This is a genomic window from Aliivibrio sp. SR45-2, assembly GCF_963890165.1.
Lineage (GTDB): Bacteria > Pseudomonadota > Gammaproteobacteria > Enterobacterales > Vibrionaceae > Aliivibrio > Aliivibrio salmonicida.
On record NZ_CAWPRC010000077.1, the window covers coordinates 1 to 82943 of the forward strand.

Here is an 82943-nt window from a genome sequence, read left to right on the forward strand (position 1 = left end):
AGAATAGATATTTATAAAAAGGTTCCTGTATATAAAAACGCTCTTTTAAACGAACCTATGAGTATAATTATAGTTGATCTAAATGATAAGGAATTTAATGCTAGTGGTAATTGCCCTGAATATACTATTGGTTGGAATGTTTTAGTAAAACTTAGAAATGATTATAATATAATTAATTGTAAACCATATATAGAACTAACTATGAAGTATCGAACTAATACAATTATAGAAAAAAATAAACTTTTCTATGATAAAGTAAATTATAAATATGTTAAATAAAATGCGGGTAAGCAAGATAAGTATAAAAATAATTAAAATATTATGTTTATTTACTGTTTATTTAAAGGCATACATAATGAAAAAGAAATATCAGGGTTAGTCTTAGGACGTTGTGAACAATCGTCTAAGGATACTCTTTTTCAAGTAGAGCCTTATTTTTATGGTGACGAAAAATATATTTTAGAGTATAACGGATTTAACAAAAAAGCCGACTTATCATAGTCGGCTTGTTTTATCGAATTTACTGCGGTGACCTTGCTAGACTTTAAGGAGCACTTCTGCTTCTTTTTTGGCTTTCTTAGTTTTTATCTGAGCCAAAATAACCCCAGAAATCACCATTAATCCACCCATTAAGTGATAACTTTCAATTTTCTCACCTAATAAAACAGCTGCAAGAGAAACGGCTACAACTGGCATTAAATTCATGAACATCGCGCTAGATTCGGCACCAATGACATCAATGGCTTTAACCCACATCCAAGGGGCAGCAATAGAAGCCGCAATAGAGGCGTACATAATCAGTGGGATAGATTCTTTCGGTGGTAATAAATTGTCACTGGTTAGCCATAACGGCATTAGCATGGCGACAGCAAACATGCCTTGCATATAAATCATCTGCCAGTTAGTGATAGGCATTTTCCAACGTTTCAGTAATACGCAATAGGCTGCATAAGTGAATGCTGCTATTACCATTAAACCATCGCCTTGAGTGATCGGTTGATGCAAAAAGAAAGTCACATCACCATGACCAAGCATAAACGTTAAGCCGGCTAACGAAATTACTGCACCAACAATACTTAATGCGGATATGCGTTTTCCCAGCAACGGCACACTAAGAAAAACACTGATGAGTGGCACTAAAGAAATGATTAATGACATATTCGATGCTGTGGTGGTTAATCCTGCGTAGTAGCCTAATGATTGGTTGATGACCATGCCAAGTAAGGCTAAAAAAGCCAGCTTAGAGAGATAAGGGCGTATCACATGGCGAGATTTAATAATCGAAGGCAAGCAAAATGGCGTTAACAGAAGCATTGCAAAAGCCCAACGATAAAAACTCATGGCACTTGGCTCAATAGCTGATGCTGCCATTTTATTAATGATGGAATTTCCGCCCCAAATGATGACGGTAAGTAGCGGTAATAAGTAATACATGTGAGCTGCATCTCATCAGGAGGTAATGAGATGCAGTGTGACAGGTCGAATTGTTTATATATATCTCTAATCGGACACCTTGATTTACTAATAAGACACGATTACATTTTGTGCTTCATTCCTGCCATTACTTTCTTTACTGGTGCTTTAAATACTTCTTTATCGCCATCAGCAAAGTTAAGTGTCACATCAATAAAGTCACTTTCTTTTAGAGGTTGAGCCAAATCAAATAGCATTATATGCAGGCCACCTGGTTTTAGCATGACTTCTTGATCTTTAGGGATTTCAATCGTATCTACTTCTCGCATTTTCATCATGCCGTCGGTTTTAATCACTGTGTGCAATTCTACTTTCTTTGCTGCTGAGGTGGTTGCTGATACTAAGGTTCTCGTCGCATCACCTGTATTTTTAATGGTCATGAAAATGGCGCTGTTTGTTGCGTTTGGTGGTGTTGCTCGTGCGTATGGGTTTTCGATAATTAATTGGCTTTGAGCAAAAGCGCCTGTGCTAAGAAGTAGTGCACTAAGAGCAAAAAGTGATTTTTTCATGATGTTATTCCTTTAAAGTATGATTTTTATTATTTTGTCATTAAGTGTGTTGCTTAGTTTGCTGGCAATGAAAGAGACTGAATCGCTTCCACTATGGGATCTGGCGATATAGTGTGAGGCACTTTACGTATTAATGAACCATCTGGTTTTAGAAAGTAGAAATACGAGGAGTGATCAATCGTATATTTTAATGCTGAGTCTTTTAACTCGGTCTTATGAAAGATGACACTGTAGCGTCTTGCTAATTCATTGATTGCATCGACTGATCCTGAAACGCCTTCAATTGAAGAATGAAAATAATGTGCGTATTCTGCTGAATGTTCAGGACTGTCTCTTTCTGGATCAAGAGTCACAAAGACAGGTCTTAATGTTTGTAATGTTTCTGGATCGATTTGATTTAATGCGCCAGAGAGCATCGCTAATGAAGTTGGGCAGACATCAGGGCAGCGAGTAAAACCAAAATAGACGATACGAACACGGGGATCGTCTAGATCAAAAAGATCAACGGGTTTATTTTCTATACCATACAGTGCGTTATCGTCAGTTGAATACGCTAAATAGGCTTGTTTTGCTCCGAAACCAATGAGTATAATTGCTATTATTAATAAGAGTTTTTTCATTGGACGGCCTTTAATGAAATAGAGACTGAGGTGGTTCCATCACTGATGGTACCTACCCATGTCATGCTGTTTTGGGTGCAAATTGGAAGTAAAATAGTGCCATTAAATTGGTGGTTTTCATTTTTTGATAATTTAAAAATAGGATTGCCCATTTCCATTTCATGCCCCTTCAAAGAAACGATGAGGTTGTCTGTATTTAAGTTCGGCCAATTCACAGTAATAGAGCTCGGTTTTAAAGGCGTAAGTACGTCTTTTTCTAATTCGATGTCGATGCCATTTTTTGTACAAGGCAAGCTTGAGAGCTTACACGTCTCTTCAATTTGAACGGTTTGTGCCGAATAAGAAATAAGAGCGTCTTTTATATCGGTGAAAAAAAATCCAACACCAAATAAAAGTAACACGGCAATGACTTTCATTGCTGAAGAGGCTATGTTCATATACAAATAAATTTATCAAATAAAAGTATGATAATAGTAGCATAGCAACAATACAGGGCAGTGTACTGGTTGTTGGAGTGTGATCATCGTTAAAATTTAGTAAAAAGGATAAGTAGGCTATGGATAAAAAACGTTGCCAGTGGGCTGAAGTTTCTGATTTAGATAGAGAATATCATGATAATGAATGGGGTGTTCCTGTTCACTCTGATCAACAATTGTTTGAATCTTTAATTTTAGAAGGTGCGCAAGCGGGATTAAGTTGGTCTACTATTTTAAAAAAACGGGAAGACTACCGTTTGCTGTTTGATGGTTTTGATGTTCAAAAAATCGTTAAATATGATCAAGATAAAGTCGAAGCGTTAATGCTAGACGCTCGTATTGTTCGTCATCGCTTAAAAATTAATTCGGTGATCACCAATGCTCAGGCCTTTATTAAGATACAGCAAGAGTTTGGCAGTTTTTCTGACTATTTGTGGTCTTACGTTGATGGCAAACCAATGATAAATAAGTGGGAAACAATGGCTGATGTGCCAGCCACCACTGAGTTATCTGATAAATTAAGTAAAGATCTAAAGAAACGTGGTTTTAAATTTATTGGTTCGACCATCTGTTACGCTTTTTTACAGGCGACAGGTGTAATCGATGATCATCTTGTCAGTTGCCCTTGCTACAAAGGTTAATTTTAAGTTACTGTTAAGTTGACTAGTTGTTGGCCGATACCGTATTTAGAATAAGCGTAAAGTAAGTGTACTACGTAGGTAATCAAGGAGAGATTATGACGAATAAGATGATAGAAGACACGGATGCAAATATTATCGAAACCGTGGATATTAATGGCACGTATCAAGAAGAGCGACGAGAAAAGGAAGAAAGAAGAAATTACCCAACAAAATCTGTTCTTTTTGAGCGTCGAATAACAAAAGATAAACGCATTAAGAAGAGTATCGACATTAAAATTTAATCTCTTTCTCATGATTACCATGAATAAACGGTGTATTTGATATTAAAAAGGAGCGTAATTTACGCTCCTTTTTTGTGTCTGCTAATCTTTTATTTTAAATATAATAGGGCAGTGATCGGTGAGTTGGAATTTTTTAACGTCATTTTGGTCATACAGTAATTGCTCTACTTCGACTTGTTTAAGAGAAAGATTACTAATGCCGTGATCAATCAAGCGGGTAAATGTGGTGTATTTAGGCCAATTACGTTTCCATTGTTTAACGGTGCAACTACCTTTGGTGTCTTCTGTTAGTAGGTATGGGTCTTGTGGTGTGCCTTTTTGAATTTCTTTCCACACCCAACTTCTTGGGTGCGCTAAGGTGTGGTTAAAGTCCCCAAGAATTAAGTAATCTTGTTTCTTTTCGTTTCGCTCATTTATCCAATCAATCACTTCTTCTGTTTGTTGTTCAAGAGTAGAACAGGCGTAGTTGTTCTTTTTCTGACCAAAACACCCTGATTTCAAATGAACAGAAAGTAAATGCAAAGGCTTTTCGTTTACGGTTGCAATGATATAAGCCGCATAACGTAATTTGCTGGTTTTCTTGTTGGGTAACAGAGAAAAATCATCAGGGTCAGTCACGCTAATTGAGTTGTGCACGGCAAAACCCGTGTATTGGTTTATGTCATTAAACTTCTTTTTTGGGTTAGATGAACGATCGGATAAGTAGATTTTATACTCGTTCCCCACGACTTTTTGAATCGCCTCAGCGGAATCGACTTCTTGGAAGGCCAATATTTGGCTACTTGATTTAATAAAATAATTATTTAAGGATTGAAAATCGTATTCATTTCTTTCTGATGGTTTAAATTTTTCAGATGGATTGAGTGTTAACCATTCCATATTCCATGTCGATAGTGTGACAGCATAGCTTGAAAATGAGCTAAAAATAAGCATGTAAAAACTGAGTAAGCGAGTAATTCGTTGATTCATAAGTCCTCCAGAAATCGCAAGCAGTTTAATCAAAAACTTACTGCATAGCACACAAAAAAATGTTTCATTTTCATACATTGCAACGAATTTGAGAACAAGATTAAAGCAGTGGTGAAAGTAGAATCACCCTCAGATTTCTCTTGATCTAGATCAAGGTATTTTATTCGTAGATCGAGCTTAATACACCACATCTTGTGTTAGCGAGTCTAATGCACCCACTATTTAGTATTTGGAGCCACTGTGAACATAACTGTAATCAAACGAGATGGAAGTCGTGCAGCCTATGAGAATTCTCGTATTATTGACGCTGTAAAAGGCGCTTCAGAGCAGGTTACGCCTGAAATTGAGAGTTATGCTCAGCTAGTGGCTCATGCCGTTGAAGTGGCTCTACAGGGACAAAAAGAAGTGGGTATTCGTCAGATCCAAGATCTGGTTGAAAACGAATTAATGCAAGGACCACATAAAGTGTTAGCGCGTGCCTATATTGAGTATCGCCATGACCGTGACATTGCTCGTGAAAAAATCAGTGTGCTAAATAAAGAAATTAGCGGCCTGATTGAACAAAGTAATGCTGAATTATTGAATGAAAACGCCAATAAAGACGGCAAAGTTATCCCAACACAGCGTGATTTACTGGCGGGTATTGTGGCTAAGCACTATGCGACACGTCATATTTTACCGCGTGATATTGTTCAAGCGCATGAACGTGGCGAGATCCATTACCACGATCTAGATTACGCCCCGTTCTTCCCAATGTTCAACTGTATGCTGATTGACTTAAAAGGCATGTTAACAGGTGGCTTTAAAATGGGTAATGCGGAAATCGATACACCAAAATCGATTGCCACAGCGACAGCAGTAACCGCACAAATCATTGCTCAAGTTGCAAGTCATATCTACGGTGGAACTACGATTAACCGTATTGATGAAATTCTTGCGCCTTATGTAACGGTTAGTTACGAAAAAGCGAAGAAATTGGCTGAGAAATGGAACATTGCGGATGCTGAAGCGTTTGCTCAAGCACAAACAGAAAAAGAATGTTATGACGCATTCCAATCTCTTGAGTACGAAGTAAACACATTACATACCGCGAATGGGCAAACGCCTTTTGTTACGTTTGGTTTTGGTTTAGGCACAAGCTGGGAATCAAAATTAATTCAACGTTCTATTTTAGCGAACCGTATTGCTGGTTTAGGTAAAAACCGTAAAACAGCGGTATTCCCAAAATTAGTCTTCGCTATTCGTGATGGTTTGAACCATAAAAAATCGGATCCTCATTACGACATTAAAGAACTTGCGTTGGAATGTGCTACAAAACGTATGTACCCAGACATTCTTAACTACGACAAAGTAGTTGAAGTGACAGGGTCATTCAAAACGCCAATGGGGTGTCGCAGCTTCTTAGACGTTTATGAAGAAAACGGTGAACAAATTCATGATGGCCGTAATAACATTGGTGTTATCAGCTTAAACCTTCCTCGGGTTGCGATTGAAGCGAAAGGTGATGTGACGGCATTCTACAAATTGCTTGATGAGCGTCTACTTCTTTGTCGTCGTGCATTAGAAACACGTATTTCTCGTCTTGAAGGTGTGAAGGCTCGTGTTGCTCCTATCCTTTATATGGAAGGGGCGTGTGGTGTTCGTCTGAAACCAGATGATGACATTATTAATATCTTTAAAAATGGCCGTGCATCTGTATCACTGGGTTACATTGGTGTGCATGAAACGATTGAAGCGTTGTTCGGTAATGATGAACATTTATATGACAACGCAGAGCTTCAAGCAAAAGCATTAGAAATTATTCAATACCTAAAAGATGCAGTCGAAGTATGGACAAAAGAAACCGGTTTTGGCTTTAGTCTTTATGGCACACCAAGTGAAAACTTATGTTCTCGTTTCTGTAAATTAGATAACACACAGTTTGGTGTTATCGATAAAGTGACAGACAAAGGGTACTACACCAACAGTTTCCACCTTGATGTTCAAAAAGTAGTAAATCCATACGATAAGATTGATTTTGAAATGCCATACCCTGAGATCTCAAGCGGTGGTTTTATTTGTTACGGTGAATTCCCTAACATGCAACGCAATATTGAAGCGTTAGAAAACGTATGGGATTACAGCTACAGCCGTGTGCCTTATTACGGAACAAACACACCCATTGATGAATGCTACGAATGTGGTTTTACGGGTGAGTTCGAATGTACAAGTAAAGGTTTTACGTGTCCTAAATGTGGCAATCATGACTCAACCAAAGTGTCAGTAACACGTCGAGTATGTGGTTATTTAGGCAGCCCTGATGCACGCCCATTTAACTTCGGTAAGCAAGAAGAAGTTCAACGTCGAGTGAAACACTTATAATGAATTATCACGTATATCATTCAATTGATGTGATTAACGGACCGGGTACGCGTTGTACCCTGTTTGTTTCTGGTTGTGAGCACAACTGCAAAGGGTGCTATAACAAGTCCACATTAAATCCAAACTCAGGTCATGTATTTTGTCAGCAATTGGAAGATAAGATCATTGCCGATTTGAATGATACGCGTATTCATCGTCGAGGGTTGTCGCTGTCAGGTGGCGATCCTCTTCATCCTGCCAATTGTGAGGCTGTGCTTAAGTTAGTGAAACGAGTTAACTCTGAATGTGAGAATAAAGACATTTGGATGTGGACAGGTTATACGTTAAGCGAGCTTAACCCAACGCAGCAAGAGATTGTGAATTTGGTTGATACGTTAATCGATGGCCGATTTGAACAAGAGAAAGCGGATCCATCATTAGATTGGCGTGGAAGCAGTAATCAAATCATTCATTATTTTAATGATTTGTAAAATTAGAGTAAAAAATTAAGCAATAAACCGTGATATTTTCCTATCTGAATGGTAATTTAAATGTATTACAGATCATAAGGATATGAAAATATGCTGCAAAATATAGCGACTCCTGCTAAAGATCCCATTCTTTCTCTCTCTATTGAATACCGTGCTGATGATCGCGACAACAAAGTCGATCTTGGCATTGGTGTTTATCGTAACGATCAAGGCCATACTCCAATCATGAAAGCGGTGAGTGATTCAGCGAAAGCTATCGCTGCTGAGCAAACCACAAAAGCGTACGTTGGCCTCGCTGGTTGTGAAGTTTTTAACCAAAGCATGGTTGATCTGTTATTACGTGATACGTCTGCTTATGAGCGTGTTTCTGCTATTCAAACGCCAGGTGCCAGTGGCGCATTGCGCATGATTGCCGATCTGATTAAATCAACAGAACCAGATGCTACGGTTTGGATAAGTAACCCAAGTTACATTAACCATCAACCGGTAATGGAAGCCGCAGGCTTAAAGGTTAAGCATTATTCTTATTTTAACCCTGCAACGAAACAAGTTGATAGCGAAGCTATGATGGCTGATTTAGCCAATGCTGGACCTAAAGACATCATCTTGCTGCACGGTTGTTGTCATAACCCAACAGGGGCGGATATACGTTTGTCTGATTGGATAGCAATTACTGAGTTGGCGTTGAAAAATGGCTTTATTCCTTTTGTTGATATTGCCTACCAAGGTTTTGGTGATGGCTTAGAATCTGATGCTGCCGGGTTACGTTTTATGGCGGATCATGTGCCTCAAATGTTTATTGCGACGTCATGTTCTAAAAACTTTGGCTTGTACCGTGAACGCACTGGTGCAGCAATGGTGATTGCTGTCAGTATTGAAATTGCGATGAATGCAAAAGCCAAATTACTGCAAATGGCACGAGCAACGTACACGATGCCACCCGATCACGGTGCGGCCATTGTGGGACGAATCTTAAACGATGCGGCATTAACATTATCATGGCGTACCGAGTTAGATGAGATGCAAAAACGTTTACTTGGTTTACGTTCGAATCTTTGTGCAGCGCTGCGTGATGAAACGCAATCGACTCAGTTTGATTTTATTGAACAACATAAAGGCATGTTTTCTGTGATTGGCTTCAATGGCGATCAAATGGCACAGTTAAAATCTGACCATGGAATTTATGCGGTAGGGGACGGTCGTATTAATATTGCAGGAATGCAAGAGCAGCATATTGATTATATTGCAAAATCCGTTGCCTCTGTTGCAAATAAGTAACAGAAATTTTTGAGATAGTTACTATACTAATAGAATGAATCATTACAGATAATACAGTAAAGGAAAACGCATGAAGATAACAAAAAAATGGTCAACGTTACTTTTACCTATTCTACTTGCTGGTTGTATGTCGACAACAGCAACGACAACACCAGAAACAGGTACGACTGATAAGCCGGTTGTTGAGCAACCAGTAACACCAGAGACTAAGCCGGCAGTAAAACCAGAAACAAAGCCCGCGGTAAAGCCTGAGCAAAAACCACAAGTTGATCCTAAACCACCCGTTGCGACAAATCTGAAAACAGCAGATGGCAAACTGATTTTAGGTGAAGAAGAGTGGATGTACATCAAAGCGATTAACCATAACGCGAAAGCTCGAATTGACACAGGCGCTACAACGTCTTCAATTTCAGCGGTTGATATTGAAATGTTTGAGCGTGATGGAAAAGATTGGGTTAAATTTAAACTTGCTCATGGTGCTGGTGAGACAAAAGAGTTTGAATCACCAGTGGCTCGTATCGTAACTATTCGTCAATCAAGTACAGAGAAACGAACGGATCGTCCAGTGATTGAAGCATGGGTACAAATTGGCGATTTAGAAACCAAGACAGAGTTTACTCTTAATGACCGTACGCACATGACGTTCCCTGTATTATTAGGTCGAACTTTCTTCCGTGATGTGGCTGTTGTTGACGTAAGTAAAAAGTTCATTCAGCCAAAAGTAAAATTAGCTAAGTAAATCGCTTATCTATCTTACATCGAAGTAATGAATAAAAACGCCCAAATCTAGTCTTTGGGCGTTTTTTTATGTTTTAAATATAGAGGTTAAATTAGTAATTATAATCGTGGATTAGAACAACTTATAATTAGATGCATTCTGCTGCTCTCTATGGGCTTGTAGCTTATATATTTGTTTGTAGATAACGTAATAACGGCTGATATTGGCAACATAATGAACAGGCTCTTTGCTAACGTATTTCTGAGCCATGATTTCTACATTATTAAACCAAACATTAGGGTTATACCCGTGTTTAACCGCCATTCTTCGCATTTTTCTTACATTCGCCGGTCCTGCATTGTAAGCCGCTAATGAAAAGTACATTTGATTTTCTTCAGTGATCTCCGGTTTCAAAAAATAGCGTTTATGTACAAAACTCATGTATTTCACACCAGCGTGAATATTATGCTCTAGTTGTCTAAATTTTTTGATATTGATATACGGTTCTTTTGCGGTTTGTGGCAGTACTTGCATAATACCAACGGCACCCATATGAGAAACGAGGCGGTTATTGAACTTGGATTCTTGATACGCTTGAGCTGAGATCATTAACCAATCAAATTCATACTTGTCGGCGTATTGTTCAAACAAGACCGCCAAACTTTTAAATTGCGTTACGGTTTCAGGGTTAAGGGCTTTTTTTAGCCACTTGGTATTATCAAGGTATTTCTTGTAAATGACGTTACCTAAGAAGGAGCCTTGACGAATGGTTCTTACGTATTTGTTTACAGCAGATTTTAATTGGGGGCTATTTTGGCGCATTGCCCAGCCAATATTTGCATTTGTTCTGATTGGAAGATCTTCATAGATAGTGATGTTTTTCATCACCTTAGTCCATAATTGTGATTTATGGCTGTCAATCACCGTGATAGGTAATATATCTTGGTTAAGCATCTCCATCAGTTCGTAATCTTGTAGGTTTTCTTCTAGGAATTGAACACTGATAGGTGGAATATCTTGTGCTGAAAGTTGCTTATTGATTCTTTGTAAACTTTCAAAGTAGCTAGAGCTTGGTCTAACCCATACTTCTTTGCCTGAGAGATCTTCAAAAGAGGTAATGGCAGGCGCACTTTTTGAACCGACTAACCATTCTTTACTGTTGCTAATAACAGGATCACTGAAATCAACCGATTTTAAACGTTGAGGTGTGATCGTTAAATTGGCAACGGCAAGATCGCCAAACCCACTTTCTAACGCGTTGAATAAATCGTCTCTAGGAATAGGGATCACTTGGACATTCACGTTGATATTATTTTTTCGTAAATGGAGTTCAAAGTGATGGAGGAATTCAGCAATAATACCTTTAGGTTGTCCCTTTTCTATGTAATAAAATCCAAGATCGGCAGAGACAAGTACCCTAATGGTGCCTTTTTTTTCTAATACTTTTAAATCCCCAACGTAAGGAGTTTGAGTCATGGGGGATAACTCAATAGAAAAAGCCAGTTGGGGTATAAATAATAATACCCATATAAATCTACGTAAACTATCCATGTTACGACGCCATTTTTTAACAACATACTAACAAGTTAAAGTGAAAATGAAGATAATTCAAGATTTTTATACGGGTATAACACTCACATTCTCTGGATATTAACGCTGATAAGGAGATTAAAAGAAAGAAGAGGTCGACACATTACGCTGTTTTTTATGTTCTTCTAATTGTGTTATTTGCTTATAAATGACGTAATAACGGCTGATGTTTGACACATAGTGCACGGGCTCTTTACTGATGTATTTCATTGCCATCAATTCAACGTTATTGAACCAAACGTTTGGATTATATCCATTTATTCTAGCCATGTTTCTAATGCGCCTTATGTTTGCAGGTCCTGCATTATAAGCCGCAAGAGAAAAATAGAGCTGATTATCAGGGGAAATTTCAGGCTTATCAAAATAACGTTTATGCACAAAGCTAAGGTATTTTATCCCTGCGTGAATGTTATTTTCTAATAGATTGATATCATTAATGCGAACATTGCGATCTTGTGCCGTTGTTGGCAACACTTGCATAATACCAACCGCACCTTTATGAGAGATGACATTGTTGTTTAATCTTGATTCTTGGTAGGCAAGCGCCGAAGTTAATAACCAGTCGAGATTGTACATGTCTGAATATTGTTTAAATAATCCTGAAAACTGGTTTAGTCTATCGATATTGTCAGATCGTAAGATTTTTGCTAACCATCGGTCATCATTAAGGTATTTTTTATAAATAAGATTCCCTAAGAATGAGCCTTTTTTGATTTTTGTAATGTATTGATTCACTACTTTTGACAGCTGTGGGCTGTCTTTTCGCATTGCCCATGCAATATTGATATCTTCTTTTAGGGGAAATTCATCATGGTATTTAATGTTAGGAATGATCTTTTTCCATAACAGTGCTCGATAATTTTCAATGACGGTGGCAGGAAGCAATTTATTTTCTACCATTTCGAGTATTTCATTCTCTCCAAGAGACTCTTCTAAAAAATGAACATCCATTGGAGAATAATGCTCTCTGGCTAATTGGTTATTTAGGTTTTGTAGGGTTTCAAAATAACTGGAACTGCCTTTTACCCAGATCTCTCTTCCTGAAAGATCATAAATGGTTTCAATAGGCGCTTCTTCTTTTGAAGTGATAAGCCATTCGGCACTGTCTTTAATGGTGGGAGTACTGAAATCAATATGCTTTAGGCGATTTTTGGTCACCGCTAAGTGCCCAACAGCAATGTCTCCAATACCTGATTCAAGAGAGCGGATCAGATCATCTTGAGCTACTGGGATAATGCGTATGCGCATGTGACGATTTTGTTTTTTTAATGCTTGTTCAAAGTGCGAAAGAAATTCCGAAATAATGCCAATCGGCTTACCATCACTGACTTGGTAAAAACCAACTTCAACAGAGACTAATATCCGAATGACCCCTTTTTTTTCTAATTCGTTGTAATCACCAAGATAAGATGAATGACTAATCGGCGCTAGCTCAATAGATTGAACTACGCTTGGTAATAATAACAAAGCAAAAATAAGGGGACGAAATTGATTCATAGCGGAATTCCAAATAACAATATAGGTACACGCTATGTTTCATTACTGTTAATAACAAGAGGTAAGTTTGTTGTTTTTAGGCGGTATTACATTTGAGACTATTAGTTAATCGGTTATTTAGTAAGAGTGTTTAACTTTTGATTTTAATGAAGTTTTCATGACGAGTTTAGTTATTGCTTTGTTTTTATTTATTGGTGTTGTGAATAAGTAAAAAGCCAGTGGTATAAATACAACTGGCTCTTTAGGGAATAAAATCGTAAGTTAATATCGTGTTATTTAGAACGTAAATCGTGCCGTCATCATTATTTGACTGCCATAGATCCCACCAAATTTAGCTTCAGTACCGACAGAAAGTTGATCCGTTGAATGAAAACGGAAGTGCACGCTACCTACATCTTTTGTTATGTCACTATTAAAAAGTTGACCGTATTGAGCGCCGACTTCAATTTGCTGTACTAACCACATACGAAAACCAATATTTACTTCGGTTAGCATTTCATCACCAAATTTATCACTTGATTTGTCTTTTACATTATGAAGTAATAGTTGACCATAGATGTCTGCGAATTGGTTTATTGGACCGTTGAAACCAATACCACCACTGATGTCCCAATCGCCTTCAAATTCGGTGTCTATTTTTCCGACAAGGTGAGCGTTTTCAGTAAATTGCTGATTTATTTGAGCACCGAAAGTACCTGGACTTGTTCCTATACGAGCTTCAAAAAAGCTGTAAGGAAAATTATTTGCTAGCGCAGTTGAAGAAGAAAGTGCTGCAGTTAAAAGCCATATTTTATTGATTGTTTTTATCGGTGTCATAACTTGGTAGCCTAGTTTCCATAAAATTCACTTATAGAAAAGCCTGCAAAATGCAGGCCAAGTTATCGATTTGTTATTCGATTTATAGGGTTTGTAGGCGATCTACTTCAATCTCAGGGGTACTTCCACCTTCATATTCACCAAAAATGCGGACTTTAGTCGTTTCATTAATCGCCGTTGGTAATGAAATGTCGTCATCAATTTCGATTTGAATTTCAGTCGTACCATCTGAGAATACGTATTTGTCTTTACGAATATGGCGAACGATACGTCCATCAATGGTTGCGTCTTGCTCTGCGAACATGCTCGTGTCTTTTAATAACTCAGCGACCGTCGTTGTTGTTACTGGGCCAGTGTAGTTTAATTGAGCGTGTTTATTGTTATGGTCGCCATTGTCAGCCAGAGCGATGGTTGGAGATAAGATTAGAGCGGCTGTAATTGCAATGATTGTCTTTTTCATAATAAACCCTTAATACGATAATGTGATGACTCTGAAATGCAGAGTCTTATGCGTTGTTGTTTCGATAGGGCTATTAAAGCAAAGGTTGCCTGAATCTATAGTGAGGAAGGCATTCATATTCTATTCATCTATTTTATCTTTATTCATATCAGGTGAAACTTCAGTAGAACCTAGCCTCTGTGTTGTTAAAAATGCTAATATCATCAACCTGATATATACGAAATTAGATGGAATTATGAACACTTTTGCTCCGTTAATGGTTCAAGGAACGACTTCTGATGCTGGTAAAACAGTCTTAGTGGCAGGGTTATGCCGAGTACTTTCTAATAAAGGGATTCAAGTTGCCCCTTTTAAACCTCAGAATATGGCACTTAACAGTGCAGTAACGGAAGATGGTGGTGAAATTGGCCGAGCTCAAGCACTGCAAGCGGATGCTGCTAGAGTAAAACCACATGTTCATATGAATCCTATCTTATTGAAGCCGAACACCGACATTGGCGCTCAAGTCATTGTTCAAGGAAAAGCCATTGAAACGATGGATGCGTGGGGGTTTCAAGATTACAAAAAACTTGCCATGCCTTATGTTCTAGAGTCTTTCGCTTACCTGAATGACCATTATCAATGTGTTGTGGTTGAAGGGGCGGGAAGTCCCGCGGAAATAAACCTGCGTGAAAATGACATTGCAAATATGGGGTTTGCAGAAGCCGCTGATGTTCCTGTGATCATCGTTGCTGACATTGACCGTGGTGGTGTGTTCGCCCATCTTTATGGCACATTGGCGTTATTGTCTGAATCTGAACAAGCACGAGTCAAAGGGTTTGTCATTAATCGCTTTCGTGGTGATATTTCCTTGCTTGTTCCCGGTCTTGAATGGCTAGAAGAAAAAACAGGCAAACCTGTACTCGGTGTTATCCCTTATTTACACGGATTAAACTTAGAGGCGGAAGACGCCATTAAGAGTGAGCAACAAGAGAAAGGCCAATTTGTGGTTAAGGTGCCAGTGGTTACTCGTATCAGCAATCACACCGATTTTGATTCATTGCGTTTGCATCCAGATATCGATCTTCAATTTGTAGGTAAAGGACAATCGCTGTCTGGCGCTGACTTTATTATTCTTCCTGGTAGTAAGTCGGTTCAGGCCGATTTGAATTACCTTAGATCTCAAGGGTGGGATAAAGATATTGAAAGACACCTTCGCTTTGGTGGCAAAGTAATGGGAATTTGTGGTGGTTATCAAATGCTAGGAGAGCAGCTTTCTGATCCGCTAGGAATCGAAGGCGAACCTTCATTAATTGCTGGATTAGGGCATTTGGCAATATCCACCGAGCTTAAAAAACAAAAGCAGCTAACCTTAGTTGAAGGGGAGTTGCATCTTCCAAATCAATCATCAGCAAAAGTGAAAGGGTATGAGATCCATGCCGGCGTCAGTATACATACTGCCGGAGCTCATCTTCCTGTGATCATTAATAGTGAAAGCATTGTAAGGTATGACGGAGCTTTAAATCATGAAGGGTCTATATTTGGGACTTATTTACACGGTATCTTTGATGAACCAGAAGCTTTTGAAGCCATTATGTCTTGGGCTGGCTTGAAAGAAAGTAAAGCCATTGATATGAAAGAAATTCAAGAAGAGGCGATTGAGCGTATTGCAGCTTCTATTGAAGAAAGTTTGGATTTATCACAACTTTGGCCAAGTTTGTTTGAAAAGAAAGCAGCGTATTAAGAAGGAATTATTATGTCTCGAATTTTTGTATTTTTTGCATTATTGATGAGTTCGTTGTCAGTATCTGCCAATGTGACAGTATATGCAGCATCATCGTTAACCAATGTAATGGATGATATCGTGTCTTCTTATCAGAAGGAAACCGGTGAAAAAGTCAGAGTGAGTTACGCAGGGTCGTCTTCGTTAGCGCGACAAATAGCGAACGGCGCACCCGCGGATATTTACTTATCAGCCAATACGAAGTGGATGGACTATTTGATCGAACAGGATCAAATTGAAGCGGAAACAAAGGTTGATCTGTTAAAAAATAGCCTAGTGTTAATTGCATCGAAAAGCACACCAAAAGAAAACGCTTGGCAGTGGTTTATTGATCAAAAAGATCTGCGCCTTTCAATGGCAGATCCAAGGCATGTACCCGCAGGTATTTATGGTAAGCAAAGTTTAGAGAATCAACATCGTTGGGCTGAGGTAAATAAACGCATAGCATCAGGTAATAATGTGCGTTCGGCTCTTTTATTTGTGGAGCGTGATGAAGCGCCGTTAGGCATTGTGTATAAGACAGATGCATTATTATCAAAAGGCGTAACGATTGTCGAAGAGTTCCCTGCTGATTCTCATGATCCTATCGTGTACCCGATGGCGATAGTAAAAGATAAAAAATCAGATCAAGTAATGAATTTTTATCAATACTTACTTTCTGAGAAAGCCAAAATGACCTTTACAGCTTATGGATTTACAACAATTTAATGATATTAACGGATTATGAAGTAGAGGCTTTATTACTGAGTTTAAAGATCGCGGGCATTGCGGTCAGCTTTTCTTTGCCTATTGGAATATTACTGGCTTGGTTGTTAGCTCGATGTGAGTTTAAAGGCAAAGCCATATTAGATGGATTAATCCATTTACCGTTAGTGTTGCCACCAGTGGTGATTGGGTATTTGTTACTGATCTCAATGGGGCGACAAGGCATTATAGGCAAATGGTTATATGAACTGTTTGGATTAAGTTTTAGCTTTAATTGGAAAGGGGCTGCATTGGCCTCTGCTATTGTGGCGTTGCCATTGATGGTACGAGCGATTCGATTAGCGTTAGAGTCGGTTGATCAAAAATTAGAACAGGCAGCCCGTACTTTGGGGGCATCACGCTGCAAAGTATTTACCACCATCACTTTACCCTTAATGTTGCCGGGGATTTTAACTGGTGCCGTGCTAGCCTTTGCGCGCAGTTTAGGTGAATTTGGTGCGACCATCAGTTTTGTTTCAAATATCGAAGGGGAGACAAGAACGCTTCCATTAGCAATGTTCAGCTACATAGAGATCCCCGGGGCAGAAATGGAAGCAGCACGATTGTGCGTGATCTCTATTGTTGTTGCGTTAATTTCATTATTGCTGTCTGAATGGTTAGCACGAGCCAGTAAAAAAAGGTTGATGGGTTAATATGTTAGTCATTGATATTCAAAAGCAATTGGGTGATTTGGATTTAAACGTTCAATTGTCGCTGCCATCTTCTGGAATAAGTGCGATATTTGGTCGTTCGGGTGCCGGAAAATCATCACTTGCGAATTTAATCAGTGGATTAACGTCCCCAGATTCAGGGCGAATTTCTCTTAATAGTTCTTTACTATTTGATTCAGATAAGAAGATTTCGGTACCGCCAGAACGTCGACATATTGGGTATGTGTTTCAAGATGCACGTTTATTCCCACATTACAAAGTTGAGGGGAATTTACTCTATGGATGTAATGGCAAGAGAACGGCTCGTTTTGATGATGTGGTGAGCTTGCTTGATATTGAGCCTTTGTTAGATCGTCACCCCCATTCCTTGTCGGGGGGAGAAAAGCAACGCGTTGCCATTGGTCGAGCCATTTTATCTGAGCCAGATTTATTAGTCATGGATGAACCGTTAGCGTCATTGGATCTCCCTAGAAAACGTGAAGTGATGCCATATTTAGAACGCTTGGCGAAAGAGATCAAGATCCCTATTATTTATGTCACACACAGTCTTGATGAAATACTTCGTTTAGCGGATCACATGGTGCTGTTAAATGATGGAAAGGTCAGTTTATCAGGAGACATTACCTCAGTGTGGAGCTCACAAGAGATGCGCCCTTGGGTTAGTATGTCCGAGCAATCAACATTGTTAGAAGGTATTGTTGCTCATCACCATGAAACGTATTCGATGAGTTTTGTGCAGCTGTCAGATCGACAAGGGATTTGGGTTAAAAAAACAGACGCTTCTGTTGTGCTAGATCAGCATATTCGATTACGGATTCGAGCAAATGACGTTTCTTTAATTAAAACCGAACCCTGCAGCAGTTCTATTCGTAATATTCTACCGGTTACCGTTGTCGCGATTGAAAAAGACCGAGAAAATGACAGTGTTGCCGTCAAACTTGATTTGGTTGGGCATGTTTTATGGGCAAATATTACCGCTTGGGCCTGTGATGATTTAGCGTTAGAAATTGGACAGAAATGGTTTGCACAAATTAAAGGTGTGAGTGTGACTCAGTCAGACTTATGCTCTAAGTAACTGCTTTTAAAGTATAAGCTACATTAAGGATATGAATGTGAAATACCAATGGATATTATTTGATGCCGATGAAACCTTGTTTCATTTTGATGCCTTTGCAGGTTTACAACGCATGTTTTTAGGTTATGGAGTTGAGTTTGGGAAAGAACAATTTATTGAATATCAATTGGTAAATAAACCGCTGTGGGTACAATATCAAGACAACGAAATTACGGCTTTGCAACTCCAAGAAACACGATTTGAAGGGTGGGCTAAAAAAGTAGGTGTTACGCCAAAAGCAATGAATAGCGCGTTTATGATGGCAATGGCCGAGATCTGTACGCCATTAGATGGCGCTAGAGAGTTGCTTGATTCATTGTTAGAGAGCAATGTGAAAATGGGTATTATTACGAATGGATTTACGGAATTACAGAAGATCCGCTTAGAGAAAACGGAATTTAGTCATTATTTTGAGTTGATCATTATTTCAGAGCAAGTCGGAATCGCAAAACCAGATAAACGCATTTTTGAACATACTTTTTCGATGATGGGGGAGGTGGATTTATCCGCGATACTTATGGTTGGAGATAACCCTGATTCAGACGTGCTTGGTGGCATGAATGCAGGTATTGACACATGTTGGTTAAATGAAGCCGGTAAAACGTGTCCTGAAGGCGTAGAGCCAACCTATACTGTGGGTTCACTGGTAGCATTACAAACTATTTTAGAAAGCGCTTAATTTAGTTATTAAAAAAGCCTCATCGTTTATCATAAACGATGAGGCTTTTTTGTATCAGGAGGAAATTACTCTTCTGACGGTGTTACTTGTTCTGTGTTTTCTGTTTCTACCGCTGCTTGTTCTGCTTCAAGAGCCATTTTTTCACGATCTGCTTTACAGATGTATTTTGGCTTATTGTGCGCACGGCTATTTTTTGTTTGAGTTCTACGGTGTTTTTTTAATAGCGTTTCTTTAATCTTATTTTTACGGCTCATTGTATTACCACATTAAATCATCAGGAATAACGAACTCAGCGTATGGGTCGTCTTCATCTTGCGCATCTTCCGCTATTACGTTGTTAAGTACAACAACAGATTTATCGCGCAGAGTAATCTTATCGGCAACGCCAGCGGGAACGACTTCGTAATCTTCATTAAAATGAACAATTGCTAAGCGACCAGCAACAAGCTGAGTTTGCATTGTTTTATCAACGTACATTTTTTTGACGAGTACGCCATCAGTAAAGTTATAACCGATATCACCGTGTGTGCGATCCAGTTTATTTGCTGAGATAAGTTGTTTGATTTGAGCAAGTAATTCTTTCTGGTCTTTCTCTGCTTTGTGTTGTGCGCTCAATTCTTTGTCTTTTTCAGCTTGAGCAGCTTTGTTTAATTCAACCGCCGCTTTTGCTTCACGATTTTGAACACGAGATTTTTTTGAAGCTTTCTTTGCTTTTGCTACTTTGTTTCGGTTCACTAACCCAGCTTTTAGCATTTGCTCTTGTAAGCTTAGCGCCATAATTGTTCCTAATGATTAATTTGTATAATTCTTATTATTATCCCATGAGTCGTATGGGATTAAAAGATACCGTGTTAAATAAGCACCCTCCTAGTTGATGTAAAGAGAGATAAAGTAATGAAAACACCTTGTATAGCAGCCTGTAAAAATGAAGGCGGTATCTGTATTGGCTGCAAACGCACCATCACTGAAATTATTGAATGGAAATCAATGACAGATGAAAAACGAGATAAAGTGATGGATCGATTGTCGGGTAAATCGTCTTCTCATGAGTGCCCTGAATGCCAAAAACCGGCTCAATGTGATATCAAAATGGGAAAGGAAACGTGTTGGTGTTTTGATCTAGAAACACGAGATGTAGGCATCGTTTCTGAGAATTCTGCTTGTTTATGCCAACATTGTTTAGCAAAGAAGCCTATAGCGTGATATTTACGTGCTACTCTATAAATAGTTGAAGTTTATTGATATGGGTCAATTATCGACGTTGATTATTTGACCTACTCCTTAGTGGTATTTAACAAGTTTAACAATTATTACATAAAATTAATTTGTCACAACTATTAACATTGATTCATATAACTTTTCAATTTAATACATCTCTGGATGAGCGCAAAAAAGTTGTGTTTAAAAGGAGTTATCGTAAAAAATTAATTGAAGCACTATTTGTGAGGGATTAAAATCTACAGCAAATAAGTTCGACAACTTGTTAACATTTTCTATATTTATAAAGTAGAAAAATAACTAGGAATAAAAATTATGAGCAATGCAGTAAAGCAAAACGATGGAGCTGAACGTTCTTCTGAATGGAAAGCTTTTCTCTTCATCACAGTTGTTCTTTTCCCAATTCTAAGTGTGGGTGTGGTTGGTGCGTACGGTTTCTCTGTGTGGATAGCACAGGCGCTGTTTTTTGGTATGCCAGGTCACGGCGGTTAATTCTCAATTTTTAAGAATGCAGCCGCTACAACAAATTAGAATTATATAAAAAGAGAAGCAATTATGATGTCATTACTTAAAAAAGCTTGGTCGGTTTTCGCTCGACCAAGTGTACATATCGGCTTGGGTGTTCTTACCCTTGGTGGTTTTGTTGCGGGTGTTATTTTCTGGGGTGGTTTTAACGTTGCGTTAGAAGCAACCAACACAGAAGAATTTTGTGTGAGCTGTCACGCTGATAACATCTTACCTGAATACAAAGGAACTATTCACGATAAGAACCGTTCTGGTGTTCGTGCTACCTGTCCTGATTGTCACGTTCCACACGATTGGACTTCTAAAATTGCTCGTAAGATGAAAGCAAGTAAAGAAGTATTCGCTCATTTAGTTGGTACAATTGATACCCCTGAGAAATTTGAAGAGCGTCGTATCGTTTTAGCCCAGCATGAATGGGACCGTTTTAGCGCAAACAAATCTCTTGAATGTCGTAACTGTCATGATTATGACGGTATGGATTTCTCTAAAATGAAACCAACGGCACGTATCCAAATGCAAGGCGCGAAAGAGCGTGACCAAAGTTGTGTCGATTGTCATAAAGGTATTGCACATAATCTTCCTGCAAATATGGACAGTTCTGGTGGCATGGTAAGTGAACTTAGCCAGCTAGCAAGTAATACTAAATATGAAGATGGTCAAACTTACGTTTCTGTTCGTCACCTTCCAATGTATGAAGATGAAAAACTAACGATTGAAGCGGGTCTATTAAACCCTGCCTCTCAAGTAACTGTACTTGAAGAGAAAGGCGATGCAATGAAAGTTGCGATTGATGGTTGGCGTAAAGTTAAAGGCTTCGGTCGTGTTATCCAAGAAGATTTTGGTATGAACATCGCGGTTGGTGCTTTGCTTAAAGGCGCAGCTCAAAACGACAAAATCGTTGAGAAATTTGAAACTAAAGTTGATGACCTAACGGGTCTACCTTGGCAGCGTGTTACTGTTGATGTATGGATGAAGAAAGAAGATTTCTTATCTGATTACACTACGGTTTGGCAAAAAGCGGAAGAGTCATACAAAACAAACTGTTCTGTATGTCACACTCAACCAGCTGAAGGTCACTTTGATTCAAACACATGGCCTGGTATGTTTGACGGTATGATGGCATTCGTTAACTTCGATACAGACAGTAAGTCACTTGTATTGAAATACCTTCAAAAACACTCTTCAGATTTTTCTGACGAAAAACACTAAGAATTAACGGAGTAGATAGCATTATGTCTATTAGCAGAAGAAGTTTTCTAAAAGGTGTTGCAACAACAAGTGCAGTATCTTTAGTAGGTCCTAGCCTACTAATGTCTTCAAAAGTAAGCGCGGCTGAAACGACTGGCACATGGCGTACATCTGGCTCGCATTGGGGTGCATTCCGTGCACACATCTATGCGGGTAAAGTACAAGAAATTAAAGCACTAGAGATGGATAAACATCCAACAGATATGTTGAATGGCATCAAAGGTATTATCTACAGCCCAAGCCGTGTACGTTACCCAATGGTTCGTGTTGATTGGCTGAAGAAACACAAATACTCGGCTGAAACTCGTGGTAATAACCGTTTCATCCGTGTGACTTGGGATGAAGCGCTAGATTTATTCTACCGTGAGCTTGAGCGTGTTCAAAAAGATTACGGTCCATGGGCGTTGCATGCAGGTCAAACTGGTTGGAACCAAACCGGTTCTTTCCATAACTGTACTGCTCAAATGCAACGTGCTGTTGGTATGCATGGTAACTTCATCAAGAAAGTAGGTGACTACTCGACGGGTGCTGGCCAAACAATCATGCCGTATGTTCTAGGTTCAACAGAAGTATACGCACAGGGTACTTCTTGGTCTGAAATCCTAGAGCACAGTGACAACATTATTCTTTGGGCGACCGATCCAGTTAAAAACCTACAAGTAGGTTGGAACTGTGAAACGCACGAAGCATTTGCTTACCTTGATCAGCTAAAAGAAAAAGTAGCTGATGGTAAGATCAATGTGATCTCTGTTGACCCAGTTAAAAACAAAACTCAGCGTTTCTTAGACAATGAGCACATGTACATTAACCCACAATCAGATGTGGCGTTCATGCTTGCTGTTGCTTATACGCTATACACTGAGAATTTATATGATAAGCAATTCATCGATACTTACTGCTTAGGTTTTGATGAGTTCATGCAATACGTGCTTGGTGAAACGAAAGATAAAGTCGTTAAAACACCTGAATGGGCATCTGAAATCTGTGGTTTGTCTCCAGAGCGTATTCGTGAATTTGCGAAAATGATGGCGACAGGTCGTACACAAATCCTATTTGGATGGTGTATCCAACGTCAACAACACGGTGAGCAACCATACTGGATGGGTACGGTTCTATCTGCAATGACAGGTCAAATCGGTCTTGCAGGCGGCGGCGTGTCTTACAGTCACCACTATTCAAGTGTTGGTGTTCCTTCGACTGGTTTTGCTGGCCCTGGTGGTTTCCCACGTAACGTGGATCAAGGTAACAAACCTAAGTGGGATAACAATGACTTTAATGGTTACAGCAATACGATCCCAGTAGCTCGTTGGATTGACTGTCTATTAGAACCAGGCAAAGAAATCCGTTATAACGGTAATAAAGTGGTATTACCTGATTTTAAAATGATGGTTATTTCTGGTAACAACCCTTGGCATCACCACCAAGATCGTAACCGTATGAAGAAAGCATTCCAAAAACTTCAAACGGTTGTAACGATTGATTTCACATGGACAGCAACGTGTCGTTTCTCTGACATCGTGCTTCCTGCATGTACGCAATGGGAACGTAACGATATTGACCAATACGGTTCATACTCTGCTCGTGGTCTTGTTGCAATGCATAAATTGGTTGATCCATTATTCCAATCACGATCTGATTTTGAGATCATGACTGAGCTAACACGTCGTTTTGGTCGCCATAAAGAATACACTCGTGATATGGATGAGATGGAGTGGGTTCGTTCACTTTACGCTGAGTGCCGTACTGCGAATGAAGGCAAATTTGATATGCCTGAGTTTGATGTATTCTGGGAAAAAGGTGTTCTTGACTTTGGTGAAGGTAAACCATGGGTTCGCCACGCTGATTTCCGTAAAGATCCTGAAGTGAATGCATTAGGCACACCTTCTGGTTTCATTGAAATCACAAGCCGTAAGATTGCTCGTTTTGGCTACGAAGAATGTCAAGGTCACCCAATGTGGTTCGAGAAATCTGAACGCTCACACGGTGGTCCTGGCTCTAAGAAACACCCATTTTGGATGCAGTCTTGTCACCCTGATAAGCGTTTGCACTCACAAATGTGTGATTCTGAAGAATTCCGCGCCACTTACACAGTACAAGGTCGTGAGCCTGTATACCTAAACCCACAAGATGCTAAAGCAAAAGGCATCAAAGATGGTGATTTAGTTCGTGTATTTAATGACCGTGGTCAGCTTCTTGCTGGTGCTGTTCTTACTGATAGCTACCCTAGCGGCGTTATTCGTATTGAAGAAGGCGCATGGTACGGCCCTCTAAATGAAAAAGTTGGCGCTATCTGTACTTACGGCGATCCAAACACATTAACGCAAGATATCGCATCATCTGAGCTTGCTCAGGCGACATCTGCGAACACATGTTTGGTAGATTACGAGAAGTTTACAGGTAAAGTTCCACCAGTAACCTCGTTTGGTGGTCCAATTATTGTTGAATAAGACAATAAAAGTTAATTAATTAAAAAGCACCTAAATATAGGTGCTTTTTTTATATATGCTGTTCATGCAACGCATTGATTTATAGTTTAAAATTATGATTGTCAGCCGAGTTGATAATATAGCGTAATTGAATTTTATTTTTTATAAAACACCGTTAATTTCTCTATGAGAAAGGCAATATATGTATTATGCTCTCGCCGAAAATTCCACACTGGTGGAATGTGTAGGATAGAACCATAATGCTGCAAAAGTTACTAATTAATCTAAAAACAAAATATCAAATTTTAGTTCCAGTATTAGTGACTATCATTGTCATGATGATAGCCATTTTTTTAGTTAACGCTAAATTAGAATCAACAAACCATAACGTACAAGTTTCCGAATATAGAAGTACTCAACTAAGCAATATCTCAGTCGCAGAATCACGTTTACTTTTCTTAAGATTGGGTGTCGCTGCAACTTTTACTGATCTTGAATTATTAAAAACCATTAATTTTGAGAGTATCGCTTCTGAATTGCGCTTAAACTTCACAAGCATGGTAGAGCAACAAAGAATATTGCAAGATCTCGGTGCAACCGTTAAGACACCTGAACAACTTCAGAGAGAAGTCGGTGAAATACTGTCTCAACTTGAAGGTTATAAAAAGTTAGCCAACAGTATTGTTTTTTATAATGACACCAAAGTGAAAGAGTGGGGGAACTCTATTTACTTAACAACGCCAATTCAACAAGCGAATGAATTGATGTTGGCGGCAACATTAAGTGAAGAAGAGCAAGCGTATTGGACCAAAGTACTTCCCGAGCTTTACAATAGTGCGGGCAGTATTGAAATACATATGACGTCACTCTTTAATGAAGACTTATTTACTTCAGTCAGTAAAGCGCCAAGAATTGATATTGTAAATGAGCAATTTTCAACACTATTTAAATTGATTGAGCCTTTAAAAAACACAGAAGCAAAAAATATCATGTCTTCTGTATTTAAATCTCAATCAGATATGAATTTGGTGCTGTGGAATGCGACCAACAACATTGAACAAAGCAAAAAGAGTTTGGTTGATCTTGGTGGCGTAATGTATCGAGAATTAAGTGACGAAAGAGAACGTTTGTCTTTAATGAACCAAAAAATATCGTCAACGAATATGAAATTAATTTCTGAAAGCCAGAATTTATTATTTGTTGCAATGCTAATTACAGTGGTTGTATCGTTAATTATTGGGATGATTGTTGCTCATATCGTTACAAAACCAATCTTGATTCTTCAAGAGCAAATGTCAGACATTTCTAATGGTCGATTAGATTCATTAAATCATCAATCAAATAATAATGAGATTGGTGAATTATGTAAGAATACGGATAGCACGGTTATTCGTCTTCAAGAAATGATTAGTAGCTTACGTAATGTTGGGGAAGAAGTCTCTTCGTCATCGACAGAACTTGCCGCTATCATGGTACAAAGTGAAGCGAATGCCTCAGATCAAAAATCACAAGTCGACTTAATCGCTACAGCTATTACTGAACTTGCGGCGTCGGCAAACCAAGTGGATGAATCTGCGAATCAAGCGGACATGAAAGCAAGAGAAGTACTTATCATGAGCCGTGATGGGGCTAAATCAGCGTCAGAAGGGGTAAAGTTAAGCCAAGACCTTGCGAATCAAATGGACGGCACATCAAGCGAAGTGATGATTCTTAAAGATCAAACTGATCGTATTAGTGAAGTGATTACGGTTATTGATTCAATCTCAGAGCAAACGAATTTACTGGCACTGAATGCCGCTATTGAGGCTGCTCGTGCGGGTGAAAGCGGAAGAGGCTTTGCGGTTGTTGCTGATGAGGTTCGAGTGCTTGCCGCTAAAACTCAACAATCAACACAAAACATCCAAAACATTATTAATGACTTACAACAAAAGTCATTAAACGTGGTTGATTCCGTAAATCAGTCAATAGAGATGATTCACCAAACTGCCCAGATGAGTATTGATACGAATAATCAGTTATTAAATATTTCTGATTCTATTGAGATGATATCGCAAACAAACTCTGAGATGGCAACCGCCGCCAATGAGCAAAATAGAGCGATTGAATCCATCAGTGAAAACGTCAATGTGATTACTGAAAGTATTAATCAAAATGTCGAAGGCATTAAAGAGTCAACTCAAGCTAGCCAACATTTATCTGAATTATCTGAAAACCAAAGAGAGCAGTTAACGTTCTTTAAATTATAATTCTCATAAAATAATATAACGATAAAGGCCAGTATTTAATTATTCTGGCCTTTATTATAAATAGAATATGAAAAGATTTTACCTTGTAATGACCAATGCAAAATTGTTGAGTGTATATTCAATCCTTCCTTCAAAACAGGCTCTAAACTGCCCGTATTTCAAGCGTGATACAGTAGTATAATAATTCGCATTACATTAAGATGTAACGCAGATATAAATGAACTGTTTTAATACTAAATTTAATGAAACGGTCAGAAATTTAAAGGGTTTATGTATGAATTCTATGATCTTCTCAAGTACTCAAGAAGCCATTCCTGTTCAAAATGATATCGTGTATGAATTACACGATGACCAAATTACAATGCGCTTTGCCGGCATTCATAATCTCCCAATAAATGACCATTTCTTGGTTCTTCAATTTGCAACTCAGCTTGAGCATGATGCCAAAATTCTTGGTGATGGTTTTCAAATGCTTGCTCAAACTGGCGGCACTGTCAGTGACCCTCAAGACATTGGACGTTGCCCTGATAACAGTGCGAGTTATCGTTTATATCCTGAAAAAGCAAAGAAGCGTTTTTATAATTATCTGGTTATTGAACAATCGGATGGATTTACCTTGTTTGGTTATACGTCTTGTTTTCGTTTTGCTGGTTATTTTGAAATCCATAATTATCAAGGTGAGATGAGTGTTATGGCCTTCCTTGATGGTGAAGATACTCGCCCACAAGATTGGGCAAGTAATCAAATGGAAGCAGTGACAGTATTAAAAGCGGACAGTTTGGCTGAAGTCTATGAATTGTATGCCGATAAAGTTCAACAGCAACACCCTATTCGTGCGGGGGTAAAAAAAGACGCTCCAGTAGGGTGGTGTTCTTGGTACGCCTATTATGCAGAAGTAACAGAAGAGAATATTCTCGATAATGTTGAAATAATGTGTAATGAGCAAACAGAATTAGAGTGGGTGCTATTAGATGATGGTTATCAATCATTTATGGGAGATTGGTTAACGCCATCAGATAAGTTTCCTAATGGTATCCAATCGTTATTACAATCCATCAAAGAGAAGGGAAAAAAGCCAGCTATTTGGATGGCTCCTTTCATTGCTCAAGCTGAATCTGATGTTTTTAAAAATAATCCTGATTGGTTTGTTCGTCATGCGAATGGTGACTTATTAAAAGCAGAAGACATTACTTACGGTGGTTGGCGTTGCACACCATGGTACATTCTTGATACTTCAAAATTAGCGGTTCAATGCCACCTAACCGAAGTTGTCCGCACAATGAAAGAAGAGTGGGGTGTTGAGTTGTTTAAGCTGGATGCGAACTACTGGGGCAGTCTGCGTGGCGAGCGAGTACAATCGGGTATTACTGGTGTTGAGGCTTACCGACTAGGCATGCAGGCTATTATAAATGGAGCGGGTGATGCCTTAATTTTAGGGTGTAACGCGCCAATGTGGCCATCGTTAGGGTTAGTCGATGCCATGCGAGTTTCTGATGATGTAGAGCGTCATGCAGAGCGATTTGAACAAATCGCAAAAGAGACATTTTATCGCAGTTGGCAACACCGTAAATTATGGCAAATTGATCCTGATTGCATCACGTTAACGTCATTGCCGAATCAAGGTGCAGAGCGTAAATATTATGACTTTCATCGAAATGTGATTCTTGCTTCTGGTGGTTTAAGCTTATCTGGTGACCCATTACCAGAGTTAAATAACTTTGCTAAAAAGACATGGAAGAACTTACTGTCACGCCAGAGATTAACTCAAGAATCGGCTCAGTTTAAATCGCTATCAAATTGTCATGGGACGTTACGATTAAATAATCAACATGAGTTACATTGTTTATTTAATTATGAAGAAGAAGCGATGGAAGTGACTTTAGTTGCTGATCAACCGTCTATTTGGCGTGATTTTTGGACTGGAGAGCAATTAAATGAAGAGCCAAATCAGATGCTATTACTTGCCTTAGAGGGTGGATTAAGTAGCCGAGCTATTCTGGTTTCTAATTAAACGTTCTCATATAATTTGAAATTAAGGGTGTTATTTCCAATGTAAGGAATTAGCATCCTTTTTTTATAAAAAGATCTAAAATATCCAAGAATATCGTGATTTAAAGTTATGAAATATAGAGATTAATTTTTATTATCACGTTTTTTGTCATTTGAAATTAATAATACGGGTTCATATACTTCAACGCCATTTCCAATGAGCAGGTTTACAAAGTAGTTTATGAGCAGTATTAATCGTTTTTTATTAAATATCCCCCTAAGATTTCAGATTCTCTTTCCACCGCTATTTGCCGTTATTGTTATGATTGCATCAATGATGATCATTTCGTCAGCAATGAACCAATCGGTAAATAATTCTGAGGTATTGAATGTACGTTTAAAGGAAATGACTTACTTATCTAGTGGTGAGATGAAGATCCTTGAAATATTTAGTGAAGTAAATCGTTCGCTATCTAACCCAGAAGCATTGAAAAATATTGATCAATCCATTTTTAATAAGATGCAGAGTATTAATCAAGATTTTACTGATATAGCAACAGAGCACGAGAAAATTAAGAATGAAAAGCATACAACACAGCAATTAATCACTGATTTAAGTTATATCACTGATTTATTAAAACGCATTGCTTTTATTATTAAAAACAACCAAAAAATTTCAGATGAAATGCAAATGTCTTGGTCTAAATTACCCTATTTAAGTGATTCTATTGAGCTATTAAGTAAACAAGGTAAAGGTTCAAATATTGTTACACATCAGCATGAATGGTTAGAAATAGAAGAGGCTTTATATTCTTCATCAGAAGTGCTTCAAATGAAGTTAAGCTCCCTCTACAACTTTAACAGTACTGAAGGGGATGATGATATTATTCGTGAAGAATTTAAAAAGTTTAATGTAAATATCTCAAAGCTCAATGAAAGTGAATCTAAAACGATCATTAAGAAAAGAATTGGCCATCTATATTCAATATATACTCTTTTTTCAAATTTAAGAGCAAACTTAGATAACAATACAAACGAACTGTATAACCTTGAAAACGATATTAATTTAGTAATAAAAACACAAGTATCTCGAATTAATAAAATCAGTCGAAATTTATCAAAAGACAGTATTGAGCTTATCTTCTCGAGTAAAAAACTGATAATGATGTCGATGATTTGCTTTACGTTATTGACGATGTTAATCACTTGGATAACGATAAAAACAATTGTAAATCCAATCAGAGTCTTAAAAAACCAGATTGAGTCACTCTCTCAAGGCGAATTAAATAACCTTAATTCTTTAACTGGAAGTAATGAGATTGCAGACCTATGCCAGAATACTGATAAGACAGTGAATCATTTGCATAAAATCGTTGAAGTATTGAGAGGTGTTGCTTCTGAAGTATCATCATCATCATCAAACTTAAATGTATTAATGAGCGTTAATGAAAAAAACATCTTAGAAGAAAAATGCCAGATTGATCTTATTGCGGCGGCAATTACGGAGTTATCAGCAGCAGCAACTCAAGTTGATCATGTTGCAATGAATGCGGATGAAAGAGCAAAAGAAGTTCTTAATTTAAGCCGTTCTGGAGCTGAAACTGCATCTATTAGTAGTCAGTTAAGTCAAGAATTAGTGAATCAAATGGGGCTGACTGCAAAAGAAGTTGAATCATTGAAAGTCCAATCAGAGCAGATAAGTGAAGTAATCACTGTTATTGATTCTATTTCGGATCAAACCAATCTACTGGCACTTAATGCTGCAATAGAAGCGGCTAGGGCAGGAGAGAGTGGTAGAGGTTTTGCGGTTGTTGCGGATGAAGTAAGAATGTTGGCTGCAAAAACACAGCAATCGACATTAACGATTCAAGAAGTCATTGATCGTTTACAAAATACGTCTAATGATGTGGTTGAGTCTGTTTCTAAATCAATTGAGATTATTAATGAAACGCAGGAAATGACAGATAAAACAAACAGTCAATTAGTTGATATATCAAGAGAAATAGAAGAAATTACTCGTTCAAATACCGAAGTAGCAACAGCAGCAAATGAACAAAACCAAGCCATTATGTCTATTAGTGAAAGTATTAATTTAATGACAGAAAGTATCAACGATAATATTAATGAAATGAATAATATCAGTTCTAACGCAGATACTTTATCTGAGCTTTCTGTATCTCAAGAGAATCAATTAAAATTCTTTTCATTATAAACTCAAGCATTAGAGGTATTTATGAGTCGTAAAGAAACAATAGAGAGTAAAGGGAAAGACTCATTATGCACCAAAGGGTTAACTTCTGAAGAGAAAACCTTTATTAATGAGATCGTTAATATGAAGACCATAATAATAACGAATGAACTTAATCAGTCGATAAGAAAGTCTCTTTTATAAAGACGTAAATAATTAATAGTTCTCGTTTACGATAAATGAAAATCCTTCACTTTCATTGTAAGCGAGGCTATAAGTATCATCGATAATATAGAAGTGCATATAATTGTATTTATTTAACCGTTTGAAACGTAAGGGAAATATTTTCAATCTTGCAGCTTCTTGAATGTGCCCATTTTGTATAAGGCTGTCTTGGTCACCTGAATTAACGAATTCGGCGATTAAAGAAGATTTATCAAAATTTACCGTTACATCGCTGTAGTTCGTGTAGTTTCCATTGTAACCAGATTCACTAATATTAATTGACCTATTCACATTGTACTTTTCATGAGAAGTTTCTTTAAAGTAAAAGCTATAAGAAACCTTAGCTTGATAAGACTTTTCTTTTATTGAAGACACACTTATATTGCTTTGTAGATTAAAGAATCCATAAGTATCTGAATTATTTATTAATCTTTTTCTTTTCTTTATTTTTACGCTAATAACGTCATTAATAATATTGGTGTAAATTTTGTTTTCACTATCTAGCATTATGAATGTATTCAATGAGTTATTGCATATATCGTCAACAACTAAGCAAGTTGATATTGAGAGATATTTTTTTTCTTTGTTGAAGAAGTAAAGATAATCAGGATTAAATTCAATGCCGTTCAAATCAATGTGTTCAGAGGTTGAAAGCATATAAACATTCGTTTGAAGAGGGATGAGGTTTTGTTCTATTGGACCACGGCTTTCTTTTTTGTAATAGTTCATAAAAAGGACAGCGACAGAAAAAAGCAAGATAGGAAGTAATAGATAGTAGCGTGATTTTTGAGTTACTGTCTTTAAACGATCACCTGATTTAGAGCCTTTTTGGCTGATGGTATCGATGATGACAATATCGTATTTGAGAAATATCTTTCTCAGTAACGAAATGATTTGAGTAACAACACTGTTTGAAACGGAAGTGTCTTGCCAACATTCTTGATAAACATCATCTTTTGTATAAATCTTATTCGGGTTACTATAAAGAAGAAATAATAGATTAGCTTCGTTAAGAGTAAGCTTAATTTCATTACCATTAGTTTTTATGAGTACAGTTAAGCTCTCATAATCAATGGTCATGTTTGTTGTTTCTATTATTTCTTTTTTATTCATTTGTTCTTCTAGCACTCGATCTTAGGAGTCGCCGCACTGATACGTTGTTTTCTATCGTGCGTTGGTGCATTAAAGTGGCTTTCTAATAGACGCTGAGTAATTGAATGCTGTGGGTTTGAGAATATCTCTTGAGTCACCCCTTTTTCAACCACTTCTCCTTCATGCATAACCATTACTTTGTCTGTAATGTGTTTTACAACACCAATGTGCTGAGAAACATAAATGAATGAAATCGCCATTTCTTGTTGTAGTTCCAAGAAGAGGTTAATGATTTGAGATCGCATTGCCATATCCAAACCATTCAACGCTTCATCAGCAACAATTATGGAAGGCTGAAGTATTAAGGCTCTGGCTAAAGATACTCGCTGTTTTTGACCCGTTGCAAGCATTTGTGGGTAGAAGTAGGCATGTTCAGGTAATAAGCCAACACGTAGTAAGGTGTCTTTAACTCGGCTTTGACGAGCTTCTGGTGACATGCTGGTATTACGTTTTAAAGGACCTTCTAAAATTCGACCTATCTGAATCCGTGGATTCAATGATGAATTAGGGTCTTGGAAGATCATTCGAATCAACTTACAGCGAGTCTGATAATCTTTATAATCTAAGACTTCGCCATTGACTTTAATCACGCCAGACGTTGGTTCTACAACACCTGCCAACATTCTTGCTAGTGTTGATTTACCTGACCCATTTGCACCAATAAAACCAATGGTTTGTCCTGCTTCTAAAGAAAAGCTGACTGGTTTAACTGCTTCTTTTATTTGTTTTCGAAACAAACCAGATCGGAATACGTAATCTTTTTTAAGATCAGTGACTTCAAGAAGTGCAGTCATTTTTCTTCTCCTCGAAATTTAATGGAAAATGGCAACTGAATTTATGATCTTTCACTTTTTGACCTTCAGGAACTTGTACGCATTTGCGTTGAGCGTAAGGACAACGAGGCCCAAGACGACAACCAATAGGTAAATGCTGTAAGGGAGGGATTGTCCCCGGTAATGATTCTAACTTTGCTTTATGAGGGATTCCATCTTTACTAAAGTCAGGCATCGCACGCAGTAATGCATTGGTATAAGGATGTTTTGGAGCCTCAAGAATTTCTTTACGACCCGCAGATTCAACCGATTGACCACAGTACATAACGGTAATTCTATCTACCCATTGAGTCAGAGTGATCAAATCATGGCTGATCAATAGAATCGTCGTATTATTGACCTGATTCATTCGACTTAATAGACGAAATATTTGTGACTGTGTCACCGCATCCAGTTCATCGGTCGGTTCATCAGCAATCAAAATTCGCGGTTTGTTCGCAATTGCCATTGCGATCATTACTTTTTGGCATTCCCCAGCAGTAAGCTCATAAGGGTAACATCGCATTACGCGCTTATGCTCTTTAATACCGACTTTATGCAATAAGGCGATGGCCCCTCTTTTGCGCCAATTCCAACGTTGCCACCATTTACCAGAAAAGTACTTTGACGGGATCGCCTCTTCAAGTTGTTGTCCTACTTGTTCTGAAGGATCGAGACACGTTGATGGCTCTTGAAAGATCATTGCCATCTCTCGGCCAATGACGCGTCGTCTTTGTTTTGGAGACAGTGCCAAGAGATCTATATTGCCTAGGCGCATTCTGTCGGCGGTGATCTTCCAATTATCTTTTGTGATCCCAAGAATCGCTTTAGCGACCAGAGATTTACCGGATCCTGATTCGCCCACAAGCCCGCGAATTTCACCTTCATTAATGGTTAAACTCATGCGGTCGACGGCTTTCACCATCCCTTGCGGGGTCTCTAACTCGATAGTCAAATGACGAATATCTAATAATGGCATTATTCAATCCCCGCATTTAACGCGCGTTGTATTCCGTCACCAACTAAATTGACGATGATAACGGTGAAGGTAATCACAATACCAGGTAGGGTTACTGTCCATGGGGCGGTGTAAATAAGTTCGATAGAATCACCTAACATTGAGCCCCACTCAGGGCTAGGAGCTTGAGCGCCTAAGCCTAAAAATCCTAATGCTGTGATATCTAAAATAGCGACAGAAATGGCTAACGTTGCTTCCGCAATGATGACTGTTAATATGTTTGGCAACACAGAGTTCCACAATAAATAAAAATCATTCGCGCCATCTAAACGAGCAGCCAATATATAGTCTTTTTCGATTTCATTGTGTACTGCGGTGTATACGGCTCGAATAAAACGAGGGATCAAAGCAAGCCAAATCGCGATTAATATATTGAATTCCCCAAAACCTAAGAAGGCCACAAAAATAATGGCCAGCAATAGAGAGGGGATAGATAAGATCGTATCAAGTAAGTGGTTTAACGTACTCGACAATAACCCTTTTGTCATGCCGGCAAAAATACCGATAGCACAACCAACGAAGCCAGAAAATAAAGCAACAACTAATGCATAACCAAAGGTCAGCTGAGAGCCCATTAGCAAACGAGAAAGAATGTCTCTGCCTAAGTCATCGGTGCCTAAGAAAAAGGCAACATCGCCTTCAGCGCTCCATGAGGGTGGCATTAATAAGTTTTCTGACTGCCATTGTGGGTCATATGGACTTAACCAAGGAGAAAATAAGGTAACCAGAAGAATTAATAATAAACACCAAAACCCGAACATCGCTAATGAGTTAGCACGATAGCTTAACCAAAATCGTTCCATTTGGGTTGGGATGTGCTCTTCTTGATAAACACTATTTGAGCGCATAGAACTCTTTCCTTACTAGTGGGTTAACAGCGGCACCCAGTAGATCCGATAAAATATTCGCTAATAAAATAAAGGAAGCGACGGTAATCACACCCGCTTGAATAGCAACGAAATCTTGATTAATAATGGCGTCTAATAGCCAGCGACCCACACCGGGCCAATTAAAAATAGATTCTGTAATGATTGCGGCAGTAAATAAGCCAGATAATTGAATACCTAGCTTGGGAATAATTGGGGGGAGTGCATTTCGAATGATGTGTTTCGCCATGATTTCGAATTTAGACAGCCCTTTGGTATGAGCCACCTTAATGTAGTTTTGAGTTATCACGGTTGCAACGGATGAGCGCATTAAACGGATAACTTCTGTCATAGGAGCAATCGATAAGACTAAGGTTGGCAAAATAAGATGCTCAATGATGTTTTCTAGCATTTCAGTACGATAAGGTGATTGAGAATACAATACATCAATAAAAGCAAAGCCGGTTTTCGTATCGAATTCATACAATAAGCTGTATCGCCCAGAAACAGGGGTAATACCAAGTTGTAAACTAAAGAACATCAGAACTAAGAGTGCAATCCAAAATAAAGGCATTGAATAGCCAATTAAAGCCACAGAAGAAATAATCGTGTCTAAAGGTTTACCTTGACGCATTCCAGCAATGGTACCAATAGGCGTTCCGATAATTAAGGCAATGAAAAAGGCAAAAAAACAGAGCTCAATCGTTGCAGGGAAGACGCGTAATATTTCATCTGACATATTAACGCCATATTGATTAACCCCAAGGTTGCCATCAATCAATTGGCCTAGATACGTTATCCAGCCAGAAAAAAATGAAGTGTCCCCCCAAACTGAGTTAGGTTCAAGGCGTAAAATATTGAAACCAATTAAGGTTAAGATCAGCAACGTAATGATGAACAGATTAAAACGTCGAATCGTATAAATCCACATTAGTTCACCTCCTCAATTCGGCTTACATTATGAAAAGAATAGGTGTTGTAAGGACTTAATACAAAACCTTCTAATGATGATTGATTGGCTTGATACTTGACGCCATGAGCAAGTGGAATGATGGGTAACTCTTCATTCAACAAGTTTTGAAGCTGACGGTAAATGTTCATTCTGTATCGAGGTTGATTGGTTTCTTTTGCGAGATCCAATAAGAAATCGAACTCTTCATTACACCAATTGGCAGAGCTAAAGCCTGCTCGTTTTGCATCACAAGAAAGTAGAGGTCTTAACATGGTGTCGGGATCGGCACTGTTGGCATTCCAACCGGTTAAAATTAAATCCATGTTAGTTTCAGTCAATTCGCTTTTTGCCATAATGTCACTAGTGATAAGAATTAATTTTATCCCTAATTTTGCAAAATCGTTTTGAATAATTTCAGCCGCTTTTTTCGGACTTGGATTGTAGGGATGATTATCTAAAGGCACCCACATCGTTAATTCTAACCCTTCTTTTACTCCGGCTTCACGCAGTAAAGCTTTTGCATAATTGAGATCATAACGAATTAATGATGAGTCACTGCCATACGCCCAAGACGTTGGTGGCAGAATACTTTGAGCCTCAATACCTGAGTTGTAATACACTGAATTGATTAAGCTTGAGCGGTCAATGGCTAAATTTAAGGCTTGGCGAACACGTTGATCTTGTAACAGTGGATTTTTCATATTAACGGCAATGTAAGCCACATTGGTTGCCGTCTGTGAAAACAAGGTAAGTGATTCATTGTCAATAATGATAGGTAATTGGCTTGATATAGGGTTTGCGACGACATCACATTCTTTACGAAGTAATTTGGCTAAAGATCCTGTGCCTCGGCTTGAAATATCAAACACTACTTGAGACATTTTTGCTGGCCCTTGCCAGTAGCCGTCATGTCTTTTTAAACGAACAAGCTCGCTTTTTTGAAATTGTTCGAGTTTAAACGGACCTGTTCCAATTGGTTTTATGTCCATTAATTCTTTTTCATCTGCCGCGGCTAATTGGTGAGCGTATTCTTGGGAATGAATGACCGCGTATGACGTAGAAAGTGCAGATAAAAAGGTGTTGTCAGGAGAGGTCAATTCGAATTGAACTTCGTGTTCATTAATGGCTTTAACTGATTTCACCATATGAGAAAAATTAATGCTGTCGAACCAAGGGTACTGTCCAGAATTGACATTATGATATGGATTTTCTGGGTCAAGAACCCGATTAAAACTGAAAACAACATCATCAGCATTCATGGTTCTGGTTGGCGTAAACCAATCTGTGGTTTGAAATTGCACATCAGACGCTAAATTAAACGTATATACAGTGCCGGTTTCATCTACTTTCCAAGAGGTGGCTAGATTAGGAGACGGCTTCTGAGTCACCGGATCGATAATGAGCAAGCGGTCGTATATTTGAGCACTGATGGCTTCAAGAAGGCTGTTGCCATCAGACGTTTGTGGATTAAAGAAGTCCACATTGCCTGATTCACAATAAATAAACCCTTGCTGGTGGATTGTTTGTTTTAATTCAGTATCGTAACAGCCTGTTAGGCCTAACAATCCAGTTGTAGCAATGAGTATGCGCGCAATGGTTTTCATAATGGCCGCAGCTTTCTTATAATTTTTAATTAATGAACCTGTCATTTTATACTCAAGTGACTGGTTCTGCACTTATTTATCAAGAAATATCGGTTTTAGTGGCTAATAATTGATGTTTTTTCAGGAGTCCACGAAATTGATGGTAGGTGATACCTAGTAATTCAGCCGCTTTACGTTGATGAAATTGGCTTTCTGAAAGTGATTGCTCAAGCAATTCTTTTTCTTGTTGCAACTGAAATTGTTTTAAATTCAAAGGGAAGTGATAACTCTTTTTTAATGATTTATCTTCAATGAGTATAGACGAAGATGGCTCTTGTGCTGGTGTTGTTTCCCACGGGGTTAGAAACGGGTTTATTTGTATTGATTCAATTTGTGCCTCTTCATGATTGTGCTTAAACACAGCACGCTCGATACAATTTCTTAATTCTCTTACGTTACCAGGCCAATCGTGAGCAAGAATTTGTTGTTTGGCATGATAAGAAAAGCCCGCGAAATAACGTAAGCTCATTTCTTGACACATCTTGATGGCAAAATGCTCAGCAAGAAGGAGAACATCTTGCTCGCGGTATCGTAGAGGGGGTAAATGAATTACATCAAAAGAGAGTCTATCTAATAAATCGGCTCTGAATTTCTTTTCTGTCACCATCTCTTGCGGATTTTGGTTGGTTGCACAAATCAAGCGTACGTCTGCCTTGAGGGTTTGAGACCCACCAACACGTTCATATTCACCGTATTCAATAACACGCAACAATTTCTCTTGTACTGTTAATGGGGCAGTAGTGAGTTCATCTAAAAATAGAGAACCGCCATCGGCTCGTTCAAATCGACCTTGATGACGCTGTTTTGCGCCAGTAAAAGACCCCGCATCATGACCAAATAATTCAGAATCTAATGTGCCTGAACTGAGTGCTGCGCAGTTCAAACTAATCAAGGGTTCGTCCCATCGTTTGGATAAAAAGTGAAGACGTTGTGCTATTAACTCTTTACCCGTTCCTCGTTCACCAAGAATTAAAATAGGTCTATCAATGCCTGCAAGTTGGGAGGCATGATCCAATGACGATAAAAACGCGTCAGATTCACCAATTAAACTGTCTTTTCTCATCATTGACCTCATTATCTCTTGGCTAAATTGACCATTAAATGGTTTATTTAATCATTGCTTAATTTTCATAAGAGGTCAATATTTTGCAACTCATTGATTTTTAATAGGTGAAAAGTTGGCATGTATTGTGTAATAGTCATAGTAAGTTTTACAACACTGAATTTAGATAACGAAGTCGCGTTATCATTTATTAAAAAGGAATCAATTATGGGTATTTTTTCACGCTTTGCAGACATCGTTAATGCTAACGTTACTTCATTATTGGATAAGGCTGAAAATCCAGAAAAGATGATCCGTTTGATCATTCAAGAAATGGAAGACACGTTAGTTGAAGTTCGTACCGCATCAGCAAAATCTATCGCGGATAAAAAAGAACTGACACGTAAAATTGGATCAATTGAAGCACAAGTCGCAGATTGGCAAGAAAAGGCGAGCTTAGCGTTAATTAAACAACGTGAAGATTTGGCTCGTTCGGCGTTGATAGAAAAACAGAAAGTTCAAGATGTACTTTCTAGCTTAAAAACAGAATTTATTCTTGTTGAAGAGTGCATTGAGAAGTTAACCACAGAATTAACCGAATTAGAGACTAAACTGACAGAAACACGTGCTCGTCAACAAGCGTTAGTGATCCGTCAACAAACAGCGCAACATCGCAATGAGATTAAAGGGCACACTCATTCTGGTAAAACAGAGCGAGCAATGGCAAAGTTTGAGCAATATGAGCGTCGCATTGATGAGCTAGATGCAAAAGCAGATACGTACTCAATGGGTAAAGCGAACTCACTAGAGCAAGAATTTGCAGAGCTTCAAGCGCAAGATGACATTGAAAAAGAGTTAGAGCGTCTAAAAGAACAAATGAAAAAAGACGCATAAATAGAAACAAGTATTGATCGAAGTTGAATTACTTAAGGAGAAAACAATGAGCGGCTTTTTTGCTTTCCCATTGGTTATATTTTTTATTTTCGTTGCACCGTTATGGCTGTTTTTACATTACCGAAGCAAAGGTAAAACAGCGCAAGGTCTGTCGCATGAAGACACGCAGTTACTTAAAACAATGACAGAGCGTGCGGATAAAATGCAGCGTCGTGTTGAAACATTAGAGAAAATTTTAGATGCAGAATCCCCGAGTTGGAGGGAGCGCTAATGTCAAAAGAACTGTATAGAGATACTCGAAACGGAAAAATTGGTGGCGTCTGTGCTGGCATTGCTCAGTACTTTGGTATTGAACCTTGGATAGTACGTATATTAGTCGTCTCAGCCGCCTTGTTTAGTGCTGGTTTTCTGGTGATGTTAGCCTATTTTGCAGCCATGCTTTTTTTAGATAAAGCACCGGTTGAAATGTACTACCGAACAGAAGAAAAGCGTGAGCACACGGTAAAAAGTAAGCCATGGCAAGCAGGTCAATCGCCATCAGAAGTAATTAAGCGTGTGGATAAAGACATGGCGAGAATGGAAGAGAAAATTCGTCGAATGGAAGGCTATGTTACGTCTTCTGAATACAAGGTTCGCCGTGAATTTCGAAACCTATAATTGGATTAATTAACAAGAGCAGTCAATAACTTATGTAGATTGATATGACACATAGGATTACTATCTTGTTCATGGGGTGTTCAGAATCAGTTCTGTACACTCCATTTGTTGTTTATAGAAAAGAGAGAAATATGAATGAGCAGATTAACCAAAGAAATGAATAAATTAGTTAACCGAAGCATGGATCGCCACGTCAAATTGGCGGTTACAGGGCTATCGCGCGCAGGTAAGACGGCATTTATTACCTCTTTGGTTAATCAATGTTTGCATGCGGGTTCAAGCGATAAGTTGCCTTTATTGTCAGTGACTCGTGAAGGTCGCATGATTGGGGCGAAACGCATACCGCAATCAAACTTATCCATTCCAAGCTTCACTTATGATGATGGTATGGCGTCATTATTATCAGAACCACCAACATGGCCAGAGCCTACTCGTGATGTGAGTGAACTTCGTTTAGCCATCAAATTTAAACCTAAATCAGGCATACTAAAACACCTTAAAGACAATGCAACATTGTATGTGGATATTGTCGATTATCCGGGTGAATGGTTATTGGATTTACCGTTATTAGATATGGATTATATTGAGTGGTCTAAGCAACAGCAGGCGAATTTAACTGGGCATAGAAAAGTGCTTTCTGAAGAATGGTTAAAAGAAGCTCAGCAGCTTGATCCTCTTGCGCCTGTTGATGAAAAACAGCTCGCGCATATTGCGGATGCGTTTACTCAATATCTTCATACCTGTAAGGATTCAAAAGGATTACATTGGGTGCAACCGGGGCGATTCGTTTTACCGGGTGAGTTAGCAGGCGCGCCTGTTTTGCAATTCTTTCCTTTTATGTTTTTGCATAAATACACAGAAGAAGAGTTGGCAAAAGCGAAGAAAGATTCAAATATCGCCGTGCTTAAAAAACGTTATCAGCACTACCAACAACATGTAGTGAAAAAGTTTTATAACGAGCATTTTAGACATTTTGATCGTCAAATTGTATTGGTTGACTGCTTACAGCCGTTAAATGCGGGTGAACAATCATTTAATGATATGCGTCAGGCTGTCGATCAGTTGATGCGTAGTTTCCAGTATGGCAAAAGTTCAATGCTTAAACGTCTGTTTTCACCAAAGATAGATAAAGTGTTGTTTGCTGCCACCAAAGCAGATCACGTTACGCCTGAACAGCACCCAAATATGGTGTCGCTGTTGCAACAAATGATCCACCAAACATGGCAAGAAACCGCTTACGAAGGCATTAAAATGGAGTGCATGAGCATTGCCTCAATTCAAGCAACCACCGCGGGAATGATTGAGGACGACGGTGAATTGTTTTCTGCAATATCAGGGGTCACCGCCGATCAAACACCGATGATGATGTTTCCGGGTGAGGTGCCTAAACGTATTCCAAGTAAAGCGTATTGGGAAACAAAACCTTTTAATTTCATGAGTTTTCAACCGTTAGAAAGTGAGACTGACAAACCGCTACAACATATCCGTATGGATAAGGCGATGCAGTTTTTATTAGGAGACAAATTAGTATGAGTGAATTAAAAAAACAGCGCGTATTTCAATCTGAGCCTCAATTTACAGAAAATGAGCAGACAACAGAATCGCTGAATACTCAAAAACTGTTCGAAGAAACACAAACTTTTATTCCTCAAGCCATTGAAGAAGAAAGTGAATTGGATGATCTTGATATTGAAACGCCATTAGTGAAAAAGAAAACCCATTGGAGTATTAAAATACTGATTGGTGGATTCCTTGGATTAACAGTATGGCAAAGTGTTGATCATGTTATTACCGCGATTCAAACCGCCGATTTCTTATCATTGGGTTGGGCGGGATTAATCAGTTTAGCGGCGTTAATGGGGGTGACGGCCATTGGTCGTGAACTATGGACGCTACGTAAACTTAAAAACCGTGCCGAGATCCAACATCAAGCCACTGAATTGATGGAAGGCAATGGTATTGGGCAAGCAAAACCGTTCTGTGAAACGTTAGCTAAAAAAGGGCTAACCACTCATACTGCCGAGTTTTCTCGTTGGCAGAACAGCATTGAATCACATCATAACAACGCTGAAGTGTTTGAAATGTACGACAGCATGGTTGTGGTCGAGCAAGATAAACGAGCAAAAGCCTTAATCAGCAAGCATGCTGGTGAATCAGCGTTAATGGTGGCATTAAGTCCATTAGCTGTGGTGGATATGTTATTAGTAGCGTGGCGTAATATTCGATTAATCGAACAAGTTTCTCAAGTTTATGGGGTCGAACTTGGCTATTGGGGCCGTTTACGTTTGTTTAAAATGGTTCTGCAAAACATGGCGTTTGCCGGAGCAACAGAAATGGTGACGGACGTTGGTGTTGATATGTTATCAACGGGCCTTGCCGGTAAGTTATCAACCAGAGCAGCACAGGGGTTAGGGATTGGTTTATTAACGGCACGTTTTGGATTAAGAACCATGAATCTAATGCGTCCATTGCCATGGCAAGCCGGAGAAGCGCCTAAGCTTTCTGATATGCGTAAAACCATTGTTGCTCAATTAGTATCCAAACTTAATTCATAGGTTGAGAATTAGTTAACTCTAGTTAGCATTCCCATAAAAAAGCATACTATTTACAAATCGATTAGTGATAGTATGACGGCATTAGTCGGGGAGCCAATAGGCTGAGATCGCAATAGCGAACCCGTTGAACCTGATTCAGTTAGTACTGACGTAGGGAACTAATGGTCTTCTTGAAACGATCTCTCTGATCGATTTCTTTTAATGAGATAGCACCTACTCGGTATCTTTATCTCATGTGACTGTTTTTCCTGACCGTTAGTTAGGGAAAATAAGTATGCCTTCGTTACACACTACCGCACTTTTATCGACATTATCTGTAACAACACCGATTGTATTAACCATTGCTGGGTCTGACAGTGGTGGCGCAGCAGGGATCCAAGCCGACATTAAAGCGATTTCTGCAACCGGCAGTTATGCGTGTTCTGTTATTACCGCATTAACGGCTCAAAATACGCAAGGCGTGACGGGCATTTATCCAATCAGCAGTGAATTTGTTGAGCAGCAACTGGATGCTGTTTTCTCTGATTTGAATGTTATCGCCGTTAAAGTCGGCATGTTAAGTGATTCTGATATCATCCGCTCTGTTGCGAAAAAAATAAAGCAATACACACCGCGTTATTTAGTGGTTGATCCTGTGATGGTTGCAACCAGTGGTGATCTTCTTCTGCAATCCTCTGCTATTGAAAGCCTTAAATCTGAACTGCTTCCCCTTGCCGATGTTATCACGCCAAACCTACCTGAAGCGGCGGCACTCATTAATGCTAAAGTTCCCGAAAGTGAAGTTGAAATGACTGCAATGATTGATGAACTTCGTCAATTAGGTGCTAAATCAGTCTTACTGAAAGGCGGGCATTTAGAAAAGAATGAAAACAGTACCGATTTACTGATTTTATCTGATTCCATAGAACGTTTATCGACACCTCGAATTGAAACTCGCAATACACACGGCACGGGCTGTACATTATCGTCAGCGATTGCTTCGTATTTAGCGCAAGGTCATGAACTACTGGCTGCGGTAGCATTAGGTAAGCAATACATTACTCAAGCCATTATCCATGCCGATGAACTGAATATTGGTCAGGGACATGGGCCTGTGAATCACTTTTTTGCTTTACATACTCCAGAGTAATGGGGATGAATAATCGCATTGGTGCCGTCATTTCTAATGGGGCGTTACAATATAAAGACAGCGAATACCCTATTATTTTCAATCTAAACATGACGATTCCTAAAGGAAAATGGACCGCCATATTAGGAAAGAGTGGCTGTGGAAAAACGTCGATATTGCGTTATCTCGCCGGATTATTGACCGATAAAGTGGTGTGGTCAGGGGATGTTTCGATTGATGGCGTAGACGCATTAGAAGGCAATATTGCGTACATGGCGCAACAAGATTTATTGATGCCGTGGCTAAACGTAATAGATAACGTCTGCTTTGCCGACAAGTTTGTAACGAACTCTCGCTTTAATTCAACGAAACCGAATTCGGATAAACACAGAGCGCATGAACTTTTAGAGTTAGTTGGATTAACAGAGCATGCGTTTGCGATGCCGTCACAATTATCGGGCGGGATGCGTCAGCGTGTGGCGTTAGCTCGAACATTAATGCAAGACAAACCAATGGTATTAATGGATGAACCCTTTTCTGCACTAGATGCCGTCACTCGTTATCGCCTGCAAGATCTTGCTGCTCAAGTGCTAGCAGATAAAACTGTTTTATTGATCACGCATGATCCACAAGAAGCGTTAAGACTGAGTGATGTGGTTTATATCATGCAAGGACAACCTGCTTCAGCGGTCTCTTTACCTGTTCCTAGTACGCAGATACCTCGAAAGATTGATGCGGAGTTAGCTGCACTTCAACAACAAATAATTGATACCTTAGAGGTCGATTATGTCTAAATCATTCCTTATAAATTCGACATCAGCAACGATAGGAAAGGTAACGCCAAAACCAATGCTACAAAGCGTGAAATCCATGATAAGAATCTTAATCAGTGCGGTGGTTATTCTGGGATTATGGCAATTCATCGTAATAGTTTTTGCTTTACCAAGCTTCATTTTACCTAGTCCATTGGCTGTCTTTACTAAATTAATACAACGATACGATGTGCTACTTTCTCATTCATGGATAACGGCTCAAGAGATCTTGCTTGGTCTTGGCTTGGGTCTTTCTATGGGGTTGTTATTTGCCCTTCAAATGCTGTTGTTTGATCCACTTCGACGTTGGTTATTGCCAATTTTAATTGCGAGCCAAGCGATCCCTGTTTTTGCTATCGCGCCTATTCTGATGTTGTGGTTGGGTTATGGCATCGCATCAAAGGTCGTGATGGCGGCATTAATTATCTTTTTCCCTGTGACTACCTGTTGTTATGACGGGCTGCGAAATACCCCAAGTGGTTATCTTGATTTAGCCCACACGATGGGGGCATCAAAATGGCAATTATTAAAATACGTTCGCTTACCTGCGGCTTTACCTGCCTTAGCGTCGGGTATCCGTGTTGCTGTTGTTGTCGCGCCTATTGGTGCAGTCGTTGGTGAATGGGTAGGGTCAAGCGAAGGGCTAGGTTATTTAATGCTGCAAGCGAATGCTCGAATGATGATAGATGAAATGTTTGCTGCGTTATTCATTCTCGCCGCGTTATCCGTCAGCTTGTATTTTCTTGCGGATGTATTGATTCAAAAACTCATACCGTGGCAACACGATAAATAAATTCATAATAAAAAAGGACTCAACGATAATGAATAAAATGGTAATTAAAGGGGCGATGGCTCTTCTTATTTTAAGCTACTCCATGATGGCAAGCGCGGAAGATAAAGCGATGACATTAATGTTGGATTGGTTTGTAAATCCGAACCATGGGCCAGTGGTTATCGCACAACAAAAAGGCTATTTCAAAGAGGAAGGCCTAAATGTGACGATTCAAGAACCCGCCGATCCAAGCATGCCGGCGAAATTAGTGGCGGCAAATAACATTGATTTAGCCATTTCTTACCAAACCAGTTTAACGATTGATGTAGCGGCAGGTTTACCGTTAATTCGTTCGGCAACCCTTATCGCCACGCCATTAAATACCTTAATGGTACTTGATAACGGCAAGATAAATTCTTTAGCTGATTTGAAAGGCAAGAAGATTGGTATTGCGATTGCGGGTAATGAAGACGCTACGATAGGAACGATGCTAAATACAGAAGGTGTTGATTTCTCTGAGGTTAAAATCATCAATGTAGGCTGGGCATTATCGTCGTCTTTAGCTTCAGGAAAAGTGGATGCTATTTGGGGAGGATTACGTAATTTTGAAACCAATCAATTGGCATTAGAAGGCTATAAAGCGAAATCGTTTTTCCCAGAAGAGCATGGTGTGCCCTCGTATGATGAGCTTGTTTTTGTGGCTAATGCCAAAACATACGATGCCGATGCGCTAAAGAAATTTAATCACGCTATCGAAAAAGCGACACAATTTATTGTGAATCACCCTGATGAATCGTGGAAAACCTTTGTTTCTTACGCGCCAGACACTCTAAACAATGAATTAAATAAACGCGCATGGAATGACACGTTAACGCGTTTTGCTTTGCGTCCATCAGCGGTTGATTTAGAGCGCTACAATCGTTTCTCTGAGTTTATGTTCAAGCATAAGATCATAAAAACACAACCTAAAGCACAAGATTTTGTGCCGGTGTTGTAATCCATTTTCCCTGTTTATTTTTAGAGAACCAGTATGAATCATCAAGATTTAATTCAAGCGTGTCAAAACGAGTGGACCGAATACACCGAGCACAGCTTCGTTCAACAATTAGCGCTTGGAGAGTTGGCGCATTCGTCATTTCTACATTATTTAAAACAAGACTTCCTGTTTTTAAAGCAGTACACCAGAGCGTATGCCTTAGCGATTTATAAAGCGAGAACGTTAGCGGAAATGCGAATGGCGTTACCGAGTGTACAAGCATTATTGAGTTCAGAAATTGGACACCATGTGACTTATTGTGGTGAGTGGGGCGTGTCAGAAGTAGAGATGGAAGCAGAGCCAGAGGCCTTTGGCACGGTAGCTTACACTCGATTTGTATTAGATACCGGTATGTCTGGTGATGTCATTGATTTATACGCAGCATTAGCACCGTGTTCGATTGGTTATGGTGTGATTGGCGCGCAGCTACTAGCAAGAGAATCAACTAAGCTTGAAGGCAATCCGTATGCGAATTGGATCAAGATGTATGGTGGTGAAGAGTTTCAATCAGGCGTACAAAAAAGCATTACACAGCTAGATGAATTGCTTGTCGATATCGATCTTGATAGCCAGCGTGGGCAGCGTTTGTGTCATATTTTTAAAACGGCGACTCGTATGGAAGTGGCGTTTTGGCAGCAAGGATTAGATGAAGCCTAATTGTTGATGATTAGTACTCAATTAATGAATAAGCGAACGAATTAAGGAAGAAAAATGACGGTCATGAACACGCAAAAGATTATTGACGCATTAGCGATATTACGTGAGAAAAAGCCATTAGTTGTGAATATTACCAACTATGTTGTGATGAATAACACAGCGAATGCTTTATTGGCGCTAGGTGCTTCACCAATCATGGCGCACAGCCAACAAGAAATGGCAGAGATGATGAGTTTCTCTGGTGCCTTGGTGATCAACATCGGTACATTAGACAGCGTATGGACACCAAGAATGCATTTCGCGGTAGAGCAAGCAAACCTTAATAATAAAGTGGTGGTGCTTGATCCGGTGGGATGTGGTGCAAGTCAACTTCGTACCCAAACCGCGCGTCAAATTGCAGAAGCCGCGAATACACTGATTATTCGAGGCAACGCTTCTGAAATCATCGCATTAGCTGGTGAGAACGCGCAGAGCAAAGGCGTAGATGCATTAGACAGCAGTGATTCTGCATTAGGTGCGGCTTGTTATGTTGCGCAGCAGTATCAATGCAGCGTCGTTATTTCGGGTGAAACTGATTATGTAGTTACGAAAGATGCACAGTACCAATTGAATAATGGCCATGCGATGATGCCTTTTGTTACGGGGATGGGTTGTACACATACCGCATTAACAGGTGCTTTTGCCGCAATAGGTGAGCATTCAGGGGTTGCAGCTACGGCTATTTTAGGCGTTGCAGGTGAAATCGCCGCAGAGCAATCAGTAGGCCCAGGTAGCTTGCAAATGAATTTACTGGATGTGCTTTATCAGTTAGATGAAGAAACACTCACACGTCGTTTGAAATTAACGATTAATGCATAGGTTTCGTAATATGAATAGCCCTTATACATTGTATTTAGTGACCGACGACCAACAAGATATTGATACGTTGTGCCACGTTGTTGCAGAGGCAATAAAAGGCGGCGTAACCATGGTGCAGATCCGTGAAAAACATGGTGATGTACGTGCTTTTATTGAACGCTCACTAGCAATAAAAAAAGTATTAAAAGACAGCGGTGTGCCATTAATTATAAATGATCGTGTTGATGTGGCATTAGCGGTGCAAGCGGATGGGGTTCATTTAGGTCAATCGGATATGCCTGCAAACCTTGCTCGTCAATTGATAGGCCCTGATATGATTTTAGGGTTGTCTGTTGAAAATGAAACGCAGTTGCGTGAAGCGCAAGATCTGCCAGTTGATTACCTTGGTATCAGTGCGATATTTTCTACGCCAACTAAGACTAATATTATTAAAGAGTGGGGCATTGACGGTTTAATTAAAGCCGTTAAAGAAAGTCAACTTCCTCTTGTGGCTATTGGCGGAATTAATGAAACGAACATTAAGAAAATAGCAGATACTCAAGTGGATGGGATTGCTTTAGTGTCGGCAATTTGCCATGCAACATCGCCAAAGCAGGCAAGTGAAGCGTTGCTTGAGTTGATGGGCCGCTAGTCGAGCTTTTTTATGAGATTAGCGATATAAAATTTGAGCACTTGAGGTGCTCTTTTTTAGTGCTTTTTTCATGGTGTACATGGCTTTATCAGAGCGAATTAACGCTTCTCTGAAGTTTTCTTTTGTTGCTTTTTCAATGCCGTATGAGAATGAAATTGGTTCATTATTTAATGAGGTATATACGTCGTTAATATAGTCTTTTGCTCGTTCTGAATCGACCGTGACGATAAATTCATCACCACCGATGCGAAAGGCCATTTCTTGCTTTAAGCAACTTGCCTTTAATATTTGAGCGAAGCGAATGATCATTAAATCACCGACAGCGTGCCCTTTAATATCATTTACTTGTTTTAATCCATTTAAATCAAAGTAGATAAGATCAAATGAGGAGAGTTTGATTTCAGGGAATTTTTTACGATTATAGAGCCCGGTCAAATCGTCTTTCATGCTTTCTTTAATGAGGCTTTTTACAATGTTTGTTAATCCGACAGCAATCAGTAAAAAAGCGAGTAATAACGTACCGTCGTCAAGCAAGGTATCCGCTATTTCATTATTATCAGCGTAGTGATCCAACAAAGGAACTTCTGTTAGTAAATCATAAGACTTGTTAAATAAAAGTAAGTAAGCACCAATAAGAAGCTTTGGATATAGGGTTAAATGGGATTTAACGGTAAGAAATATATAGCTCAATAAGATCAGCATAGCGCCTTCAAAAAAAAGGTCAGATATAGAATCAAAACCCACATAATGACTGATGGTAATAACCCCTATTAAAAGAGCAGTAGCAATACCTGAGATGATTAAAGGGATTTTAGGTTCAGTCATATTAGCCTAATCGAATTGTATACTGTGAAGCTTAAGCCTACTTAATTTTTAACGAAAAATAAACGATAAATTTGCATGTTACGTTTAATGAAATGAATGAATTAATGTAATTTTGTGATAGTAGGTTATTTTTGTAAATATAACTCGTTAAAAGTTACGTGCTTCATGTTGTTATATTGTTTGAAATGGAGTAGATTTTAACCATACTGTGTATCGTGTATAACGTAAGTGTATTGATTAAGGATGAAGGCGAGTAAATAGTATGTTTTTATTATTAACCTTATAAAAATTAATGATAAATATTATAGAAAATATTGAATATGGTATAAATCCAATGAAAATTAATGATCAAGGATATCGATTTACATGCAGTTTTATCACTCATTAAAAACTAAACTTTGGATGATTATTCTTTTTTCATTAGTCCCCGCGGGTATCATCGTCTCGTCTAATATTTTTTATGAATACCGAACCGCAAAAGAAGACGTAGAAAAAGAAGCATTACAAATAGCGACAAGTTTGGCTTATGAACAGCTTGAACTTGTAAATGAAGCGAAAGTCTTTCTTTCTCAATTAAGCCAAATGGACAGTATTAAAGATCCGACTTCTTTGTTGTGTATACAAACAGTCCAGCAAGCGCTTAAGTTAACGATTAGCTATGCAAACATCGGTGTGCCAAACAAGATAGGAAACTTAAATTGCACTGCCATCGCGTTAAATAAAGAAATTAATATTACCGATCGGGAATATTTTCAAAAAGCGATAAATGAAAAAGAATTCACAGTGAGTGGTTTTCTGATTGATCGTGTGGTTCAAAAAGCCTCTGTTAATTTTGCTTATCCTGTTTACGGTACTGAAGGGGATGTGGTTGGTGCGGTTGTTGCGGTTATTTCATTAGATTGGTGGAGTAAGCGATTAGCGGGATTCCGTTTACCTGAGAATACAGTGGCGGTATTAGTTGATAATAATAGTAATGTTATTACTTCAAATAACAATACGATTACACGCTATGAAGGAAAGATCCCGTCTTCTATTCAACAACGAGTAAACATTAATGAACCGTTTATTTTTGAAACGAAAGACAAGAAAGGCATTCCATTTCTTGCGGTTAGCGTTCCTCTATTTCCTGATGATTTAAATAATCACAGTCAAGTTGTTATTGCTTTACCTCTTGATGACGCTTATCAAGGGGTCATGAATACCTTAGTTAGAAATGTAACGCTATTTATTATTAGCAGTGTTTTGTTTTTATTAATTCTATTATTGGGGTTTAATCAAAGTGTGATTAAACCGATTCAAACCTTATTGTTATCGACTCAACAGTATGTAGAAAGAAAGCGTGGTGCAAAATTCTCTGGTACTAATGAGTTATTGTGTTTATCCGAGCATTTTGATTTTGTAGTTCAAGAGCAAGGAACGATTGAAAATGAGTTGATAGACAAAGAACTCCGCTTAAGTCGAGCCTATACCCGTATCAATAATCTATTAGATAATCTAACCTATGGCGTGATTGAGTGGGGGCCAGACCTTATGATTCGTCGTTGGTCTAAGGCCTGCCAAAATTGGTTTGGATTACATTCTGATGAATTGTTAGATCAAGACATTGCTTTACGTGCGGATATTGTGGGCGCGTATTTTTCTAAAATGACACATGAATTGAATAAAATGCGAGAAGGAAAAACGGAGCATGCCGAGTGTGAAATTCCATTCACTGGTAGTGATGGGCATGCGATTATCCTTATTTGGAAATTTTCAGCAATTTATGAAGGCAATGATCTCATTGGTATTTTAGGATTAGTTGATAACATCACCAAGCAAGTGGCGTATCAACAAGAGATTGAACATCAAGCGCGATTTGATGAACTAACAGGTTTGCCTAATCGTTACGCTCTTGTCAAAAGCATGAACTCTCATTTTTCAATTCATCGTAAATTCACCGTTTTACATATTGATATTAAAGGCTTTAAGTTCATCAATGACCACTATGGTCACCGTTATGCCGATAACTTACTTGTTGAATTATCACTTCGAGTAAAAAAACAAGTTCGTAAAGGAGAGTTTTTTGCTCGATTAGGTGGTAATGAATTCGTGTATTTAATTTCATCCCACGATCGCATTGAACTTACCGCTAGAATTAACGTACTTAAAGGCGTTTTTGGTGAGCCAATAAAAATAGCTGAATCAAGTTTAATTACCCACGTTAATTTAGGTGTAGCGACCTGTGATTCATGTAATGAAAATTCAGAAGAACTGCTCCGTCAGGCAGGGGTCGCCGTTCATTATGCCAAAAGACATTCTTTAAGTGATGTGTATTATTACACTGAAGAGATGGAGAATAAGGAGCGAATTCGATTTGGTTTAGAGAGTGAATTACGAGGTGCATTAGAGAGAGAAGAATTTGAGCTGTATTACCAACCTATCTTAAATCATAGAACCAGTATGTTTGATTCTGCTGAAGCTCTTATTCGGTGGAATAGCCCGACAAAAGGATTGGTTTTTCCTAATGATTTTATCCCTCTAGCAGAAGAAACTGGTTTGATTCATCAGCTTGGCCATTGGGTATTAATTGAAGCAATAAAACAGTTGAAGTATTGGCAAGAGAATCATGTAGGTGTTGATAGAATATCGGTAAACATGTCAGCGATTCAGCTTAATGATGTGGATATTGTCGAGAAAGTGAAAAGTGCGATTGTGGATTACAGCATTCAACCTGAATCGTTAGTGATTGAAGTTACGGAAAGTGCTTTATTAGACAGTTCAGGAGAGGTGCTTAAACGAATTAAAGCAATTCAAGAACTTGGTGTGTTGATTGCTTTGGATGACTTTGGAACGGGATATTCAAGCTTGAGCTACCTGTCTAATTTACCGTTGGATCGTTTAAAAATAGATCGCTCTTTTGTTAATCGAATTGGAAAGAAACGCGATGAGGTGTTGATTAATGCGATTATTTCCATTGCTCATGGAATGGAGTTAGCGGTTGTAGCTGAAGGAATTGAAACCGATGAGCATCTTTCATTTTTAATGGAAAAAGGATGCGAATATGGGCAAGGGTATTTGTTTAGTAAACCGATTTGTGCGTCGGATTTTGAGGCCTTTATTAATAATAATCAGGATACCGATCTCGCTGAGTCTTCTTCATGTAGCAGAGAGCATTACTAATAAATAGCCATGTCTTTTTAGTCATGGCTATTTTGATTTATATTACTTTAACTGTGCTTTTATCGTTGCTTCTAATTGGTCTTGTGGAATAAAACCAGGAATAATTTCAGATCCAATGATTAAGCTTGGTGTTCCTCGCAAGCCAAGTTGAGAGAATATTTTTTCATTCTTTTCAACAAGCGTTTTTTTCTTTTGGTTAGGCGTTAAGTCTTTCTGAGTATCAGTAAGATCGGCAATTTTCATGATTGATGTGCTGTCATGTCGTGATGGTTTTGCCATCATTAAGCGGTGCACTTCTGCAAATTTTGTTTTGTCATTTTCCCATACATTTAATGCATACCATGCCGTGTTTGTTTTTAGGCCAGGGATCATGCGTTGTTGAAACGGCAATAGCACATTAACGACGCGTATCTCAGGGTATTTCTTAATGATGTTAACTAAACCTGATTCTAAACGCTTACAATATGGGCAGTTATAATCGGTGAAGTTGATGATCGTCAGTTTTGGATTTTCAGCCCCAAAGTAAGGTTGTTCGGGGTTGTTATACAGATAATCATGGTTTTGTTCTAAGACGCTGCTCAATGATTTTTGGCCATCAATATACTGCGTTAGATTTGAATATAATCCATCAATTATCTCGGGATTTTTACGTAACAAATCAGATATTTCAGTCAGTTGCTTTTCTTGAGCAGGATTAATTTTCTCTGCCAGTGCAACCGGTGATAAAACAAGACTTGCAGCGATTGATACGGATAATAGTAATGATTTCATGGAGTGACTCCTAAGCGAATAATAAACGTAGCCACAAGCCCATTGGGGTTGTAACGCCAGTTGTAATTGAAGATATTTCACCGTTTTTTACGATGACGATCGATGGGGTAGCCGTAACTCCCCATTCTTTACTAATACTGCCCGTTGAATCATTAATAACGGGAAACTCATAGTCTTTGTAACTAATGAATGTCGTTAACCGAGCATTATCACCGGAGGTTATAGCGACAGAAACAACGTGATGATCACTTGATAACCAACTCACGCTTGGGCTAACAACATTGCACACTGGACACCATGTGCCCCAAAAATAAAGTAAGACGGGGTCATCTTGACTCATCTTTTTAATGTCTACCCATTCGCCGTCGATTGTGTTGATTGACAGGGAAGGAATAGTTTCTGATGGCATGTCTTGGCTACGCCAAAAATCAACGGCAACAGAAAATAAGGTAATGATGAGCGTGAATTTGACGATCTCTTTTACCCAACGGGTGATCTTTGCTTTCATCGTTTGTGTTTTTTTTGGCGTTATGTCTTTCTTTGCCATTAGTTTGTTCTTCCTGCATATTCCAGAGCGTTGATAACGTCATCACTGGTTAATAGCACTGATAGTGGTAATCCCTGAGGCGCATTGGGGCCATAAATTACATTGAGTGGTACCCCAAATCGTTGATGACTTTTTAAGTAATTGGTAATTTTATCGCTTGGATGTGTCCAGTCACCTTTCATGGTAATGACGTTATCTTGCTGTAATGCTGAATACACAGGATCTTGCAAAATCACACCAATCTTATTGGCCTTACAAGTAATACACCAATCAGCCGTTACATCGACAAAAACCGTTTTTCCTTGTTTAACGTATTGATCAATGGCGTGCTCATTTAATGGTTGCCAAGCAAGGTTATCTTCTGTTGGCGTTGACCAATGTTTGGTTGTCATACTTCCAATTAACAGTGCTGCACTGGTTGCAAATACAATCACGGCTAGAATAGCAATAACGGTGTTTTTACCTTGTGTTTTGCCTATTTGATACAGTAAGTAAGTGCTGAGTAATAACCCAATAATGGTTGTTGATAACCCACCAATAAATGGCGTAAGTAAACTCAGTAGCCACAATGTGGTGATTAACATCATGAGGCCAAAAATGAGTTTGACTTTATTCATCCACATGCCCGGTTTTGGCATAAACGAAACAAGGCGAGGGAATAAAGCAAAAACCAACCAAGGTAGCGCCATACCTAAACCTAAGAAAGTGAATATCATCAACATTTCAAGGGTACTTGACCCTAATGCAAAGGCAACCGCGGTACCCAGAAATGGCGCACTGCATGGGGTTGCGAGTAAGGTTGCAAACATCCCTTGCACAAAATGCCCAAGTGCGGAATCGTTGCCCTTATTTGCAAGAGAGGTAGAGAATCGACTTGGTAATTGAATTTCAAATACACCAAATAAATTAGCCGTGAATAAGGCGGTTATTGTGACCATAAAACCAATGAAAATAGGGTTTTGGAACTGAATTCCCCAACCAATAGCACTGCCTGTGAACTTTAAGATAAGTAACCCTGCTGCTAATAACCAAAATGAGGTTAATATTCCGGCGGCAGAGGCAAAAAACTGCAAGCGAATTGAGCGTTTACTCGCTTGAGAAGACGCCACCATGCTGTTCAGTTTCATGCCTAATACGGGCAATACACACGGCATAATATTAAGAATTAAACCACCAAGCAACGCAAAGCCTATCATTGTTAATAAGCTTGTTGATGTCGTTTGTGCAAAAGGCTTGTCATTGATAACAGCCTTCAGTTCATGGGAGAAAAGGGCATCAGACACGGTAATCGAAATAGGTTTGCCGACTAAGTCTGTTTCGCCTAACCAGTTCGTCACCTTATAAGTCGCGGTTACGTCGCTACCATTAATGTCTATTGATAGTTGGGAAAAATAGTCATCGGTAATTTCGCTGCCATCAATGAGGATCTGTGGTTTATCCCAACCCGCATCTTGGCGTAATTTAACGTGTAATTGTTGCGATACCTTATCAAAAGAGGCGGCCACTATGGTAATGGAATCACTTGCTGTTGGTACGTTTGAAAACCCTTGTTGGTACAAATGTTGAGCGTCTGCATCCGTTTCAATGTCTGTGAGATTGATAGGAGGTAATTCCAGATCATACTCAGTTAGGACACAAATATTGGTACAAGTTGGCAGGGTCAACTTACCTAAGAAACTAACGGGTTTGGTAATATCATCAACGGTTAGCTCCATAGGAAAAACAACATCGTGCTTGTAGCCAAGCGTCATTAAGCCTGATTGCTCATAATAAGCAGGGGTAGGCCAATGCCAATCTAAATTAGAAAGGTTGGTTGATTTACTCCAATCGAGTACCGGTGAAACGCCTGCCTCACCAGGTGAGCGCCAATAGGTTTTCCATTCACCATCAAGTTTTACCTCGAGTAAACCTCGGGCTTGATTGTTCTCTTCATCGACTTCACCTGTCAGCATAAAGCGAACTTGTGCCGGTGGATGATCAGGGTGAGTTAACCAGCCTGTTGTAATGGGTTGTGCAGATACCGAAAATGCCGACAACAAGAGTGTTGACGTTAAAAGAATAGCTAAACGTAATACGCTCACTATTTTAACTGATTGAATTTTAAACACAGTGTTACTCCGAAAATAATTATATAAAAAAGATATAAGTACTTACGGTATGTTTATTCTTGAAAGGTACAGAAAGCCAAATGCCGCCGCACGCCATAAGACGTTGTGGGCTCTGTAAATACATAGGCAGTCCCAGCGTGTTTAAGCATAGACGCAATAATGAGCAGAGCGACGATAAACATTGGGATCGCAAAATCTAAATGAACAGTATGAGCATTAAATAAATGTTCACTATTATGGCATTGAGAAACACCATCATCAGCAGTTTGAGTGGTTGATTGCTGTTGTAATTGCTCAGTAGCGTCTGGATGAGGCGTTAGTGAGCAAAATGAAGAGAGACCTAAATTTTGAGAAAAGCAGACCATTAGCACAATACTCACTAATATTAGTGACCATGAAGCGAGATGTTGACGCTTGTATTGGAGTAATGAGAATTTCAAAAAATCAGCTCAATCTTAGGTTAATAACAACAGTGCTATTCTATGGAGATAAATAGAAATATCAATGTTGTTTTTGTTAATGAATAAAAATAAGAACAAAAATGAATAGTTACATTCAGAAGAACAGACATCGTGAACTTCTGAATGGTTCAATCTTTTTCATTTTTTACCAAATTTTAAATGATTGCCAGTTACTTAACGTAATAATCGTTGATTCTATCGGAGGTGCGAGAAGCGCCAAGATAGCAACAGCAACAAGGAAAACGGTGGTTAAAGATAGATTCGAAAAATCGGTGAGTTTACATGCTGAACCAAACGATCGTTTAATTCGTACATTAGCCAAATCGACACTGTATAGCTCATCCAACAGTAGATGAATGATCCCCCCACAAAAGACAAAGGCCCCTGACAACCATGAGAATAGGTCCGCGTGTTTAAATTGCTCATTAATGATGAATGCCGTGAGATTGGTTGCTAATAAACCACAAAATAATAAGAAGAGAATAGAGTGGCATATACCTCGATGAATGGTCTGCCATTCAAATACATTTCGTATTCCGTACTTGATCACAAGATGAATCACAACGGGTAATCCAATTAATAACATAAACTGTCTTTCATTGATGGCATCACTAGTAAAATAACGAATACTGAGTAATACAATACAGACCGTAAATAGGTTAAATATGATGTCTAATGAGGTGGAGTTATCGGAATCGATATCCGGAAGTAACCCTCCAAGTGTGCCTAAGAACCAGAGCCATAATGCCGTATTAAGCTCGATATGATTTGCTGAAAGCAGTGCTGCAGAGGCAACACCTGACGCCAATGCGGCGACATTTAAATGAGTACTGAAATTTGCCATAGGTTTTATGAGAATTCTTTTGTAATATGAAGACTGAATTATTGAGATAAGTGATTATGTTTAAAATATTTGCATTACTGTTCATCGTGTTAGGTATTTACATTGGAATGAATTACGGCGATGAAGTTCAAAGTGTGATGGATTCAGATACCTTTGAGAAAGTACAAGACACCTTAGTTGATGGTAAAGATCTTGTGCTTGAAAAAATAGAAGATGCGACTCAATAACGCGATTGATTTCATTGAGTTACTGAGAAAATAAAAATCCCCCAAGATGGCTTACATCGAGGGGGATTTTTTGATTCTATAACAATACACCGTTGAAGCCAATAATTAACTGTATATATAAACAGTTAACATTGTCACGAAAAATTATTTAAGCGGTAGGATAGTGATTTCTACACGGCGATTGCATGCACGACCTTGTGATGTTGAGTTATCACAAACAGGGTAACGTTCACCGTAACCACGAGCATTAACACGACCAGCGGCTACTTTTTGTTTAATCAGGTAAGTACGTACTGATTCAGCGCGTTGCTCAGATAGGGTTTGGTTTTTAGTATCATTGCCAGAGCTATCAGTATGGCCATCAATTTGAAGGGCTGTATCTGGGTACTCAACAAGAATACGAGCAACGCCATTTAATGTGTTGTAAATGCTTGCGTCTAATTGGTAAGAGCTAGATTGGAAGCCAACGCCATTGTCCATGATAAGTTTTAATTCGTTATCACCAACGCGTTCTACTTGTACGCCTGAACTTTTTAATTCGTCACGCAGGGCTTGCTCTTGGCTATCAAAATAGTAGCCAACACCACCACCAACCGCACCACCTGCTGCTGCACCAATTAATGCATTCTTACGACGTTCTTTTGCGTCATCACCAGTAGCAAGTCCAATTGCAACACCAGCTAGGATACCAGCAAGCGCGCCTTTTGTTGCCGAATTTGTTTCTGTTTCACCGGTGGTTGCATTTTGACGTTGAGTCGCCTGACAGCCAGTTAAACCGATAAGTAATGCAAGCGCAATTGTGATTTTTTTCATGTTTTGTCTCTAGTTATGTACATCTGTGCCGCGCAGTGTACTCCCAGAAGATCAAAAAGCAATGCCTTCCGTCAGTAGTTATTGATAGAAATGCCTATAGTTGTGTGAAATAGGTCACCTTATATTCAGTCGAGTATAAGGTGACCTATTTGCATTTTATTCAGCGACTAAAAGAACGCTGAGTTTATGTTGAGCCGGGTTATAAGATAAAACTTCTCCATTTGGTGTATCAAATGAGTAAACTTCATTGCCGTTATTTGATGGGGTATTGCTCCAAATATATCCAGCAAGATCACCAACCTCATAGTCAAACGCTTTACCAAAGGCTTTTGTATTAACCGCAGGGCTATAACAAGCTCTCTCTTTCAATGACATCAGTTCTTTGATATTTGGCATTCTCCACTTTTTTATTCCAGCAAATTCATGAAGTTGGTGGTTACCATTTGCATCATTAATGGATGCAATCATGGTTAACGCACTTTGCCAAAAATACGTTTCAGTCGACCCTTCGCATTCTTGGCTGATGTTATTCCATTGTTTTCCAAGTGGACAACGCATCCAAGTTAAGCCCGTTAAATTATCGGCTACGGTACCATTGTCAAAATTGATATAACGGCTGTTGGCTGCTGATCGAGAGAGATCAGCACTGCATTCTTGTGCAAATGCAGTGATAGAAAAAAGAGAAATAAGTGCAGTAAACATAAATTTGTTCATGATTAATTACCTTGTACTGAAACTAAGCGGGCAGGAAATAAATAAGAAGGATCATTTTCGTATTCGGCATTAAATTTTAACGGTGTATTTTCGGTAAATATTACAACATTACTGACACTGCCTTTACTTCCACCTAAAAGAGTCAGTGAATTGAAATTTATGCCACCCTCCGTGTTATAAGGGGAATAGGTACTGTACGTCATTGTTTGATGCCATATTCCACCCACTTCGATGTCAGTGCTTCCTATTGTTTGATTAGGGAAAAAGTTGGCACTTAGCCCATAAACTTCTCCATTTTCATTCGTCTTATCTTCCCCAAAATCAATTAAATTATACACTTCATGAAGTCTTGGTAAGCGCCAATTGCTTTTTCCACATAGCTGGATAGAGTTAATGTATTCAGCGTAGTCTTGGGTGGTACAAACGGTATCTCCCTTTGTTTTACAGGTAGCAAGATCTTCATCTTTAAAGAAGGGAGCAACGTTATTTTGCTCTAGCGCTAATTGACGATTCTTATATTGTATCGAAGTTTCATCCGCCGATTTTACTTCCCAAATTAAACCGCTGCGCTCATCAAGAACACAAGACCACTGAGAGGCTGTGTTGTCTATTTTATTGCCGTCTTGGTCTAATTTTACAAACTTAAACCCATTACCTTGAGTTGCACTACGTTCATTTTTATCAAGTCCAAAGTCGGCATCTTGCCCAGGGAAGCTTGCAGATGGTGTTGCTACGTTATGATCACTATTTTCGTCCGTAAAATAGAGAACGGTTCCGGTGTCATTTAATGGACTACCACTTAATGAAACCGCATTTAACTCTGCAATAAAGGTTGAAGATTGGGCCTCAGTTAATACGCTAGTGACCATATCTATTGGATTATTAATGATATTGGCGCTTAACAACGACAGTATCTGGGTACGGTTTTGGTTTTTAGTGTGTTTCAGCAAGGTGATAATATTTTGTTCTAGAATCGCTAAATCTGGATCTTGTAAATTATCGAGAAGGTTGCCTGAGATTGAAATCCCTTTTGCTGACAGTTGTGCCGTAATCAGAGCGATTGCTTCTGTGGTTGTCATGCCATTGTTCATGTGGCCTGCAATCAATGAAGTAATGCCATTAATTTGATTGCCAGTTGATTTTTGAAGACCAGGAGCGACGATATAGGCTTTTGTTAACGTGGTTTGTGATGATTGTGCCGAATACGAATTAACGGTTTGGAGTGCACTTTGTGTCTCTGCCAATAAGGGCAATGTCACAATGTTTTTATTGGTACCAGTAATTGAGAATTCACCTTTTGAGTTAGCGACGGTACTTGGCTCATTCGCATCACACATTAAATTCTGATTTGTATCGACACAAACTTTGCTGTTTGCTGCGATATGTTGAGTCGCAATAGTGCCAGATACCGTATAACTTGGAACGGAAGTGTCTGGAGAATCAGAGCCTCCGCAACCGGCGAGTGCCAAAGTGGTGGCTAAAAGAGTAAGTTGATATTTCATAGTGTTGTCTTCTTATTGTTAGTAAAAGAAATAGGAAAAGACGGCAGTTGACGACCGCCCATAAATAGGAACAGTAAAAATAAAGTGAGTAATGAAAAGCTCCCGCCAGAAGAGGATTTAGCCGCCGTGGTTGATGTCGTTTTGGGTGTCGTACATTGATAAGATTGAATGCTTCCAACACCCCATGAGATAAGCTTTCCTGAGTCATTAGGTGCAAAGTCGGCGATTTCTAAACGCCAGGTACCCCAGCTTGGTTCTCCTTTAAAGGGGGTGATTATCGAGTCATGTTTTATGGTGAAATAATCTTGGAATAACGGCGAGGCAGAATCTTTATGGTTTAATAAAGTAACGCGTGTGCCACGAGGAGAAATGAGTGTTACCGTTAAATCAATGAGATGACTGTGCTCTATATGTAGATAGACACCAAAGTTCTCATCAACAATCCCATTATGGTCAGCTGCGGTAAAGTTCACGGTTTGTAACCCTACAATGGGGCGGCCAGAGCTATCAGTTGTTGCGTCTGGGATCCGTGTGTTTATTAAGGGGAAGCTTGTCGAAAACGTCGGTGTACCCTTAATCAATGTCATTCGTTTCGTCCATTCTTTGGTTAATAAAAAGGGAGAAAATTGATAACTTAGGTTTGTTTCTGTATTAAACGATTGACCACATTGAAGCGCGGTAGGCAGTTCAATATCGATATTGAAAGAATCAAATAAATCGCTGTTGATGTCTTTCACTTTGTCATTATTTATGGAAATATCGCCCGTGATCATCGCTTGGCGTTGAGTTGATAATAACGTGAATTCAATGTGTTTATTTGGAGAAATATAGTGACTGGTTATTTCTTGTTTAAAGGGCGCAAGAAGCAATCCATGATGAGTGAAGTTATCAGTAAGGATCTGAGCGTACTCTTTATTTGGGTAAAGAGTATTGGCCACAAATACCATGCTTTCTGCTAGATCATGCATTTTTAAGCCACGTCCTAGCCCATACATTGATTCAAGTACAATCGTATCAAACTCTGAGAATGCAGTAATTCCGTAGCGCGTAACCCCTTGTTTTAACGATTGAAAGAGCGGCGTTGACCATAATTCATCACCGAGCTCTCCCGCAACACTCTCATGAGCACGGTAGTCCGCTTGTTTAAAGTAACGGGCTTTTTGATTCCATAAGCTACGAGTGTTTCTTTTGGCACCAAAGTAACCATCCCAATTAAATACGGTGTCAATTTCAAACTCTTGTCCCGAGCTATTGGCATTCGTAAATTGTTGGCGGTAACTGTAGCTGCCTGCCCAGTAATCCCCAAAACCTTCACCAATCGCTCCAGTGTGGCCATAAGCCCAATCAGGAACAATGTGGTAATGAATACCGTGGCCTAATTCGTGTAAAACGACATCAGCATCGAATGAATCGGGAGATCCGCCTCCAGTACCAAGCAACAGAGCTTTTGCTCCATAATAGTAGCTTGAATTATTGGCAGATAAAGCGCTAGCATCAAAATCAATAGGGCGATCAAAGATCGTAAATCCTAATGAGGTAATGTATCTAACAGAGGCATCAAGATGAGAAAATGCCATGATTTGTGCAAAGTTGGGTTCATTAATGTGCGTGGCTTTCAATTCGGCAAGGGAAGAGAAGGTAGCCACGCCTTCTTGAGCCAATAATCCAATGTTACTTTCTATTTCTTTTGGATTTTCAGGAGATTGAGGTATCACTAATGCGAGGGCATCTACTTGTCTTACTCGAGGATTACTCAAATAATATTTACCATTAGAGAGCAGCACATCGCTGTCTTTTATGACGTAGTGGGCAGGGTTAGGGTATTGGGCTATGTCCGTCATTTGTGATGCTGGCTTTGGTTCTCTGTCCATGGTTCTTAGATCAGGATCAAACACAGAAAATGCGGCACTAACCATCGTTCCAGTACTCAACTCTGGTGGTGTCAGTGATTTTAATGATCGCGGATCTTCAATCTCTGAGGCTGCTGCGGGCTTACCGTTGTTTAACGTGGTATTTTTTAAACTTTTAAACACACGAACAATGCGGTCATTTTTATTGGTTGATACCACCATGGTTTTTTGTGGTTGATATTGGCCATCAATCCACACATCAAAATTGTAATGTGTTCCTAATGTTGAATGAGTTTCATAGCGCAGGCGATAATCGCCATCATTCGGATAAGCTTGTTGTAAATATTGTTTGGCTTCTTGTGCTTGCGAAGCGGTCATTGTATTGGCTGGGTAATCCCATTCTCCCGCGATAGCATGAGATGAACACCACAATCCAATAAGACAAGAAAGATACTTTTTCATTTTCATTCCTTAAAATACGTACTTAGCATTTACAGTGAAGTAACGGCCAGGTTCGGTTGAATACCCTTTTGCAGAATCCATCACACCAGCCACATCTTGGTAGCGGATGTATTCTTTATCTAATAGATTGATGATGTTTGCACTGAGGTTAAAATCGGAACTAAAGGCATAATTGATACCGAGATCGACGGTTGCCCAGTTTGATGTTGTCGCACATTTGGTTTGCATGCCTATTGCTGTGACGCACTCTGGAACGCGATCCATCGCAGTTGCCCAGTTGATGGTGCTGTAAGCTGACAATTTTTCGAGATCGTAAGTCACTCCCACGTTGCCCTCTAGTGGAGTAATGGTGCGGATGTATTCTCCATCGCCATTTTTTCCATCAACGTAACCCGCTTTGGTGTTTACTCCCCAACGTTGAGTAATTTGATGAGCTAAGGTGAATTCAACGCCGTAGGTTTCAACACCATCCACATTTTGATATTGCTTTAAATAGTTTCCAGTTGATGGATCGAACCCTGTGAGTACAACGTCGATGAATTTTTCGAATTTTTGATAAAAAACAGCAGCATAAACTTGAGTTCGGCCTGAATCGTATTTAATACCATGTTCTATTGAATCACTGGTTTCAGCCTCTAAATCCATATTTGGAATGATTAAGAATGGGGTAAGAGGAACAAAGTCATGGTTGTTATATCCGTAGGCTTTGTCATAAGAAGGCGCGCGATACCCGTGGTTATAAGATAAATAAGTATTAAGGTTATCGGTAAACTGATACGTAGCAGAAAGGCTAGGGGACAGCTCACTGCTGCTCATTTTCTTGACGTCAAACCCTGCTATGGTATTCGATTCATCTGGAGTTAAACGGTGTGCATCAAAACGAAGTCCTCCAGTGAAAATCCAATCATTTACTTCGACAATATCGCGTAAATAAACGCCAAAAGTGTAAGCTCTCGCTGGAGAGAAAGGTTGTGTTCCCCCAACGTTAATGCCATTCCAGTCAATGGTTGATTTGTTGTTTGGTCGTTCGTATCGATTGGTCGTCATGCTAACGCCATAAGCAAGGCTATGATCTTGATTAAACAGCGTAGAAGATGATGTAAAATCGTTATCAAAGCCGATCAATTGATCCGTAAAGCTTTGAACTCTTAATTCTCGGCGTTTTTCTTGAATATTATTACGTTCACGCGACATTAAGCGGTTAATATCCGAGGAGGTTTCGGTACTGCGCCAATACAGCTTTGAGTCTAATTTTTCAAACCATGAATCATAAGGGGTATATTCGGCACCAACGTACGCATTGATGTCTTCAATGTGTTCTTTTTGATCATACGTGGCAATCCGCCAAATACCGTCTTTTTGAATAGAGGCCGAGCCCTCTTCACGGATCATTTTTTCGCTGTAATACTCTAGTTTGGCTTTTAACATCAAGCTTTCACCGATGTAGTGGTTTAGAGTGTAAGCGCCATTAATCCCGTCAACATTACGGTTGTATAAATCTTCTTGGTAGTTGCGAGTTTCTTCCCCTTGCCAGTAAGAGACAGTAAATAAACTTTCTGTATCACTTGATCGAAAAGCCAGATTACTGCTGCCTTTATATTTGTTACTAATACCAGAGTAAGTTCCTGATATATCAGAGTAGAAATCGTTATTTTTTAAGTAATCTCCAGGCTGTTTAGTTTCAACAATGACGACACCACCAATGGCACCAGAACCATAAACAGACGAGCTTGCTCCTTTTATCACTTCGATAGACTTTACGTTAGATAGATCAAACGAATTACGACCTACTTTGTCATTAATGTCGGAAGCGCCATAACCATCAGACGATTTCACACCATCTTTAATAATGACAATTCGGTTACCTGTCATGCCTCGAATGGTGATGTTTTGTGGTCGGCCTGCGCCACCCGTCACACTGACACCGGGTTCACTATTTAACGAATCATATAATTCTGTTGCGCCTTTTTTTTCTAGCTCATCCCCTTTAATTACGGCGATAGATCCCGCTACTTTTGATAGCGGTTGTTCAATTTTATTGGCGGTAACGACCACCTCTTCAAATTGTGTCACCTCAGAATTGGCGTGCACAAAGTTGGCAGTCAGTACACTCAGTACCGCCGCAGTCACAGGGGAAAGCTTCATTTATAGCTCCGTTTTTTAGTTATTTGTTAGAGATAAAAGAAAAATATATTCAAACGCTTGTTGCGCTAATGCGTCTCGTCTATCGGTGGCATGACCTTGATTGAAATGGGTTTCAAGTAAATAAGGACCAGATCCTGTGCTCTTATTTCGTATTTTGGTTAGGTATTTTGCCCCTTCCCAATAAGGAACTCGGCGATCATGAAAGCCGACTTGAACAAGAAGAGGGGGGTAAGCCTGTTTTGTGATATTAGAGTAAGGATCTGTTTGTTTCATAATACGTAGCTCGTCAGGGATCGTCGGGTTTCCCCATTCGCTGTATTGCTGCATTGTGAGAGGCAACGTGGGATCTGACATGCTGTTCACGACATCAACAAAAGGAACATTCAATGTGGCCCCTTGAAATACATCAGGCTGTTGGTTGATAGCAGAAGCCACTAACGTACCTCCGGCGCTTGATCCCAATGCGTAAATAGGATGAGGTCCATTGTGGTAATGGCGCATTGTTTTTGCTGCGGTAATAAAATCAGTGGTGGCATGTTGTCGGTTAAGCCCTCGACCTGCGTTATACCAAGCATCGCCGTTGTAACCACCGCCTCTGACATGAGCAATAGCGTAAATAACCCCGCGATCCAATAAGCTGATGATTTGTGGCATAAAGTAAGGTTTCATCGTGACACCGTAAGCGCCATAACCATAAAGAAAGACTGGGCTATAGCTGTGTATTTTGTCTTTTCTGTACGCAAGCGTGATTGGTAAATCGACACCATTATCAGTCATGATTATTTGCTCAGTCACGTAATAAGAGGGAGTTATTGTTGGGTAATTATCTTGTGAATAAAGCGTTCGTTCTAATGTTGAGCTATTTACCTTTTCCCATTTTGGCGGTTGAATCATCGACATACTGCGGATATAGAGAGTATTACTTTTAAAGTCACCCACACGACTTACCCATGCCGCTTGCCCTGATGTTGTCAAAGGCTCAATGTCGCGCACTTTTCCGGTATTATTTAAATAGATCAGTTGAGCGTTTTCCCCATTTCCGACTGAGACGACTGGTCCAGATGAAAATAAGTAAAAGTTAGTCAGCGGATGATCTGGCAATGGGCGAAATAGAGATTTCCAATGGGTTATTTCCGTCATTTTAGTTAGGGGGACGGAATACAAGGCAAAATGGTGGTCTTTAATATTGCTGTTAATTACAACGGCGTTATTGGCGATATCTGCATAGTACTCAATACCTTCAACACGAGGCTTTATCGGAGAGGATAGATGGCCGGTGATTAAATTTAGTACTCGCTGTTCGCTGCTGTTGTCATTGTTTGATTGAACCAAAGCGTAGTCGAGATCGCTGGCTTGGTAAAAAGACAATAACCAGTCTTTTGTTTGTTCTTTAGCGATAGATTTGATTGTTGAATTAGCTAGAGTGAATTCAACTAATTCAAAGGGCCTAGAAGAAAGGTCTTCTTGTTTAATGAGATACAAAGAGCGGTCATCATGAGACCACATAATGCTTGAATCTACGTTATGAATGAGAGTGGTAATGGTTTGTGTTTTTAAATCGATGACACTGATTTGATATTGCTCTGATCCGGTCAGATCTTCGCTAATGGCCAATGTTTTATGATCATTACTCAGTGCCCAGCGACCTAAATGATAATAATCAAATGAGTTCGAGCGTTCTGAAATATTAAATAATACGGTCAGTTTTTTTGTTTTTAACGAGCGAGAAAGGAGTTGGCGTTGCCCATCATGTTGAGTGATCGCATATTCTGCATTTCCAATAATATGCCATGGTTGCTGAGATTTAATGGGGTGATTGTCTTGCCATTCTTGCAGTAGTTCGTTGATTTTAGGCTCAAGAGTGGCTTTGAATTTTTCTGTTTGTGTATTTTCATTACTCAAATAGTCGATAACTTGAGTGTTGCTGCGAAAATCGTCTCTTAACCATTGCAAATCGTCTTGAGCAAAAGTGGGGGCAGAGAGAATCAATAACCAATAAAAGAGAGTAAAATAGTTCATAAGCACAGCAAATCCATGAGTTAATTTAATAAACACAGTAAATGCTACATACAAATGAGAATGAGATCAATTATCATTTTCATTTATTCTTTTTGTTATTGTGACAAGTGTCACAGTATGGAGGGTTAACCTGACGTTTTTTTACATTCAGTGAGTGGATTTATACTGTTTTTTATCCTAGGGGCGGTGCGGAGAGGGAAAGTGAATGGAGTGAAGAGAGCACACAGTAGTTCGATGAAATCGTCATACTGTGTGTTTGATGTTAGTTTTGTAAGTTAGACAGTAGCTTTTCACAAGTGGCTTTTAATTGCTGTAATTCTTCAATTTCTAACTGGCTTTTACAGAAAATACCATTAGGAACCGACAAGGCGCGTTCTCTTAATTCACGGCCTTGGTGGGTTAGAAAAACCAGTCGAATGCGTTCATCTTCGTTACTTCGCTCTCTTGTGATGAAGCCTTTTACTTCTAAACGTTTCAGTAAAGGTGTCAGCGTACCGGAATCAAGATGAAGGTCATGACCGAGATCTTTTACATTAATGCCACTTTTTTCCCAAATAACCATCATTGTTAGGTATTGAGAGTAAGTAAGATCAAGTTCATTTAATAATGGGCGATACGCTCTGATCATGGCATTCGATGCGCTATAAAGAGAGAAGCATACTTGGTTTTTAAGTAACAATTGAGGTGCTTCCACTTCATTTTTACTGTGTTTCTCAGTTGAATTCGTCATTTCACACCCTTATTAAAAATAGATTGTGCACAATATACTTGTATTTTGTCTTCGGATCGACTTATACTTATCGAAAGTGAATTGTGCGCAATCTAATTGCTAGCGATTGAAGTGGTTAATTATCGTATTTAATTTAAAGGACATCATTATGACGACGCTATATACAACAAAAGCAACAGCATCAGCAGGACGTAACGGCCAAGTAACGACAGACGACAACATGCTTGATCTTGCTTTAAGCTACCCTAAAGAAATGGGCGGAACAGGGGAAGCAACAAACCCTGAGCAATTGTTTGCGGCAGGTTATTCTGCGTGTTTCTCAAATGCGATTATTCACGTAGCTCGCGAGATGAAAATCAAATTAACGCAAGCGCCTGTAACCGCTGAAGTAGGCATTGGTCCAAATGATACGAACGGTTTTTCACTCACGGTTGCATTGGTTATTACGTTGGATCTAGAAAATACGGAAGCGCAAGAATTAGTGAAAATAGCACACCAAGTGTGCCCATACTCAAATGCAGTTAAAGGCAATATTGATGTGAAACTGTCAGTAAATGGTATTGCACTATAATTGATTCAATAAGTTGATGTGATTAAGGAAAAATAACGTGAACACTTTATTGTTAACCGCTGGTCGTGTACTTCTGGCATTGTACTTTTTAATCCCCGGCATCATGAAATTTGTGTCGTGGGATATGCATATTCAATTGATGGAAAAGCATGATATGCCATTTGTGCCTGTTTTACTGGGACTTGCTGGTGTTTTCCAAATTGGTGCCGCAGTTTTACTAATAGCGAATCGTTTTACGTGGATAGTCGCCTTATTATTGGCAGGATTAGTGTTGGTTATTAATGTGTCGTTGCATGATTTCTGGAATTATTCAGGATTGGAAGGTGCACACGAGATGCAGAATTTTATTAAGAACTTAGGTATTTTTGCTGGTTTATTGGTACTTTCTGGTCACTCAATGCCTGAGTGTTGTAAAGAAAAAGCCAAATCGTAATAACGATATAAAACAATCTCAAATTAAAATAGTAAAAAAGGGATATGACGTTAATCATATCCCTTTTTGTTGTCTGTTATTTAAGATGTGCTAAGTAAAGCGTTTATTATTTTTCTGCGGTGAAGAAATCGTTATACAGCATGTAAAGGTGAGCAGAGCTCCAAGAGAAGTTTGGTGCACCTTGCTGTTCACCCGTTAGTGGGTTGTAGTTTTCGCGGATAGGACCATCGCCAACCAAGCCATCTGCATGATCAAAGAAAGCGCCTGCCATTTCAACCGCATCGTCACGATAGCCATAGCTTTCCATGCCTTTTAGACCAAAGTAAAATTGATCAACCCACACGCGTCCACGCCAGTAAATATCAGGACCAAAAGCAGGGCTTGTTAATGCCGCAGTGCCTAATGGAACATATGTATTGAACTCTGCAGGGTCTTTCATTACTTTTACAACGGCATCAGCATTGGCTTGCGTTGCGGCTTTATTGAAGAGTGGTGACCAACCTTCTGGGCCTTTACCGCGCTCAACAATTGGTTTACCTGCACAGCCATTAGCCAGAGGTTTATCTTCAATACGAATATCGTAGAAGAACCCCGTACCTTCATCAAACATACACGTATTGATGTAGCTTGCTAAGTGGTCGGCTTTTTCACGGAAAATAATGGCTTCATCACTGCGGCCTATTATGTCAGCCATTTCCGCTAGGTATTGATTATCACTGTACATGTAACTTGCTTGATCCACGGATTCTTGCAGCAATGAATAGCCCAGTAATGTGCCGTCTTTATCTCTGTTTTGAGCGAATTTCACTTCCCAATCAGATCGTTTTCCGCCATTGGCGACATAAGCATCCAGTTGATCTTTATCTATGAAACCAAAAGCGGCGGCGTCATCACGACCTGATTCCCAAGAAGCGGCAGTTTGTGCGGGGATCTCAATGTGGTCATAATCACCAGATTGAATGATCTCTTGGTATTTATCTAGGCCAGACAATTCTTCTGTTTTGCCGTTACGTTCAACCGTAAACAGCATCTCGCCCGCGTCAGTATTGTGGGCTTTGTCGCGTGAAGCTCCGTATTCTGGTACGCCATTGCCATTGTTATCACGGTTATGTAACCACCAATCATGATACGCGACCAGTTTAGGGTACATTTCTTCTAACCATGCTTTATCATTAGTGGTTTTGTAAACTTCCATAACCGCCCATGCGGCAAGGCTTGGCTTAGTATTTCGTTCGTTCCAATTCCCGCCATCACCGCCACGCTCAGGGCTTGTGTTGTAGGCTAATAAATCAGGAATAAAACCCGCATCCCAAGGACGAACTTTATCGTCGGCTTGAATTTGATAAGCAAACATCGCGCGAATATTGTCTTTTGCTACTTCAGGGTTGAAGTGTGCCATTGCATACGCTTGCTTCCATGTATCCCACGGCCATGTTTGGTTGCCAGAGAACCAACGAGCCGTGACCGATGGAGTGACAGAATCAAACTCCATTGCACCAGCCGCACCGCGCCAGTTACCGTTTAAGGTTTCCATTGCTTTTACTGCAACACGCTCTTGCGCTGGGGTTGCGTTTGGATTACTTAACCCTCTTTCAAGGTATTCTTGCCAACGATTTTCGGTTGCCGACATGTATTGATTCGGATTAGCTAGAATATCGTTGATTTTCGCTTGTTCTTTTTTGTTTTCTTCAGCCGTTAATACATGAGAATAAGTGGTGTAAATAGTAGTGGATTGCTCAATATTAGCGGTAGAAGTAAAGGTTAAGCCATCAACAGTAGTCGCTGTTGGAATTGATTTATGAACTTGATATTCAGAGGCTCCAGACGTTAATAACGACCACGTTGCACGCACTTCACCAAAAGTAACCGTTAGTCCATCGTTAGTTGGTACGATAGTGCGGTTGTAATCAGGGTAGGCCTCTGCAATGGTTTTGTTTGATTGAGATTCTTCTTCTTTCGCGTGATTGCCTTCAATCAGCTCACCATCCCATACTAATTCGACTGGAGAATTGGTTGTTATTTTAGTTTCAACTAATGACGTACGATTGGTTGCAAAGCGTAATGTGAGTTCTACTTTTACGTCATCAGAGGTTAGGGTTTGAATCAACGCGCCCGGTAAGCTGTAGGCTTCCATGGTGAACTGTACTTTTCGCCCGTCTTTATACACACTCAAACGGTCAAAATTATTGGCCATGAAGTTAATGTATTCTTCTGTTAATAATGCGGTGCCAGAGAATCCACCCATGCCATCATCATTGTCAGGGAGAAGATGACCGTGCCATGAGCCCATGTCAAAAAATGGGTTAAAGCGTTGATGATCATCAAAATCATAATCACGCATGTATTCTGGAGAGCCGGTACGGTCAATCACATCTTTAAATTGAGTGGCAGTAGGTTCAGTTGCGCCATCTGTTGCTTTACAGCCAATAACGGACAGAACGGTAGCGACAGCAAGTACTGAAAGTTTTAATTTCATCATTAAATTTCTTACCCTTTAAAGTAAAAGTTTTACTAAAATTAACTGGTTAAATAGTAGTAATAAAAAGAAAAGGTGTCCGTGAAGTTAGTCTCATATAATGGAGCTAAATTTACGAATAATGTGATTCTCTTACCAATAGTAATATTGCATGATGAAGATTTCGTTGGCTGAATCTGTCGTGTCATTGTTCATGAAAAACTTAGTGTCAATAGCCGTCGCAAATTTGCCACCGGCGTATTCATACCAAACACCGCCATTAATATAAGACGTGGTTTCATCTTCAGCGGTGTCTAGTTTGGTATTGGCGTAGTTATAAGCCGCAGAAAGATAAACGCCTTTTGCCACTTCATAATAGGCACTGGTCATTATGCCTGTTTCTGTCCCTTCGCTGATGTCATTACCTTGATCGGTATGATGCCAGACACGTGCTGCGAGGGTTTTATATTCTGCGCCAAGTAAATACATTTCACCGTCGCCATCGGTAAATTCAGCACCGCCAAGCAAGGTGAGATCTTCTGCAATATCGTATTGAACATAACCATTTACAAACGCAGAGTAGCTGTATTTATTGGCGTATTCATCGTATCGACCGAAGTGAACAAGAGCATCATCTTCAGAGAAGTCTGACTCTGGTGCCGCAGAAACACTGTAGCGAAGGGCTCCTTCTTCATTACGTATTTTAATTCCTACGTTCACATCTCGTGTATTTGGTAGGGTATAACCATTTTCTGGTGTCGAATCTCCCCACCATTGAATATCATCCAAAGAAGAGTCAATGCGGCCGGCAATAAACTCGGTACCTGCGTCAGTTCTATATCCGGCATAGAATCGATTTATTCCTCCTTCAAAGCCCCCCCAGCCATGACCTGTTGCCCACGCATTACCGTCATCATCCGCTTGTACTGTCCAGCCCTCACCGTAAATTAAGCCAAACCAATTGCCTTCTTCAATAGCGAGTCCGCCTTCAATATAGGTGCCATCACTGTAGCGACCTTTATCGTCACCATCAAAGAAAGTGCGACCACCAATGCCCATTTCACCGTAAAAATCAGTTTCAATGGCATGGACATTCGCTGTTAAAAGTAGAGTAGAAAGTAAAGACAGCTTTGCAAAAGTAGGTTTCATGTTTAGAGGTTCTCACTGTTGTGGGTAAATTTTTCTTATTAGAAATTGATTGGGTTACTCAGTAATAAATGAATACGGAGTTAATTATCAATAAAGAAAGAATAGCGAGGAGAGATAAGAAAAAGAAGAATAAAACGGCATAAATGTGAGAGAAGTGAGATTGTTTTTATCTATATTTACTTAAAGTTTTACTTCTAAAAAAATCTAATTTACGTAGACCTAATTAGGGAGTATTTACTTAATCTTCATGTATTGTTTTGGTGAGCGGCCTAATGTTTTTTTGAAGAAAGAGATGAAAGCGCTGACCGATTCATAGCCTAGATCTTCAGCAATGCGTTGAACCGCGTCTCCAGAAGAGAGTTTTTGCAACGCCAATACAATATGTAATTGACTGCGCCAATGGCCAAAGGTCATTCCTAACTCTTGTTTTACTAATCTTGATAGCGTTCTTTCACTCATGGCAAAGCGTTTTGCCCATTCACCAACAGTGAGACGGTTGCTTGGATCACCGTACATTTCTTTGGCTATTTTATGTAAGCGAGGCTCTGAGGGGATAGGGAAATCGAAGTGCTCTGCTGGCATAGCGGTTAGTTCATCAATCAGGACTTCAACTAATCTTGCCGTTCGCCCTTCGGCTTCATAATGTTGATCGACGGACGATAACGCAATGATCGACTCTCGCAATAAAGGGGAGATAGACAAGGTACAGCTCTTCTCTGGGATACCTTTTATATCGGGATCAATAAAAAGCATACACACATCAGAACCTGATGAAATTCGATTGCTGTGAAAAACTTGGCTTGGGATCCAAACGGCACAATTTGCAGGCACCATCCAAATGGCGTCGGCAATGGTACAAGTGACAAATCCGCTTAACGGCATCACCAATTGACCTTTTTGATGCTGATGAAAGACCGTTTCTTCTTCTTGATTAATACGAAGAGCTGTGACTTTTTGTGGGTAGGCATCAGAATCAAAATTATAAAACATTGAATCGTTAGGCATGACTTTGACCGTTTATCGTTATTTATTGTCAATATACATAAATTCGGATGAGAAAGTAAAGTATATGATGGAGCCTAGATTTAAGGAGATTGATATGTCACATAAAAATAAAATTAAAAAACTGGCGCACCCTGGGCTTTTGATTGTTGGGATTTTACTTATTGCGAGTAATCTTCGAGGTCCAATTACGGGAATTGGTCCCATCTTAGATTTCATTTCAAAAGATTTGGGATTAACCGCAACACAAGCCGGAATGCTCACAACGGTTCCTCTGCTGGCCTTTGCTTTCTTTTCTCCTATCTCGTCAGGATTAGCTCGAAAAATAGGATTGGAATCGTCGTTAATGATGGCTTTGATTGCGATTACCGTCGGGGTTCTTCTTCGTTCGACAGGCACAGCTCCAATGCTGTTTTTAGGAACCAGTATTATCGGGGTAGGTATTGCGATTGGTAATGTATTGCTGCCAAGTTTACTAAAGCGAGACTTTCCAAAGCAAGTGACGACGTTTACGGCTATCTATGTATTAATGATGGGGGTTGGATCAACCATTAGTTCAAGTTCCGCTATACCAATGCTAAATTTAGCAGACTCTTTGGGTATTACTGCGATACCAAATTGGGCGGTGTCATTGGGCTCGGTTATTATCTTTCCCATTATTGCTATTGCAGTGTGGTCATCACAATTAGGTAATCGTACGGCGCCAACGAAAGATACGGCACAAATTGACAGTCACAGCTATATCTGGAAAACGGCTGCGGCGTGGCAAGTGACGGTTTTCTTAGGGTTGAACTCATTCATCATGTATATCTTCATTGCTTGGCTACCAACTATCTTGGTTGATAATGGGTATTCAGAGCATCAAGCGGGGTATTTACATGGGATTCTACAACTGTCAACGGCGGTACCTGCGTTAATTCTTATTCCGTTAATGTCGAAAATGAAAGACAAACGAGTATTAAGCGTGTTGATGTCTGCGTTAGCGTTTGTTGGTATCTGTGGTTTATTAATGATGCCAGCGCTGGCGGTTGTTTGGATAATCATGTTTGGTTTTAGTTGTGGTGGTGGTTTTATTTTAGGTTTGTCGTTTGTTGGTATTCGAACTCACGATGCACATCAAGCGGCCGCGTTATCAGGCATGGCTCAATGTATGGGTTATCTGCTTGCGGCAGCGGGGCCTATTTGTTTTGGTTTGTTGCATGAGATGACAGGAAGCTGGAATGTACCATTGATGATGTGTCTTGGTGTTTGTGTTGCGTGGGGTGTAACGGCAATGTTTGCTGGGCTACCATATACGATAGATAAAAAAGGTCATGCCAAACGAGTGTAATATTTATTTCATGCTGATTGATTTTAGACAGTAGTTGAATAAGAACAGAGACAAAAAAGGCACTGAGGGAATCAGTGCCTTTTGTCATAATTAAGGGAAACTAAACGCTAATTTGTTTCTTGCCTATGTTTATTTTTTGATTTCTTTTGTTGCTGATTGTTCACTTTTCGCTTGTTTCTTTTCAAAGCGAGAGATCCACCACCATGCAAGTGCTGAGAATACCGCAGTCATAAAGACATTAATAAAGAACGCTTTAACTAAATCAACACCGGTTGGGAACGCAGATGCGGTCATACTTACAACAAAGATAGCAATAAGAACAGACACCACACTCATACCAAACTTACGAGAACCCATGCGGAAATCACGTGGTGTGTCATCGTATTTAAGACGGAAAACAAAGTAAGCAACCATGATAAAGATAGGCGGTAACATTGCTGTACCAGCGGTTAGGTTGATAGCGGTGTTCATCATCTCTTGTACTGATTCAGAACCAAAACCATTTACGATTAACATCACAACAACGAAAGCGAACTGCCACCAAGCGGCGCGAACAGGTACGCCGTGTTCATTTAGCTCTGTGGTTTTTTCACCGTAAACGCCCTTTGGAATTTCAGAAAAGTGAATTTTAACTGGAGCCGCAGTCCACATCATCATCGAGCCAAACATAGCGATGAACAGAACGATACCAACAAAGCGACCAACTAATGATTCAGAGACATTGAAGTACTGAGCCATACCCGTAAATATTTCAACCATACCACCTGCGTAAGTCAACGATTCACGAGGAACAAATACGTTCACTAACAAAGAGCCTACCGCGTACATAGCGCCTATAAGAACACCTGCTGCGATGATTACTTTAATGAAGGTCTTCTGACCGCCTTTCACATCTTTCAAGTAGGCTGCGGCGGTTTCTGCACCACCGGCTGCTTGGAAAATCCAACACATAATACCCAGTGTTGCCCAGTTAATGGTTGGTGTCATTGCTTCTAGTGTGACTGGCTCAGCAGGAACGTGATCCCCACCAAGTGCCATTAGTGCACCAATAACGTAAATGCCAAACAATGCGAACACACCGTATGCGACGAGTTCTGAAATTTTACCTAACCAAGATGCGCCTTTGGTTGAAATATGGGTAGCCCCCGCAAACAACACAATAGATATGATAGAAGTCACCATTGGTGAGAAACTGTATTCATAACCCAGCATTGCATAAGACGCGTAAGCGATAACGTTAGGCAATAGAGAAATAAACCAAAATAGATTTACGAACCAATAAAGGAAAGAACCTAAATACGCGGCTTTACTGCCTAATGGTTTTTTTAGCCAATCGTACATTCCTGATTCAGAGTCTTTGTTTGCAGAAACAAACTCAGAGATGATGAATACGAAGGGAATAAAGTAAACAAGGGTCGCAAGTAAAAAGATGGGTGCAGAACTCAGTCCCAATTCGATATTATTATTCACAATGTTACGGACGTTAAATACCGCCGCGAGCGTCATCGACAGTAAGGCAAATTTACCTATCGTGCCTCGTAAAGATTCAGACATAGTAATAGCATCCTATATGTTTGCATTAAATATTCTAGTAAGTTTTAGTAAAATTATAGTAGTTAGTTTTACTAAAACTTACTGTGAGATGTGTCATTAAACGGAGAATAAGAAAGCAGCAAACTGTGATGGTGATCTACGCAACACTGAGAATAATGATCCGTATTAAAAGAAAAGCGGGAATTGTGCACCAATATTTATTGGTGCAGAGGAGTGATACATAGCAAAATGCATAAGGTTATGTTGAATTGCGATGTTCAATAAGCAAAAAAACAGCCCTGTAGAACTAGCTCAGGTAGTTATTGATATCAACGTCATCACATTGTTCTGGATTTAAGTGTGTTTCTGCATATTTGAGATAAAGACCTGAGGTTAAAAATAAATTAAATAAGTCTTTATCTATATGCTTATCTTTAACCATAAAACTCATTATTTTTAGAGATTCCGTTAATGTTTTTTCTTTCTTATATGGTCGATCGTGACTGGTTAGGGCTTCAAAAATATCAGCAATAGCCATTGCTCGTGCGGTGAGTGGCATTTCTTCTGCTTTTAGTCCCATAGGGTAACCAGTGCCATCGACTTTTTCATGATGGCCACCTGCTATTTTTGGAACATCCTTCATCGTTTTTGGGAATGGGAGTGCTTCTAGCATTTTAATGGTTTGAATAATATGGTCATTTATTGTGAATCGCTCTTCATTATTTAGCGTTCCACGCTGAATTGATAGATTATAGATTTCACCAATATTATTTTTGTATTCGGGTAGCTGTAATGTGAAACGTGGATCTTGATCTATGTTGGTTGTTCTCGGAATGAGGTGAGATTGATTGTCTTGTAAGAGAGTAACGGTTAAGGGAATAAAGTGGCTATTCGAGTTATGTAAACGTGCTTTTTCTTCCCATGCAAGACCAAGGCTATCATCTAAGGTTTGCGTCCATGTTTGTTGACCAATGTGGTGTATTTTTTCGATGTTTTGTTCTGATAAGAACTCATCACCCACATTTACCCTCGCAATAAGAGCAAATTCTTCATCTAATCGTTGCCATTCTTGTTCCAATTCTTCTCTATACTCATCAGGCAGTGTGTTGTTGAACACTTGTTTCCATTGTTTTATTTCAGCGTCACGTTTTAATACTTCAAAGCGGGTTCGTATTTCATGAATTCGATTGTAAATAGTCTCTAATTTTGTTGCTTTATCAACGACGTATTCCGGCGTGGTTATTTTTCCGCAATCATGCAGCCATGAAGCTATTCTTAATTCCTCTTTTTTTGTTGAATTCAGTGTGAAATCGTTAAAGGGTGGAGTAGAAGAATCACTCGCCACTTGCGCAAGCCATTGGGTTAATAGAGGCACTTTCTGGCAATGGTTTCCAGTATAAGGAGACTTTGTATCAATCGCACTTGCCATTATTTGAATAAAAGAGTTGAGTAAATCCTTTTGATTCTGTAGCATTTTTCGTCCTTCGAGAGCGATGGAGGTATAATTCATTAATGACTCGAAGTAGCTGAATTGCGTATTACGCACATACTCACTGTTTTTTACATCAAACACTAACACCATCGCCCCTATTGTTTGCTTTTCTCTAGAAAATAAAGGAAAGGTGATAGACCATATTTGTTCGCTGTTTAAGCCCAATTTATTCTGTTCTTGTTTGTCGAGCTGATTAATATTCAGGTTTTCAAAGGGTTTCTTTTTAATCATTATATGTTCAATGGTTTTTGCTATTTTTTTATCATCTAAAGCAAAGCTTTCTAATTCACTAATGTCTTCACTTTGTGTATTTGCTCGCCATGCAAACTGAGGATCTATGTGTGTTTCTTTATCATTGATAAGATAGAGATAAGCCGCGGTGGCTTTAGTGGCCTCTGCGGTACTGCGTCCAATAAGTTTTATTGATTCCTCAAAATCATGTTCTTTTGATATTGAGTTCGTTAGATTGAAGTAATTTTCTATTGCTGATTTCATACTGGTAATCGATCGGGTCAGATTCGCTATTTCAAGTATTTTAGTCGATGTATGATCGATAGATGAAAAATCAAATGTGGATATTAGTCGTGCTTGCTCTGTGGCTTGTTGGATCGGTTTTGATACCCTTTGAGATATGAAATAGACACAGGGAATCGACAGCATTAGGATAACGAAAGACCACAAAATGGTTTGTTGGCGAATAATATAGGCACTAGATAACAACTCTGATTTTTTTACCGCAATCAATAAGTTTAATGATCGTTCAGCATTAATCGGAACTGAAAATATTTTCCCATACCAATGTTCGCCATTGTTTTGATATTGTTGAATTTCTTGGTCTAAATTGATGTGATTAATTGAATTTAATACCTCAGAGTTAAATAAATCACTCAAATTAATAATTTTACTTTCTTCTTTTTTAATTAAAGCGAGGCTAGAGGCATTACTTGCGTAAACGATGTTTTTTTCATCATAAAGCACTCTAAGAGAGGAGGGGTGGATAGCCGTGCTTTTTAATACATGACTGAGTTTTTCCATTAAAATATCAGCACTTACAACAACGTTATTCTCTGCTTTCTTATGAATGGTTAAACCAAATTGTTGTAATCCTGGAAAGTAACGAGGTTTGGATAAAACGATTTTTTCTTTGATCGAATTCTTAAACCAATTCTCATTTCTTGGGTCATATTGATGTTCATTAAGTTCATCTGAACGGATAAAACGTGCTTGGTCATCGTAGAAAAAAACGGTGGTTTTATTTTCGATAACAGAGTTATGATTGATGAAGAAATAGTAAGTATTCTCTGGAGTGTTTAGTTTTTTTCTAAATAAGGAATTACCTAATATACCAACCCCAAACCAATCGCCATTTGGAAAGGAAATACGATACGTCGAGACGTGTTTGTGTAAATCTAAGAGCATCGCTAATTCGGTAAAGTAAGCGTTGCGCTGCTCTAATGTTTCGGTATAGACGATATCTCTTTTGGAGAGCTTAGCTACTGCGTTAAAGGCGGGTCTATATTCACTTCTTATTGAGGATCTTGTTTCTGTCGATATTCGGTCAAAAATGGTTGAGGTGGCTTCAAGTAAAAGTTGATTGATGCCTTTGTTCATTATGTATATTTGCACCGAACAGATGACGATGATCATTACCGTAAACAACGTCGATATATGAATGTGCAGTGGAAATACTAGCTTATCTTTTATTTTTTTTATTAGAGATATCATAACGCACCATTTATTTTTTTATCTAGAATAAAAATAGTGCACAAATGGTAAAAGATCGATGGTTAGGTACGGATAAAATGGCAATAAAAAATCCGAGAATATAGATACTCTCGGATTTTAGTCGCTCGTTTTCCTTAATTAAACGTTGGTAAATTACTGAACGGCAGGTTTTGATTCTTCAAGACGCTGCTCTTTGCTTAATGACTGCTCATACTTGTTGTATTTCCACCAAGCGTAGCCAAGGAAGATAACAATACCGCCGACGTTATAGAAGATGATGGTCATGATATCTCCACCCGTCGGGAAGGTCGATGCAAAGAAACCAACCGTAAAAATACCAATTAGAATTGAAACTACTGTGATACCAGTGAAGCGAGAGCCCATTTTAAAATCACGCTCTAGGTGGTCCAATTTTATACGTAAATTTAAGTACGCAATCATGATAAACAGAGGTGGAAGCATAGAGGCTGCCGCTGTCATGTTAATGATGGTGCTCATTAAGTCTTGTACCGTATCAGACGCTAATGTTGGGATAAACATCAGTGGAATAACGATTAAAAATTGAATCCATGCGGCACGTACTGGCACGCCTTCTTTGTTTAGGGCGACTGTCTTTTCACCAAAAATACCTTTTGGAATTTCAGAGAAGAAGATTTTAACCGGTGTAGCTGTCCACATTAGTAACGAACCTAGCATTGCAGTAAACGAGACGATACCAACAAAACGGTTCATGATAATTTCAGAAAGACCGAAGTGTCTTGCCATGCCTTCAAATACTTGTACTGAGCCACCTGTAAATTTCAACTCTTCACGAGAAACAAATACGTTAGCAACAATTGAACCAACAGAATAAAGCACACCGATAAAGATACCTGCAATGATGATAACTTTAACAAAAGATTTGTGTCCACCTTTGATGTCATTTACATAAACCGCAACTGATTCTGCACCGCCCGCCGCCATGAAAATCCATGTAATAACTCCTAGGAATGCCCAGTTAAATGTTGGAGTCATTGCTTCAATTGTGATTGGGTCTGCTGGTTCAATACCACCAAGAAGTGCGCCACCTGATAGAAGAATGTATGACAAGGTGAGTAGCAGCATTAGTGATGAGGTAATTGAGGTAATTGGCCCCAACAGTTTCGCGCCATTGTTTGATACATGGGTCGCGACAGCAAACAATAACGTACTTAATACCGCGGTTGTTAGTGGCGTAAATATGTATTCAAACCCTAAGAAAGCGTAAGACGCATAAGCGATGATTCGTGGTAAAAGAGAGGTGAAAAAGAATAGATTAACGAACCAATAAGTATACGCGGTAATGAAAGCCCAACGTCCACCTAATGAGCTTTTTACCCATGCGTAAACACCGGCTTCAGAGTTTTTATTTAGGGATACAAATTCGGCCACAATAAGACAAAATGGCACAAAATAGAACAGGGTTGCAAGGAAGAACATAGGTGCAGAGGATAGCCCGATCTCAATATTATTATTGATGATATTATTGAAGCTATAAACTGCAGCAAAAGTCATAGACAGTAAGGCGAACTTGCCTATCGTTCCACGAGTTGATGTAGACATAAGGTACTCCGATGAATCACATATTGTAGGTATGATGGGAGAGATTTAGTCGCGATTTGCGATCTAACCTCTCCCTATTATTTGGCTCTGAATATATTTCCAGATGCCATTTATTTTTATATTGTTTTCTAGTGCTTATCTTGATTTGTTATTTATTCAGGAAGTAACCGTCTTCGATAGTGACTTTTATAACCACTTTACGAACACGATTATCGCCATGGAATTTGTACGCTTTGCTGTTATCAAATACAGCCACTTGGCCTTTACAAAGTTGATGTATTTGACCGTTGCCATTTAGGTGTTCACGGTCAGTTTCATCTGAATAGGCTTGCACACTTTCTAGGTCAGACTTATCAGCCACTTCAACGGTTTCACGGCCTTCGAGGTAATAGTGAATGTCGAAATAACGACGATTACCTACAAAGTTTCCTGTGTTTTTTGCAACGCCATCTTCAATCATATAAACCAAAGAATCGCCAATCGAATACATAACCCCATCTCTAAGATTGCCAATGTTTTCAATTGCTTCTACACAACGGTTCCATTTACGGCCGTCACGATATACCACTTTAAATTGCTCTAGGTTGTCTAAAATGATCATTACTTTTCTCCGCCTTCAACTGTTGTTTTTGAAGTGAATGTCGTATTTGAGGTAAATGTGTGATTTGCCAATGCTTTTGGTGAGCAACCACCTTGTTGGAATGGAACCAAAGTCAGTGCGTACTGGAATTTATCCATGTACACACGGTATGAATCTAATACTTCAGAGCCCCAAGAGTTAGATCCTAATCCCATCAGTTTGTGGTCAAGGTTTAGCGTAATGTAGCCACTCTTCTTAAGCTCAATCGTGTGCTGCGCTTCATGGATGTTTTGGTTGGTATAGAACCAAGCACTGAAGTTAATCTCTTGCTCAGGTTTCACAAACAGACCAGAACCATGACGATTCGCTAGCGATGCCCAACGAACGTGCTGACGATTACCGTTATTTTGTGGGAACGGGTAGTTCTCAAACATATTCGCTACAGTTGTTTGGTACACATCAATCATGTTTGCTTGTTGGCTGTCTTGGTAGTTCTCTTCAGGACCACGACCGTAGTATTGCACTTGGTCAAACTCGTTGTTGATGCCTAAATCTAAGCCAAGTACAGGGATAACATGAGGGTAATCACCGTAACGCTCACCAGAGAGTTGAATATTTAGCTGACCTTCTTTGTTGATTTCATACACGTAAGTACAACGCATACCAAAATCAAACACAGGTGGCGCAATAATGCTGGTTACTGTGAAAGTAGCTTTACCATTTGAGGCATCAAGTTCAATAGAGCGGAAATGCTCTTGCATGATTTGAAGATGCGCAGGCTCCCACAGACCTTCATGCTCTTGCTTATGGTTATCCACCATTGGTTTGAAGAAATTCAGCTTAGGTGAGCTTGCTATTAACTCTTCACCGTTCACTAGCCATGAGGTTAATTTACCGTTCACTTTTGAGAAAGTAAGCGCAAAGTTAAGCCCTTTTACAACATAATCTAAACGAGATGTTGTGATATCAAGAGCTATCGCATTGCTGTTTGAGAACACTGGCAGTTGCTCTGTGTTTTCTTTTAACTGAACTTGGTAAATCGCAATGTCGTGATTCGCTTCGCTATACAGAGTGCGAGAATCTTTACGTACAGTGAAGTTAATGAAGGCTTCACGGCCGTCTAGCTCTGGCAGTGCGATTTCAATATCACGGCTTGAGTTTTCAGCTAAACCTTCTACTTTAAGCGTGGTGCTTTGCAGTGTTTCGCCTTCAGCACGGATCTCTGCGGTAATGGTGTAGTCATCAAGATTTGAGAA

76 protein-coding genes and 1 riboswitch are annotated in these 82943 nt (G+C 39.3%); of the genes, 37 read left to right on the forward strand and 39 right to left on the reverse strand.

All coding sequences use genetic code 11. The features are described 5' to 3' along the window. The coding region (locus AACV33_RS03425; RefSeq protein ID WP_220488588.1) for a hypothetical protein at positions 1–279 on the forward strand (279 nt) is incomplete at its 5' end. A 258-nt stretch (positions 280–537) separates the two neighbouring features. On the opposite strand, the gene AACV33_RS03430 is transcribed toward AACV33_RS03425, so the two are convergent. The 4 genes from AACV33_RS03430 to AACV33_RS03445 form a co-directional block, all read right to left on the reverse strand. Further along, entirely contained in the window at positions 538–1434 is an 897-nt protein-coding gene (locus tag AACV33_RS03430; RefSeq protein ID WP_065609561.1) for a DMT family transporter, read from the reverse strand. A 101-nt stretch (positions 1435–1535) separates the two neighbouring features. After that, positions 1536–1982, reverse strand: coding sequence for a copper chaperone PCu(A)C (locus tag AACV33_RS03435; protein WP_017021883.1), 447 nt, complete (start codon positions 1980–1982; stop codon positions 1536–1538). Between the two features lie 53 nt (positions 1983–2035). After that, on the reverse strand, positions 2036–2602 hold the full coding sequence (locus AACV33_RS03440; RefSeq protein ID WP_182699864.1) for an SCO family protein: 567 nt from the start codon (positions 2600–2602) through the stop codon (positions 2036–2038). After that, positions 2599–3039: a hypothetical protein gene (locus AACV33_RS03445; RefSeq protein WP_182699865.1), complete on the reverse strand. Its 441-nt coding sequence runs from the start codon at positions 3037–3039 to the stop codon at positions 2599–2601. The genes AACV33_RS03440 and AACV33_RS03445 overlap by 4 nt, the downstream gene beginning before the upstream one ends. 119 nt (positions 3040–3158) lie before the next feature. Here AACV33_RS03445 and AACV33_RS03450 point away from each other — a divergent pair, with 119 nt between their 5' ends. Together AACV33_RS03450 and AACV33_RS03455 are read left to right on the forward strand one after the other, a co-directional pair. Beyond that, positions 3159–3719: a DNA-3-methyladenine glycosylase I gene (locus AACV33_RS03450; protein WP_182699866.1), complete on the forward strand. Its 561-nt coding sequence runs from the start codon at positions 3159–3161 to the stop codon at positions 3717–3719. Between the two features lie 95 nt (positions 3720–3814). Continuing rightward, entirely contained in the window at positions 3815–4000 is a 186-nt protein-coding gene (locus AACV33_RS03455) for a hypothetical protein (RefSeq protein WP_012552081.1), read from the forward strand. Positions 4001–4081: 81 nt separating this feature from the next. Here AACV33_RS03455 and AACV33_RS03460 read toward each other — a convergent pair whose 3' ends face one another. Next, positions 4082–4969 carry an endonuclease/exonuclease/phosphatase family protein gene (locus AACV33_RS03460; RefSeq protein WP_255458530.1) on the reverse strand — a complete coding sequence of 296 codons (888 nt, stop codon included), beginning with the start codon at positions 4967–4969 and terminating at the stop codon, positions 4082–4084. Between the two features lie 240 nt (positions 4970–5209). Between AACV33_RS03460 and nrdD the strand changes: the two genes are divergently transcribed. From nrdD to AACV33_RS03480, 4 genes are all read left to right on the forward strand, one after another. Then, on the forward strand, positions 5210–7330 hold the full coding sequence (nrdD, locus tag AACV33_RS03465) for an anaerobic ribonucleoside-triphosphate reductase (RefSeq protein ID WP_182699868.1): 2121 nt from the start codon (positions 5210–5212) through the stop codon (positions 7328–7330). Then, positions 7330–7800 (forward strand): anaerobic ribonucleoside-triphosphate reductase-activating protein, encoded by a 471-nt coding sequence (gene nrdG / locus AACV33_RS03470; protein WP_182699869.1) that lies wholly within the window; start codon positions 7330–7332, stop codon positions 7798–7800. The genes nrdD and nrdG overlap by 1 nt, the downstream gene beginning before the upstream one ends. Before the next feature lie 90 nt (positions 7801–7890). Then, positions 7891–9078 carry an amino acid aminotransferase gene (locus AACV33_RS03475; RefSeq protein WP_182699870.1) on the forward strand — a complete coding sequence of 396 codons (1188 nt, stop codon included), beginning with the start codon at positions 7891–7893 and terminating at the stop codon, positions 9076–9078. 70 nt (positions 9079–9148) lie between these two features. Then, a complete protein-coding gene (locus AACV33_RS03480; RefSeq protein WP_017021873.1) occupies positions 9149–9817 on the forward strand; it encodes an ATP-dependent zinc protease family protein in 669 nt (222 codons plus the stop codon). 111 nt (positions 9818–9928) lie between these two features. Here AACV33_RS03480 and AACV33_RS03485 read toward each other — a convergent pair whose 3' ends face one another. The 4 genes from AACV33_RS03485 to AACV33_RS03500 form a co-directional block, all read right to left on the reverse strand. Beyond that, a complete protein-coding gene (locus tag AACV33_RS03485) occupies positions 9929–11347 on the reverse strand; it encodes a lytic transglycosylase F (RefSeq protein WP_012552075.1) in 1419 nt (472 codons plus the stop codon). 117 nt (positions 11348–11464) lie between these two features. Then, a complete protein-coding gene (locus tag AACV33_RS03490) occupies positions 11465–12883 on the reverse strand; it encodes a lytic transglycosylase F (RefSeq protein WP_182699871.1) in 1419 nt (472 codons plus the stop codon). 276 nt (positions 12884–13159) lie between these two features. Beyond that, positions 13160–13699 carry a hypothetical protein gene (locus AACV33_RS03495; RefSeq protein ID WP_012552073.1) on the reverse strand — a complete coding sequence of 180 codons (540 nt, stop codon included), beginning with the start codon at positions 13697–13699 and terminating at the stop codon, positions 13160–13162. Between the two features lie 82 nt (positions 13700–13781). Then, a complete protein-coding gene (locus tag AACV33_RS03500) occupies positions 13782–14159 on the reverse strand; it encodes a YgiW/YdeI family stress tolerance OB fold protein (protein WP_017021871.1) in 378 nt (125 codons plus the stop codon). Between the two features lie 235 nt (positions 14160–14394). On the opposite strand from AACV33_RS03500, the gene AACV33_RS03505 reads away from it, so the two are divergent. Genes AACV33_RS03505 through yjjG form a run of 5 tightly spaced genes read left to right on the forward strand, consistent with a single transcriptional unit; the run spans position 14395 to position 19129 of the window. Further along, positions 14395–15882 (forward strand): cobyric acid synthase, encoded by a 1488-nt coding sequence (locus AACV33_RS03505; RefSeq protein WP_026469680.1) that lies wholly within the window; start codon positions 14395–14397, stop codon positions 15880–15882. A gap of 12 nt (positions 15883–15894) precedes the next feature. After that, complete coding sequence (gene modA / locus AACV33_RS03510) at positions 15895–16629, forward strand: molybdate ABC transporter substrate-binding protein (protein ID WP_017021869.1); 735 nt, start codon at positions 15895–15897, stop codon at positions 16627–16629. Beyond that, on the forward strand, positions 16629–17318 hold the full coding sequence (gene modB / locus AACV33_RS03515) for a molybdate ABC transporter permease subunit (protein WP_012552069.1): 690 nt from the start codon (positions 16629–16631) through the stop codon (positions 17316–17318). The genes modA and modB overlap by 1 nt, the downstream gene beginning before the upstream one ends. A gap of 1 nt (position 17319) precedes the next feature. Next, positions 17320–18411, forward strand: a complete 1092-nt coding sequence (modC, locus tag AACV33_RS03520) for a molybdenum ABC transporter ATP-binding protein ModC (protein ID WP_017021868.1) — start codon at positions 17320–17322, stop codon at positions 18409–18411. Between the two features lie 37 nt (positions 18412–18448). Continuing rightward, positions 18449–19129 carry a pyrimidine 5'-nucleotidase gene (gene yjjG / locus AACV33_RS03525; RefSeq protein ID WP_182699872.1) on the forward strand — a complete coding sequence of 227 codons (681 nt, stop codon included), beginning with the start codon at positions 18449–18451 and terminating at the stop codon, positions 19127–19129. A 65-nt stretch (positions 19130–19194) separates the two neighbouring features. On the opposite strand, the gene AACV33_RS03530 is transcribed toward yjjG, so the two are convergent. Both AACV33_RS03530 and AACV33_RS03535 read right to left on the reverse strand, forming a co-directional pair. Further along, the gene (locus tag AACV33_RS03530; protein WP_017021866.1) at positions 19195–19383 is read right to left on the reverse strand and encodes a DUF2986 domain-containing protein; all 189 of its coding nucleotides are present in this window, start codon (positions 19381–19383) and stop codon (positions 19195–19197) included. 4 nt (positions 19384–19387) lie between these two features. Beyond that, positions 19388–19906: a DUF2058 domain-containing protein gene (locus tag AACV33_RS03535; protein WP_182699873.1), complete on the reverse strand. Its 519-nt coding sequence runs from the start codon at positions 19904–19906 to the stop codon at positions 19388–19390. 117 nt (positions 19907–20023) lie between these two features. Between AACV33_RS03535 and AACV33_RS03540 the strand changes: the two genes are divergently transcribed. The 8 genes from AACV33_RS03540 (at position 20024) to AACV33_RS03575 (ending at position 31173) form a co-directional block, all read left to right on the forward strand. Further along, a complete protein-coding gene (locus AACV33_RS03540; RefSeq protein WP_182699874.1) occupies positions 20024–20332 on the forward strand; it encodes a cysteine-rich CWC family protein in 309 nt (102 codons plus the stop codon). Between the two features lie 330 nt (positions 20333–20662). Next, positions 20663–20839: a trimethylamine N-oxide reductase system protein TorE gene (gene torE, locus AACV33_RS03545; RefSeq protein WP_012552063.1), complete on the forward strand. Its 177-nt coding sequence runs from the start codon at positions 20663–20665 to the stop codon at positions 20837–20839. Positions 20840–20902: 63 nt separating this feature from the next. Beyond that, positions 20903–22081, forward strand: a complete 1179-nt coding sequence (torC, locus tag AACV33_RS03550; RefSeq protein ID WP_012552062.1) for a pentaheme c-type cytochrome TorC — start codon at positions 20903–20905, stop codon at positions 22079–22081. Between the two features lie 23 nt (positions 22082–22104). After that, on the forward strand, positions 22105–24567 hold the full coding sequence (torA, locus tag AACV33_RS03555) for a trimethylamine-N-oxide reductase TorA (RefSeq protein ID WP_017021864.1): 2463 nt from the start codon (positions 22105–22107) through the stop codon (positions 24565–24567). 239 nt (positions 24568–24806) lie between these two features. Continuing rightward, a complete protein-coding gene (locus tag AACV33_RS03560) occupies positions 24807–26792 on the forward strand; it encodes a methyl-accepting chemotaxis protein (protein WP_182699875.1) in 1986 nt (661 codons plus the stop codon). Positions 26793–27066: 274 nt separating this feature from the next. Continuing rightward, on the forward strand, positions 27067–28803 hold the full coding sequence (locus AACV33_RS03565; protein ID WP_182699876.1) for a glycoside hydrolase family 36 protein: 1737 nt from the start codon (positions 27067–27069) through the stop codon (positions 28801–28803). Positions 28804–29022: 219 nt separating this feature from the next. Further along, positions 29023–30993 carry a methyl-accepting chemotaxis protein gene (locus tag AACV33_RS03570; protein ID WP_182699877.1) on the forward strand — a complete coding sequence of 657 codons (1971 nt, stop codon included), beginning with the start codon at positions 29023–29025 and terminating at the stop codon, positions 30991–30993. 21 nt (positions 30994–31014) lie between these two features. Next, positions 31015–31173 carry a hypothetical protein gene (locus AACV33_RS03575; protein ID WP_012551806.1) on the forward strand — a complete coding sequence of 53 codons (159 nt, stop codon included), beginning with the start codon at positions 31015–31017 and terminating at the stop codon, positions 31171–31173. A 12-nt stretch (positions 31174–31185) separates the two neighbouring features. On the opposite strand, the gene AACV33_RS03580 is transcribed toward AACV33_RS03575, so the two are convergent. The 7 genes from AACV33_RS03580 to pspF form a co-directional block, all read right to left on the reverse strand. Next, positions 31186–32307 carry a winged helix-turn-helix domain-containing protein gene (locus AACV33_RS03580; RefSeq protein ID WP_182699878.1) on the reverse strand — a complete coding sequence of 374 codons (1122 nt, stop codon included), beginning with the start codon at positions 32305–32307 and terminating at the stop codon, positions 31186–31188. Positions 32308–32315: 8 nt separating this feature from the next. Continuing rightward, positions 32316–33140 carry a peptide ABC transporter ATP-binding protein gene (locus AACV33_RS03585; RefSeq protein WP_017021861.1) on the reverse strand — a complete coding sequence of 275 codons (825 nt, stop codon included), beginning with the start codon at positions 33138–33140 and terminating at the stop codon, positions 32316–32318. After that, positions 33124–34137, reverse strand: coding sequence for a peptide ABC transporter ATP-binding protein (locus AACV33_RS03590; protein ID WP_017021860.1), 1014 nt, complete (start codon positions 34135–34137; stop codon positions 33124–33126). The genes AACV33_RS03585 and AACV33_RS03590 overlap by 17 nt, the downstream gene beginning before the upstream one ends. Next, positions 34137–35024: a putrescine export ABC transporter permease SapC gene (sapC, locus tag AACV33_RS03595; protein ID WP_023603012.1), complete on the reverse strand. Its 888-nt coding sequence runs from the start codon at positions 35022–35024 to the stop codon at positions 34137–34139. The genes AACV33_RS03590 and sapC overlap by 1 nt, the downstream gene beginning before the upstream one ends. Further along, the gene (locus tag AACV33_RS03600; RefSeq protein WP_012551811.1) at positions 35011–35973 is read right to left on the reverse strand and encodes an ABC transporter permease; all 963 of its coding nucleotides are present in this window, start codon (positions 35971–35973) and stop codon (positions 35011–35013) included. The genes sapC and AACV33_RS03600 overlap by 14 nt, the downstream gene beginning before the upstream one ends. Continuing rightward, the gene (gene sapA, locus AACV33_RS03605; RefSeq protein WP_023603013.1) at positions 35973–37598 is read right to left on the reverse strand and encodes an ABC transporter substrate-binding protein SapA; all 1626 of its coding nucleotides are present in this window, start codon (positions 37596–37598) and stop codon (positions 35973–35975) included. The genes AACV33_RS03600 and sapA overlap by 1 nt, the downstream gene beginning before the upstream one ends. Before the next feature lie 79 nt (positions 37599–37677). Beyond that, positions 37678–38700, reverse strand: coding sequence for a phage shock protein operon transcriptional activator (gene pspF, locus AACV33_RS03610; RefSeq protein ID WP_065609543.1), 1023 nt, complete (start codon positions 38698–38700; stop codon positions 37678–37680). Between the two features lie 207 nt (positions 38701–38907). Here pspF and pspA point away from each other — a divergent pair, with 207 nt between their 5' ends. The 12 genes from pspA to thiE all read left to right on the forward strand — a co-directional run bounded on the left by pspA (position 38908) and on the right by thiE (position 48659). Beyond that, positions 38908–39573, forward strand: a complete 666-nt coding sequence (pspA, locus tag AACV33_RS03615) for a phage shock protein PspA (RefSeq protein WP_065609541.1) — start codon at positions 38908–38910, stop codon at positions 39571–39573. A 46-nt stretch (positions 39574–39619) separates the two neighbouring features. Next, positions 39620–39844 carry an envelope stress response membrane protein PspB gene (gene pspB, locus AACV33_RS03620; RefSeq protein WP_012551815.1) on the forward strand — a complete coding sequence of 75 codons (225 nt, stop codon included), beginning with the start codon at positions 39620–39622 and terminating at the stop codon, positions 39842–39844. After that, on the forward strand, positions 39844–40230 hold the full coding sequence (pspC, locus tag AACV33_RS03625) for an envelope stress response membrane protein PspC (RefSeq protein WP_017021854.1): 387 nt from the start codon (positions 39844–39846) through the stop codon (positions 40228–40230). Before pspB ends, pspC begins: the two co-directional genes overlap by 1 nt. Positions 40231–40365: 135 nt before the next feature. Further along, on the forward strand, positions 40366–41763 hold the full coding sequence (locus AACV33_RS03630) for a YcjX family protein (RefSeq protein WP_182699879.1): 1398 nt from the start codon (positions 40366–40368) through the stop codon (positions 41761–41763). Continuing rightward, the gene (locus AACV33_RS03635) at positions 41760–42785 is read left to right on the forward strand and encodes a YcjF family protein (protein ID WP_182699880.1); all 1026 of its coding nucleotides are present in this window, start codon (positions 41760–41762) and stop codon (positions 42783–42785) included. The genes AACV33_RS03630 and AACV33_RS03635 overlap by 4 nt, the downstream gene beginning before the upstream one ends. Positions 42786–42861: 76 nt before the next feature. Next, positions 42862–42959: riboswitch (TPP riboswitch) on the forward strand. Between the two features lie 100 nt (positions 42960–43059). After that, on the forward strand, positions 43060–43914 hold the full coding sequence (thiD, locus tag AACV33_RS03640) for a bifunctional hydroxymethylpyrimidine kinase/phosphomethylpyrimidine kinase (RefSeq protein ID WP_182699881.1): 855 nt from the start codon (positions 43060–43062) through the stop codon (positions 43912–43914). Beyond that, on the forward strand, positions 43914–44687 hold the full coding sequence (locus AACV33_RS03645) for an ABC transporter ATP-binding protein (protein ID WP_182699882.1): 774 nt from the start codon (positions 43914–43916) through the stop codon (positions 44685–44687). The genes thiD and AACV33_RS03645 overlap by 1 nt, the downstream gene beginning before the upstream one ends. Beyond that, the gene (locus AACV33_RS03650) at positions 44680–45498 is read left to right on the forward strand and encodes an ABC transporter permease (protein WP_017021849.1); all 819 of its coding nucleotides are present in this window, start codon (positions 44680–44682) and stop codon (positions 45496–45498) included. Before AACV33_RS03645 ends, AACV33_RS03650 begins: the two co-directional genes overlap by 8 nt. Positions 45499–45526: 28 nt before the next feature. Further along, the gene (locus AACV33_RS03655) at positions 45527–46474 is read left to right on the forward strand and encodes an ABC transporter substrate-binding protein (protein ID WP_182699883.1); all 948 of its coding nucleotides are present in this window, start codon (positions 45527–45529) and stop codon (positions 46472–46474) included. A gap of 33 nt (positions 46475–46507) precedes the next feature. Further along, positions 46508–47170 carry a thiaminase II gene (tenA, locus tag AACV33_RS03660; RefSeq protein ID WP_182699884.1) on the forward strand — a complete coding sequence of 221 codons (663 nt, stop codon included), beginning with the start codon at positions 46508–46510 and terminating at the stop codon, positions 47168–47170. Positions 47171–47224: 54 nt separating this feature from the next. Continuing rightward, positions 47225–48028 (forward strand): hydroxyethylthiazole kinase, encoded by an 804-nt coding sequence (gene thiM / locus AACV33_RS03665; protein WP_182699885.1) that lies wholly within the window; start codon positions 47225–47227, stop codon positions 48026–48028. A 10-nt stretch (positions 48029–48038) separates the two neighbouring features. Further along, positions 48039–48659 carry a thiamine phosphate synthase gene (gene thiE / locus AACV33_RS03670; protein ID WP_182699886.1) on the forward strand — a complete coding sequence of 207 codons (621 nt, stop codon included), beginning with the start codon at positions 48039–48041 and terminating at the stop codon, positions 48657–48659. Between the two features lie 18 nt (positions 48660–48677). Here thiE and AACV33_RS03675 read toward each other — a convergent pair whose 3' ends face one another. Continuing rightward, positions 48678–49484, reverse strand: coding sequence for a GGDEF domain-containing protein (locus tag AACV33_RS03675; RefSeq protein WP_023603026.1), 807 nt, complete (start codon positions 49482–49484; stop codon positions 48678–48680). Between the two features lie 366 nt (positions 49485–49850). On the opposite strand from AACV33_RS03675, the gene AACV33_RS03680 reads away from it, so the two are divergent. Then, positions 49851–52643, forward strand: a complete 2793-nt coding sequence (locus tag AACV33_RS03680) for a bifunctional diguanylate cyclase/phosphodiesterase (protein ID WP_182699887.1) — start codon at positions 49851–49853, stop codon at positions 52641–52643. A gap of 42 nt (positions 52644–52685) precedes the next feature. On the opposite strand, the gene AACV33_RS03685 is transcribed toward AACV33_RS03680, so the two are convergent. The 5 genes from AACV33_RS03685 to AACV33_RS03705 all read right to left on the reverse strand — a co-directional run bounded on the left by AACV33_RS03685 (position 52686) and on the right by AACV33_RS03705 (position 57374). Then, positions 52686–53414, reverse strand: a complete 729-nt coding sequence (locus tag AACV33_RS03685) for a DsbA family protein (RefSeq protein WP_017021842.1) — start codon at positions 53412–53414, stop codon at positions 52686–52688. 10 nt (positions 53415–53424) lie between these two features. Further along, positions 53425–53961 (reverse strand): protein disulfide oxidoreductase, encoded by a 537-nt coding sequence (locus tag AACV33_RS03690; protein ID WP_182699888.1) that lies wholly within the window; start codon positions 53959–53961, stop codon positions 53425–53427. Further along, positions 53961–56069, reverse strand: coding sequence for a cytochrome c biogenesis protein CcdA (locus AACV33_RS03695; RefSeq protein ID WP_182699889.1), 2109 nt, complete (start codon positions 56067–56069; stop codon positions 53961–53963). The genes AACV33_RS03690 and AACV33_RS03695 overlap by 1 nt, the downstream gene beginning before the upstream one ends. A gap of 53 nt (positions 56070–56122) precedes the next feature. Continuing rightward, complete coding sequence (locus AACV33_RS03700; protein ID WP_198927637.1) at positions 56123–56449, reverse strand: hypothetical protein; 327 nt, start codon at positions 56447–56449, stop codon at positions 56123–56125. A gap of 226 nt (positions 56450–56675) precedes the next feature. Then, the gene (locus AACV33_RS03705; RefSeq protein WP_182699890.1) at positions 56676–57374 is read right to left on the reverse strand and encodes a metal-dependent hydrolase; all 699 of its coding nucleotides are present in this window, start codon (positions 57372–57374) and stop codon (positions 56676–56678) included. 56 nt (positions 57375–57430) lie between these two features. Here AACV33_RS03705 and AACV33_RS03710 point away from each other — a divergent pair, with 56 nt between their 5' ends. Then, positions 57431–57601, forward strand: coding sequence for a hypothetical protein (locus AACV33_RS03710; RefSeq protein ID WP_012552050.1), 171 nt, complete (start codon positions 57431–57433; stop codon positions 57599–57601). Between the two features lie 144 nt (positions 57602–57745). Here AACV33_RS03710 and AACV33_RS03715 read toward each other — a convergent pair whose 3' ends face one another. From AACV33_RS03715 to AACV33_RS03745, 7 genes are all read right to left on the reverse strand, one after another. Beyond that, complete coding sequence (locus AACV33_RS03715; RefSeq protein ID WP_017021837.1) at positions 57746–58414, reverse strand: OmpA family protein; 669 nt, start codon at positions 58412–58414, stop codon at positions 57746–57748. A 156-nt stretch (positions 58415–58570) separates the two neighbouring features. Next, positions 58571–59128: an Lcl C-terminal domain-containing protein gene (locus AACV33_RS03720; protein ID WP_182699891.1), complete on the reverse strand. Its 558-nt coding sequence runs from the start codon at positions 59126–59128 to the stop codon at positions 58571–58573. A gap of 2 nt (positions 59129–59130) precedes the next feature. Further along, the gene (locus AACV33_RS03725) at positions 59131–60630 is read right to left on the reverse strand and encodes an Lcl domain-containing protein (protein WP_182699892.1); all 1500 of its coding nucleotides are present in this window, start codon (positions 60628–60630) and stop codon (positions 59131–59133) included. Then, the gene (locus AACV33_RS03730) at positions 60627–62942 is read right to left on the reverse strand and encodes a proprotein convertase P-domain-containing protein (RefSeq protein WP_182699893.1); all 2316 of its coding nucleotides are present in this window, start codon (positions 62940–62942) and stop codon (positions 60627–60629) included. The genes AACV33_RS03725 and AACV33_RS03730 overlap by 4 nt, the downstream gene beginning before the upstream one ends. Before the next feature lie 9 nt (positions 62943–62951). Continuing rightward, positions 62952–65087 (reverse strand): TonB-dependent hemoglobin/transferrin/lactoferrin family receptor, encoded by a 2136-nt coding sequence (locus tag AACV33_RS03735; protein WP_182699894.1) that lies wholly within the window; start codon positions 65085–65087, stop codon positions 62952–62954. 15 nt (positions 65088–65102) lie between these two features. Then, complete coding sequence (locus AACV33_RS03740) at positions 65103–67106, reverse strand: prolyl oligopeptidase family serine peptidase (protein ID WP_182699895.1); 2004 nt, start codon at positions 67104–67106, stop codon at positions 65103–65105. A 262-nt stretch (positions 67107–67368) separates the two neighbouring features. Beyond that, positions 67369–67836, reverse strand: a complete 468-nt coding sequence (locus AACV33_RS03745; protein WP_182699896.1) for a MarR family winged helix-turn-helix transcriptional regulator — start codon at positions 67834–67836, stop codon at positions 67369–67371. Positions 67837–67984: 148 nt separating this feature from the next. Between AACV33_RS03745 and AACV33_RS03750 the strand changes: the two genes are divergently transcribed. Together AACV33_RS03750 and AACV33_RS03755 are read left to right on the forward strand one after the other, a co-directional pair. Continuing rightward, positions 67985–68407, forward strand: a complete 423-nt coding sequence (locus AACV33_RS03750; protein WP_017021830.1) for an organic hydroperoxide resistance protein — start codon at positions 67985–67987, stop codon at positions 68405–68407. Between the two features lie 37 nt (positions 68408–68444). Continuing rightward, positions 68445–68840: a DoxX family protein gene (locus AACV33_RS03755; protein ID WP_023603038.1), complete on the forward strand. Its 396-nt coding sequence runs from the start codon at positions 68445–68447 to the stop codon at positions 68838–68840. 106 nt (positions 68841–68946) lie between these two features. Here the strand turns inward: AACV33_RS03755 and ygjK are convergent, their stop codons facing one another. The 3 genes from ygjK to AACV33_RS03770 all read right to left on the reverse strand — a co-directional run bounded on the left by ygjK (position 68947) and on the right by AACV33_RS03770 (position 73449). Next, complete coding sequence (gene ygjK, locus AACV33_RS03760) at positions 68947–71316, reverse strand: alpha-glucosidase (protein WP_182699901.1); 2370 nt, start codon at positions 71314–71316, stop codon at positions 68947–68949. Between the two features lie 132 nt (positions 71317–71448). Further along, positions 71449–72444: a protein YgjJ gene (gene ygjJ, locus AACV33_RS03765; RefSeq protein WP_017021827.1), complete on the reverse strand. Its 996-nt coding sequence runs from the start codon at positions 72442–72444 to the stop codon at positions 71449–71451. Between the two features lie 234 nt (positions 72445–72678). Continuing rightward, positions 72679–73449 carry an AraC family transcriptional regulator gene (locus AACV33_RS03770; protein WP_182699897.1) on the reverse strand — a complete coding sequence of 257 codons (771 nt, stop codon included), beginning with the start codon at positions 73447–73449 and terminating at the stop codon, positions 72679–72681. A gap of 94 nt (positions 73450–73543) precedes the next feature. Between AACV33_RS03770 and AACV33_RS03775 the strand changes: the two genes are divergently transcribed. Beyond that, complete coding sequence (locus AACV33_RS03775; protein WP_023603041.1) at positions 73544–74776, forward strand: CynX/NimT family MFS transporter; 1233 nt, start codon at positions 73544–73546, stop codon at positions 74774–74776. 129 nt (positions 74777–74905) lie between these two features. Here the strand turns inward: AACV33_RS03775 and AACV33_RS03780 are convergent, their stop codons facing one another. The 5 genes from AACV33_RS03780 to AACV33_RS03800 all read right to left on the reverse strand — a co-directional run. Beyond that, entirely contained in the window at positions 74906–76330 is a 1425-nt protein-coding gene (locus tag AACV33_RS03780) for an amino acid permease (RefSeq protein WP_182699898.1), read from the reverse strand. Between the two features lie 286 nt (positions 76331–76616). Next, a complete protein-coding gene (locus AACV33_RS03785; protein ID WP_255458536.1) occupies positions 76617–79526 on the reverse strand; it encodes an HD domain-containing phosphohydrolase in 2910 nt (969 codons plus the stop codon). 153 nt (positions 79527–79679) lie between these two features. After that, complete coding sequence (locus tag AACV33_RS03790) at positions 79680–81107, reverse strand: amino acid permease (protein ID WP_182699899.1); 1428 nt, start codon at positions 81105–81107, stop codon at positions 79680–79682. A gap of 148 nt (positions 81108–81255) precedes the next feature. Continuing rightward, on the reverse strand, positions 81256–81708 hold the full coding sequence (locus AACV33_RS03795; protein ID WP_182699900.1) for a beta-galactosidase subunit beta: 453 nt from the start codon (positions 81706–81708) through the stop codon (positions 81256–81258). Next, positions 81708–82943, reverse strand: a 1236-nt coding sequence (locus AACV33_RS03800) for a beta-galactosidase domain 4-containing protein (protein ID WP_220488592.1), incomplete at its 5' end; no start/stop codon positions are given. The genes AACV33_RS03795 and AACV33_RS03800, both read right to left, overlap by 1 nt.

Coding starts and splice junctions, on each gene's coding strand:
- AACV33_RS03675 (WP_023603026.1), bottom strand. CDS start 49,484: ATGACTGAACCTAAAATCCCTTTAATCATCTCAGGTATTGCTACTGCT.
- AACV33_RS03780 (WP_182699898.1), bottom strand. CDS start 76,330: ATGTCTGAATCTTTACGAGGCACGATAGGTAAATTTGCCTTACTGTCG.
- sapA (WP_023603013.1), bottom strand. CDS start 37,598: ATGAAAACCATTGCGCGCATACTCATTGCTACAACTGGATTGTTAGGC.
- AACV33_RS03655 (WP_182699883.1), top strand. CDS start 45,527: ATGAATAAAATGGTAATTAAAGGGGCGATGGCTCTTCTTATTTTAAGC.
- AACV33_RS03690 (WP_182699888.1), bottom strand. CDS start 53,961: ATGGCAAAGAAAGACATAACGCCAAAAAAAACACAAACGATGAAAGCA.
- AACV33_RS03630 (WP_182699879.1), top strand. CDS start 40,366: ATGAGCAGATTAACCAAAGAAATGAATAAATTAGTTAACCGAAGCATG.
- AACV33_RS03585 (WP_017021861.1), bottom strand. CDS start 33,140: ATGACTGCACTTCTTGAAGTCACTGATCTTAAAAAAGATTACGTATTC.
- AACV33_RS03570 (WP_182699877.1), top strand. CDS start 29,023: ATGAGCAGTATTAATCGTTTTTTATTAAATATCCCCCTAAGATTTCAG.
- AACV33_RS03770 (WP_182699897.1), bottom strand. CDS start 73,449: ATGCCTAACGATTCAATGTTTTATAATTTTGATTCTGATGCCTACCCA.
- ygjK (WP_182699901.1), bottom strand. CDS start 71,316: ATGAAATTAAAACTTTCAGTACTTGCTGTCGCTACCGTTCTGTCCGTT.
- AACV33_RS03645 (WP_182699882.1), top strand. CDS start 43,914: ATGGGGATGAATAATCGCATTGGTGCCGTCATTTCTAATGGGGCGTTA.
- AACV33_RS03535 (WP_182699873.1), bottom strand. CDS start 19,906: ATGGCGCTAAGCTTACAAGAGCAAATGCTAAAAGCTGGGTTAGTGAAC.
- AACV33_RS03680 (WP_182699887.1), top strand. CDS start 49,851: ATGCAGTTTTATCACTCATTAAAAACTAAACTTTGGATGATTATTCTT.
- pspA (WP_065609541.1), top strand. CDS start 38,908: ATGGGTATTTTTTCACGCTTTGCAGACATCGTTAATGCTAACGTTACT.
- AACV33_RS03715 (WP_017021837.1), bottom strand. CDS start 58,414: ATGAAAAAAATCACAATTGCGCTTGCATTACTTATCGGTTTAACTGGC.
- AACV33_RS03435 (WP_017021883.1), bottom strand. CDS start 1,982: ATGAAAAAATCACTTTTTGCTCTTAGTGCACTACTTCTTAGCACAGGC.
- pspF (WP_065609543.1), bottom strand. CDS start 38,700: ATGAGAAAAGACAGTTTAATTGGTGAATCTGACGCGTTTTTATCGTCA.
- AACV33_RS03530 (WP_017021866.1), bottom strand. CDS start 19,383: ATGAGCCGTAAAAATAAGATTAAAGAAACGCTATTAAAAAAACACCGT.
- AACV33_RS03710 (WP_012552050.1), top strand. CDS start 57,431: ATGTTTAAAATATTTGCATTACTGTTCATCGTGTTAGGTATTTACATT.
- AACV33_RS03450 (WP_182699866.1), top strand. CDS start 3,159: ATGGATAAAAAACGTTGCCAGTGGGCTGAAGTTTCTGATTTAGATAGA.
- AACV33_RS03575 (WP_012551806.1), top strand. CDS start 31,015: ATGAGTCGTAAAGAAACAATAGAGAGTAAAGGGAAAGACTCATTATGC.
- AACV33_RS03580 (WP_182699878.1), bottom strand. CDS start 32,307: ATGAATAAAAAAGAAATAATAGAAACAACAAACATGACCATTGATTAT.
- AACV33_RS03705 (WP_182699890.1), bottom strand. CDS start 57,374: ATGGCAAATTTCAGTACTCATTTAAATGTCGCCGCATTGGCGTCAGGT.
- AACV33_RS03495 (WP_012552073.1), bottom strand. CDS start 13,699: ATGACACCGATAAAAACAATCAATAAAATATGGCTTTTAACTGCAGCA.
- AACV33_RS03500 (WP_017021871.1), bottom strand. CDS start 14,159: ATGAAAAAGACAATCATTGCAATTACAGCCGCTCTAATCTTATCTCCA.
- AACV33_RS03440 (WP_182699864.1), bottom strand. CDS start 2,602: ATGAAAAAACTCTTATTAATAATAGCAATTATACTCATTGGTTTCGGA.
- thiD (WP_182699881.1), top strand. CDS start 43,060: ATGCCTTCGTTACACACTACCGCACTTTTATCGACATTATCTGTAACA.
- thiM (WP_182699885.1), top strand. CDS start 47,225: ATGACGGTCATGAACACGCAAAAGATTATTGACGCATTAGCGATATTA.
- pspC (WP_017021854.1), top strand. CDS start 39,844: ATGTCAAAAGAACTGTATAGAGATACTCGAAACGGAAAAATTGGTGGC.
- nrdG (WP_182699869.1), top strand. CDS start 7,330: ATGAATTATCACGTATATCATTCAATTGATGTGATTAACGGACCGGGT.
- AACV33_RS03475 (WP_182699870.1), top strand. CDS start 7,891: ATGCTGCAAAATATAGCGACTCCTGCTAAAGATCCCATTCTTTCTCTC.
- AACV33_RS03540 (WP_182699874.1), top strand. CDS start 20,024: ATGAAAACACCTTGTATAGCAGCCTGTAAAAATGAAGGCGGTATCTGT.
- AACV33_RS03430 (WP_065609561.1), bottom strand. CDS start 1,434: ATGTATTACTTATTACCGCTACTTACCGTCATCATTTGGGGCGGAAAT.
- AACV33_RS03480 (WP_017021873.1), top strand. CDS start 9,149: ATGAAGATAACAAAAAAATGGTCAACGTTACTTTTACCTATTCTACTT.
- AACV33_RS03560 (WP_182699875.1), top strand. CDS start 24,807: ATGCTGCAAAAGTTACTAATTAATCTAAAAACAAAATATCAAATTTTA.
- torC (WP_012552062.1), top strand. CDS start 20,903: ATGATGTCATTACTTAAAAAAGCTTGGTCGGTTTTCGCTCGACCAAGT.
- AACV33_RS03745 (WP_182699896.1), bottom strand. CDS start 67,836: ATGACGAATTCAACTGAGAAACACAGTAAAAATGAAGTGGAAGCACCT.
- AACV33_RS03565 (WP_182699876.1), top strand. CDS start 27,067: ATGAATTCTATGATCTTCTCAAGTACTCAAGAAGCCATTCCTGTTCAA.
- AACV33_RS03735 (WP_182699894.1), bottom strand. CDS start 65,087: ATGAAGCTTTCCCCTGTGACTGCGGCGGTACTGAGTGTACTGACTGCC.
- ygjJ (WP_017021827.1), bottom strand. CDS start 72,444: ATGAAACCTACTTTTGCAAAGCTGTCTTTACTTTCTACTCTACTTTTA.
- modA (WP_017021869.1), top strand. CDS start 15,895: ATGTCTCGAATTTTTGTATTTTTTGCATTATTGATGAGTTCGTTGTCA.
- AACV33_RS03650 (WP_017021849.1), top strand. CDS start 44,680: ATGTCTAAATCATTCCTTATAAATTCGACATCAGCAACGATAGGAAAG.
- AACV33_RS03590 (WP_017021860.1), bottom strand. CDS start 34,137: ATGCCATTATTAGATATTCGTCATTTGACTATCGAGTTAGAGACCCCG.
- torE (WP_012552063.1), top strand. CDS start 20,663: ATGAGCAATGCAGTAAAGCAAAACGATGGAGCTGAACGTTCTTCTGAA.
- torA (WP_017021864.1), top strand. CDS start 22,105: ATGTCTATTAGCAGAAGAAGTTTTCTAAAAGGTGTTGCAACAACAAGT.
- modC (WP_017021868.1), top strand. CDS start 17,320: ATGTTAGTCATTGATATTCAAAAGCAATTGGGTGATTTGGATTTAAAC.
- sapC (WP_023603012.1), bottom strand. CDS start 35,024: ATGCGCTCAAATAGTGTTTATCAAGAAGAGCACATCCCAACCCAAATG.
- AACV33_RS03725 (WP_182699892.1), bottom strand. CDS start 60,630: ATGAAATATCAACTTACTCTTTTAGCCACCACTTTGGCACTCGCCGGT.
- AACV33_RS03790 (WP_182699899.1), bottom strand. CDS start 81,107: ATGTCTACATCAACTCGTGGAACGATAGGCAAGTTCGCCTTACTGTCT.
- AACV33_RS03720 (WP_182699891.1), bottom strand. CDS start 59,128: ATGAACAAATTTATGTTTACTGCACTTATTTCTCTTTTTTCTATCACT.
- AACV33_RS03455 (WP_012552081.1), top strand. CDS start 3,815: ATGACGAATAAGATGATAGAAGACACGGATGCAAATATTATCGAAACC.
- AACV33_RS03685 (WP_017021842.1), bottom strand. CDS start 53,414: ATGAAATCATTACTATTATCCGTATCAATCGCTGCAAGTCTTGTTTTA.
- AACV33_RS03635 (WP_182699880.1), top strand. CDS start 41,760: ATGAGTGAATTAAAAAAACAGCGCGTATTTCAATCTGAGCCTCAATTT.
- AACV33_RS03505 (WP_026469680.1), top strand. CDS start 14,395: ATGAACACTTTTGCTCCGTTAATGGTTCAAGGAACGACTTCTGATGCT.
- AACV33_RS03730 (WP_182699893.1), bottom strand. CDS start 62,942: ATGAAAAAGTATCTTTCTTGTCTTATTGGATTGTGGTGTTCATCTCAT.
- AACV33_RS03600 (WP_012551811.1), bottom strand. CDS start 35,973: ATGTGGATTTATACGATTCGACGTTTTAATCTGTTCATCATTACGTTG.
- AACV33_RS03795 (WP_182699900.1), bottom strand. CDS start 81,708: ATGATCATTTTAGACAACCTAGAGCAATTTAAAGTGGTATATCGTGAC.
- thiE (WP_182699886.1), top strand. CDS start 48,039: ATGAATAGCCCTTATACATTGTATTTAGTGACCGACGACCAACAAGAT.
- AACV33_RS03740 (WP_182699895.1), bottom strand. CDS start 67,106: ATGAACTATTTTACTCTCTTTTATTGGTTATTGATTCTCTCTGCCCCC.
- AACV33_RS03460 (WP_255458530.1), bottom strand. CDS start 4,969: ATGAATCAACGAATTACTCGCTTACTCAGTTTTTACATGCTTATTTTT.
- pspB (WP_012551815.1), top strand. CDS start 39,620: ATGAGCGGCTTTTTTGCTTTCCCATTGGTTATATTTTTTATTTTCGTT.
- modB (WP_012552069.1), top strand. CDS start 16,629: ATGATATTAACGGATTATGAAGTAGAGGCTTTATTACTGAGTTTAAAG.
- AACV33_RS03775 (WP_023603041.1), top strand. CDS start 73,544: ATGTCACATAAAAATAAAATTAAAAAACTGGCGCACCCTGGGCTTTTG.
- AACV33_RS03485 (WP_012552075.1), bottom strand. CDS start 11,347: ATGGATAGTTTACGTAGATTTATATGGGTATTATTATTTATACCCCAA.
- AACV33_RS03785 (WP_255458536.1), bottom strand. CDS start 79,526: ATGATATCTCTAATAAAAAAAATAAAAGATAAGCTAGTATTTCCACTG.
- AACV33_RS03445 (WP_182699865.1), bottom strand. CDS start 3,039: ATGAACATAGCCTCTTCAGCAATGAAAGTCATTGCCGTGTTACTTTTA.
- AACV33_RS03750 (WP_017021830.1), top strand. CDS start 67,985: ATGACGACGCTATATACAACAAAAGCAACAGCATCAGCAGGACGTAAC.
- AACV33_RS03490 (WP_182699871.1), bottom strand. CDS start 12,883: ATGAATCAATTTCGTCCCCTTATTTTTGCTTTGTTATTATTACCAAGC.
- tenA (WP_182699884.1), top strand. CDS start 46,508: ATGAATCATCAAGATTTAATTCAAGCGTGTCAAAACGAGTGGACCGAA.